The sequence below is a fragment of the Pseudomonas sp. B111 genome, from assembly GCF_026428275.1.
Classification (GTDB): Bacteria; Pseudomonadota; Gammaproteobacteria; order Pseudomonadales; family Pseudomonadaceae; genus Pseudomonas; species Pseudomonas aeruginosa.
Genome location: NZ_CP097857.1, coordinates 4,503,619 through 4,615,338 on the forward strand (window position 1 = coordinate 4,503,619; position 111,720 = coordinate 4,615,338).

The 111,720-nt window shown below is 68.2% G+C and carries 105 protein-coding genes, 1 tRNA gene and 2 pseudogenes (2 of these 108 cut by a window edge); 60 read left to right on the top strand and 48 right to left on the bottom strand.

The annotated features are described in order from the left end of the window. The 5 genes from M6E97_RS20950 to M6E97_RS20970 all read left to right on the top strand — a co-directional run. Positions 1-281, top strand: the final stretch of a protein-coding gene (locus M6E97_RS20950) for a DUF4136 domain-containing protein (protein WP_003095282.1). It extends 283 nt beyond the left edge of the window; 281 of the gene's 564 nt are visible here — the last part of the coding sequence; its start codon lies beyond the left edge, outside the window; the stop codon is at positions 279-281. Position 282: 1 nt separating this feature from the next. Then, positions 283-765, top strand: coding sequence for a GNAT family N-acetyltransferase (locus tag M6E97_RS20955; protein ID WP_003135262.1), 483 nt, complete (start codon positions 283-285; stop codon positions 763-765). Continuing rightward, entirely contained in the window at positions 755-1,132 is a 378-nt protein-coding gene (locus tag M6E97_RS20960) for a DsrE family protein (RefSeq protein WP_003095286.1), read from the top strand. The genes M6E97_RS20955 and M6E97_RS20960 overlap by 11 nt, the downstream gene beginning before the upstream one ends. Further along, positions 1,129-1,596, top strand: coding sequence for a glycine cleavage system protein H (locus tag M6E97_RS20965; protein ID WP_033939360.1), 468 nt, complete (start codon positions 1,129-1,131; stop codon positions 1,594-1,596). Before M6E97_RS20960 ends, M6E97_RS20965 begins: the two co-directional genes overlap by 4 nt. Before the next feature lie 116 nt (positions 1,597-1,712). After that, a complete protein-coding gene (locus tag M6E97_RS20970; protein ID WP_003457214.1) occupies positions 1,713-2,441 on the top strand; it encodes a GrpB family protein in 729 nt (242 codons plus the stop codon). 22 nt (positions 2,442-2,463) lie between these two features. Here the strand turns inward: M6E97_RS20970 and M6E97_RS20975 are convergent, their stop codons facing one another. The 3 genes from M6E97_RS20975 to M6E97_RS20985 all read right to left on the bottom strand — a co-directional run bounded on the left by M6E97_RS20975 (position 2,464) and on the right by M6E97_RS20985 (position 4,503). Beyond that, positions 2,464-3,042: an AAA family ATPase gene (locus tag M6E97_RS20975; RefSeq protein WP_023111901.1), complete on the bottom strand. Its 579-nt coding sequence runs from the start codon at positions 3,040-3,042 to the stop codon at positions 2,464-2,466. Beyond that, on the bottom strand, positions 3,039-3,839 hold the full coding sequence (locus M6E97_RS20980) for a class I SAM-dependent methyltransferase (RefSeq protein ID WP_033939359.1): 801 nt from the start codon (positions 3,837-3,839) through the stop codon (positions 3,039-3,041). The genes M6E97_RS20975 and M6E97_RS20980 overlap by 4 nt, the downstream gene beginning before the upstream one ends. A 295-nt stretch (positions 3,840-4,134) precedes the next feature. Continuing rightward, positions 4,135-4,503: a hypothetical protein gene (locus M6E97_RS20985; RefSeq protein ID WP_079381530.1), complete on the bottom strand. Its 369-nt coding sequence runs from the start codon at positions 4,501-4,503 to the stop codon at positions 4,135-4,137. 262 nt (positions 4,504-4,765) lie between these two features. Between M6E97_RS20985 and M6E97_RS20990 the strand changes: the two genes are divergently transcribed. Next, positions 4,766-5,488 carry a carbon-nitrogen hydrolase family protein gene (locus tag M6E97_RS20990; protein WP_003111401.1) on the top strand — a complete coding sequence of 241 codons (723 nt, stop codon included), beginning with the start codon at positions 4,766-4,768 and terminating at the stop codon, positions 5,486-5,488. Between the two features lie 40 nt (positions 5,489-5,528). On the opposite strand, the gene M6E97_RS20995 is transcribed toward M6E97_RS20990, so the two are convergent. From M6E97_RS20995 to M6E97_RS21010, 4 genes are all read right to left on the bottom strand, one after another. Continuing rightward, a tRNA-Sec gene (locus tag M6E97_RS20995) sits at positions 5,529-5,624 on the bottom strand. Between the two features lie 131 nt (positions 5,625-5,755). Then, complete coding sequence (locus tag M6E97_RS21000; RefSeq protein WP_003095305.1) at positions 5,756-6,373, bottom strand: class I SAM-dependent methyltransferase; 618 nt, start codon at positions 6,371-6,373, stop codon at positions 5,756-5,758. Between the two features lie 94 nt (positions 6,374-6,467). Next, the gene (locus tag M6E97_RS21005) at positions 6,468-7,865 is read right to left on the bottom strand and encodes an APC family permease (protein ID WP_003135271.1); all 1,398 of its coding nucleotides are present in this window, start codon (positions 7,863-7,865) and stop codon (positions 6,468-6,470) included. A gap of 48 nt (positions 7,866-7,913) precedes the next feature. After that, positions 7,914-9,320: an aminotransferase gene (locus tag M6E97_RS21010; protein WP_049310689.1), complete on the bottom strand. Its 1,407-nt coding sequence runs from the start codon at positions 9,318-9,320 to the stop codon at positions 7,914-7,916. 281 nt (positions 9,321-9,601) lie between these two features. Here M6E97_RS21010 and M6E97_RS21015 point away from each other — a divergent pair, with 281 nt between their 5' ends. Beyond that, positions 9,602-10,285, top strand: coding sequence for a helix-turn-helix transcriptional regulator (locus M6E97_RS21015; protein WP_079381529.1), 684 nt, complete (start codon positions 9,602-9,604; stop codon positions 10,283-10,285). A gap of 3 nt (positions 10,286-10,288) precedes the next feature. Here M6E97_RS21015 and selB read toward each other — a convergent pair whose 3' ends face one another. From selB to lipC, 7 genes are all read right to left on the bottom strand, one after another. Continuing rightward, a complete protein-coding gene (selB, locus tag M6E97_RS21020; protein ID WP_003457223.1) occupies positions 10,289-12,214 on the bottom strand; it encodes a selenocysteine-specific translation elongation factor in 1,926 nt (641 codons plus the stop codon). After that, the gene (selA, locus tag M6E97_RS21025; RefSeq protein WP_033939355.1) at positions 12,211-13,617 is read right to left on the bottom strand and encodes an L-seryl-tRNA(Sec) selenium transferase; all 1,407 of its coding nucleotides are present in this window, start codon (positions 13,615-13,617) and stop codon (positions 12,211-12,213) included. The genes selB and selA overlap by 4 nt, the downstream gene beginning before the upstream one ends. Positions 13,618-13,695: 78 nt before the next feature. Continuing rightward, positions 13,696-14,625 carry a formate dehydrogenase accessory protein FdhE gene (fdhE, locus tag M6E97_RS21030; protein WP_003116089.1) on the bottom strand — a complete coding sequence of 310 codons (930 nt, stop codon included), beginning with the start codon at positions 14,623-14,625 and terminating at the stop codon, positions 13,696-13,698. A gap of 132 nt (positions 14,626-14,757) precedes the next feature. After that, positions 14,758-15,384: a formate dehydrogenase subunit gamma gene (locus M6E97_RS21035; RefSeq protein WP_003095316.1), complete on the bottom strand. Its 627-nt coding sequence runs from the start codon at positions 15,382-15,384 to the stop codon at positions 14,758-14,760. 71 nt (positions 15,385-15,455) lie between these two features. Next, positions 15,456-16,385, bottom strand: a complete 930-nt coding sequence (gene fdxH / locus M6E97_RS21040) for a formate dehydrogenase subunit beta (RefSeq protein WP_003106793.1) — start codon at positions 16,383-16,385, stop codon at positions 15,456-15,458. A gap of 8 nt (positions 16,386-16,393) precedes the next feature. Beyond that, entirely contained in the window at positions 16,394-19,474 is a 3,081-nt protein-coding gene (fdnG, locus tag M6E97_RS21045) for a formate dehydrogenase-N subunit alpha (RefSeq protein WP_010895684.1), read from the bottom strand. Between the two features lie 307 nt (positions 19,475-19,781). Further along, a complete protein-coding gene (lipC, locus tag M6E97_RS21050) occupies positions 19,782-20,711 on the bottom strand; it encodes a lipase LipC (RefSeq protein ID WP_031761192.1) in 930 nt (309 codons plus the stop codon). 359 nt (positions 20,712-21,070) lie between these two features. On the opposite strand from lipC, the gene M6E97_RS21055 reads away from it, so the two are divergent. From M6E97_RS21055 to M6E97_RS21070, 4 genes are all read left to right on the top strand, one after another. After that, a complete protein-coding gene (locus tag M6E97_RS21055; protein WP_015503716.1) occupies positions 21,071-23,116 on the top strand; it encodes an NADPH-dependent 2,4-dienoyl-CoA reductase in 2,046 nt (681 codons plus the stop codon). Between the two features lie 208 nt (positions 23,117-23,324). Continuing rightward, on the top strand, positions 23,325-23,774 hold the full coding sequence (locus M6E97_RS21060) for a DMT family transporter (protein WP_003095321.1): 450 nt from the start codon (positions 23,325-23,327) through the stop codon (positions 23,772-23,774). Positions 23,775-23,930: 156 nt separating this feature from the next. After that, positions 23,931-25,166, top strand: a complete 1,236-nt coding sequence (locus M6E97_RS21065; RefSeq protein ID WP_033939354.1) for a DUF1835 domain-containing protein — start codon at positions 23,931-23,933, stop codon at positions 25,164-25,166. Next, on the top strand, positions 25,142-25,636 hold the full coding sequence (locus M6E97_RS21070; protein WP_003135287.1) for a YkgJ family cysteine cluster protein: 495 nt from the start codon (positions 25,142-25,144) through the stop codon (positions 25,634-25,636). Before M6E97_RS21065 ends, M6E97_RS21070 begins: the two co-directional genes overlap by 25 nt. Before the next feature lie 2 nt (positions 25,637-25,638). Here the strand turns inward: M6E97_RS21070 and M6E97_RS21075 are convergent, their stop codons facing one another. The 3 genes from M6E97_RS21075 to M6E97_RS21085 are packed head-to-tail and all read right to left on the bottom strand — an operon-like array spanning position 25,639 to position 28,405. Then, entirely contained in the window at positions 25,639-27,075 is a 1,437-nt protein-coding gene (locus tag M6E97_RS21075; RefSeq protein WP_003095324.1) for an ArnT family glycosyltransferase, read from the bottom strand. Beyond that, positions 27,072-28,046: a glycosyltransferase family 2 protein gene (locus tag M6E97_RS21080; RefSeq protein ID WP_003107470.1), complete on the bottom strand. Its 975-nt coding sequence runs from the start codon at positions 28,044-28,046 to the stop codon at positions 27,072-27,074. The genes M6E97_RS21075 and M6E97_RS21080 overlap by 4 nt, the downstream gene beginning before the upstream one ends. Then, positions 28,043-28,405: a GtrA family protein gene (locus M6E97_RS21085; protein ID WP_003111807.1), complete on the bottom strand. Its 363-nt coding sequence runs from the start codon at positions 28,403-28,405 to the stop codon at positions 28,043-28,045. The genes M6E97_RS21080 and M6E97_RS21085 overlap by 4 nt, the downstream gene beginning before the upstream one ends. 236 nt (positions 28,406-28,641) lie before the next feature. Between M6E97_RS21085 and M6E97_RS21090 the strand changes: the two genes are divergently transcribed. Next, positions 28,642-30,003, top strand: a complete 1,362-nt coding sequence (locus tag M6E97_RS21090; RefSeq protein ID WP_003111808.1) for an MATE family efflux transporter — start codon at positions 28,642-28,644, stop codon at positions 30,001-30,003. Here the strand turns inward: M6E97_RS21090 and M6E97_RS21095 are convergent. The 7 genes from M6E97_RS21095 to M6E97_RS21125 all read right to left on the bottom strand — a co-directional run bounded on the left by M6E97_RS21095 (position 29,979) and on the right by M6E97_RS21125 (position 37,505). After that, positions 29,979-30,347 carry an SLOG family protein gene (locus M6E97_RS21095; RefSeq protein ID WP_009314301.1) on the bottom strand — a complete coding sequence of 123 codons (369 nt, stop codon included), beginning with the start codon at positions 30,345-30,347 and terminating at the stop codon, positions 29,979-29,981. The two genes, M6E97_RS21090 and M6E97_RS21095, sit on opposite strands and share 25 nt — an antisense overlap. Beyond that, complete coding sequence (locus M6E97_RS21100) at positions 30,335-32,002, bottom strand: Na/Pi cotransporter family protein (RefSeq protein WP_003121105.1); 1,668 nt, start codon at positions 32,000-32,002, stop codon at positions 30,335-30,337. The genes M6E97_RS21095 and M6E97_RS21100 overlap by 13 nt, the downstream gene beginning before the upstream one ends. 42 nt (positions 32,003-32,044) lie before the next feature. Next, on the bottom strand, positions 32,045-32,254 hold the full coding sequence (locus M6E97_RS21105; protein WP_003111811.1) for a hypothetical protein: 210 nt from the start codon (positions 32,252-32,254) through the stop codon (positions 32,045-32,047). Positions 32,255-32,304: 50 nt separating this feature from the next. After that, on the bottom strand, positions 32,305-33,081 hold the full coding sequence (locus tag M6E97_RS21110) for a hypothetical protein (RefSeq protein WP_034005295.1): 777 nt from the start codon (positions 33,079-33,081) through the stop codon (positions 32,305-32,307). A 97-nt stretch (positions 33,082-33,178) separates the two neighbouring features. After that, positions 33,179-35,890 (bottom strand): magnesium-translocating P-type ATPase, encoded by a 2,712-nt coding sequence (gene mgtA, locus M6E97_RS21115; protein ID WP_019485519.1) that lies wholly within the window; start codon positions 35,888-35,890, stop codon positions 33,179-33,181. Positions 35,891-36,099: 209 nt separating this feature from the next. Continuing rightward, complete coding sequence (locus tag M6E97_RS21120) at positions 36,100-36,336, bottom strand: hypothetical protein (protein ID WP_172607502.1); 237 nt, start codon at positions 36,334-36,336, stop codon at positions 36,100-36,102. Between the two features lie 329 nt (positions 36,337-36,665). Then, positions 36,666-37,505 (bottom strand): arylamine N-acetyltransferase family protein, encoded by an 840-nt coding sequence (locus tag M6E97_RS21125; RefSeq protein WP_033937813.1) that lies wholly within the window; start codon positions 37,503-37,505, stop codon positions 36,666-36,668. 124 nt (positions 37,506-37,629) lie between these two features. Between M6E97_RS21125 and M6E97_RS21130 the strand changes: the two genes are divergently transcribed. Beyond that, a complete protein-coding gene (locus M6E97_RS21130; RefSeq protein WP_003104329.1) occupies positions 37,630-38,085 on the top strand; it encodes a DUF2214 family protein in 456 nt (151 codons plus the stop codon). Between the two features lie 4 nt (positions 38,086-38,089). Here the strand turns inward: M6E97_RS21130 and lpdA are convergent, their stop codons facing one another. Beyond that, positions 38,090-39,493 carry a dihydrolipoyl dehydrogenase gene (gene lpdA, locus M6E97_RS21135; protein ID WP_012614589.1) on the bottom strand — a complete coding sequence of 468 codons (1,404 nt, stop codon included), beginning with the start codon at positions 39,491-39,493 and terminating at the stop codon, positions 38,090-38,092. A gap of 172 nt (positions 39,494-39,665) precedes the next feature. On the opposite strand from lpdA, the gene M6E97_RS21140 reads away from it, so the two are divergent. Both M6E97_RS21140 and M6E97_RS21145 read left to right on the top strand, forming a co-directional pair. Next, positions 39,666-40,205: a PaaI family thioesterase gene (locus M6E97_RS21140; RefSeq protein ID WP_003135314.1), complete on the top strand. Its 540-nt coding sequence runs from the start codon at positions 39,666-39,668 to the stop codon at positions 40,203-40,205. A gap of 67 nt (positions 40,206-40,272) precedes the next feature. Next, positions 40,273-40,833 (top strand): TetR/AcrR family transcriptional regulator, encoded by a 561-nt coding sequence (locus M6E97_RS21145; RefSeq protein WP_003110503.1) that lies wholly within the window; start codon positions 40,273-40,275, stop codon positions 40,831-40,833. A 4-nt stretch (positions 40,834-40,837) separates the two neighbouring features. Here M6E97_RS21145 and M6E97_RS21150 read toward each other — a convergent pair whose 3' ends face one another. Next, complete coding sequence (locus tag M6E97_RS21150; protein WP_003095350.1) at positions 40,838-41,635, bottom strand: SDR family NAD(P)-dependent oxidoreductase; 798 nt, start codon at positions 41,633-41,635, stop codon at positions 40,838-40,840. Between the two features lie 230 nt (positions 41,636-41,865). On the opposite strand from M6E97_RS21150, the gene trhA reads away from it, so the two are divergent. Next, positions 41,866-42,483, top strand: coding sequence for a PAQR family membrane homeostasis protein TrhA (gene trhA / locus M6E97_RS21155; RefSeq protein WP_003095352.1), 618 nt, complete (start codon positions 41,866-41,868; stop codon positions 42,481-42,483). Between the two features lie 45 nt (positions 42,484-42,528). Here trhA and cntI read toward each other — a convergent pair whose 3' ends face one another. The 4 genes from cntI to cntO are packed head-to-tail and all read right to left on the bottom strand — an operon-like array spanning position 42,529 to position 47,610. Further along, on the bottom strand, positions 42,529-43,383 hold the full coding sequence (gene cntI, locus M6E97_RS21160; protein WP_003104336.1) for a pseudopaline transport inner membrane protein CntI: 855 nt from the start codon (positions 43,381-43,383) through the stop codon (positions 42,529-42,531). Next, complete coding sequence (cntM, locus tag M6E97_RS21165; protein WP_003095356.1) at positions 43,365-44,666, bottom strand: pseudopaline biosynthesis dehydrogenase CntM; 1,302 nt, start codon at positions 44,664-44,666, stop codon at positions 43,365-43,367. The genes cntI and cntM overlap by 19 nt, the downstream gene beginning before the upstream one ends. Continuing rightward, entirely contained in the window at positions 44,663-45,454 is a 792-nt protein-coding gene (gene cntL / locus M6E97_RS21170; protein WP_033937820.1) for a pseudopaline biosynthesis protein CntL, read from the bottom strand. The genes cntM and cntL overlap by 4 nt, the downstream gene beginning before the upstream one ends. 29 nt (positions 45,455-45,483) lie before the next feature. Continuing rightward, complete coding sequence (gene cntO, locus M6E97_RS21175; protein ID WP_022581106.1) at positions 45,484-47,610, bottom strand: pseudopaline transport outer membrane protein CntO; 2,127 nt, start codon at positions 47,608-47,610, stop codon at positions 45,484-45,486. A gap of 153 nt (positions 47,611-47,763) precedes the next feature. Here cntO and M6E97_RS21180 point away from each other — a divergent pair, with 153 nt between their 5' ends. After that, the gene (locus M6E97_RS21180) at positions 47,764-48,918 is read left to right on the top strand and encodes a DUF1624 domain-containing protein (RefSeq protein WP_031293877.1); all 1,155 of its coding nucleotides are present in this window, start codon (positions 47,764-47,766) and stop codon (positions 48,916-48,918) included. Positions 48,919-49,161: 243 nt separating this feature from the next. On the opposite strand, the gene speA is transcribed toward M6E97_RS21180, so the two are convergent. The 4 genes from speA to M6E97_RS21200 form a co-directional block, all read right to left on the bottom strand. Continuing rightward, complete coding sequence (gene speA, locus M6E97_RS21185; protein ID WP_003095365.1) at positions 49,162-51,072, bottom strand: arginine decarboxylase; 1,911 nt, start codon at positions 51,070-51,072, stop codon at positions 49,162-49,164. Between the two features lie 250 nt (positions 51,073-51,322). Next, the gene (locus M6E97_RS21190; protein WP_003095367.1) at positions 51,323-51,694 is read right to left on the bottom strand and encodes a translation initiation factor Sui1; all 372 of its coding nucleotides are present in this window, start codon (positions 51,692-51,694) and stop codon (positions 51,323-51,325) included. Positions 51,695-51,897: 203 nt separating this feature from the next. Beyond that, entirely contained in the window at positions 51,898-52,434 is a 537-nt protein-coding gene (locus M6E97_RS21195) for an NUDIX hydrolase (protein WP_004365420.1), read from the bottom strand. Between the two features lie 3 nt (positions 52,435-52,437). Continuing rightward, the gene (locus tag M6E97_RS21200) at positions 52,438-53,508 is read right to left on the bottom strand and encodes a DUF2333 family protein (RefSeq protein ID WP_003095371.1); all 1,071 of its coding nucleotides are present in this window, start codon (positions 53,506-53,508) and stop codon (positions 52,438-52,440) included. Positions 53,509-53,860: 352 nt separating this feature from the next. On the opposite strand from M6E97_RS21200, the gene gcbA reads away from it, so the two are divergent. The 27 genes and pseudogenes from gcbA (at position 53,861) to M6E97_RS21335 (ending at position 85,694) form a co-directional block, all read left to right on the top strand. After that, complete coding sequence (gene gcbA / locus M6E97_RS21205; RefSeq protein WP_034005293.1) at positions 53,861-55,489, top strand: diguanylate cyclase GcbA; 1,629 nt, start codon at positions 53,861-53,863, stop codon at positions 55,487-55,489. Between the two features lie 1,535 nt (positions 55,490-57,024). Next, positions 57,025-57,540, top strand: a pseudogene (ctpL, locus tag M6E97_RS31250) (methyl-accepting chemotaxis protein CtpL); the annotation flags it as partial. A gap of 159 nt (positions 57,541-57,699) precedes the next feature. Beyond that, a complete protein-coding gene (locus M6E97_RS21215; protein WP_003110496.1) occupies positions 57,700-59,475 on the top strand; it encodes a protein-disulfide reductase DsbD in 1,776 nt (591 codons plus the stop codon). A gap of 143 nt (positions 59,476-59,618) precedes the next feature. Then, the gene (aroQ, locus tag M6E97_RS21220) at positions 59,619-60,062 is read left to right on the top strand and encodes a type II 3-dehydroquinate dehydratase (protein ID WP_023876043.1); all 444 of its coding nucleotides are present in this window, start codon (positions 59,619-59,621) and stop codon (positions 60,060-60,062) included. Positions 60,063-60,085: 23 nt separating this feature from the next. Then, positions 60,086-60,556: an acetyl-CoA carboxylase biotin carboxyl carrier protein gene (gene accB, locus M6E97_RS21225; RefSeq protein WP_003110495.1), complete on the top strand. Its 471-nt coding sequence runs from the start codon at positions 60,086-60,088 to the stop codon at positions 60,554-60,556. 17 nt (positions 60,557-60,573) lie between these two features. After that, on the top strand, positions 60,574-61,923 hold the full coding sequence (gene accC / locus M6E97_RS21230) for an acetyl-CoA carboxylase biotin carboxylase subunit (protein WP_003095391.1): 1,350 nt from the start codon (positions 60,574-60,576) through the stop codon (positions 61,921-61,923). A 110-nt stretch (positions 61,924-62,033) separates the two neighbouring features. After that, positions 62,034-62,900: an EI24 domain-containing protein gene (locus tag M6E97_RS21235; RefSeq protein ID WP_003112326.1), complete on the top strand. Its 867-nt coding sequence runs from the start codon at positions 62,034-62,036 to the stop codon at positions 62,898-62,900. Between the two features lie 80 nt (positions 62,901-62,980). Then, entirely contained in the window at positions 62,981-63,865 is an 885-nt protein-coding gene (gene prmA / locus M6E97_RS21240; protein WP_033937824.1) for a 50S ribosomal protein L11 methyltransferase, read from the top strand. A 95-nt stretch (positions 63,866-63,960) separates the two neighbouring features. Continuing rightward, positions 63,961-65,238 (top strand): DUF3426 domain-containing protein, encoded by a 1,278-nt coding sequence (locus M6E97_RS21245; RefSeq protein ID WP_003135342.1) that lies wholly within the window; start codon positions 63,961-63,963, stop codon positions 65,236-65,238. Between the two features lie 203 nt (positions 65,239-65,441). Then, positions 65,442-66,440 (top strand): tRNA dihydrouridine synthase DusB, encoded by a 999-nt coding sequence (dusB, locus tag M6E97_RS21250; RefSeq protein WP_003111229.1) that lies wholly within the window; start codon positions 65,442-65,444, stop codon positions 66,438-66,440. Beyond that, positions 66,437-66,760, top strand: a complete 324-nt coding sequence (gene fis, locus M6E97_RS21255) for a DNA-binding transcriptional regulator Fis (protein WP_003121116.1) — start codon at positions 66,437-66,439, stop codon at positions 66,758-66,760. Before dusB ends, fis begins: the two co-directional genes overlap by 4 nt. Before the next feature lie 79 nt (positions 66,761-66,839). Next, entirely contained in the window at positions 66,840-68,447 is a 1,608-nt protein-coding gene (purH, locus tag M6E97_RS21260; RefSeq protein ID WP_003105151.1) for a bifunctional phosphoribosylaminoimidazolecarboxamide formyltransferase/IMP cyclohydrolase, read from the top strand. 103 nt (positions 68,448-68,550) lie between these two features. Beyond that, positions 68,551-69,840 carry a phosphoribosylamine--glycine ligase gene (gene purD / locus M6E97_RS21265; RefSeq protein ID WP_003121117.1) on the top strand — a complete coding sequence of 430 codons (1,290 nt, stop codon included), beginning with the start codon at positions 68,551-68,553 and terminating at the stop codon, positions 69,838-69,840. A 103-nt stretch (positions 69,841-69,943) separates the two neighbouring features. Continuing rightward, positions 69,944-72,772: a hybrid sensor histidine kinase/response regulator RetS gene (gene retS, locus M6E97_RS21270; RefSeq protein ID WP_003111227.1), complete on the top strand. Its 2,829-nt coding sequence runs from the start codon at positions 69,944-69,946 to the stop codon at positions 72,770-72,772. 348 nt (positions 72,773-73,120) lie between these two features. Continuing rightward, positions 73,121-73,714 carry a MarC family protein gene (locus M6E97_RS21275; RefSeq protein ID WP_003095417.1) on the top strand — a complete coding sequence of 198 codons (594 nt, stop codon included), beginning with the start codon at positions 73,121-73,123 and terminating at the stop codon, positions 73,712-73,714. A gap of 424 nt (positions 73,715-74,138) precedes the next feature. Next, complete coding sequence (gene urtA / locus M6E97_RS21280; protein WP_003095422.1) at positions 74,139-75,404, top strand: urea ABC transporter substrate-binding protein; 1,266 nt, start codon at positions 74,139-74,141, stop codon at positions 75,402-75,404. Between the two features lie 146 nt (positions 75,405-75,550). Then, positions 75,551-77,140: an urea ABC transporter permease subunit UrtB gene (gene urtB / locus M6E97_RS21285; RefSeq protein ID WP_024947960.1), complete on the top strand. Its 1,590-nt coding sequence runs from the start codon at positions 75,551-75,553 to the stop codon at positions 77,138-77,140. Beyond that, positions 77,137-78,216 carry an urea ABC transporter permease subunit UrtC gene (gene urtC, locus M6E97_RS21290; RefSeq protein ID WP_003105139.1) on the top strand — a complete coding sequence of 360 codons (1,080 nt, stop codon included), beginning with the start codon at positions 77,137-77,139 and terminating at the stop codon, positions 78,214-78,216. The genes urtB and urtC overlap by 4 nt, the downstream gene beginning before the upstream one ends. Then, positions 78,213-79,070, top strand: coding sequence for an urea ABC transporter ATP-binding protein UrtD (gene urtD / locus M6E97_RS21295; RefSeq protein ID WP_003105136.1), 858 nt, complete (start codon positions 78,213-78,215; stop codon positions 79,068-79,070). Before urtC ends, urtD begins: the two co-directional genes overlap by 4 nt. Before the next feature lie 136 nt (positions 79,071-79,206). Continuing rightward, positions 79,207-79,905, top strand: coding sequence for an urea ABC transporter ATP-binding subunit UrtE (gene urtE / locus M6E97_RS21300; protein ID WP_003105134.1), 699 nt, complete (start codon positions 79,207-79,209; stop codon positions 79,903-79,905). A gap of 83 nt (positions 79,906-79,988) precedes the next feature. After that, positions 79,989-80,441 carry a GNAT family N-acetyltransferase gene (locus M6E97_RS21305; protein ID WP_003095437.1) on the top strand — a complete coding sequence of 151 codons (453 nt, stop codon included), beginning with the start codon at positions 79,989-79,991 and terminating at the stop codon, positions 80,439-80,441. An 8-nt stretch (positions 80,442-80,449) separates the two neighbouring features. Beyond that, positions 80,450-81,292, top strand: a complete 843-nt coding sequence (locus M6E97_RS21310) for an urease accessory protein UreD (RefSeq protein ID WP_003116109.1) — start codon at positions 80,450-80,452, stop codon at positions 81,290-81,292. 1 nt (position 81,293) lies between these two features. After that, positions 81,294-81,596, top strand: coding sequence for an urease subunit gamma (locus M6E97_RS21315; RefSeq protein WP_003095443.1), 303 nt, complete (start codon positions 81,294-81,296; stop codon positions 81,594-81,596). 8 nt (positions 81,597-81,604) lie between these two features. Next, entirely contained in the window at positions 81,605-82,123 is a 519-nt protein-coding gene (locus M6E97_RS21320; protein WP_003099390.1) for an L-methionine sulfoximine N-acetyltransferase, read from the top strand. 16 nt (positions 82,124-82,139) lie between these two features. Continuing rightward, a complete protein-coding gene (locus M6E97_RS21325; RefSeq protein WP_003095450.1) occupies positions 82,140-82,445 on the top strand; it encodes an urease subunit beta in 306 nt (101 codons plus the stop codon). A 62-nt stretch (positions 82,446-82,507) separates the two neighbouring features. Further along, positions 82,508-84,208: an urease subunit alpha gene (gene ureC / locus M6E97_RS21330; protein ID WP_003095453.1), complete on the top strand. Its 1,701-nt coding sequence runs from the start codon at positions 82,508-82,510 to the stop codon at positions 84,206-84,208. A gap of 118 nt (positions 84,209-84,326) precedes the next feature. Further along, positions 84,327-85,694 carry a hypothetical protein gene (locus tag M6E97_RS21335; RefSeq protein WP_033937827.1) on the top strand — a complete coding sequence of 456 codons (1,368 nt, stop codon included), beginning with the start codon at positions 84,327-84,329 and terminating at the stop codon, positions 85,692-85,694. 9 nt (positions 85,695-85,703) lie between these two features. On the opposite strand, the gene M6E97_RS21340 is transcribed toward M6E97_RS21335, so the two are convergent. Beyond that, positions 85,704-85,970, bottom strand: coding sequence for a DksA/TraR family C4-type zinc finger protein (locus M6E97_RS21340; RefSeq protein WP_003095462.1), 267 nt, complete (start codon positions 85,968-85,970; stop codon positions 85,704-85,706). 125 nt (positions 85,971-86,095) lie between these two features. Between M6E97_RS21340 and M6E97_RS21345 the strand changes: the two genes are divergently transcribed. Both M6E97_RS21345 and M6E97_RS21350 read left to right on the top strand, forming a co-directional pair. After that, positions 86,096-86,710 (top strand): hypothetical protein, encoded by a 615-nt coding sequence (locus tag M6E97_RS21345; RefSeq protein ID WP_003135384.1) that lies wholly within the window; start codon positions 86,096-86,098, stop codon positions 86,708-86,710. A 100-nt stretch (positions 86,711-86,810) separates the two neighbouring features. Continuing rightward, the gene (locus M6E97_RS21350; protein ID WP_003095466.1) at positions 86,811-87,557 is read left to right on the top strand and encodes a hypothetical protein; all 747 of its coding nucleotides are present in this window, start codon (positions 86,811-86,813) and stop codon (positions 87,555-87,557) included. Positions 87,558-87,563: 6 nt separating this feature from the next. Here M6E97_RS21350 and M6E97_RS21355 read toward each other — a convergent pair whose 3' ends face one another. Further along, positions 87,564-88,427, bottom strand: coding sequence for an isocitrate lyase/PEP mutase family protein (locus M6E97_RS21355; protein WP_003135385.1), 864 nt, complete (start codon positions 88,425-88,427; stop codon positions 87,564-87,566). A 207-nt stretch (positions 88,428-88,634) separates the two neighbouring features. On the opposite strand from M6E97_RS21355, the gene M6E97_RS21360 reads away from it, so the two are divergent. Continuing rightward, positions 88,635-89,900, top strand: a complete 1,266-nt coding sequence (locus tag M6E97_RS21360) for an Hsp70 family protein (RefSeq protein ID WP_003095476.1) — start codon at positions 88,635-88,637, stop codon at positions 89,898-89,900. Between the two features lie 174 nt (positions 89,901-90,074). On the opposite strand, the gene M6E97_RS31255 is transcribed toward M6E97_RS21360, so the two are convergent. Continuing rightward, positions 90,075-90,344, bottom strand: coding sequence for a PsiF family protein (locus M6E97_RS31255; protein WP_058133593.1), 270 nt, complete (start codon positions 90,342-90,344; stop codon positions 90,075-90,077). Continuing rightward, a pseudogene (locus tag M6E97_RS31260) lies at positions 90,339-90,491 on the bottom strand (PsiF family protein); the annotation flags it as partial. The gene M6E97_RS31255 and the pseudogene M6E97_RS31260, both read right to left, overlap by 6 nt. Before the next feature lie 154 nt (positions 90,492-90,645). On the opposite strand from M6E97_RS31260, the gene M6E97_RS21375 reads away from it, so the two are divergent. Further along, positions 90,646-91,185 (top strand): MOSC domain-containing protein, encoded by a 540-nt coding sequence (locus M6E97_RS21375; RefSeq protein ID WP_003095483.1) that lies wholly within the window; start codon positions 90,646-90,648, stop codon positions 91,183-91,185. A gap of 88 nt (positions 91,186-91,273) precedes the next feature. Then, positions 91,274-91,618, top strand: coding sequence for an osmotically-inducible lipoprotein OsmE (gene osmE / locus M6E97_RS21380; protein WP_003095488.1), 345 nt, complete (start codon positions 91,274-91,276; stop codon positions 91,616-91,618). A 43-nt stretch (positions 91,619-91,661) separates the two neighbouring features. Here the strand turns inward: osmE and M6E97_RS21385 are convergent, their stop codons facing one another. Continuing rightward, a complete protein-coding gene (locus M6E97_RS21385) occupies positions 91,662-92,069 on the bottom strand; it encodes a Rho termination factor N-terminal domain-containing protein (RefSeq protein ID WP_003095492.1) in 408 nt (135 codons plus the stop codon). A gap of 146 nt (positions 92,070-92,215) precedes the next feature. Here M6E97_RS21385 and brlR point away from each other — a divergent pair, with 146 nt between their 5' ends. Further along, entirely contained in the window at positions 92,216-93,028 is an 813-nt protein-coding gene (brlR, locus tag M6E97_RS21390; RefSeq protein ID WP_003095496.1) for a c-di-GMP-binding multidrug transporter transcriptional regulator BrlR, read from the top strand. 1 nt (position 93,029) lies between these two features. On the opposite strand, the gene M6E97_RS21395 is transcribed toward brlR, so the two are convergent. Continuing rightward, positions 93,030-95,099 carry an AsmA family protein gene (locus M6E97_RS21395; RefSeq protein ID WP_023101620.1) on the bottom strand — a complete coding sequence of 690 codons (2,070 nt, stop codon included), beginning with the start codon at positions 95,097-95,099 and terminating at the stop codon, positions 93,030-93,032. Positions 95,100-95,394: 295 nt separating this feature from the next. On the opposite strand from M6E97_RS21395, the gene M6E97_RS21400 reads away from it, so the two are divergent. Together M6E97_RS21400 and M6E97_RS21405 are read left to right on the top strand one after the other, a co-directional pair. Then, positions 95,395-95,928 (top strand): ferritin-like domain-containing protein, encoded by a 534-nt coding sequence (locus M6E97_RS21400; protein ID WP_033937829.1) that lies wholly within the window; start codon positions 95,395-95,397, stop codon positions 95,926-95,928. Positions 95,929-96,203: 275 nt separating this feature from the next. Beyond that, a complete protein-coding gene (locus M6E97_RS21405; RefSeq protein WP_009877165.1) occupies positions 96,204-96,476 on the top strand; it encodes a hypothetical protein in 273 nt (90 codons plus the stop codon). 113 nt (positions 96,477-96,589) lie between these two features. On the opposite strand, the gene M6E97_RS21410 is transcribed toward M6E97_RS21405, so the two are convergent. From M6E97_RS21410 to M6E97_RS21420, 3 genes are read right to left on the bottom strand one after another with little or no spacing between them, the layout of a single operon-like run. Beyond that, positions 96,590-97,357 carry a molybdopterin-binding protein gene (locus tag M6E97_RS21410; protein WP_033937831.1) on the bottom strand — a complete coding sequence of 256 codons (768 nt, stop codon included), beginning with the start codon at positions 97,355-97,357 and terminating at the stop codon, positions 96,590-96,592. Next, positions 97,354-97,968, bottom strand: coding sequence for a cytochrome b/b6 domain-containing protein (locus M6E97_RS21415; RefSeq protein WP_031636769.1), 615 nt, complete (start codon positions 97,966-97,968; stop codon positions 97,354-97,356). Before M6E97_RS21415 ends, M6E97_RS21410 begins: the two co-directional genes overlap by 4 nt. A gap of 53 nt (positions 97,969-98,021) precedes the next feature. Continuing rightward, complete coding sequence (locus tag M6E97_RS21420) at positions 98,022-98,645, bottom strand: hypothetical protein (RefSeq protein ID WP_003095513.1); 624 nt, start codon at positions 98,643-98,645, stop codon at positions 98,022-98,024. A 137-nt stretch (positions 98,646-98,782) separates the two neighbouring features. On the opposite strand from M6E97_RS21420, the gene M6E97_RS21425 reads away from it, so the two are divergent. Together M6E97_RS21425 and M6E97_RS21430 are read left to right on the top strand one after the other, a co-directional pair. Then, positions 98,783-99,472 (top strand): heavy metal response regulator transcription factor, encoded by a 690-nt coding sequence (locus M6E97_RS21425; protein WP_003123548.1) that lies wholly within the window; start codon positions 98,783-98,785, stop codon positions 99,470-99,472. Then, positions 99,451-100,842 (top strand): heavy metal sensor histidine kinase, encoded by a 1,392-nt coding sequence (locus M6E97_RS21430; RefSeq protein ID WP_033937833.1) that lies wholly within the window; start codon positions 99,451-99,453, stop codon positions 100,840-100,842. The genes M6E97_RS21425 and M6E97_RS21430 overlap by 22 nt, the downstream gene beginning before the upstream one ends. Here M6E97_RS21430 and M6E97_RS21435 read toward each other — a convergent pair. The 3 genes from M6E97_RS21435 to M6E97_RS21445 all read right to left on the bottom strand — a co-directional run bounded on the left by M6E97_RS21435 (position 100,833) and on the right by M6E97_RS21445 (position 104,578). Then, on the bottom strand, positions 100,833-102,149 hold the full coding sequence (locus M6E97_RS21435; protein ID WP_003095519.1) for an MFS transporter: 1,317 nt from the start codon (positions 102,147-102,149) through the stop codon (positions 100,833-100,835). The genes M6E97_RS21430 and M6E97_RS21435 overlap by 10 nt on opposite strands. 219 nt (positions 102,150-102,368) lie before the next feature. Then, on the bottom strand, positions 102,369-103,481 hold the full coding sequence (desB, locus tag M6E97_RS21440; RefSeq protein ID WP_079381464.1) for a fatty acid desaturase DesB: 1,113 nt from the start codon (positions 103,479-103,481) through the stop codon (positions 102,369-102,371). Then, positions 103,478-104,578, bottom strand: coding sequence for a ferredoxin reductase (locus tag M6E97_RS21445; protein WP_003095521.1), 1,101 nt, complete (start codon positions 104,576-104,578; stop codon positions 103,478-103,480). Before M6E97_RS21445 ends, desB begins: the two co-directional genes overlap by 4 nt. 158 nt (positions 104,579-104,736) lie before the next feature. On the opposite strand from M6E97_RS21445, the gene desT reads away from it, so the two are divergent. From desT to M6E97_RS21470, 5 genes are all read left to right on the top strand, one after another. Beyond that, complete coding sequence (desT, locus tag M6E97_RS21450; RefSeq protein WP_023092672.1) at positions 104,737-105,366, top strand: TetR family transcriptional regulator DesT; 630 nt, start codon at positions 104,737-104,739, stop codon at positions 105,364-105,366. A 229-nt stretch (positions 105,367-105,595) separates the two neighbouring features. Further along, the gene (gene ureE, locus M6E97_RS21455) at positions 105,596-106,099 is read left to right on the top strand and encodes an urease accessory protein UreE (RefSeq protein WP_023092673.1); all 504 of its coding nucleotides are present in this window, start codon (positions 105,596-105,598) and stop codon (positions 106,097-106,099) included. Beyond that, complete coding sequence (locus M6E97_RS21460) at positions 106,096-106,767, top strand: urease accessory protein UreF (protein ID WP_003095528.1); 672 nt, start codon at positions 106,096-106,098, stop codon at positions 106,765-106,767. The genes ureE and M6E97_RS21460 overlap by 4 nt, the downstream gene beginning before the upstream one ends. Before the next feature lie 10 nt (positions 106,768-106,777). Next, positions 106,778-107,392, top strand: coding sequence for an urease accessory protein UreG (gene ureG / locus M6E97_RS21465; protein ID WP_003095530.1), 615 nt, complete (start codon positions 106,778-106,780; stop codon positions 107,390-107,392). Positions 107,393-107,421: 29 nt separating this feature from the next. Further along, positions 107,422-107,994 carry a HupE/UreJ family protein gene (locus M6E97_RS21470; RefSeq protein WP_003135459.1) on the top strand — a complete coding sequence of 191 codons (573 nt, stop codon included), beginning with the start codon at positions 107,422-107,424 and terminating at the stop codon, positions 107,992-107,994. Positions 107,995-108,009: 15 nt separating this feature from the next. Here M6E97_RS21470 and M6E97_RS21475 read toward each other — a convergent pair whose 3' ends face one another. Both M6E97_RS21475 and M6E97_RS21480 read right to left on the bottom strand, forming a co-directional pair. After that, complete coding sequence (locus M6E97_RS21475; protein ID WP_023092675.1) at positions 108,010-109,032, bottom strand: FecR domain-containing protein; 1,023 nt, start codon at positions 109,030-109,032, stop codon at positions 108,010-108,012. Next, on the bottom strand, positions 109,025-109,561 hold the full coding sequence (locus M6E97_RS21480; protein WP_003095533.1) for a sigma-70 family RNA polymerase sigma factor: 537 nt from the start codon (positions 109,559-109,561) through the stop codon (positions 109,025-109,027). Before M6E97_RS21480 ends, M6E97_RS21475 begins: the two co-directional genes overlap by 8 nt. 198 nt (positions 109,562-109,759) lie before the next feature. Between M6E97_RS21480 and M6E97_RS21485 the strand changes: the two genes are divergently transcribed. Then, positions 109,760-111,720 carry the 5' portion of a TonB-dependent receptor gene (locus M6E97_RS21485; protein WP_277600584.1) on the top strand. 976 nt of this gene lie beyond the right edge of the window, so 1,961 of the gene's 2,937 nt are visible here — the first part of the coding sequence; it begins with the start codon at positions 109,760-109,762; the stop codon falls past the right edge of the window.

Genomic DNA, 111,720 nt, shown 5'->3' on the forward strand with positions numbered 1-111,720 from the left:
TCGACGATCGCCAGGACCAGATCACCACCAACTACGGCGGCGGTTACTGGGGCGGCTACTGGGGAGGGTACTGGGGCGGCCCGGCGATGGCCGAGACGCGCACCGTGAATTACAAGGTTGCCACCCTCCAGGTCGACCTGTTCGACGGCAAGGACGGCAAGCTGGTCTGGCGCGGCAGCGGCGAGCAGATCATGCGCACCAGCCCGCCGAGCCCGGCCGAGCGCGAGCAGGCGATCCGCGAGACGGTGCAGAAAGTCATGTCGCAATACCCGCCGCGCTGACATGCAGCTCAGCCACCGCCCGGCGGAGACCGGCGACCTGGAGACGGTCGCCGGCTTCCCCCAGGACCGCGACGAACTCTTCTATTGCTACCCCAAGGCGATCTGGCCGTTCAGCGTCGCCCAACTGGCCGCCGCCATCGCCGAACGTCGCGGCAGCACCGTGGCCGTGCACGACGGACAGGTGGTCGGCTTCGCCAACTTCTACCAGTGGCAGCACGGAGACTTCTGCGCCCTCGGCAACATGATGGTGGCGCCCGCCGCGCGCGGCCTGGGCGTGGCCCGCTACCTGATCGGGGTCATGGAAAACCTCGCCCGCGAACAGTACAAAGCGCGCCTGATGAAAATTTCCTGCTTCAACGCCAACGCCGCCGGACTGCTGCTCTATACCCAGCTCGGCTACCAGCCGCGCGCCATCGCCGAACGCCACGATCCGGACGGCCGGCGCGTGGCGCTGATCCAGATGGACAAGCCCCTTGAACCCTGACACCCACGCCCAGCGCGTCCTCATCATCGTCTCCAGCGGCCCGAGCACCCCGGCCCGCTGCGCCGCGCCCTTCCACACCGCCACCCTGCTGGCCTGCATGGACGCCGAGGTGACCCTGTTCCTCAGCGGCGAAGGCGTGCAGTTGGCCCGCCGCGCCGTCGCCGACCAGTTGCGCGCGCTGGACGGCGGCGAGCCGCTGCGCCACTTCATCCGCCAGGCCCGCGAGGCCGGCGCGCGCCTGCTGATGTGCCGCCAACCCGGGGTGAACATCGACGAAAGCGAACTGATCGAGGAACTCGACGAAATCTCCAGCGGCGGCGAACTGGCACGGCTGATCCTCGAATCCGAGCGGGTGCTGACCCTATGAGCGCGAACCTGCACGGCCTGGAATTCCCCGACGGGCTGTTCTACGCCCCGGACTACAACCTGTGGCTGCGCGAGGAAGTCGACGGCAGCCTGACCCTGGGCCTGAGCGCCTACGGCTGCGCGTTGTATGGCGAAATCTTCGCCTTCACCCCCAAGCGCGACGGCTGGCACATCGAACGCGACCGCAGCTTCGGCGTGGTCGAGTTCGCCAAGGCTGCCTCCTCGGCCCGCAGCCCGTTGGCCGGGACCCTGCTGGCGAGCAACCCGGCGGTGGTCAAGCGCCCGGCGCTGATCAACCGGGATTGCTACGGCGAGGGCTGGATGGTGCGGCTGCAACCGGACGACTGGGCCTCGGCGCAGGGGGCGTTTCTCCAGGGAGACGCGGCGCGGGAGGCATTCGCCGAGCGCATGCGCCTGGATGGGTTCGATCCGCAGCATCCAGGGGTGCAGGCGCTGGACTTCTGAGACTCCCGGGTTTTACCCACACCCCGCTCGCGGAAGGCGGATAACGCCGCTGGCGTTATTCGCCCTACCCCAGCTCCCCATCGCCGCCAATCTCCCGCATATCCCCGGAGTCCGCCATGTCCTCACCCCAACCGCCCCGCTTCGACGGCCAACGCTGGAGCAACGCCGACGACGACCGCATCGAGGTGCTGCCCGCCGACCCCGCCTGGCCACAACGCTTCGCCGCCGAAGCCGAGGCCATCCGCACGGCACTGGCGCTGCCCGGGCTGGGCATCGAGCATGTCGGCAGCACCGCGGTGCCCGGGCTCGACGCCAAGCCGATCATCGACATCCTCCTGCTGCCGCCGCCCGGCCACGATCCGCAGCGGCTGGTAGCCCCGCTGGAGGGCCTCGGCTACCAGTTCTGGCGCGAGAACCCGAACACCCAGCGGATGTTCTTCGTCAAAGGCATGCCGCCCTTCGGCCATGGCCGCACCCACCATGTCCATGTCATGCCCCTGGCCCAGGCCGACCGCTACCTGCTGTTCCGCGACTGGCTGCGCAACCACCCCGACGACGCCCGCCTCTACGCCGAAACCAAGCACACTCTGGCCCGCCGCTACCCCACCGACCGCGAGGCCTATACCCGTGGCAAGGACGAGGTCGTCGCAAGGATTCTCGGCCGGGCGCTAGCGGCGACGCGGCACCCAATGATACAGAGTGGCCTGGTAAGGGGAGAACGCGAAATGCACGCCAGGGAACTGCGTGAAACGCTGGTCGCCGGCGCGGAATCGACGCCAGGCGGCCCCGCCGATACAGCCTATTTCGAGTCGCTGCGCAGCCGGGTAAGCAAGCCCCAGGACTGAGGCGGATAGCGTGCTTCGCTCACTACTGCGACTGTGCGAGCACGGCTTCCACCAACCTCTCGATCACCTCCCCCACCCTCCCCGGCTCGCCAACCTCCACCCAGCGCAAATGCGCGAACCGCGGATCCTCGCGCAGGCCGGTGTATTTGCGGCGGTTGCCTGCGAAGGTGGTCCATGACCAGAGCAGGATCGAATCCCTGGAGCAGAACGCCATCCGCAGCGATTCACGGTTGCCGTGGGACAGGCGGGTGCGCAGCAGGCCCCGGGCCAGGGTGCGGCGAAGGACCCGGGAGAACACCGTCCAGCGCCCGAAATTCAGCCATACCACATGGGTGGCGCGGCCCCAGAGCAACTCGCGAACGGCGCTGTAGTTGCCGTCGGCGACCCAGCGCGGCCCCGTCGTCGCCCGCTCCACGGCGTGCTCGAAGCGTTCGTGGGGCACGGCTTGCCAGCCGGGGCCCCAGTAGAGTCGGTCGAGTTCGACATGCGTACAACCCAGCCTGGCGGCCAGCGCGGCGGAGAAGGTCGACTTCCCGGCCCCGCTGGTGCCGACCACCACCACACGCAGCGGCGCGCCTCGCTCGGCCTCGACGCAGGTCATGCCTTGACCGCGACCAGCGTGTAGCACATCGGGATCGCCAGCGGTCCGTCCTCGTAGAGGTCGTAGAGTTCCTCGCGGTTCGAGTGCGGGTACTCCTTGAAGTGACTCAGGCGCAGGCCGGCGCCGAGCAGCCCGCCGAGGATGTCGCCGAGCGGGTGGACGTACCAGTAGCTGGCGATGCCGGTATCGCTGCCGCTGCCTTCGTAGACGATGGCCTCCCGGGATACGTGGGGCGTGTCGGTGAAGTAGTCGTTGCGCAGTTCGAACGGTCGCTCCGACTCGGGTTCGAGCATCTCCAGGAACGGGTGGGTCTCATAGATCGCCAATTGCCCGCCCGGCTTCAGCAGGCCGCTCACCGAGGCGAAGAAGCGCGCGATGTCGGGCATCCAGTTGAGCACACCGATGGTGATCAGCAGCAGGTCGAACTGACCGTTCATCTCGGCCGGCAGCTCGTAGGCATTGGCTTCGACGAAACGCGGCTGATGCGGCGAGCGCTCGGCCAGTTGCCGCGCCTGGGCGAGGAAGGCGGCGGACTGGTCGATCCCCACCGCCCGCGCGACGCCGAAGGCGTACAGCGAAAGCACTTCCCGGCCGTTGTTGCAGCCGACCTGGACCGCCGCCTTGCCGGCCAGGTCCAGATTGCGCAGCACGCCAGCCAGGGTCTCGTCCAGGCAACTGAAGCCGGTTTCCTGTACCGCCAGCGACAATTCCTGCCAGCCGCTGCCACGCAGGTGACTGTCGGCGGACGCGTCCCAGGCGCGTCGGTTGCTTTCCACCGCGTGTTCAAGATCCGTCATGCGAAAACCTCAGAAGTGTTCCCAGGAAGGCCAGCCGAGTCGCGAACCCGCAGCCCACTCAATCGCGGAATTGCAGCCCGATATGGGCTCGGCAGTCGCGTCGTTCCAGGCTGCCTTCCTGGAAAGCGCCGCAGGCGCGGTTTCTCAGAGGCAGCGTCTGTTCCACCACGGTCACCCGCACCTCGTTCGCCGGTTGGCGCTGCTCGGCGGGTCGCGGCGCCTGACGCCGGCCGTTCAGGTTGTCGGCCCCGCCTGGCGGGATGCGCCGGCGCGTCGCGGCGATCCGCCTGCATGCTCAATAGAGACCGGTGGCGCTGCCCCGCTCGAACAGCGGCACCTGGTTGGCCAGGATCATGTTGTAGCTGAGCATGAACGGCACCCCGCCGCCGCTTTCGGCGATCTGGCTTACCCAGCCGATGGGGTTGTTGAACAGCGATTCGTCGGGGCTGAGCACGCCGACGGCGGCGCTGTCCGGGTCGCCGTCCCAGGTCACGTCGCCCCAATGCCAACCGAGGCCACGCACGTACTGCGCCCCGATCAGCGCGCCGAGGGCGAAGACCGCCTCGTCGTCGAGGCTGCGCCCCTGCGCCCTCGCATCGCGCACGTAGTCGGTGATGGCGACGACGATCTGCGCCGGCGTCTCGTCCGCGGCGACGCCAAGCAAGGCGAGCCCCTGTGCCTGCAGCTCCGCCAGTTGCTGTTGCAGGTCCGTTGAAAGCGGATTGATCTCGGCCATCCCTGTTCTCCCGAGGCAAGCGTGCGCACCCGTCCGTCGGGCGCGCCATGAAGCGCGTTATCTTACGGCTTCGCGGCGACGAAAGCGCCCTCCCCAGCCAAACGTAGCGCAGCCGCTAATCGCCTCTTCCCGGAAATGCTGCCTTCGGCTCTACTGGCGAATTTGTGCCATCCATACCCGAGACAGCCCCATGACGCTGATCGCCGCCGCCCAGAGCTGCGCCCATCCCGCCGACCTGCCACGCAACCTCGACGACCACCTGCGCCTGATGCGTATCGCCCAGGCACGGGGCGTGCGCCTGCTGGTGTTTCCCGAACTGTCGCTCACCGGCTACGAACCCACCGCTGCCGCCGCCCTCGCCCAGCCGGCGGACACGCCCCTACTGCAACCGCTGCGCCAGTTCGCCGAGCAGGCACGGATGACCACGGTGGTCGGCCTGCCGCTGCGCTCGCCGAAGCATGCCAAGCCGCTGATCGCCGCCCTGATCCTCGGCGCCGACGGCAGCCTCGGCGTCTATGCCAAGCAGCACCTGCACGCGGGCGAGGAACGCCACTTCTCAGCCGGCGACGGCGGCCCCCTGCTGGAGATCGACGGCCTGCCGATGGCGTTGGCGGTCTGCGCCGACTTCAGCCAACCCAGCCACCCGGCCCACGCCGCCCGTGCCGGCGCTCGCCTCTACATCGCCAGCGCGCTGATCGGAGAAAATGGCTACCCGGCCGACTCGGCCCTACTGGCCGGTTATGCCCGCGAGCACGGAATGGGCGTGCTGCTGGCCAACCATGGCGGGCCGACGGGTGGCTGGAAGGCGGCGGGCAGGAGTGCGTTTTGGAATGAGCGGGGAGCGCTGGTCAGGGAGACGACGGGGACGGGTGAGACGCTGCTTCTGCTGGAACGGACCGAGATAGACGCTTGATCCTGTGAGACACGATGGCCGCCGAAAGCGAGCGAAGAATTGGCGGAAGGCAGTGGGAGTCGAACCCACCCAGGAACGGCTGCCGTCCCCCACCGGATTTGAAGTCCGGCCACGCCACCGGGCGTGATTGCCTTCCTCTTTGATTTGCAAGAGGTTTTCCTCGAGACGGGAGCTTATCAGGCCGGGGTCCGAAGAAGAAATGCCGGATGTCATGGAAAGTCGTTCGCATGGCCGGGCGAGCAGAGCGTAGCCCAGCCACGGAGCGCTTCACAGGCGTTTCAGGCAATGGCAGTAGACGAAGTGCTGGACCCGGCCGGCGGGAGTGACGTGGTGTTCGTCGCGGTGCTCGGTGAGCTGGAAGGCGGAGCCGAACTCGGCGTGCAGTTCGTCGGCGTCGTAGCGCATGACCGGCAGGCCGCTGCATTCGGTCGGACCGTCGGCGGCGAAGGTGGCGACGATCACGTGGCCGCCGTGGCGGACCGCCTTCATCACCTGGCGCACGTAGGCGCGGCGGGCTTCGGCAGTGGTAAGGAAGTGGAACACGGCGCGGTCGTGCCAGACATCGTAGGTGGCTTCCGGCAGGTCGACGCCGGTGATGTCGCCGGCGATCCAGCGCACCTCTTCGCCGCGCGCGCCGAGGCGGTTGCGGGCGACGCGCAGGGCGGCGTCGGAAAGGTCGAGCACCGTCAGGTCGCCGAAGCCTTCGGCGAGCAGGCCGTCGACCAGGGTCGAGGCGCCGCCGCCGACATCGATGATCGCCGCCTCGCGGGGCGCGCCGATGCGTCGGATCAGGTCGAGGGACAGCGTGGCCTCGGCCTGGAACCAGCTCACCGCGTCGGACGGCTTGCTCTCGTATACCCGTTGCCAGTGCTCTCGTTCGGACATGACGACCTTCTCCGTGTTGCGCTGCGACCCATTACCCACCAAGGGCGTTAACGGCACATTAACGCCATAGGCGCTGTTGCGACAGGGCCGCTCCTCAACCGTAGGCACCGCGCAGCGACATCACGCCGCGCCTTCGCGCCGCCTGGCGGATCAGCAGTTCGCCCACGGCCAGGGCCAGCGCCACGCCGCCGACGATCTTGCCGGCGTATGCCCAGTCCATCGGCGCGCCTGGGGTGACGACGAACAGGCCGATGCCGGCCAGCACATGCAGCGCGACGAACAGCGCCCAGAGACTGGCCAGGCGGTCGCCCAGCGGCATCCGGTAGGGCCGTGGACGCGGGTCGGCGCGGCGCAGGCGGACGAAGGCCAGGCACATCAGCACGTAGGGCATCATGAAAACCATGGCGAAGATCGACAGCAGGGTCCAGAACAGTTCCTCGGCAGTGTGCGCCACCAGGCCGTAGAGCAGCAGCAGGACGATGCTCACCGCCGAGGCCAGCACCGCCGAGCCGATCGGCGTGCCGTGGCGCGAATGGACCACGCCGAACAGCGCCGGCAGCTCGCCGGCCTTGGCCGCTTCCACCGCGGCACGGTTGGTGCCCATGCTCCAGGTGACCATGTTGGTGAAGAGGGTGAACAGGACGAAGGCGCCGACCAGGTCGGCGAGCATCCCGCCGGCGCCGTCGTGGCCGTAGATGTTGTAGAGGGTGTGGGCGAAGATCCGGGTGACGTCGGTTTCCTCGGCCGGTACCGCGGCCAGCACGCCGAGGGTGCCGAAGATGTTGAAGGCGCCGACGATCAGCCCGGAGATCAGCACCGCGCGCGGGATGTCGCGGCGCGCGTTGCGCATCTCCGCGGCGCTGCAACAGGCCAGCTCGGTCCCCATGATGCCATAGACCATCACTCCCAGCGCGGCCATCTGGCCCGGCGAGGACGGGACGATGGAGTCCAGGCTGAAGTCGTTGGCGAAGCCATGGTTCCAGCCGAAGTGCAGGCCGCCGACGCCCAGGGCGAGCACCGCGAGCAGCTTGAGCAGCGCGCCGAGGTTCGGCAACCACTTGCCCAGGCGCAGCGCGACCACGTTGAACGCCGCGGTGAGCAGCGCCAGGGCGATGCCGATGGCGATCTTGCCCCAGAGGCTCAGCTCGGGGAAATAGAAGGCGCCGAGCATGCTGCCGAACAGGGTGTAGACCGAAGGCATCCACAGTGCGTTGTTGACCCAGTACATCCATGACACCCGGGCCCCCCAGCGGAAGCCGAAGGCGCTGCGCACCCAGTGGTAGACGCCGCCGTTGGCGGGGAAGGCGGTGCCCAGCTCGGAGGTCATCATGGCCATCGGCAGGAACAGCAGGACCAGCACGTAGAGCCACCAGAACAGGCTCGACGGACCGAGGGAGGAAGCCAGGGCGATCTGGTCCATGAAGAGCATCGCCGAGACCGTGTAGAGCACCACATCGCGCAACCGCAGGACCTTGTTCTTGTTGTCGTCCATTGGGGTTCTCCTGAATGTTCGGGTGGGACGCCGGCGGCGCCCCGGCGCTTACCGGTGACCGGCGCGGACAAGGTCCTCCACGGTTTCCTCGATGCTCTCGCGCAGCACCCGGACCACGGTATCGACCTGTTCGCGGATGAGGATCAGCGGCGGCGACATCACGTTCAGGTGGACGATCGGACGAACCAGCAGGCCGCGCTTCTGCGCCCGCAGGTGGACCCACTCGCCGATGTTCAGGCTTTCCGGGAACAGCGCCTTGCTCGCCTTGTCGGCGACGAACTCGACACAGGCCATGAAGCGCATCCCGCGCACGTCGCCGACGATGGGCAGGTCGCGGAGGCTTTGCAGGCGCTCCTCGAAGTAGCGGCCGACCTCGTCGGCGTGGGCGAGCAAGCCCTCGCGCTCGATGATCTCGATGTTCTTCAGCGCCGCCGCGCAGGCCACCGGGTGGCCGGAGTAGGTGAAACCATGGCTGAAGCAGCGGCCCTTGTCCGGCTCGGCGATCACCTCCCAGATGCGCCGGGAGAAGATGCACGCACCCAGCGGCTGGTAGCCGGAGGTGAGGCCCTTGGCGGTGAGGATGATGTCCGGCTGTACGCCGAACACCGCCTGGCTGGCGAAGAAGTGGCCGAGGCGGCCGAAGGAGGTCACCACTTCGTCGGAGATGTACAGCACGTCGTAGCGCTGGCACAGCTCCCACATCCGCCGGTGGTAGCCCGCGGGCGGGACGATCACGCCGCCGGAGCCGAACACCGGCTCGGAGATGAACGCCCCCACCCGGTCGGCACCGAGTTCGAGGATCTTGCGTTCGAACTCCTCCACCAGGCCATCGAGGAACTCAGCCTCGCCCACTCCTTCCGGAGCGCGGTAGTAGTAGGGACAGGCAAGGTGGTGGATGCGCTCGTCGAGGAAGTCGAACTCGGCCGGCCGGTCGGCGCTCTTGCCACCCAGCGACATGCCGAGGAAGGTCGAGCCGTGGTAGGCGTTGATCCGCGTGATGACGTGCTTCTTGGCGCGCTTGCCGCGGCAGTTCTGATAGTAGTGCATGAGGCGGATCGCGGTGTCCACGGCGGTGGAACCGCCGGTGGTGAGGAACACGTGGTCGAGATCGCCGGGGGCCAGCTCGGCGAGCTTGCGGCAGAGTTCGATGGCGCGCGGGTTGGCCATGTCGCAGAAGGGATTGGAATAGGCCAGCAGGCGGGTCTGCTCGGCCACGGTGCGAGCCATTTCCTCGCGCCCCAGGCCGATGTTGGTGCACCACATGCCGCCCACCGCGTCGAGGTAGCGGTTGCCGGCGGTGTCGTAGATATAGGCGCCGTCGCCGGCGGCGATGTTCAGCGAGCCGTTGACGCGGTGGTCGTCGAACACGTGGTAGCCGTGCATGTAGTGGGCCTGGTCGGCACGGACCAGGTCGGCGTCGCCGAGGGGGGACGTGGCGTGCAGTCTTGCGTTCATCGGGCTGTCGCTCTTCTCGGATGGATGCTCCGAGGGTGCAAGAGCACCGCGCGGCGGGCCATACCCCATTTTGGGGTAAGCGCTGGGTGCGGCCGACGCGGCTTGCTATCCTGCGGCGACAACGACAAGAACGAGCCGTACCGTCCATGCAGGCCATCGCCCCGAACGCCCTCGACCGCTGGCACGAACACCTGGCGCTGGCGATCCGGCGCCTGCGCCAACCCGACTTCCTCGCCGCGCTGGTCGACGCCATCCACCAACTGGTGCCGATCGAGTCGAGCATGATCAGCCTGGAACGCAAGGGCCACGCGCCCACCCTGCTCTACGAGCGCGGCATCGCCGAGCGCTTCCGCGAGGCGATCATCCGCCGCTACTTCTCCCGCGGCTACCTGCTCGACCCTTTCTGCCTGGCGGTGGAGGAAGGCCTTCCGGAAGGCTTCTACACCCTCGGCGAGATCGCCCCCGACGACTTCTTCCAGAGCGCCTACTACCAGACCTACTACCTCGGCGCCGGAGCGGTGGAGGACGTCTACTACATCCTCGACCTCGGCCCTACCGAGAAGCTCTCGATCTGTCTCTACAACGGCCTTTCGGCGAGCCGCTACAGCGACGCCCAGGTCGCCGCCCTCGCCGGCCTGGCGCCGCCGGTGCTGGAGCTGGCCCGGCAGTTCTGCGCCGGGCGCGCCAACTTCTCGCCGAACCCGCAGGCCGACCTCGCCCCGCGCCTTCAGGAAGTGCTGCGCGGCTTCGGTCGCGGCGTGCTCACCGACCGCGAACGCGAAGCCTGCCACCTGCTGCTCAGCGGCCACTCGGCGAAATCCAGCGCGCGGCTGATGGACATCTCCCCGGAGACCGTGCGCATGCACCGGAAGAATCTCTACACCAAGCTGGAAGTCGGCTCGCAGTCGGAACTGTTCGCGCTGTTCATCGAGTGCCTGAGCCAGGGGCAGCGCGTCGGCCCCTGAGACTCAGGGCGAGACGCCGCCGAGCAACTGTTCGGCCAGCGCCGAGCCCTCGCGCAGGCGACGGTCGTTGCCGATGCGGCGGGTCAGGCCGATGCGGTCGAAGTGCTCGAGGATCTGGATGCTGCGCTTGCGGCCGATGCCCAGGCGGTCGCGGAATTCCGCCGGGCGGATCAGCCCGGCGGGGTCGCGGACCTGCACGGCGATCTCGGCCAATTGACGCAGGGTGGCTTCCGGGTAGAACAGGTCGCGCACCACCTGCTGCAACTGGCCCAGGCGCGCCAGCTTGCGCAGCAGGTTGCGCATGGCGGCTTCGTCCTGGCGCAGCTCGCGGGCCAGGTCGCGAACCCAGGGCGGGTCGTAGCGGCCGGCTTCGAGCAGCGGCCAGAGGCGCGCGCGCAGTTGCTCCTCGCTATCGCTCAGGCGCACTTCGTGGCCGGGCAGGTGCAGCCAGGGCCCGCTGCTGTGCACATCGCCGCCGGCCAGGGCGGCGTCGAGCAGGGCGATGAACACCGGCCGCTCCAGCTGCGGCAGGGCGTAGCGACGCAGGCGGTCGCGGTCGGGACCGAGTTCGTCCGGTAGCTCTTCGTGGAAGCGCCGCAGGCCGGCGAGCAGTTGCTCGACCAGGGCGAACCAGCGCTCCCCGGCGAACAACCGGGGGCCGAGGCGGGTCTGCACCTCGACCACCTCTTCCGGCAGCCGCCAGTGCTCGCGCGGGCGGTTGAAGGATTGCACCAGGCGTTGCGGGTCGAGGCCGTTCTCGGCCGCGCCGAGCAAGGTCGGCAGCGCCTCCTCCAGGCTTTCCTGGCGCAGCGCCTGAAGCTGTGCCAGACGTGCCGGCGTTCGTCGGTTGCGCGCCGGCGCGGCGCCGTCGAGCACCCGCCCGCCGCCAAGGGTGCGCTGCGCCGACTGGTCGCGCAGCACCAGGCGGTCGCCGTGCAGGGCCTGGATCGGCGCGTTCAGCACCAGTTGGGCGAAGGCGCGGTGGCCAGGCTCCAGTTGTTCGCCTTCGAGCAGGGCCAGGCGTCCGGTGACGTCCTGGGTGCCCAGGTGCAGGTGCACCGGGGTCCAGTGGGTGAAGTCGCGAAGTTCGTCGGGCAACAGGCGGAAGTCGATGTCGACCCGCGTGGTCGGCGCGTGCAGCGCTGCCTGCAGCAGCCAGTCGCCGCGCTGGATCTGTTCCAGCGCAAGGCGCTCGCCGGCGATGTTCAAGGCCACGCGCTGGCCGGCCCAGGCCTGTTGCGCGGGCCGGTTCTGCGCGTGCAGGCCGCGCACCCGTACCGGCCGTCCGGCGTTGCCGAGGAGCAGTTCGTCGCCCACCGCGACCTGTCCGGAGAAGGCCGTGCCGGTGACCACGATGCCGCTGCCGGCGACGCTGAAGGCCCGGTCCACCGCCAGGCGGAAGTATCCCTCGCGGCTACGCTCGCGGACTTCGCCGGCGAGCCCGCCGAGTGCTTCGCGCAACGCCGCGACGCCCTCCCCGGTGCTGCTGGAGAGCGGGAAGATCGGCGAGCGCGCCAGCGGTCCGGAGGCCAGCAGGTGTTCGACCTGGGTCTGCACCTGTTGCACCCGCTGCGGCTCGACCCGGTCGATCTTGGTCAGCGCCACCAGCGCCCGGCGGATACCGAGCAGTTCGACGATCGCCAGGTGCTCGCGGGTCTGCGGCATCAGGCCGTCGTCGGCGGCCACCACCAGCAGCACGCAATCGATGCCGCTGGCGCCGGCCAGCATGTTGTGGACGAAGCGCTCGTGGCCGGGCACGTCGATGAAGCCGGTGGGGCTGCCGTCGCCAAGGTCGGCGTAGAGGTAGCCCAGGTCGATGGTGATCCCGCGTTGGCGCTCGGCCGGGCGGCGGTCGCCCTCGATGCCGGTGAGGGCGCGCAGCAGCGAGGTCTTACCGTGGTCGATGTGCCCGGCGGTGCCGACGATCACGACAGCTCGCTCCGCAGTCGCGGCAACTGGGCGAGGAACGCCGGCTCGTCGTCGAGCTGGCGCAGGTCGAGCCAGAGGGCGTCGTCGTCGAGCCGACCGATCACCGGCAGCGGCAGCCCGCGCAGGGCTTCCTCGAGGTTGCGCAGGGCGCGTCCGCGCAGGCGCCTGGGCTGCTGCGGACGCAGGCACAGCGCGGCGCTGGCCAGCCGCGCCACCGGCTGCGCGCCGCTGCCGATCATGCCCAGGGCGTCGACCGCGGCGACCTCCCAGCCCTCGCCGAGTGCCTCGCCCAGCGCCGGCGCCAGGCGCTCGGCCTGGGCGCGGATCTCCGCCGCCGGGCGGCTGAGCAGGCGCAGGGTGGTCAGGCGTTCGGCGAGGCGGTCCGGATCGCGGTACAGGCCGAGCACCGCCTCGAGGGCGGCGAGGGTCAGCTTGTCGACGCGCAGGGCGCGCTTGAGCGGGTTCTTCTTGATCCGCCCGATCAGTTCGCGGTTGCCGAGGATCAGCCCGGCCTGGGGCCCGCCGAGCAATTTGTCGCCGCTGAAGGTAACGATGTCGGCGCCGTCGGCCAGGGCTTCCTGCACCGTCGGTTCCTTGGGCAAGCCCCAGCGGGTCAGGTCCACCAGGGTGCCGCTGCCGAGGTCTTCCAGCAGCGGCAGGCCGTGGCCATGGGCGATGGCCGCCAGTTGCGCGGTGGGCACGCTGGAGGTGAAGCCCTGGACGCTGTAGTTGCTGGTATGCACGCGCATCAGCAGGCCGCTGCGCGGGCCGATGGCGGCTTCGTAGTCCCTGGCGTGGGTGCGGTTGGTGGTGCCCACCTCGTGCAAGCGCACGCCGGCGCGGGCCATGATGTCGGGAATGCGGAAGGCACCGCCGATCTCGATCAGCTCGCCGCGCGAGATGATCCCTTCCTTGCGCGCCCCCAGGCTGTTCAGCGCCAGCAGCACCGCCGCCGCGTTGTTGTTGACCACGGTGACTGCCTCGGCGCCGGTGAGTTCGCGGATCAGCCCGGCGATCAGGTCGTCGCGGTCGCCGCGCTTGCCGCTGGCCAGGTCGAACTCCAGGTTCAGCGGGTAGCGCGCGGCCAGGGTGATCGCCTCGATGGCCTCGTCCGGCAGCAGGGCGCGGCCGAGGTTGGTATGCAACACCGTGCCGGTCAGGTTGAACACCCGCCGCACGCGGCTGGCATGCTGCGCGGCGAGGCGTTCGCCGGCGCGCCCGGCGAGCACCGCCTCGCTCAGTTCGATCTCGGCGAGGGCACCGCGTCGGGCCGGCTCGCGCAGTTCGTCGAGCAGGTCGCGGAGGGTCGCCAGCAACGCCTCGCGGCCGTAGCGCTGGTGCAGGGGAGCGGCCGCCGCGCTGCGCAGCAGGCGGTCGACCGAAGGCAAGCGAACGGAACTCATGGAGAAACCTTATCCACAGGGTAGGGTCACCGACACGCCCATCATAGACGCGTCGGCGCATGCCCGCAGCGTCTTCGGCTATTCGCCGCCGGGGGCCAGCAACAGGTTCGGCGAACGCCGCAGGTAGCCGTCCTCGGCCAGGCGCATGTCCAGCGCCAGGCTGGCCAGGTCGTCGGCAAGGGCATCAGCGTGGCGGTCGAACTCCAGGTAGAACTGCTTCAGGTAGCCCTGGCAACTGGGGCAGGTCTCGGCGCGCAGCACGGCTTTTTCCGCCGGCTGCCCGTCATGCTCCAGGGACAGGTAGGCCAGGTGCTTGCTTTCCTCGCAGTGGCTGCACTTGATTCGCACGTAGTGCCATTCGCAGGCGCACAGCGAGCAGCTCAGGTAGCGCAGACCGGTTTCCTTGCCGCCCTGGCGGATCATCCCGGCCATCGGCGGCGAGCCGCAGGCGGGGCACAGGGTCCGGCTCTCGGTCTCGACCACCGCGCCCTCCTCCAGTCCCAGCAGCCAATGGCTCCAGGCTACTTGCAGGGCGGCGCCGAGGAACGGCACCAGGGCCGCCGGCAGGAGGTCGAACTGACCGCTGAGCAGGGCGATGGCCCAGGCCTTGCGCTGGCCTTCGTCGGCTTCGCGCAATTGTTCGAGTGCCGCGCCGACGGCGGCGTTGGCCGGTGCCGGGTAGCCCGCGAGCAGGGCATCCAGCCAGGGCAACCAGGCGCCTTCGCGCACCAGCAGGTCGTAGGCCAGCGGCGGCATGCCGTGCTCGCGGCTCTTGCGCAGGCGCTCGGGGTCGAGCGGGGCCAGGGCCGGCGGGTTGTCCAGCAGCGCCTGCTGGAGCCGGCAGAGACCGGCGACCAGCCGCAGGTAGTCGCCCATCGGGTGCCCCTCGGCCAGTTGCAGCAGGCGCTCGCCGCGGCGGGCGAACAGGTCGCGCGACGGCTGGTGCAGGTGCGGGGGAATGTTGGCGGCGGCTTCGATCTGCCCCGGCTGAAGAATGGTGCGTGACACGGGAACTCCTCGGGTCTGCGCCGGCGGGCCGGTGGGCCGCGCCGCAACGATCGGGCGCCCGGAGGGGCGCGGAATGAATGCAAAGGCCCCATCGCTGGGGCCTCCGGTCGGGCGATGGCGACACTATACGCGTCAGTGCTCCTCGCCCTTGCCGACTTCCTTCAGCCAGCCGTTATGGTGCTTGCGCGCCCAGGCGCGGCTGACCTTGCCGTAGAGCATCGCGCCCATCGAGCCCTTGACCCAGATGCCGGCGTAGATGTGCACGATGATGCTGGCGATCAGGACGAAGGCGGCGAAGGCGTGCAGGAGCGCCGACAGGCGGATCGCCTCGATGCCGAACCAGGCACTGAAGTACTGGCGCCAGATCACGATGCCGGTGACCAGCAGGGTCAGCATGCTCAGCAGCAGCACCCAGAACAACAGCTTCTGCCCGGCGTTGTAGCGGCCGACTTCCGGGAGGTTCTCCTCGCGGTTGCTGACCACGTCGCGCCACTGCTTGAGCCACTGGATATCGCTCTTCTGCACCCGGTTGTGGTGAGCGAAGCGCACCACCAGGCCGAGGAAGAAGACGAACATCGCCAGCCCCAGGAAGGGGTGCAGGATACGCGTCCAGGGACCGCCGCCGAACAGGTTGGTCAGCCAGAACAGCGCCGGGTGGAACAGCGCCAGCCCGGACAGCCCGGCCATGAAGAACAGGATCGCCACGGCCCAGTGGTTGCTGCGCTCGTTGGCGTTGTAGCGCTGGATTTCATTTTTCATTTCCGACTCCTCGAGAGCGCCGCCGCTGCCGCCGGGTCGCGGAGGACCGCCGGCAACGCCCGCGCGCAGGCTCAACGACGCTCGTGCGGGTCAAAGGTGTGTACCGACGGATCGACCTGGTGCACCGGTGCCTCGGCTTGCCCGTGGTCTTCCTCGTCGTCCGCGCGGTTGGGACCGACGCGCACATAGTGGAAGAACCCGGCGAGCACCGTGGCGCCCATGGCCAGCAGCGCCAGCGGCTTGGTCACGCCCTTCCACAGGCTGACCAGCGGGCTGACGCTCGGCTGGTCGGCCAGGCCGGCATAGAGCGACGGCTTGTCGGCGTGGTGCAGCACGTACATCACGTGGGTGCCGCCCACCCCTTCGGGGTCGTACAGGCCGGCGTTCTCGTAACCGCGGCTCTTCAGGTCGACGATGCGTTCGGCGGCGTGTTCCTTCATGTCCTCCTTGCTGCCGAAGACGATGGCGCCGGTCGGGCAGGTCTTCACGCAGGCCGGCTCCATGCCCACCGAGACGCGGTCGGAACACAGGCTGCACTTGTAGGCCTTGTGGTCCTTCTGCGAGATCCGTGGGATGTCGAACGGGCAACCGGTGATGCAATAGCCGCAACCGATGCACTTGTCCTGGTTGAAGTCGACGATGCCGTTGGCGTACTTCACGATCGCTCCCGGGCTCGGGCAGGCCTTCAGGCAGCCCGGCTCGGCGCAGTGCATGCAGCCATCCTTGCGGATCAGCCACTCGAGGTTGCCGGCCTCGTTCTCGTGCTCGGTGAAACGCATCACCGTCCACGAGTCGGCCGTCAGGTCCATGGGGTTGTCGTAGGTGCCGTGGTTGTGGCCGACCTCGTCGCGCAGCTCGTTCCATTCCGAGCAGGCGACCTGGCAGGCCTTGCAACCGATGCACTTGGACACGTCGATCAGTTTCGCCACTTCCTCCTGGTTCCGCACCGAGGGCATCGGCGTGGTGGTCGCGGAGCGGGCGTGGATGTCCTGACTACTCATGTTTCACCTCACGCCTTTTCCACGTTGACCAGGAACGACTTGAACTCCGGCGTCTGGGTATTCCCGTCGCCCACGAAGGGGGTCAGGGTGTTGGCCAGGAAGCCGTTGCGCGCCATGCCGGCGAAGCCCCAGTGGATCGGGATGCCGACGTGGTGCACGGTCTTGCCGTCCACCTGCAGCGGGCGGATGCGCTTGGTCACCACCGCCACCGCCTTGATGTAGCCGCGGTTGGAGGAGACCTTGACCTTGTCGCCGGCATTGATGCCCAGCTCCTTGGCCAGCGCCTCGCCGATCTCGACGAACTGCTCGGGCTGGGTGATCGCATTCAGCCGGCAGTGCTTGGTCCAGTAGTGGAAGTGCTCGGTGAGCCGGTAGGTGGTCGCTGCGTAGGGGAACTCGTCGGCCGTGCCGAACAGTTCCATGTCGTTCTTGAACACCCGTGCCGCCGGGTTGCTGATCGCCTTGCGGTTGTCGCGGTGCAAGGGGTTCACCCCGATCGGCGTCTCGAACGGCTCGTAGTGCTCGGGGAACGGGCCTTCGGCCATCTTGTCGACGGCGAACAGGCGGGCCACCCCTTCGGGGTTCATGATGAACGGGTTCATCCCGGCTTCCGGCGGTACGTCGGCCTTGTAGTCGGGCACGTCGGTGCCGCCCCAGGACTTGCCGTTCCACCACACCAGGCGCTTCTTCTCCGGGTCCCACGGCTTGCCGCTGACGTCGGCCGAGGCGCGGTTGTAGAGAATCCGTCGGTTCGCCGGCCAGGCCCAGGCCCAGCCGAGGGTCTGGCCCATGCCGTAGGGGTCGCTGTTGTCGCGGCGGCCCATCTGGTTGCCCTGCTGGGTCCAGGAGCCGGCGAAGATCCAGCAGCCGCTCGCCGTGCTGCCGTCGTCGCGCAGCAGGGCGAAGCCCGGCAACTGCTCGCCGGCCTTGGCCAGGATCATGCCGTTGGCCGGGTCGACCAGGTCGCTCAGGGCCTTGCCGTTGAACTCCCGGGCCAGTTCGTCCGGGCCCGGTTCGTCGGGCTTGAGGTAGGACCAGTCGAGGCCGAGGATCGGGTCGGGGAAGGCCCCGCCGTCCTTGCGGTACATCTCGCGCAGGCGGTGGAACAGCCCGGCCATGATGGCGATGTCCGGACGCGCCTGGCCCGGCGGCTCGGCGCCCTTCCAGTGCCACTGCAACCAGCGGCCGCTGTTGACGATCGAGCCGTCTTCCTCGGCGAAGCAGGAGGTGGGCAGGCGGAACACCGTGGTCTTGATGCTGGCGGTGTCGACGTCGTTGTACTCGCCGACGTTGCGCCAGAACTCCGAGGTCTCGGTCACCAGCGGGTCCATCACCACCATCCACTTCAGGCGCGCCAGCGCGGCGCCGACCTTGGCCTTGTTGGGGAACGAGGCGATGGGGTTGAAGCCCTGGCAGAAGTAACCGTTGACCTTGCCCTGGTACATCATGTCGAAGTAGCGCAGCACGTCGTAGCCGGCGCCCGGCATGTCGAGCTTGGGCAGCCAGTCGTAGCACCAGTTGTTTTCCTTGGTCGCCGACTTGCCGAACCAGGCCTTCATCAGGCTGACGTGGAACTTGCCGTAGTTCTGCCAGTAGGACAGCTGTCCCGGGCGCAGCGGCTTGGCCGTGCGCTTGGCGATGTAGGCGTCGTAGTCCTGCTCGGCGTCCATCGCCAGGGTCAGGTAGCCCGGCAGCGAGTTGGACAGCAGGCCGAGGTCGGTCAGGCCCTGGATGTTGGAGTGGCCGCGCAGGGCGTTCATGCCGCCGCCGGGCATGCCGATGTTGCCCAGCAGCAGCTGGACCATCGCGCCGGTGCGGATCATCTGCGCGCCTACCGAGTGCTGGGTCCAGCCCAGGGCGTACATGATGGTCATGACCTTGCCCGGCTTGGAGGTCTCGGCGATTTCCGCCCAGACCTTGAGCATCATGTCCTTCGGCGTACCGCAGATGTTGCTCACCACGTCCGGGGTGTAGCGGCTGTAGTGCTGCTTGAGCAGGTTGAACACGCAGCGCGGGTGGGTCAGGGTCGGGTCGACCTTGGCATAGCCGTCCTCACCGATCTCGTAGCCCCAGGAGGACTTGTCCGGGTAGGTCCGCTTCTCGGCGTCGTAGCCGTTGAACAGGCCGTCCTCGAAGCTGAAGCCTTCCTTCACGATGAACGAGACATCGGTGTAGTTGCGCACGTATTCGTGCTGGATCTTGTCGTTTTCCAGCAGGTAGTTGATCAGGCCGCCGAGGAAGGCGATGTCGGTGCCGGTCCGGATCGGCGCGTAGTAGTCGGCGACCGAGGCGGAACGGGTGAAACGCGGATCGACCACCAGCAGCCGCGCCTTGTTGTGCGCCTTGGCTTCGGTGACCCATTTGAATCCGCACGGGTGGGCTTCGGCGGCGTTGCCGCCCATGATCAGCACCAGATCGGCATTCTTGATGTCGGTCCAGTGGTTGGTCATGGCTCCACGGCCAAACGTCGGGGCAAGACTTGCCACCGTCGGGCCGTGTCAGACACGCGCCTGGTTGTCGAATCCCAGGATGCCGAGGGAGCGCATCACCTTGTGGGTGATGTAGCCGGCCTCGTTGGACGAGGCGGACGCGGCGAGGAAGCCGGTGGTCAACCAGCGGTTGACGGTCTGGCCCTGCTCGTTCTTCTCGACGAAGTTGGCGTCGCGGTCTTCCTTCATCAGCTTGGCGATGCGCTCGAGGGCTTCGTCCCACTCGATGCGCTTCCACTCGCTGGAGCCGGCCTCGCGCACTTCCGGATACTTCAGGCGGTTCGGGCTGTGGATGTAGTCCAGCAGGCCGGCGCCTTTCGGGCAGAGGGTGCCGCGGTTGACCGGATGGTCGGCGTCGCCCTCGATATGGATGATGTTCTGCGCGACGTTCTTGGCGCCGTCGCCCTGGCTGTACATGATCAGGCCGCAACCGACCGAACAGTAGGTACAGGTGTTGCGGGTCTCGACCGTGTGCGCCAGCTTGAAGTGGCGGACCTGGTCGGCGAAGGCCTCCGTGGGGGCCATCCCGAGCGCCGCAAGGCTCGATCCTCCAAGGCCTATACCGCAGACCTTGAAGAATTGCCGACGGTTCATATCCATCGTGCATCTCCTGCATCAGGCAAAGGACACCCGGGACATGGCCGGATGTCTCTGGTTAAAAGATAGCCAGCCTGGCGAGGTACGCCAGCCGGGCATGGCTACGGGGCAGCGAACCCTACACGAACGCTGGGTTTTTCTGCCTTGACCGGAGTCATTACACGGCGGCGCAAACCTTGTCCAGCAAGGTGCGCGGAATCGGGACAGGTCCGAACGCCGCGAGGCGCGCGAACAGGAGGTGATATCCAGGTGCCATTAGACCAAAGACTAATGCCGGGTCGCCTAGGGCTGCGGCGACCCGGCGAGCGGATCAGAGTCCGACGTTCCTGAGGCGATTGGCATGCTGCCGATAGACCTGGGTCGGGTCGCTCTCGAACAGGCTGACCAGGCCGAGCAACTGGTTGACTTCGTCCAGATGGTCCATCCGGAAGTTGTCCTTCACCACGCTGCCCAGGTGGCTGGAGCATTGGCCGACCAGACCGTCGTTGGCCTCGCCGAACAGCAGCCCGGTCACCGCCAGGCCGGCGGAGCTCGGGTCGAGCGCATTGGTCAGGGAGCCGGTGCCGCTCATCGAGTAGTAGCGCACCCCGGCTACCGTCTCCGCGCCCTGGCCACAGGCGCTGGCCGGGATCGCCTGCGGGAAGCGCTGGTTGAACCGCGCGGTGCCGGGAGTGTTGAGACTGTTCAGGGCAGCCAGCGCGTCGCCCTTGACCCACTCGCCGCCGTCGACGATGTCGACCACCGAGAACAGCGCCTCCACCGCCGAGGCGATCACCTCGGTGCCGATCGGCCCGAGGAACTCGCTGAAGCCGGTCACCGCGTCGGCTACCGGCGTGCCCTTGTGCGGCGTGCCCATGGTGGTGACCGAGGCCACCAGTTGCGGCGCCACCCCGGCGACGTAGCGCACGGTCATGCCGCCCTGGCTGTGGCCGATCAGGTTGACTTTCTCCGCGCCGGTCAGGGCCAGGACTTCCTCCACCTGCGCCAGTAGCTGTTCGCCGCGCACCTCGTTGCTGTTCACCGGCGACTGCGAGGTGGCGAAGACCTTCGCGCCGTCCTTCTCCAGGGCCGGCACGATAGCGTGCCAGTAGTCCACCGGGCCGACGCTCTTGAAGCCGAACAGACCGTGGGACAGCACGATGGGATAGCGCGTGCGGGTGTAGTCGGTCGCAGCGTGCACGGGAAGGCTGGCGGCCAGCGCTACCAGCGCCGCCGCGAGGAACGTCTTGTTCTTGTTCATCGTCGAGACTCCGTTCGGATTGGACAGGCAGTTGGCAAGGCACGTGCTGAGCGGGCCGGAACCCCAGCCTGACAGCGCCGCCAAAGGCGTCGAGCCGTGCTTAAGTTGGGCTCCCGGCGCACGCCATTACCCCGGGTAACAGCGCCGCCGTTCCCATTCCGCCCGCCGCGCCGCAAGTGCTGTCGGAGAGCTTTCGACGCCTGTCACCCGGGGCCACAGCGGTGCAGCGCAGCGAGCACCTATCCGATCAGCCAGTCCGCCGGCTTGACCGAAATGCCTGGCGGTTCCGGCAAGCGGGCCGCATTCGGCGGCGGCGCAACTTCCTATGGTGAAGCGTCCCTGGCTACCGGAACCGCGCCATGCGCAACCCCTACCCGCCGCTCGCCGCCGCTCCCTATCCGCACCTGCTGGCCCCGCTGGACCTGGGCTTCACCCGTCTGCGCAACCGCGTGGTGATGGGTTCGATGCACACCGGGCTGGAGGATCGCCTGTGGGACTTCGGCAAGCTCGCTGCCTACTACCGCGAGCGCGCCCGGGGCGGCGTCGGGCTGATCGTCACCGGCGGCTTCGCGCCCTGCCGCGAAGGTTGGCTGCTGCCCTTCGGCAGCAGCCTCACCAGCGCCCTGGAGGTGCCCGCCCATCGTCGCCTGACCCAGGCGGTGCATGCCGAGGGCGGCAAGATCCTGCTGCAGATCCTCCACGCCGGGCGCTATGGCTACCACCCGATGGCGGTGTCCGCCTCGCCGTTGAAGTCGCCGATCAGTTGGTTCACCCCGCGCGAACTCTCCGAGCGCGGCATCCGCAAGACCATCCGCGCCTTCGTCCGTTGCGCGCGGCTGGCCAAGGCCGCCGCCTATGACGGCGTGGAAGTGATGGGCAGCGAAGGCTACCTGCTCAACCAGTTCCTCTGCCCGCGCACCAACCGCCGCGACGACCAGTGGGGCGGCCCGCTGGAAAACCGCATGCGCCTGGCGCTGGAGATCGTCCGCGGCATCCGGCGGATCGTCGGCGAACGCTTCATCCTCTGCTATCGCCTGTCGCTGCTCGACCTGGTCGAGGGCGGCAATACCTGGGACGAAGTACGGCGCATCGCCCTGGCCCTGGAGGAAGCCGGCATCACCCTGCTCAACACCGGCATCGGCTGGCACGAGTCGCGCGTGCCGACCATCGTCACCTCGGTGCCGCGCGCGGCCTTCGCCGAGGTCAGCGCACGGCTGCGCCACGAACTGAAGGTGCCGGTGATCGCCAGCAACCGGATCAACACCCCGGAGGTCGCCGAATCCCTGCTCGCCGCCGGCAAGGCCGACCTGGTATCGATGGCCCGGCCGTTGCTGGCCGACCCGCAGTTCGTGGCCAAGGCCGGTGCCGGCCGGGCCGAGGAGATCAACACCTGCATCGCCTGCAACCAGGCCTGCCTCGATCATGCCTTCGCCAACCGCCGCGCCACCTGCCTGGTCAACCCGCGGGCGGCCTTCGAGACCGAGTTGCGCTACCGCAAGGCGCGCACGCAGAAGCGCATCGCGGTGATCGGCGCCGGCCCCGCCGGGCTCTCCGCCGCCTGCGTGGCCGCCGAGCGCGGGCATCGGGTCAGCCTGTTCGAGGCGAGCGGGGAAATCGGCGGGCAGTTCAACCTGGCCAAGCGGATTCCCGGCAAGGAAGAGTTCCGCGAAACCCTGCGCTACTTCCGCGTGCGCCTGGAACGCCTCGGCGTCGACCTGCGCCTCGGCCACCGGGTGCGCCAGGGCGAGCTGGACGGTCAGTTCGACGACGTGGTGGTGGCCACCGGCATCCAGCCACGCCGGCCAAGGATCGACGGCATCGGCGGACCGACCGTACTCAGCTACGTGGACGTGCTGCGCGGCGCGCCGGTGGGCGCGCGGGTCGCCATCGTCGGCGCCGGCGGCATCGGCTTCGACGTCGCCGCCTTCCTCGTCGCCGCACCCAGCGACGGCCAGCCGCGGGCGCTCGGCGAATGGCTCGCGGAATGGGGCGTGGACCTCGACAACAGCCAGCCCGGCGGCCTCCGCGAACCCGCTCCGACGCAGCCGGCGCGCCAGGTCTGGCTGCTCCAGCGCAAGCCCGGCGCCCCCGGCGCGCAGCTCGGCAAGACCAGCGGCTGGGTGCACCGCGCGCACCTCAGGCACAACGCCGTGCGCATGCTCGGCGGGGTGGAGTACCTGAAGATCGACGAACGCGGCTTGTTGATCCGCGTCGACGGCGAGGAACGCTGGCTGGAGGTGGACAACGTGGTGATCTGCGCCGGCCAGGAGCCGCTGCGCGAGTTGCAGATCAGCCAGGCGGCGGAAAGCCTGCGCTTCCACCTGATCGGCGGGGCGCGAGTGGCGGGGGAACTGGATGCCAAGCGGGCGATTCGCGAGGGGGCCATGCTGGCGGCACGCTTGTAGGGGGACAACGCCGCTGGCGGCATGGCGGCCGTAGGGCGAACAACCGCTCGCGATTACCCGCCGGGCGGAATCCGAGGGCGAGCGATGGGGCCTCGCGTTTTCCTCCTCCGCCCCCGCCTGGTGCATACTGTGCGACTCCCCGTACCACTCCGGCCCGTCCCTCGCCATGCGCGGGGCGCGCTCGCCGTCATCGTTCCAGGAGTCTTCCATGCCCACTCCCCCCTGGTGGCTGTTCGTCCTGCCCCTGCTCGCCGGCGCCTGCCTGCCGCTGCAGGCGGGGATCAACGGCCAGTTGGCCAAGCAGGTGTCCAGCGTCCTCGCCGCGGCACTGATCTCGTTCTTCGTCGGCACCCTCGGGTTGCTCGCCCTGACCCTCTCGCAGCGCGAGTTTCCCGGCCTGGCGGCATTGCGCGGGCTGAGCTGGTGGCACTGGTGCGGCGGTTTCCTCGGCATGTTCTTCATCTTCATCGCCGCCTTCGCCGCACCGCGCATCGGCGCGCTGATGTTCATGGTGCTGGTGCTCGCCGGCCAGTTGGGCATGGCCATGAGCCTCGACCACTTCGGTTGGGCCGGCTTCCGCGAGGCACCGATCAGCGCGCTGAAGCTGGGCGGGTTGGCACTGATCGGCGCCGGCATCTGGATGATCCGCAAGGGCTGAGTGCGTCTTGCCGCGGACGCATCGGCCGGCCTATAGTCGGCCTCGGCGTTCTCCACGCCTCCCGTCCGCGGAAAGGGCAGCGCCCAGGCGATCCACCCCACGCATCGCGCATGCGACTCCAGGCCTGCTGGCGGACAAGGCTGCAGAGGAGATCGTATGTCCTTTTCCCGCACTCTCGGCGACGGCCGGATCAATCTCGAACAGCAACGCAAGCGCGCCAAGGAGCTGTTGCGCCAGTGGCGCCGCGACCCGGCCAGCCGTACAGGGCCTCCGGGGCAGGAGCCGCGCCTGGCCGACGCCCAGAGGCAGGTGGCGCGCGAGCTGGGCTTCGCCAGTTGGCCGCGACTCAAGGCGCATGTCGACGCCATCGCCTTCGCCAGCCGCCACCCCGACCTGGTCGGCGGCGATGAGGCCGCGACCCTGCACCTGCGCTGCGGCAACGACATCGCCCACGGCCTGAAGCTCGCCGGCTTTCGCGGCGACTTCCGGATGTTCGCCGACCCGCTGACCATGGGACCGGTGCCGAACCTGCCGTTGCCCGAGTTCCTCGCCCTGCGCAGCGACTACCTGAGCCGCGCCTTCGACCTCGACCCGGCCGACGCCCAGGCCCGCCAGCGCCAGGAATACGCTGGGCTCGAGCGGCTCGGCGAATACTCGCGGGTGGCCCTCTGGTGCGAGGCGGACGCCTACGACCAGTTGTTCCTGGTCCGGGTGCTGGCCGGGATGCAGACGCCGCCGGAGCATCTGGAACTGATCGAGATCGACCGCGTGCCAGGCGTCGAGCGCTTCGTCGGCATCGGCCAACTGGCGCCTGAGCTGCTCGCCTGGCTATGGACTCGGCGTCGCCCGCTGGACGCCGAAGCCCTGACGCTGGCCCGCGCGGCCTGGGAAGCCTACCGCGATCCGGCGCCACTGCGCTGGGCGCAACTGGCCGCAGCGCCGACCCCGGCGCTACCGTTGCTGGGGCCGGCGCTGCGTCGGCAACTGCATGAACTGCCGGCCCTGCGCGACGGCCTGTCGCTGAGCGAACGGCTGACCCTGGAGATCGTCCGCGACGGCGGGCGGCCGAGCGCCGGCCAGGTCTTCGCCGAGCTGACCGCACGGCGCGAGCCGCTGCCCTATCTCGGCGACCTGATGTTCCGCGTCCTGCTCCGCGCGCTGCTGGAAGAGCCCGGTGCGCTGCTGCGCACGCCGGCGCCGGAACTGCCCTGGGAACGCCAGCCGCTGGCGCTGACCGCTGCGGGCCGCGAGGTCCTGGCCGGGCGGCGCTACCGCCTCGACCTCGGCGCCCCCGAACGCTGGGTCGGCGGCGTACGCCTGCGCGCCGGCACCGCGCACTGGGCTCTGGACGAGCAGGACCGGCCGGTATGGCGGGAGGACCCACGGCACTGACGCTCATCGCCCGGACGAGCGCAACGGGCGCGCAGCCACTATCATTGCGCGCCCGTTTTCCCCGCCCCCGCCCGCCGATGAAGAAGATCCCGCTCGCCGCCGCCGACCCCGACCGCCTGGATACCTGGGTGAAATACCGCGAAGGCCTGTGCGGCGAGTGCAACGCGACCTGCTGCACGCTGCCGGTGGAAGTGCGCATCGACGACCTGATCCGCATGCGACTGGTCGACGAGTTCGAGCGCGAGGAGCCGGCCAAGCGAATCGCCAAGCGACTGGAAAAGGATGGCGTGATCGAGCACTTCAACCACAAGCGCGAGATCTTCACCCTCACCCGCATGGCCAACGGCGACTGCCTGTACCTCGACCGCAAGACCCGCCTGTGCACCATCTATGCCCGCCGCCCGGACACCTGCCGCAACCACCCGCGCATCGGCCCGCGTCCCGGCCACTGCGCCTACCGGCCGAAGTAGCCTCAGCCAGGCGGCGCGACGCCCTGGCATAGCTGGTACTGTCCCACCGGCGGCCGGCAGCGCAAGCGCTGGCGCACCTCGTCGGGCAAGGCGCCGAACGAACGCGAGCGGATCGCCAGCAGGGCGTCGCGACGCAACCAGCCGGCCAGTTCGCTGTCCTCCGCCCGTTGTGCCCGCCCGCCGCTGTAGAACACTGCCGAGTACGGCCGCTTCGGCCAGAACACCAGCGGCCGCTCGCGCCAGCCGGCGTCGCTGGCCAGCAGCGCGGCGGTGGACTTCTGCTCGGCGCGCGAGCCCAGCAGCAGGGAGCCGAGGAACAGCGCGAACAGCAACGGCGTCAGCGCCAGGCAGGCCAGCCCGCCACGCCGCAGCCAGGCGCTGCGCGCCAGCGGCGCGCGCAGCAGGTCGGCGGCGAGCAACGCCAGGGCCGGCAGGCCGGGCAGCACGTAGGTCCAGAGGACGTTGCCGGCGAAGGTGAAGAACAGGCACGGCGCCAGTCCCCAGAACAGCCAGTAGCGCCTGCGCGAGGCGACGCCATCGACCACCTCCCCGCGCTGGCGCCAGCCCAGCCAGAGCAGCAGCGGCAACCAGAGGCTCCAGGGAAACGCGGCGGCCAGCAGGAACAGCCAGACGCTGCCGTAGGGATAGGCGTGGGCATTGCCGTAGCGGTCGCCGTCCCAGCCGGCGGTGACGAAGCGCTGCCAATGCTCGCCGAGCAGGAAGTACTCGAGGAAGCCCGGCGTCTTCAACTCCGCCAGCAGGTACCAGGGCGCCGCCACCAGGAGCATCAGCAGGCTTCCGCGGATCCATGGCAGGCCCCGCCAGAGCGCGCGCCAGCGCCACTCCAGCAAGGCCCACAGGCCGATCGGCAGTCCGGCGAGGATCAGCGTCAGCGGCCCTTTCGCCAGCAGCCCGAGGCCGAGGCCGAGGAACATCAGCCAGCCCTCGCGGCGCCGGATTCCCTCCGCGCCATGCAGGCCCAGCCAGAAGCCGCGCATGGCCAGGACCAGCGCCAGGGCCAGGGCCATGTCGGTCATTACCGCCCCGGAGGCGACGAAGAACAGCGCCGAACTGCCCAGCAGGACGCAGGCGATCCGCGCCTGCCGACGATCTTCGCGAGCCTGCCAGTCCCATACCAGCCACAGCACCAGCACGCCCAGCAACCAGTGCGGCAGGCGGCTGGCGAACTCGTTGGCGCCGAGCAGAAGCTGGCCGCCGGCGCTGAGCCAGAAGGCCAGCGGCGGCTTGCCCCAGAACGGCACGCCGACGTCGTACCAGGGCGTGATCCAATCGCCCAGTTCGGCCATCTTCCGCGCCACCTCGCCATAGCGGGCCTCGGTGGTGTCCATCAGCGGATAGCTGCCCAGGCTCAGCAGGCGGATGGCGAAGGCCAGGGCGAGCAGGAACCAGGCCAGCGGCCAGCCGCGCAGCGCCCTCACGGATTGGCCCCGCCGACCTGCGCCGGCAGGTAGCGGTCGATCAGGTAGAGCGGGCGGCGCCGCGCTTCCATGGTCATCCGCCCGAGGTATTCGCTGCACACGCCGATGGCCAGCAGTTGCAGGCCACCGATCAGGAACAGCGCGGCGATCACCGGCCAGTGCTCGTGGATCTCCTGTTGGCCGAAGATCCCGGCGAGCAGGGTCGCCAGGGCCGCCAGCAGGCTGAGCAGGCCGAGGTAGCCGGCGACCTTCAGCGGCGCGGTGGAAAACCCGGTGATGCCTTCCAGGGCGAAGTTCCACAGCCGCCAGTAGCGCCACTTGCTGTGGCCGGCGACGCGGGCGGCGCGGCTATAGGCGATATCGACCTGGCGGAAACCGACCCAGGCGAACAGTCCCTTCATGAAGCGATTGCCTTCCGGCAGCTCGCAAAGGGCATCGACCACCCGCCGGTCGAGCAGGCGGAAATCGCCGACGTCGCGCGGGATCGGCACCTCGCTGAGGCGGTTGATCAGCCGGTAGAAGGCGCTCGCCGAGGCGCGCTTCAGCCAGCTTTCACCGGCCCGGCTACGGCGGCGCATGTTGACCATTTCGGCGCCGCCGATCCAGGCGTCGAGCATCTGCGGGATCAGTTCCGGGGGGTCCTGCAGGTCGGCATCGATGACGATCACCGCGGCGCCGCGCGACAGCTTGAGCCCGGCGCTCATCGCCTGTTCCTTGCCGAAGTTGCGGGTGAAGCGGGCCACGCCCACCCGGCGGTCGGCGGCCTGTAGCTGGGCGAGGATCGTCGCGCTGCGGTCGGTGCTGCCGTCGTCGACATAGAGCACCTCGCAATCGTCGCCAAGGTCGCCGAGCACGGCGCCCAGGCGCTGGTGGAAGGCCGGCAGCACCGCCTCCTCGTTGAACACCGGCACTACCACGCTGAGCAGGCAGGGGGCCTCGAGCTTCGACGCCAGGGAAGGTTCGATCATCATGAGAAGGTCCAGAGTCGATGAAGGTGATAGGTCGCCAACAGCAGTGCGCCGGTCGCGGCGAGCTGGGCCAGGCGGTAGTCGAGTCCGGCGAGGTCGCCGAGCAGCAACACCAGGACGGCGTTGCCGAGTACGCAAAGCAGGCTGACGGCGAAGAAGCGCGGCAGCGAACGGAACACCGGGCCACGGTGGCGGAAAGTCTTCCGGCGATGCCCCAGGTAGGCAGCCAGAGCCCCGCAGCTTGCTCCCGTCGCGGCGGCCACGGCGGCGCCAACGGCGAAGCCCTCGACCAGGAGGGTCAGCACCAGGTAATGAACGGCGGTGGCACCGGCGCCGACCGAGACGAAACGCCCCAGGAGCATGCATGGCTTCCTCTGGAAACAACCGACGCCGGCATTCTAGGAAGGTGCGCAAAGCCCCGCGGTTAGCGCTGCGCAAGCTTCCTGACAGGTTTTCGCAGGGTTCCCTGCGGCAGGCCTGGAAGCCGCGTCGGACAAGGAATACACGGCAGGCAGAGGTCTGTTACCGGATATGAAAAACGGGTTTTCCGCAGGCCTCGCCGCCGTCGCTATACTGCCCGGCCGATCCGGAGGACCCCATGAGCCTGTTGCGCGATGCCTGGCGCCACGCCCCGACCCACCATAGGGTCTGGGCGCTGGCCGGGCCGATGATTCTGTCGAACGTTTCCGTTCCCCTGGTACACCTGGTGGACAGCACGGTGGTCGGCCACCTGCCGCACGCCTACCAGCTCGGCGCGGTAGCCGTGGGCGGCAGCCTGTACACCCTGATGGTCGGCGTGCTCGGCTTCCTGCGCATGGGCACCACCGGCTTCGCCGCCCAGGCCGCCGGCCGCGACGATGGCGGCGCGCTGCGCCTGATCCTCGCACAGGGCCTGGGCATGGCGCTGCTCCTGGCCCTGCTGCTCGGCGCGCTGGCCCTGCCCCTGAGCGGCTGGGCCCTGCAACTGATGCAACCGTCGGCGGAACTGACCGGCGAGGCCCGCGCCTTCTTCCATACCCGCCTGCTCGGCCTGCCGGCGGCCCTGGCCAGCTACGCACTGGTCGGCTGGTTCCTCGGCACGCAGAACGCACGGGCGCCATTGGCGATCCTGTTGACCACCAACCTGAGCAACATCGCCCTGGTGCTCTGGTTCGTCCACGGCCTCGACTGGGGCGTGCAAGGCGCGGCCCGCGCCTCGGTGCTGGCGGAATGGAGCGGCGCCCTGCTCGGCCTGGCCCTGACCCGCCGCGACCTGGCCCGGCGCCCCGGGCGGGCGCAGTGGCAACGCCTGCGCCACTGGCTGTCCTGGCTACCGCTGCTGATGGTCAACCGGGATATCTTCATCCGCAGCCTGGCCCTGCAACTGGTGTTCTTCCTGCTCACCGTACAGGGCACCCGCCTCGGCGACGCCACGGTAGCCGCCAACGCCCTGCTGCTCAACGGCCTGCTCCTGACGTCCTACGCCCTCGACGGTCTCGCCCACGCGGTGGAGGCGCTCTGCGGCCACGCCATCGGCGCCCGCGACCGAACCGCCCTGCGCCGCGCGCTGGTGGTGGCCGGTGGTTGGTCGCTGCTGGCAAGCCTGGCGTTCGCCGCGCTGTTCGCCCTGTTCGGCCACCTGTTCATCGACCTGCAGAGCGACATCGCCGGCGTCCGCGAAGTCGCCTACGCCTATCTGCCGTACCTGGCCTGCCTGCCGCTGCTGGGGATGTGGAGCTATCTGCTCGACGGCCTGTTCATCGGCGCCACCCGCGCCCGCGAGATGCGTAACGCGATGCTCGTCGCGGTGGCCGCCAGCCTGCCCCTCGGCTGGCTGTTGCAGGGGCTGGGCAACCACGGGCTATGGCTGGCGTTCCTCGCCTTCATGCTGCTGCGCGGGCTGGTCCTGGCCGCCTACGGCTGGCGCCTGACCCGCCGCGATGGCTGGTTCGCCGCTCAGGGCGCCGACAGCGGGCGATAGGCGAGCATCAGCGGGACGTAGGCAGCGTGCGCGACCTGTATCAGTTCGCTGGCCAGGCGCCCGCCGGGAAACACCAGCACCAGGTCCGGCGCGGCATCGCCGAGGACGGCCTCGCCATACTCGCGCAGGGCGTTGTCGCTGCCACTGCGCTCCGGATAATCGTAGGCGCGCGAATCCGCGCCACGCTCGCGGCACCAGCGCTCGGCCTCGTCCGGCAGGCCGCTGCCGGCATGCAGCAGGTGGCCGAGCAGCGCCACCGGTTGCAGGCCGTGGCACTGGTCGAGCGCCAGGCGCAGGCGTTCGGCGTCCTTGAAATGGCGTCCGGCGCAGATCAGGAGGCGCATGCCGATCCCTCCCCTTGCCCTGGCTCGTCCGGCCGCTTCGCCATCGGATCGATGCCGCTGCGTTCGAGCAGCGGATAGGCCAGGGCGGTGACATGATGGTGGATGCGTCGGTAGTCGCGGAGAATGCGCTGGAACACGTCACCGGACTCCACCCAGGCACCGCGATCGTCGCGCAGGCGACGGAAGCGCTCGCGACTGGCATCGGCCTCCAGTCGCTGCAACAACTTCTTGCGCGCCACCAGGCGCAGCGCGGCGTCCAGGTCTTCGCGAAGGAACGCGCTGATCGCCAGGTGCAGGCTCTCCTCGATCGCCGCCTGCAACGGCAGCATGCGGCCCAGCTCGAACTCGCTGCCGGCGCGACTGCGACCGGCCCAACGCATCGCCAGGGGCAGCAGGCTGTTGGCGACGAGATCGCCGATGTGCTCGATGTTGATGGCGAACAGGAGAATTTCCTGGGCACGATCGGCGTCGCTGTCGCCGAGGCCGTCCTGGCCGAGGTCTGCCAGGTAGGCGCGGATCGCCGCACTCAACTGGTCGAGGGCCTGGTCCTGGCGACGGATTTCTGCCGCCACCTTCGCCTCCGGTCGCTGCAACAGGCCGCTGGTGGCGCGCAGCATCAGACTGGCCATGTCGGCCAGCCGCAGGACTTCGCGAGTAGCGTTGGCCAGGCCGATGTTGGCCACCTCCAGCCCGGCTTCGTCGAGGTAGCGCGGCATGCCCGGGTCGTCGGACTGTGCCTCTTCCGGCAACAGGCGCGCGAGCAGCGCCGCAAGCGGTCCGGTGAAGCCGATCGCCAGCAGTGCCAGGGCCAGGTTGAAAGCACTGTGGAACCAGACCGCCGCCGCACCACCGAGTGCGTTGGCCGGCTGCGCCAGCGCCGTCAGCCAGGGCAGCACCAGCAGGCAACCGAGCAGGCGCACCAGCAGGTTGCCCAACGGCAGGCGCCGCGCCACCCGGCTACCGGCCACCCCCAGCGCCGGCAAGGCGCCGCCGAGGTTGGCACCGAGCACCAGGGCCAGGGCGATGGGCAGCGAGACCAGTCCGGCCTGGGCCAGGGACGCCACCAGCAGCACCACCGCGACACTGGAATGGCAGGCCCAGGTCAGCAGCGCGGCGAGCAGCAGGGCGATCAGCGGATCGCCTTCGAGGCCGTGGATCACCGCGACAAAGGCTGGCGAGGCCTCGATCTGCTGCAGGGAATGGCCGAGCAACGCCAGCGCCAGAAGCATCAGGCCGAGTCCGATCAGGCACTGGCCAAGGCTCTCCAGGCGCGGACCGTCGCCCAGGCGGAACAGCAGCAGGCCGGACAGCAGGGCCAGCGGCGCCAGCAACGAGGTGTCGAAGCTGAGCAGTTGCACCACCAGTGTGGTGCCGACGTTGGCGCCGAGCATCACTGCCAGCGCCGGCGCCAGGCCCAGGGTGCCACTGGCGGTGAAGGACGCTGCCATCAGACTGGTGGCGGTGCTGCTCTGCAGCAGGCCGGTGATGCCGAGCCCGGCGAGCAGGGCCAGCCAGCGGTTGCCCAGGTGGCGGCCGAGCCAGTTGCGCAGCGCAGTGCCGAAACCGCGCAGCACGCCGCTGGAGACCATGTGCGTGCCCCACAACAGAAGGGCCACGGCACCGGCCAGGTTGATCAGGAGGATGGTTCCCAGCATGGCGGAACTCCCGGTTCGGAATGGATCGTGAAGGGAACGGGCTCATTGACCCATGGCCAGCCTGAGCGAGGCACGGTTGAGCGCGCTCGAGCAGTCCAGCAGGTATTTCACTTCGACCTGGCTCAGGCGGCCGCTGGCGTATGCGCGCACGCTGATCACCATCAGCAGGTGCGCGGCCTTCGCCAGCAGCCGTGCTGCCAGGCCACAGAACGCGCGGCGAGACGCGCCCAGGCATTTGCGTACGACGTTCATGGCTGTTTCCTCGGTGGAGGAGCGTGCCGCAGCGCGGCACGCCCTTGGGCTCAGAAACGCAAGGTCGCTCCCGAGAGCAGCCATCGCTCGCGCTCGCCGCGCAGGTGGCCGCCGACCAGCAGGTCGAGGTCCAGCCGTTCGCCCAGGTGCAGCCGCGGTCCGGCCTGCCAGCCGCTGTCGCCGGCCGACTCGCCGAAGCGTTCGGCGATCAGGGTCAACGGCTGGCCGACGCGGTATTCCATGCCCATGCCCCAGTTCCAGCGATGCCGGCGCTCGCCCTCGGCGTAGGCATGCCCCAGGCCGACCCCGGCGTTCAGGCGCAGGGCCTCGAACGGCTGGTAGCTCAGCGGCAGGTTGAAGCCGGCGCCTTCGAAAGCGTGCCGGCGGTCCAGGTAGAGATCCGCCGAGAGCGCCAGGGCCAACGCCAGGCCGAGGTCGTCGCGGGCCAGCAGCGGTGTCTTCAGCTCGGGGCTGAGGCGGCTGTGCCGATCGCCTGCGTCGCCCTCGCGCACCAGCGCCGCGCCGAGTTGCACCGATGGTAGGGCGGAGAAGGTGCAGGCGGGCGACAGCACCGACTGGTAGCGGTTGCCGTGGTGGCGTTCGCGCTGGTGCCAGGCGTCCAGATTGCATTCGCCGACGGGATCGATCTCGCCGTCGTCGACCCGGTAGGCGCCGCCCGCGGCGCGAGCCTCGGACAGCAGCGCCAGCAGCAGGACGCAGGCGAGCGCGGCGGCGACGAAGCCCAGGCGCCAGGACAGGGCGCGTCGCAGCGCGGCCGGCAGCGGTTGGAAAAGGGGCGCCCGCGGGCGCCGGTCGTGCAGGGTCATGATGCGTCTCTCCATGCGTGGGTCCGGTGTGCGTTGCGCGGCGCGGCGAGGCTTGCCGACGCGCCGGGAAAGGCCGGGACGAAGCCCGGCCGATCACTCAGAACCACTGGCCGAAGCGGCGGATGTAGAGGGTCTTCATGGTCTGCGCGGTGACGCAGTAGCAGAGCAGCGTGCCCACCAGCCAGGGGAAGTACTCCCACGGCAGCGGCTGCAGGCCGACCATCGCCCCCAGCGGCGAGAACGGCACGTAGATGCCCAGCGCCATCACCAGCCCGGTCATCAGCATCACCGGCAGCGCCGCGGTGCTCTGGATGAAGGGAATCTTCTGGGTACGCAGCATGTGCACCACCAGGGTCTGCGAGAGCAGGCCCTCGATGAACCAGCCGGACTGGAACAGCGACTGCATTTCCGGGCTGTTGGCGGCGAACACGAACCACATCAGCGCGTAGGTGGTGATGTCGAAGATCGACGAGGTCGGGCCGATCCAGACCATGAAGCGGCCGATGTTCTTCGAGTCCCACTTGCGCGGCTTGGCGAGGAACTCCTTGTCCATCTTGTCCCACGGCAGCGACAGCTGGGAGATGTCGTACATCAGGTTCTGCAGCAGCAGGTGGATCGCCAGCATCGGCAGGAAGGGGATGAAGGCGCTGGCCACCAGTACCGAGAACACGTTGCCGAAGTTGGAGCTGGCAGTCATGTTCAGGTACTTCATGATGTTGCCGAAGGTCTCGCGGCCCTTGATAACGCCCTCCTCCAGGACCATCAGGCTTTTTTCCAGGAGGATGATGTCGGCCGATTCCTTGGCGATGTCGGTGCCGCTGTCCACCGAGATGCCGACATCGGCATCTCGCAGCGCGGGGGCGTCGTTGATGCCGTCGCCGAGGAAGCCGACGGTGTGTCCGTTGCCCTGCAGGGCCTTGAGCACCCGCGACTTCTGCAGCGGCGTCAGCTTGGCGAACACCGTGCGCTCCTCGGCCAGGCGTTGCAGGGTGGCATCGTCCATCAGGTCGATGTCGCGACCGAGCAGCGGCTCGCCGACGTCCAGGCCGACCTCGCGGCAGATCTTCGCGCTGACCACCGGGTTGTCGCCGGTGAGCACCTTCACCGCCACGCCGTTCTCGCGCAACGCGGCGATGGCCGGGCCGGCGGTTTCCTTCGGCGGATCGAGGAAGGTCAGCAGGCCGGCGATCACCAGGTCGCGCTCGTCGCTGGCGCCGTACTGGGCCTGGGACTCCGTGCGCGAGAGGCTGCGGGTGCCGAGCAGGAGCACGCGGAAGCCGTCGCGGTTGTATTGCTCGGCCAGCGCCAGCAGGGCCCGGCGGCGTTCCTCGTCGAGCGGCAGGTCGACGCCGTCCTGGTGCACGCGGGTGGCGATCTCGAGCATTTCCTCGACCGCGCCCTTGCACACCAGCAGGTGTTCGCCGCCCTTGCCCTCGAGGATCACCGAGAGACGCCGACGGACGAAATCGAAGGGCAGTTCGTCGACCTTGCGCCAGGCATCCGGCGGCGTGATGCGCGGGTTCTGTTCGACGAAGGCGACCACCGCGCGGTCCATCAGGTTCTTCATCCCGGACTGGTGGAAGCTGTTCAGCCAGGCCATTTGCAGGACCCGGTCGCAGCGCCGGCCGGCAACGTCGACGTGATGCTCGAGGATGATCCGGTCCTGGGTCAGGGTGCCGGTCTTGTCGGTGCAGAGCACGTCCATGGCGCCGAAGTTCTGGATCGCGTTAAGACGCTTGACCACCACCTTGCGCCGCGACATCGCCACCGCGCCCTTGGCCAGGTTGGCGCTGACGATCATCGGCAGCATTTCCGGGGTCAGGCCGACCGCCACGGCGAGAGCGAACATGAACGCCTCGGTCCAGTCGCCCTTGGTGAAGCCGTTGATCAGCAGCACGATCGGCACCATCACCAGCATGAAGCGGATCAGCAGCCAACTGACGCTGTTCACCCCACGGTCGAAGGCGGTCTGCGCCCGCGAACCGACGATGGAACGGGCCAGCGAACCGAAATAGGTGCGCGCACCGGTGGCGACCACCACCGCGGTGGCCGTGCCGCTGACCACGTTGGTGCCCATGAAGCAGATGTTCGGCAGTTCGAGCAGGTCCTGCTGGTCGGCGGCGATCCGCTTGGCGGACTTCTCGCGGACCGCGCCGAGGGTGTCGTATTTCTCCACCGGCAGCGCCTCGCCGGTGAGTACGGCCTGGCTGATGAACAGGTCGCGCGATTCGATCAGGCGGATGTCGGCGGGGATCATGTCGCCGGCGGACAGGCGCACGATGTCGCCGACCACCAGTTCGCCCATGGGGATTTCCCGCAGCTCGCCGCGCATCCCGCGCTCGTCTCGGCGCAGCACGGTGGCGGTGTTCCGCACCATGGCCTTGAGCGCCTCGGCGGCCTTGCCCGAGCGGTATTCCTGCCAGAAGCGCATCAGGCCGCTGACCAGGACCATGCAGAGGACGATGATGACGCCAGTGAGATCGGTTTCCTCACCGTCCTGCAGCGGCAGCCAGAAGTCGGTGAAGAAGCTGATCGCAGAGAGCGTCATCAGCACGTAGATGAAGGGGTTGTTGAACGCCTGCAGCAGTTGCACCAGGACGTGTGGCGGACGGTCGTGGGCCACTTCGTTGGGGCCGTCGGCGTGCAGCCGGGCGGCGGCCTCGGCCTGGTCGAGGCCGTCCTGGCGACCGCGGACATTGGTGAGGGTGGTTTCCAGGCTGTTCTGCGCTTCGCGGGCGGCGCGCATGGACAGTCGGTCGTTGCGGCGCTCGGTGTCGAGCTGGGTATTGCGTTGGGTCGCTACGCTCATGACTCGGTCTCCTGTCGCGAGCTGCGCGACGGCGACACGAGTCGGTTGCCGGTCAGGTGACAGGCAAAGGCGTGCCGGGTCGCGATGTTCGCGATCGGTGGGAAGAATGTTCGGCTTGTCCGGGTGAGGCCCACTGCGCGCGGCCGCTCAGGCGGCACGCAGCAGGCCGACTTGGTGGTTCGTCCATGGCAGGCTCCTTGTGCGAAGGGTTAGGCAGGAGAAAGCGTCAGCCGCGCATCGGGCGGCGACCGCTCAGGGTTCTCTTCGACCTGCCTCTCCAGGCGGCGATACTCCAGGCGACCGCCGGCCGGGTCGACACGCCAGGCGAGGCTCGCAGGATGGCCGTGGCCGGGAAGGATCGCGCCGGGGGACTGCGCGGCGCGCACGCGCATCTTCGCCACGAAGGCGGATAATACGCCGGGGGATACCGAATTCTCGAAGTTCATGACTCACCTGTACCCGGCGTGCCGGACACGGGTGAGAAGCAGTGGGTCAGCCCAGGATGCCGCTCAACCGACCGACCCGTTGCGGGTTCCGTCGTGCGTTGGTTTGGGTCATCGCACCAGCCGGCATCTGCTGGGCCGGGCGACGACTACTGGGAATACTGTCCATGGCTCTCTTCGTAGGGGGAAAGAAAGTGCCCGGCTCTGCGGGCGGGGGTTTTATAGACCTCTTGCCAGACGAGGTCAACCGAAAAAGCCGTTTCGTTCAGGCTTCTATGGAACATCGGAAAATTCCCGCAGGAGTCCGGCGAAAAGACATCGGCCAAAAGCGCTCAGGCGGAGATCAGTCCCGCCAGCCGTCGCGCCAGCGCCGGCACTTCGGAGGCCGGGTCGAGGCGCAGGCGAAAACGGGTCTGCAGGATGTCCAGCAGTTCCTCGACGTCGCGCAGTTGGCGCTGCAGCGTCTCGCCGTTGCCGGCGCGCTGGCCGAACAGCCCGTCGGCCAGGGTCAGGCGCAGGTCGCCCTCGGTTATGGCGGCCTTCAGGCCCTGGCGGAACACGCTGTGGGGGTGGGTCGAGGTGTACCAGTTGCGCGGGATGTAATCGATCCACAACTGCGGGCGCAGGTCGAAGCGGTACAGCGGCAGCCAGCCGCTGCGACCGCGCACGGCGCTTTCGTAGAGACCGGCGCGCGGGTCGACCAGACGCACGCAATGCACCTGTCCGGCGTCCGCCTCGTCGCCCGGCAAAGGCAGTGCTCGCGGCGGATTGGCCGAGCCGAAGCCGACATCCACCAGGAACTCGCCCTCCGCCAGGTACAGACGCAGCATCAGATGCGATTGCTGGGTCAGCGGCGCGTCCTCCGGGAGTCCCCAGCGTACCCGTGCCACCAGCAGTTCCAGCTCGTAGCCGAGGGCCAGCAGCAGGCGGGCGAACAGCGAGTTGAGTTCGAAGCAATAACCGCCGCGGCTGCCCTCGACGACCTTGGCGAAAACCTTGTCGGCGTCGATCTCGATGGGGCGGTCGAGCAGCACGTCGAGGTTCTCGAAGGCGACCCGGCGCAGATGCGCGTCGATCAGTCGGTCGAGATTCGCCAGGCTCGGCGGACCGGGATCGTCGATGCCGATATGGTGCAGGTAGGCATGGGTCTGCTCGGGCGTCAGCGGGGTCATGGCGGGCTCCGGAAAATGGCCAGCTCGATTCTAGACGCATTCTCGGGGAATACCGGAAGCGCCGTCAGGCACATTGGCCCGGGGTCTGCTTGACTGTGCCCATCCCACCCCGAGGAGCGCCGCCATGGCCCAGGCAATCGTCGCCTACCTGCACTACCTGTCGATCTTCCTGCTGTTCGCCCTGCTGGTGTTGCAGCACCGCCTGCTGCGCCTGCCGCTGGACCTGGAGCGCGCCCGCAGCCTGGCGGCGATCGACCGCGGCTACGGCCTCTGCGCCCTGGCGGTACTGGCCAGCGGGCTGGCGCGGGTGCTGTGGTACGGCAAGGGCGTCGACTACTACCTGCACAATGGCCTGTTCCACGCCAAGGTCGGGCTATTCGTCCTCGCTGCCCTGGTCTCGCTGTTGCCGACCGTTACCTTCCTTGGCTGGCGCGGCGCCCTCAAGGCCGGCGAAGTGCCGGCGGTGACGCCGGCCCGGGGCCGGCGGGTGGTCCTGGCGGTGCGCCTGCAACTGCTCCTGCTGCTGGTCATTCCGTTGCTGGCTACGCTGATGGCGCGCGGCTTCGGCATGCGCGGCTGAGCCCTCAGTTCTGCATGGCCCGGCCATGCACGTCCATCGCCGCCTGGCGCAGCGCCTCGGAGCGGGTCGGATGCGGATGGCAGGTCAGCGCGAGGTCCTCCGCCGAGGCGCTGAACTCCATGGCCACGCAGGCTTCGCCGATCATCTCGCTGACGCCCGGCCCGATCATGTGCACGCCGAGCACCTGGTCGCTGCGGGCATCGGAGAGGATCTTGATGAAGCCTTCGCTCTCGTGGTTGATCTTCGCCCGGCTGTTGGCGCTGAACGGGAAGCGTCCGACCTTGTACTCGCGCCTCGCCGCCTGCAACTGCTCCTCGCCGAGGCCGACGCTGGCCACTTCCGGCTGGGTGTAGATGACCGACGGAATCACCTCGGCGTTCATCTCCGCCGCATGCCCGGCGATCCGCTCGATGCAGACGATCGCCTCTTCCTCGGCCTTGTGCGCCAGCATCGGTCCCGAGGTCACGTCGCCGATCACCCAGACGCCCGGCGCCGCGCTGCGCTGTCCCTGGTTCTCCAGCATGCCACGACGATCGCTGGCCAGGCCGACCGTCTCCAGCCCCAGTCCTTCGGTATAGGGGCGCCGGCCGATGGCCACCAGCACGTAGTCCGCCTGCAGCGATTCCGTAGCGCCGCCGGCGGCCGGTTGCAGGTCGAGTTCGACGCCCTGCTCGCCACTGCGCGCGGCGACCACGCGGGTGCCGAGGCGAAACCGCATGCCCTGGCGGGTCAGGGCGCGCTGGAGGGTCCTTGCGGTTTCCCCATCCAGCCCCGGGCAGATCCGCTCGAGGTACTCCAGCACCGTGACCTGTGCGCCCAGCCGGCGCCAGACCGAACCAAGCTCCAGGCCGATCACGCCGGCGCCGATCACCACCAGGTGGCGAGGCACTTCGGCCAACTCCAGGGCGCCGGTGGAGTCGAGGATGCGCTGGTTGTCCACCGGCACGCCGGGCAGCGGCGCCGGTTCCGAACCGGTGGCGATGACGATATCGCGCGCCTCCAGTTGCGCGTGGCCGCCGTCGGCGAGGTCCACGCTGACCCGGCCCTCGCCTTGCAAGCGCGCCCAGCCCTTGATCCACTGCACCTTGTGCTTGCGGAAGAGGAATTCGACGCCACGGGTCAGGGCGGCGACGCTCTCGTCCTTCTGCTTCATCATCTGCGCCAGGTCCAGTTCCGGGCTGACCCGGATGCCGAGCCGGGCGAACTCGCCGCCGCTCGCCGCGGCGTATAGCTCCGAGGCGTGCAGCAGGGCCTTGGACGGCATGCAGCCGACGTTCAGGCAAGTCCCGCCGAGGGTTTCGCGACCCTCCACGCAGGCCACCTTCAGGCCTAGCTGGCCGGCGCGAATGGCAGCGTTGTAGCCCCCCGGACCGGCGCCAATCACGATCACGTCATAGCTTTCCATCATCCTGCTCCTCGGTTGTCCCGCCACGGCCCCCTCAGCGTAGGCGACGCCGGCGCAAATAGAGGAAACGCCGCGTAGAGGGACCGAAAGCGATTGTATTTCACTCTTCATACAAAGCTTATATGATGGCCGTAATTTTCCTGCAACCCTTTCCCACCACGACAGGAGCACCACCATGGAACAGCCCGGCCGCGAAGACCGCCTGAACGCCTGGATCGCCACCGAGCGGGCCGCCCGCGCCCGCCTCGGCGCCAGCGGAACCCTGGAGCTGGCGCAAGTCGCCGCGCTCTCCCCGCAGGAGTTCTTCGACCGCATCGGCAGCGGCGAGCTGCCCTGCCCGCCCTACGGCGAACTGGTCGACTTCGTTCCCATCGAGTGGTCCGAAGGGCGCTTCCTGTTCCAGGGCACCCCGGACCGCCGCCACTACAATCCGCTGGGTAGCGTGCACGGCGGCTACGCCGCGTCGCTGCTGGACTCCTGCATGGGCTGCGCGATCCATACCCGGCTCCAGGCCGGCCAGGGCTATACCACCACCGACCTGCGGATCAGCTACCTGCGCGCGCTGACCGACAAGGTCGGCCCGGTACGCGCCGAAGGCCGGGTGGTGCACCTCGGCCGCTCGACGGCGGTCGCCGAGGGCCGGTTGTACGATGTCGACGACCGTCTCTACGCCGTCGGCTCGACCACCTGCCTGGTCCTGCACATGGCCGGATGAACGCGGCTTCGCCAGGGAAGGCCGCCAGGCGTTAAGATGACGACCTGCATTCCAAGGTATCGAAGCCATGCGTTATCCCGAAGACCACAAGCAGAAGACCCGCCGGCGTATCGTCGAGGAGGCTGCCCGGCTGTTCCGCCAGGACGGCGTCGGCGCCACCGGGCTGCAACCGCTGATGAAGGCCCTGGGCCTGACCCATGGCGGCTTCTACGCGCACTTCAAGTCCAAGGACGACCTGGTGGAAACCGCGTTGCGGCATGCCGCGGCGCAACTCGACGAAGTCACCGCGCCCCTGGCGGAGGCGGAACGACCGCTGGCGCTGCTGATAGAGCAGTACCTGTCGCCGCGTCACCGCGATAACCCCGGCGCCGGCTGCCCGTTGCCGACCCTGTCGGCGGAACTCGGCCAGCGCGGCACGCCGAGCCCGACCACCGACAGCATCGTGCGCAAGCGCCTGGCGATGATCGAAGCGGCCCTGGAGGGCGAGGACGCAGGCGAGCGCGCCGTGCTGCTGCTCGCTTCGCTGGTCGGCGCGCTGCAACTGTCGCGCAGCGTGCAGGATGAGGCGCTGTCGCAACGGATACTGGAAGCGACGCGCAAGAAGCTGCTGGAGCAGATGGAGCGCTAGGGCCTCAGCCGAGGTAGCGCTCGGCCGGCCGCTGCCGCGACAGATTGGGCGCGAGCCTGGCCCGCGCCGTCATCAGCGCCTGCCAATCGGCCGCATCCGGCAACGACGGGATGGTCACCGCTTCACGCCGATCGAAACCGACCAGCGCCGCCTCCACCAGGTCCTCGACCTCCATCACCATCTCCGCGGGAATCCCGGCGATTCCGGTGCCGCTGCGCTCCCAGATCTCGGTACGGGTGACGCCGGGCAGCACCGCCTGGACGTAAACGCCGCTGCCGGCCAGCTCGTGCTGCAGCGACTGGCTCAGGCTCAGCACGTAGGCCTTGGTCGCGCTATAGACGGCATTGAACAACTCCGGCGCCAGCGCCACCACCGAACCGAGATTGACGATGGCGCCGCCGCCACGCCGGCGGAACCCCTCCGCCGCACCGGCAGCCAGGCGGGTCAGGGCCACTACGTTGAGGGCGATCATCCGCTCCGCCCGGTCCATGTCGGCATCGGCCAGCGGACCGTTCATCGCCACGCCGGCGTTGTTCACCAGCAACGCGATCGAGGCGTCATCGCGCAACCGTCGCTCGACCCGCAACCTATCGTCGCGCTCGGACAGGTCGGCGCGCAGGATCTCCACCCTGACCCCGTGGGCTTGGCGAAGGCGATCCGCCAGGGCTTCCAGGCGTTGCCGGTCGCGCGCCACCAGCAACAGGTCGTGGCCACGGCGGGCCAAGTGCTCGGCGTAGGTCGCGCCGATTCCGGAAGAGGCGCCGGTGACCAGGGCGACGCCATTGCCAATCTGTTCGTTCATGTGGGTTCTCGCTGGAAAAAGGCCTGACCGCTGACAGCGGCTATTTATATTACGAACTTAATATTATGATCGTAATTAAAACCGTCAAGCCCTTATCCGTTCCAACGAGCAGGGAGGGATGAGGAGAACCTTCATGCAACCGTCACGGAAAACGCCAATAAAAGGTCAGGACCCACACCACCCCGACATGCCCTACCATGGCGTTGTCCATCGCGGGAGGATCATGCGTCATGTATCACGGTGAAAGACTCAATGCCTGGACCCACCTGATCGGTGCGGTCGCCGCCTGCACCGGCGCCGTCTGGCTGACGGTCCAGGCGAGCCTCAACGGCAGTCCGTGGAAGATCGTCGGGGTCGGCGTCTACGGCGTCACCCTGACGCTGCTCTACAGCATCTCGACCGCCTACCACAGCGTGCGCGGGCGAGCGAAGGTGGTGATGCGCAAGCTCGACCACCTGTCCATCTACCTGCTGATCGCCGGCAGCTACACGCCTTTCTGCCTGGTCACGCTGCGCGGTCCCTGGGGCTGGACGCTGTTCGGCATCGTCTGGGGCCTGGCCGTGCTCGGCATGCTCCAGGAGATCAAGCCACGCTCCGAGGCGCGGGTGCTGTCGGTGGTGATCTACGCGGTGATGGGCTGGATCGTGCTGATCGCGGTGAAACCGCTGCTCGCCGCCCTCGGCAGCGCCGGCTTCACCTGGCTGGCGGCCGGCGGCGTGCTCTATACCGTAGGGATCGTCTTCTATGCCTATGACCACCGCTTCCGCCACTGGCATGGCATCTGGCACCTGTTCGTGATCGCCGGCAGCCTCCTCCACTTCGTGGCGATCTGGCGCTACGTACTCTAGGCGCGGTCCGGCGCGAAGCAGCGGGGAGCCGGTCGCGCCGGAGGCTCAGCCCTTCTTCGTCCGCGACAGCGCGATGCACGCCACCACGATCAGCACGCCGCCGGCGATGGTCAGCGCGTCCGGCACCTCGCTCCAGAACAGCCAGCCCCAGCCGGCGTTGAAGACGATGCCGATATAGCGGGTCACCGCAACGATGGTCGCGCTCTCGTGACTGAAGGCGCGGGTTAGGAACACCTGGCCGAGCAGCGACACCACCCCGATGGCCAGCAGCAGCCCCCACTCGCGCAGCGTCGCCGGCACCACGAAGTCGTTCCACATCAGCGGGATGGCCACCAGGGTGGCCACCGCCAGGAAGTAGAAGACGATCTCGTAGGTATGGTGCCGCGCGCTCAGTTGGCGGATCGCCACCGAGGCACCGGCGGCGAACACCGCGCTGAGCAGGCCGACCACGGCGTATACCGAGTAGCTGGAATAGCTGAACGGCTTGACGATCATCAGCGCGCCGAGCACCACCACCAGCAACAGCCAATAGACCGCACGGGGAATCCGCTCGCCGAGGAATAGCGCGGAGAAGAGGATGACGAAGAACGGTGACATGTGCGCCAGGATGCTCGCGTCCGCCAGCGGGATGTGGGCGATGGCGTAGAAATAGCAGACCAGGTACAGCGCCCCCATCACCCCGCGCACCAGCAGCATCGGCACGCCCTGGCGCGACAGGGCGACACCGGCCTGGCGCATCAGCAGGTAGATCAGCAGGGTACCGATGGCGCTGCGGAAGAACACGATCTCGGCAGCCGGCAGGGTGGCGCTGGCTTCCTTGACCAGGGCGTTCATCACGCTGAAGGTGAAGGACGCCAGCACCGCCAGCAGCACCCCGCTCTTCAGCAGGTCGAGCACCACTGGCGATAGATGGCGTCCGCCGCCGGACGGCTGTCGATCGGATACAGGCTTGGATGGCACTGGCTCGCTCCTTGGCAATCGATGAATCGGGACACGGCGTTCTCGTAGCTCGCCAGCAGGCTGCGCGCCTGCGGCATGGCCAGGTCGAAGTGGGCGGCCAGCGCGACGATCAGCGCCAGCTTGCGGTAGTCCTCCAGCGGCACCCGCGGGAGCCGCCAGAGTCCATCCTCGTCGCGACTGACGCGGCGGAACGGCACGGCGGAAAAGTCGAAGTGGCGACCCTGCTCGTCGGCCGGAGAGAACGGATCGACCAGCAACGCCGCGTAGCGCACGAACAGCAGGTATTCCTGGCGCTCGGCGCCAGCCTCGGCGAAGCCGTCGATGGCCGCGCGCGGCAGCATCGTCTCGTGCACCGGGTAGTTGTCGTCGTTGAGGAACCGCAGCAGGTTCAGCGGCTCGGCGCCCATCCGCCGCAACAGTTCGCTCAGCTCGCACCACAGCCGCCGCATGGCGCCGATTGCCCCGGGGGTGATAGGTCCCTCCGGGTAGAGCTTGTACATGAAACCGGGCGGCCCCTGCTCGGAAAGTATCCGGGCGAGGGCGAACTCGCCGAGAAAGAACGGACTGTGCACGTAGGTGGTGACGTTGCGGCCCTCCGCCGCTTCCGGCGTCGCCAGGGGTACCACCTCCACCCCGCTGCCGGCCAGGACTCGCCGCCAGGTCTCCCGCGCCGGGCAGTCCGGCCGGCTGGAACCCAGGTAGACCCTGCGCTTGACCGCCTTGGTCAGGGCCCGCAGCGGTTGTGTCTCGTCGATCACCTTGGTCGCCGCGTAGTAGCTGGACAGGCTCAGCACGGTCGCCTGGCACCCCGCCGGCAGGGCGCTGCGCACCAGCAGGTTGGCGCCGATGAAGGCGGACACCAGCAGCAGCGTGCGCACCCCGCCGAGTCGCTCCCAGGGCAACCCGCGGACCACGTCCAGGTAACTGTCGGCCGGCACGCAGAGCACCAGGGTCTGCCAATCGTCGCGAAGTTCAGCGGGGTCCTGGTGGAAGACGTCCAACGCGGCGTTGCCGGACAGCCAGCGATGCTGCCCCTGCCCTTCCAATTGCAGGCAGGCGCCGCGCGCCAGGGCCTCGGCGATCCGCTGGCTGCGCCGGCCGGGATGGTTCAGCGCGCCGAGGCGACCGGCACCGTGGCGGCGCAGGTCCAGCGCGACCTGGATCGCCACCGCGCCCAGACCGACCAGCAGGACGTTGCCCAGGCTCTCATCAGCGGCGTTCATCGACCGGCCTTCTCCAGGATCAGGGTGTCGTACAGTGGCTGGCTGACCCGCTCCGCGCAAACCCGCCAGCCCTCCAGTTCGGCCGGCTCAACCGGGTAGTTGAACAGTCCCTTGATGCCGCTGCCGTGACGCAGCAGGACCTTGGCGTCGGCGCGCATGACCTGGCGGATCTGCGCCAGTACCGCGCTTTTCTGCTGCACCAGCGAAGCGATCAGGAAATGCGTGGCATCGCGGGAAAACGCCAGTTCCGCCGGCGGCAGCGAGGAAAACTGCATGCGCGCCTCCAGCCCCTGGCAGCGGGCGATCTCGCGGGCATAGCTCAGGGCCTCCTCGTCGATGTCCAGGCAGCACAAATGTGCGCCGACCTCCCGCGCCAGCACCAGGGCCGAGGTCGGCAGGGCACCGGAGCCGACGAACAGGACCCGTGCATCGGCATCTATCCCGGCGCTGTCGAGTTCGCCGCGGATGGATTCCAGCAGGCTACCCAGGTAGCGGCCCATCTCGCCGGGTTCATGCAGCACGCCCTGGCAAAGGTGCTTCTCCAGTTCGCAGAGGGCCTGCACCGCCGCGTCGCGCAGGCGCAGGCCGAGCGCCTGCAATGCAGGGTCGTCCGAATCGGCCTGCCACTGTGCCCGGCTGCAATCCTCCCCGATCAGTCCGCTCAGACGGTCGAGCTTGCGCCTGAGGATCTCGTAGCAGCCGCAACACTCGCGGGCATAGACGGTGAGCAGGCGAATCTCGCATTCCAGTTCGCGGAGGGTTTCCAGCAGCGGTGTGCGTCCTTGCATGGCATGGCTTCCTGGCGGCGGTAGAGGGCTCAGTAGTTCAGGGTCAGGCTCATGGTCAGGTTGCGCGGCTCGCCGGGGGCGACCCAGACGTTGTTATAGGAACGCTCGTAGTAGCGACGATCGAAGAGGTTGTTGACGTTCACCCCGAGGGTCGCATTGCTCGCCAGCGGATAGTGCGCGAGCAGGTCGACGGTGGTGTAGGCCGGCAGTTCGAAGCCGCTGTCGCTGCTGTCGCCGGCGCGCTCGCCGACATAGTTGAGCGCCGCGCCGGCGTCGGCGCCGTGCAGCCAGCCTTCGCGGAACTCGTAGACGCCCATCAGGCTGCCGCTGTGCTTCGGCACGTTGAGCAGGCGGCTGCCACGGGCGATGTTCTCGTCCTTGGTCACTTCGGCGTCGATATAGGCGTAGGCGCCGATCAGCCGCAACTGCTCGGTGAGCTGGCCGCTGAACTGCAGGTCGAAGCCGTGGCTGCGCGCCTCGCCGGCGGTCTGCTGGTAACCGGGATTGCTCGGGTCGGCGGTGAGCACGTTCTTCTTTTTCAGGTGGAACGCGGCGAGGGTCATGCCCAGCCGGCCATCGAGCAGGTCGAGCTTCACCCCCGCCTCGTAGCCGCGCCCCTCCTCCGGGTCGAAGGCCTTGCCGGCCATGTCGGTACCGCCATTGGGCTTGAAGGATTTCGAGGCGTTGGCGAACAGGCCGACCTCCGGGGTCGCCTGGTACAGCACGCCGATGCGCGGGGTGGCGGCACGCTGGGTCTGCTGCGAGCTGGTGTCGCGGAAGCGGCCATTGTTCAGGCGTGTGGCGTTCATGTCCTGGCGGTAGCGGTCGAAGCGCACGCCGAGCAGGCCGCGCCATTTCTCGCTGAACTCGATCTGGTCCTGCAGGTTGAGCGCCATCGCGTCGACTTCCTCGTGGTTGCGGTCGTCGCGTCCGAAGGGTGGTTTCGGCTGGCCGTAGACCGGCCGGCGGATGTCGATGGCATAGGGGTTGCGCGACGGGATGCTACGCAGGATCAGTTCGTCGTTGTGGTAGCGCTCGTACTCCAGGCCCATCAGCAACTGGTGGCGGATCGAGCCGGTATGGAGGTCGCCGAGCAGGTCGAGCTGGGTGATGCTGTCGTGCCACTCGAAGTCGCGGTAGCGGTACTCCCGGCGCAGGGTGTAGCCGTCGGCGGCGAGGCTGGAGTTCTCCGAGGCGTAGCCGTCCAGGTGGCCATGCTTGTAGTGGCTGGCCAGGCGCAGGCTCCACTGCTCGTTGAAGTGATGGCGCAGGGTGGCCTGGAGGGTTTCGTTGTTGTTGTCGATCTTGCCGTCGTCCGGCTCGCCGAAGAACCGCGAGCGCGGCAGGCTGCCCAGGTGGTTGTGCGGCGCCACGGTGCCGCGGTCGAAGACCTGGCGGTTGCGCACCACCTCGGCTTCCACCAGCAACGAGGTGTCCGGGTCCAGTTGCCAGCTGAACGATGGCGCCACCAGCAGGCGCTGGCCGTCGGCGTAGTCGCGGAAGCCCTTGCTGTCCTCCACCGCCAGGTTCATCCGGTAGAGCAGGTCGCCCTCTTCGTCCAGCGGCGTGTTCAGGTCCAGGGTCGAGCGGTAGCGATCCCAGCTGCCGGCGCTGGCATGCAAGCGGGCGAAGCGCTCGGCCTGGGGCTTCTTGGTCACCAGGTTCACCGTGCCGCCGGGATCGCCGCGCCCGTACAGGCTGGAGGCCGGTCCCTTGAGGATTTCCACGCGCTCGATGGTGGCGCTGTCCGGGGCGTTCATATAGCCGCGGTTGGCGCTGAAGCCGTCGCGGTAGAACTCCGAAGTGGTGAAGCCACGGACGTTGTACTCGAACATCGTCAGGCCGCCGAAGTTGTTCTGCCGCGAGACCCCGCCGGCGAAGTCCAGCGCCCGTTCGATACGAGCGCTGTCAAGGTCGTCGAGCACCTGGCGCGGCACCACGCTGATGGCTTGCGGGATGTCCTCGATACGGGTGTCGGTGCGCGTCGCGCTGGCCGACCGATTGGCCCGGTAGCCCTGCACCGGGCCCTCCGCGCGCTCCGCTTCGGCGGTGACAGTGAGGACCTCAAGCTCTGCGGGACTTTCCGTTTCCGCCCAGAGCGCCGGACTGCTGCAACCGAGGCCGACACCGAGGACAAGCGACACACTGACTCTCATGGGAAATCGCACCAGAAAAGAAATGATATACTATAACGCTACCAGTTCGATTCCGGCCTCGCAATACAATGCCCGGCTCTATCTCGCTTCTCGCCGCCAGGCTGTGATACTCATCCCTCTTTTCCGACGACCAGCCCAGCCATGCCCAACTCCATCTCCAATTCCATCTCCAATTCCTCCCGCCTGCACAGCATCGACGCCCTGCGCGGCCTGGTGATGCTGTTCATGCTGCTCGACCATGTCCGCGAGACCTTTTTCCTGCACCGCCAGGTCGGCGACCCGATGGACGTCGCCAGCACCGAGCCGGCGCTGTTCCTCAGCCGCACCCTGGCGCACCTGTGCGCGCCGGTGTTCGTCTTCCTCACCGGCCTGTCGGCATTCCTCTACGGCGAGAAGCACCAGGGACGCCGGGCGGTCTCGGCGTTCCTGTTCAAGCGCGGGTTGTTCCTGGTGGCGCTGGAACTGACCCTGGTGAACTTCGCCTGGACCTTCCAGTTGCCGCCGACGGTGATCTACCTCCAGGTGATCTGGGCGATCGGCCTGAGCATGCTCGCCCTGGCCGCCCTGCTCTGGTTGCCGCGCCCTCTGCTCGCGGCGCTCGGCGTGCTGCTGGTGGCCGGCCACAACCTGCTCGATCCGCTGCATTTCGCTCCCGGCTCGGCCTGGCACCTGCCGTGGGCGGTGCTCCACGACCGCGGCTGGATCGAAGCGGGCGACGCCCTGCGCCTGCGCACCTCCTACCCCCTGCTGCCGTGGATCGGTGTGATCGCCCTGGGCTATGCCGCAGGCAACTGGTTCAGCGGCGCCACGCCGGCAACCACGCGCCGACGCTACCTGCTGGCGGGCGGTGGCGGGCTGCTGCTCGGCTTCATCCTGCTGCGCCTGCTCAACGGCTATGGCGAGAAACCCTGGGCCTTCGGCGAGACGCCGGCGATCACCCTGATGGGCTTCTTCAACGTCACCAAGTATCCGCCGTCGCTGCTGTTCCTCGCCCTCACCCTGGGAATCGGCCTGCTGCTCCTGGCCTGGTTCGAACGCCTGGACTGGAGCGGTCGCGGCAAGGCCCTGGTGGCGTTCGGCGGAGCGCCGATGTTCTTCTACCTGCTGCATCTCTACCTACTGAAGCTGCTGTACCTGCTGGCGCTGGCGATCTGGGGCGCCAATCGGGGCGACTACTTCGGTTTCTCCTCGGTGCCTGCGCTATGGCTGTGCAGCATCCTGCTGGCCGTGGCGCTGTACCCGGCGGTGCACTGGTTCGCTGGTTTCAAGGCGCGGCGGCGGGATATCGCCTGGTTGAAGTACTTCTGAGGCGCGGAGCATCCAGGAGCCGCTGGAAACGTCCGGCCCTTCCCCCCCCACGGGTAGGACGAATGATGCGGAGCGTTATCCGCCGGACACAGCAGGCAACCACGCCGACGTCCACCGCCGGCAGGGAAGTAGAAATGAAGGGTTGCGCGGAACTCCCAGATAACGGAAACGAAACGGCCGGCGGGCGCCTCGCGCCCGCCGGCCATTGCCTGGTTCGCTTCCCGTCGCCGACGGGCTAGCCAGTCAGGACAGGTACGCCGAGCGGGTCAGCCCCAGGCGCAGCGCATCCAGGTACTGGTTGCGCTCGCGGGCGGTGAGCTTGGCCCCGGCGACCTTGTCGCGGTAGAGGGTCATCAGTTCCTCCGGCGACAGGTGCACGTAGCGCAGCATGTCCTCGATGGTGTCGTGGGTCTCGATGCCGGCGTGATAGATGCCGCCGTCTGCGCGCTGGTAGACGTTCACCGAGTCGGTGTCGCCGAACAGGTTGTGCATGTCGCCGAGGATCTCCTGGTAGGCGCCGACCAGGAACACCCCGATCAGGTAGTCCTCGCCCTCCTTCACCTCGTGCACCGGCAGGCTGGTCTCGATGCTCTGCTCGTCGACGTACTGGGTGATCTTGCCGTCGGAGTCGCAGGTCAGGTCCTGCAGTACCGCGCGCCGATCCGGCTCCTCGCCCAGGCGGTGCAGCGGCAGGATCGGCAGCACCTGGCCGATGGCCCAGGTATCCGGCAGGCTCTGGAACACCGAGAAGTTGCAGATGTACTTGTCGGCGAGCTTGTCGTTGAGTTCGTCGAGGACCTGCCGGTGGGAGCGCTGGCGGGCCTTGAGCTGGTTGTGCAGGCGCCGGCAGATAGCGAAGTAGCACTGCTCGGCGAGGGCTTTCTGCGCCAGGCTGATCTTGCCGTCGGCATACTGCGCGGCGGCGTCGCCGATGTAGTGGGTGGCGCGCCAGTAGGTTTCGGTGACCATCTCGGCATCGGTCGGGCCGAGCAGTTCGGCCAGCCAGCGGACGATCTCCGGCTGCTCGTCGAGATCGACGATCTTCGGCACGTCGTCGTTGTGCCGCTCGACGTCGGTGACCTGGGTGATCAGCACCGCATGGTGCGCGGTCAGCGCCCGGCCGCTCTCCGAGAAGATGTGCGGGTGCGGCAGGCCCTGGGCGTCGCAGAACTCCTTGAGCATGCCGACCACCACGCCGGCATAGTCATCGATGTCGTAGTTGATCGAGCTGGCGTTGCGCGAATGGGTGCCGTCGTAGTCGACGCCGAGGCCACCGCCGACGTCGATATGATCCACCGGCAGGCCGAGCGCGCGCAGCTCGCCGTAGTAGCGGATGGCTTCCTTGAAGCCGTGCTGGTAGTCGGCCAGGTTGGCGATCTGCGAGCCCATGTGGAAATGCAGCAGGCGCACGCCCTGGTCGAGTCCGGCCTGGCGGAAGCGCTCGACCACCGACAGCAGCTGGGCGGCGGAAAGGCCGAACTTGGCCTTCTCGCCACCGGTGTCTGCCCACTTCGACGAAGCCAGCGAGGACAGCCGCACGCGCAGGCCGACCTGGGGCTGCACGCCGACGTTGGCGGCCTCCTCGATCACCAGCTGCACCTCGGATTCCTTCTCGATCACGATGAACACGTTGTGCCCGAGCTTCTGTCCCATCAGCGCCAGCTTGATGAACTCGCGGTCCTTGTAGCCGTTGCAGACGATGGTGCCGCCCTTCGGGGCCAGCGCCAGCACCGCCATGAGTTCCGGCTTGGAGCCTGCCTCCAGGCCGATGGAGACGTTCTCGGTGGCGATGATGTTCTCCACCACCGCTTCCTGCTGGTTGACCTTGATCGGATACAGCGCGGTATAGCGGCTCTGGTATTCGAGGCGCTCGATGTTCGCGTCGAAGGCGCCGGTGAGCTTGCGCACGCGGTCCTGCAGGATATCCGGGAAGCGCACCAGCAGCGGCAGGCTCAGGCCCGCCTCGCGCAGCTGGCCGACCAGCTCGTAGAGATCGATGGGCGTCGAGTCGGCGCCCTGCGGACGCACTTCGACATTGCCGCCATCGTTGATGGCGAAATAACCCGCACCCCAGTGGCGGATGCCGTATACGCCGCGGCTGTCGGCCACGGTCCAGTTGCTGCCATCGTCTTTGCGAGTCCGTCGAGCGGCCATGCGCGGTGATCTCCTCAATGTTCGGGGTCGGGCGGGCGCCGGGATCTCCGGATGGCCCTGGGCCGGCACGCCTGTGGTGGAGGCTAGCCGGAGGATGTGACGTTGCCGTGTTGACCGCCACACTGGGCGGTAGTTTAGGAAAGCCGAGGAAATCCGCTCATGCGGGTATCCGCAGTCTCCCATCTAGGGAAAGGGCTGGCGCGGCCTTCGCGGTGCCGGACCTGCCCGCTCTCTGCAGGGGAGAATGCGGTCAGCCGCCGGACTTCTTCGCCTTGAAACCGCGCTTGAGGAGTTCGTCGATCAGCAGTTCGACATGCTCGCCCTGGATCTCCACCACGCCGTCCTTGAGACTGCCGCCAGTGCCGCAGCGCCGCTTCAGCGCGCTGGCCAGCTCCTTGAGCGCATCGCCGGCGAGCGGCAGGCCACTGATGGTGGTCACCGTCTTGCCGCCGCGGCCCTTGGTCTCGCGGCGCACGCGCGCGATCCCGTCGCCGGCAGGCGCTACGGCCTGCCCGCAGATGCAGGCGTCTTTGGGTTGCTGGCAGTCCGGGCAATGCCGGCCGCCATCCGTGGAATACACCAGCCCGCCGAGGGCGGACAGGGACGAAGCTTTTTTGACCACCGGGCGTTTCCCCCAGAATGGCCTCGACGGGCCAGGTCAACAACGATGGCCGGCGGGAGCCGACCGCGACGCCCCACTCAGGCAGGGGCTGCGCAGGGGCGGCATGGGGACCGCCCGAAAAGGTCGCGCAATTTAGCAGCATTGCGAGCAAATGCTAAGAGCGAAAATGCGCCATTGATCGGTGAAATGGCGACATCCGCGGCTCAGGCATCCAGGTACAGGCGCAACGCCTGCAGGGAATCGGGGCAGTACGGCAGGCTGCGAGCCTCTTCCAGCGCCAGTTCGGGACGGATGAAGCGGGCTTCGGAGATTTCCTCCGCCTGCAGACGCAAGGGCGCATCGGAGACGGCGGAAAACACCGCGCACCAGAGCCGGTTGCCCGGTTCGTCGAAGAAGAAGCGGCCATGTTCGCGCAGGACCGCGTCGCGGATTCCCAGCTCTTCCTCCAGTTCGCGGGCGGCGGAGTCGGCGTAGGGCTCGCCGGCCTGGACCATGCCGCCGGCGGCGAGGTCCCAGTACCCCGGATAGACCGCCTTGCTCAGGGTCCGGCGCTGCACGCACAGCTCGCCGGCGGAGTTGAACAGCAGGATGAAGGTGCCGCGACCGATCAGCCCGCGCTCGCGCAGATCCGCGCGCGGCAGGCTACCGAGCGGGCGGTCCTGCTCGTCGACCCAGGCGATGAGTTCGGCGTCGGAGGCGGCCCGGTGGGCCACCTCTTCGGCGCTGATCGGCGCGGCCATGGGTCAGCCCTGGGAAAGCAGCTGGCGCAGGTCGATCACCGCGGCGTTGGCGCGGGAAATGTAGTTGGCCATCACCAGCGAGTGGTTGGCCAGGATGCCGTAGCCGCTGCCGTTCAGCACCATCGGGCTCCACAGCGGCTCCTGCGCGGCCTCCAGCTCGCGGATGATCTGCCGCACGCTGACCGTGGCGTTCTTCTTCGCCAGCACGTCGGCGAAGTCGACCTCGATGGCGCGCAGCAGGTGCGACAGCGCCCAGGCCTGGCCACGGGCCTCGTAGAAGACGTTGTCGATCTGCAGCCAGGGGGTTTCCTGGACCACTTCCTCGACCTTGGGCGCCTCGCCCGGCTGTACTTCTTCGGGGTTCTTGATGTTGGTGTTCAGCTTGACCCGGCCGACACTCGCCGACAGGCGCTGGGACAGCGAGCCCAGGCGGGTGGCGACGTCGCCCAGCCAGTTGTTCAGGTTGTCGGCGCGGGCATAGAACTGCGCGTTGGGCTGGTTCGGGTCGGACAGGCGGGCCAGGTAGCGGTCCAGCGACTTGATGCCTTCCTGGTACTCCGACTCGGACGCCGGCAGCGCCCAGCTCTTGTTGTCGAAGTTGAAGCGCGGCTCGGCGCGAGCCAGGTCGGCGTCCTCGGTGGACTGCGACTGCGAACGGGCGAAATCCTTGCGCAGCGCCCGGCTGATGTCACGCACCTGGACCAGCACGCCATACTCCCAGCTGGGCATGTTGTCCATCCAGATGCCCGGCGGGAAGATGTCGTTGGAGATGTAGCCGCCCGGCTTGGTCAGCAGGGTGTCGACCACTTCCTTGAGGGTCTCCACCGTGGTGTAGCCGGTGACCATCTGCCGCCCGGCGCGCTCGGCGGCGGCCTGGGCGTCCTGCTGCACGGGGAACAGGTCGGGTTCCTGGCTCCAGTACCAGCCGACCAGCATCGCCACCAGCAGGTAGACGCCCAGCAGGCCTCCCACCACGCGCACCAGCCAGGGGCCGCCGAAGTAGGTACGCACATCATCCACGGAATTGTCCACGCGATCGCGCATGGTCCCACGACGCTTCTTCCAGTCCAGCATGGCAAGGGTCCTTAAAACAGCTCGATAGATGGGGGATTGGACCATGGCGAACGCGTTCCGTGCCAAGCGCCAACCCTTCCAGGACGCCGAAAACCTCGGCATCGTCGGCTTTCAGCGTAGTGGAAGCCGGTTTTGTGCCGGAATGCTCAGTGAGAATTTTCCGAAACAGGCATAAGCATGCCGTAGTCCGTCGCACAAAGGCACCCACCAACAGGTGGGGATGACATTTGGAAAAGAAAAGGCTCCTCTCGTCAGCCGCCCAACGGCCGCTGGCTTTCATGGCGATAGGTGATAGCATAGAGCCATCATTCGCAGCGACGCTCTGCCGCGAAGACCACGAAAGAAGCGCGTCATGATGACCGAGCACGATGACCCGACCCTGGACCGCCTGAAGCACCACTTCGCCCAGCGAGTGATCAACCAGGCGCGCCAGGTTCTGGAGGTCTGGCAACGCCTGACCCGCGCGGAGTGGAACAGCGACGGCATGGAAGAACTGGCCGACGCCACCCTGCGCCTGCAGCGCTACGCCGAACGCTTCGAGCAAGCCGAGCATGCCCAGCTGGCCGGTGCCATCGACCGTACCCTGGACGTCGTCGAGGCCAACCGCGGCCGGCTTTCCAGCGAGTCGATCAGCGAACTCAACCAGTTGATGCAGCGCCTGTCGCGCACCGGCCTGCGGCATGGCGACCAGCTCGAGCACACCGTCCTGCCGCCATTGCGCAAACCGGTCTACCTGGCACTGAAGGACCGCGAACGCGCCGAGCGCCTGGCCCAGCAACTGGAGTTCTTCGGTCTGCAGGCGCTGAGCTGCGAGACCGCCGACGCCTTCCGCGCCAGCATGCGCGAACGCTACCCGGCGGCGATCGTCATGGAAGTCGACTTCGCCGGCCCCGACATGGGCCTGCGACTGGCCAGCGAGGCCCAGGCCGGTCTCGAACACAAGCTGCCGGTGCTGTTCTTCAGCGACAGCGAGACCGACACCCCGACCCGCCTGGCCGCAGCCCGCGCCGGCGGCCAGGAATTCTTCACCGGCACCCTGGACGCCTCCAGCGTGCTGGAAAAGATCGAGACCCTCAGCCGCCTGAGCTTCTACGAGCCCTACCGGGTACTGATCGTCGACGACTCCCGGGCCCAGGCGCTGCACACCGAGATGGTCCTCAACAGCGCCGGGATCATCACCCGCGCGCTCACCGAGCCGCTGTCGGTGATGGCCGAGCTGAGCGACTTCCAGCCCGACCTGATCATCCTCGACATGTACATGCCCGAGTGCCTGGGCACCGAGTTGGCCAAGGTGATCCGCCAGCACGAGCGCCACGTCAGCGTGCCGATCATCTACCTGTCCGCCGAGGACGACCTGGACAAGCAACTGGACGCCATGAGCGAAGGCGGCGACGACTTCCTCACCAAGCCGATCCGCCCGCGCCACCTGATCGCCACCGTGCGCACCCGCGCCAGCCGCGCGCGCAGCCTGAAGGCGCGGATGGTGCGCGACAGCCTGACCGGCCTGTACAACCACACCCATACCCTGCAACTGCTCGAGGACGCCCGCCTGCGCGCGCGTCGCGATGGCCGTCCGCTGAGCTTCGCGATGCTCGACATCGACCACTTCAAGCAGGTCAACGACCGTTTCGGCCACCCCATGGGCGACCGGGTGATCAAGGGCCTGGCGCTGTTTCTCAAGCAGCGCCTGCGCAAGACCGACCACATCGGCCGCTATGGCGGCGAGGAGTTCGCCGTGGTCCTTCCGGACACCGATCTGGACGCCGCTCGCCTGGTGCTCGACGAGATTCGCCAGCGCTTCGCCGAGATCCACTACCCGGCGCAACCGACCGACCTGCGCTGCACCTTCAGTTGCGGCATCGCCGAGCTGATCCCGGACCTCGATATCAAGAGCATGGCCAAGCAGGCCGACGAAGCGCTGTACCGGGCCAAGCACGGCGGACGCAACCGGATCGAGGTATATCGTCCCGACGCCCGGTAATGGCTCTTTGTCATCACCCGGTAACCAAACGGAAATAACCTGCGGTCTCGCCGCTCCGTAGTCGGACGAGACCCGCCATGCGCCTCAAGCAACTCACCAATCTCAACACCCTGCTCCTGCTCACCGTCTGCCTCGCCCTGGGAATCACCCTGTGGTGGTCGCAACGCGCCATGGAGCGCCCGTTCCAGTTGCTCGACCAGTACCTGGAGCTGTCGCAGCGCTTCGACGAACAGGTCGCGCGCAACGTCCGCCAGTACCTCGGCAGCGGCGACGCCGTACGCCAGCAGGCCGCGCTGCAGGCCCTGGAAAGCCTCGCCGAGGCCTTGCCGGAGCTACCGCCGGACCTCGCCCGGACCCTCGCGCCAAGCCTCGCGGAGTTGCGCGAATTCAGCGCCGGCGACCTGCTCGCCGCCGGCAAGCTCGCCGGCGACCCGCAGGGCCTGCTGCTACAGGCCGAGCGCGACCTCGCCGGCAACCTGGAACAATGGTCCGCCTACCTGGACGCCGCGACGGAGCAGCCCCAGGCCGGCGCCTACCGCACCCCGCTGCTGCTCGCCAGCCTGCACCTGACCCGCCTCAGCCTGGCCCGCGCCAAGCTGGTGGAAAGCGCCAACCCGGCCCTGGCCGGCGACGTCGAGCGCGAACTGGCCAACCTGCGCGAGCAGGCCGGGCGGATCGAGGCCTTGCCGTTGCTCGGCGTGCTCGACGAACAGCGCTCGGCCAGCGACGACTTCGCCGCCATGATGGGGCTGGCCGGCGACGCCGAGGCTGGCGCCGGCAATGCCGAAGACCGCGGCGTGGCGCTGCGGCGCGAACTCGCCAGCCTGCTGCAACGCTATCCGGACGAGTTGCGCCGCACCCGCGACCTGATCGAGCGTCGCCAGCAACTGTCCGCCGACACCGGCGCCAAACTGGACGCGGTGCGCCAGGCCCTGGCCACCCTGGAGCCGCAGGTGCGCGGCGAGCGCCAGCGCCTGCAAAGCCAGGTACGCCTGATCCAGGGTGGGATGATCGCCCTGATCCTGCTCATCGCCCTCGCCATCGACAGCCTGCAAAGGCGCCTGGCACGGGTCCTCGGGCAACTGGTGCCGGCGCTCTCGGCCTGGGCCGACGGCGACTTCTCACGCCCCATATCCCTGCGTACCCGCACCGAGGACCTGCGCAACCTGGAAGATTCGCTGAACCGCCTGCGCAGCTTCCTCGCCGAGCTGGTCGGCGCGATCCACCGCCGCGCCGAACAGGTCGCCGGCAGCAGCCAGACCCTGGCCGAGGTCAGCAGCGGCCTGCATGCCGGGGTCGAGCGCCAGGCCGGCGATACCGGGCAGATCCGCGACGCCCTCGGCGACATGGAAGCGGCGATCCAGCAGGTCGCCGGAGACGCCAGCCAGACCGCCGACGCCAGTCGCAGCGCAGGCCAGGCAGTGGAGCACGGCCAGCGGGTGATCGGCGAGAGCCTGGGCGGCCTGCGCGAGCTGGTCGACGAGGTGCAAGGCAACGCCCAGTCGATCGAGCGCCTGGCCGAGGAGTCGGCGACCATCGGCAGCGTGCTGACGGTGATCCGCTCGATCGCCGAACAGACCAACCTGCTCGCCCTCAATGCCGCCATCGAGGCCGCCCGCGCCGGCGACCAGGGCCGCGGCTTCGCCGTGGTCGCCGAGGAAGTCCGCTCGCTGGCCCAGCGCACCGCCGGCGCCACCGAGGAGATCCAGCAGCTCATCGGCCGCCTGCAACAGGCCGCGCGGCAATCGGTGGAGGCCATGCGCAGCCAGGTCGAGCATGCCGAACGCACCGCCGAACAGGCCGGCGCGGCGGAGGGCGCGCTGGACGAAGTGGTCGCCGCGATCCATACCATCGGCGTGATGGCCGAACGCATCGCCGAAGGCTCGACCCAGCAGAGCCAGGCGGTCGGCGAGATTCGCTCGCACAGCGAACGCATCCACGCCCTGGGCGGGGAAAACCTGCGGCTGATCGGCCATAGCCGCGAACAGGGCGAGCAACTGCGGCAACTGGGCGGCGACCTGCGCACCACGGTGCAGGCCTTCCGCCTGTGACCCTGCGGCGACGTGCCGCAAGGCGCCAGAGGAACCGTCTGGCTTCGGACCGGTCGGATACCGCTCAGCGGAACCGGGGCAGGACCTGATCAGCCGCACGGGGCTCGATCGGGCCCGGCTTTCCGCTATCATTCCGGCTTTTGATCCGACGAGATATCCATGCGCCGCCTGCTGACCCTGATCCTCCTGCTGGTCGCCCTGCCCGCCGGCGCGGGCCTGTTCGACAGCCGTCCCGGCGCCTCCCTCGGCGGCGGCCTCGATGGCGGCGACTTCCTCAAGGTCGACCAGGCGTTCAAGCCCAGCGTCGAGCGCAGCGACGCGCAGCACGTGCTGCTGCGCTTCGTCAACGCCGAGGGCTACTACCTCTACCGCCACCGCTTCCAGTTCAAGGTCGAGCCAGCCCAGGTCAGCCTCGGCCAGGTCCAACTGCCGGCGGGCAAGCAGCACCACGACGAGTACTTCGGCGATACCGAGGTCTACTACAACATCGTCGACCTGGAGATTCCCCTGAACAACCCGGCCCGGCAGCCCTATACCCTGGTGGTGACCTACCAGGGCTGCGCCGACAAGGGCCTCTGCTACCCCCCGGAAACCAGGCGCTTCGACATCGACGGCGGTGCCGCGACGCCAGCCACGAACGACGCGGCCAGCAAGGACCCGCTCGAACACAAGGGCAAGCGCAGCCTGCTGTTCTTCTTCCTCGCCGGCCTGACCCTGACCTTCACCCCCTGCGTGCTGCCGATGCTGCCGATCCTCTCCGGAGTGGTCCTGCGCGGCCGGCCGGGCGGTGGTCGCGGCTTCGTCCTGTCGCTCGCCTACGTGCTGCCGATGGCGCTCTGCTTCGCCCTGCTCGGCGCGCTGATGGGCATGTTCGGCGCCAGCCTCAATCTCCAGGCGCAATTGCAGTCGCCCTGGGTGCTGGTGCCATTCGCGGCGTTCTTCGCGCTGTTCGCCGTGGCCATGTTCGGCTTCTTCGAGCTACGCCTGCCCGGCTTCATCCGCGAACCGCTCGACCGCCTGGCCGGCGATGCGCGCGGCGGCTCGATCCTCGGCGCGGCCACCCTCGGCGTGCTTTCCAGCCTGCTGGTCTCGCCCTGCGTCTCCGCCCCGCTGGCCGCCTCGCTGCTCTATATCAGCGCCAGCGGCGATGCCTGGGGGGGCGGCCTGCAACTGTTCGCCCTCGGCCTGGGCATGGGTACGCCGCTGGTGGTCTTCGGCGCCGGCGGCGGCGCCCTGCTGCCCAAGAGCGGAGCCTGGATGAACGGCGTGCGCAACGCCTTCGGCGTGCTGTTGCTGGCGGTCGCCGTGTGGCTGCTGGAGCGGGTGGTGTCCGGCCCGGTGGCGCTGATGCTCTGGGGCATGCTCGCCGGCGGCGCCGGCCTGGCCCTGGGCGCCCTCGAATTCACCCCGAAGAGCGCCGTACGCCGCCTGCTGCAACTGCTTGGCCTGATGTTCCTGACCTACGCGGTGGCCGCCTGGATCGGCGCCCTGCAGGGCGAGTCGGACCCGATCCATCCGCTGGGCCGCTCGGTGCCGTCGATCCACGCCGGGCCACCGAGCACGCCCGGCGAATGGCAGAACCTGACCACCCCGGCGCAGCTGGACGCCGCCCTGGCCGAGGCACGCCAGGCCGGCAAGCCGGTGCTGCTGGACTGGTATGCGGACTGGTGCATCAGTTGCAAGGTCATCGAGCGCCAGGTCCTCACCGATCCCACGGTGCAGGCACGACTGCCGGCCTACCGCCTGCTGCGCTTCGACATCACCGAAAGCAACCCGGCCCAGCGCGGCCTGCTGGACCGCTACAACCTGTTCGGTCCGCCGGCGATCCTGTTCTTCGCCCCGGGCGGTGACGAATGGAGCGACTTGCGCGTCATCGGAGAGATCGACGCCGCCGGGCTCGCCGAACGACTGCGCCGGGCCGCTACCCGGCAGTGACATGCGCTGACATACTTCTGCCGCAATTGCCGGTCAACATGCGGCGATCTACTGCAATCTAACAGTGACTGGACAGTCATACGGAAATTCCGGCATAGTGCCCGCTTGCCGTTTGCAGCCTGTACAGGACAATCAACAAGACAATGGCGACCCTCCTCGTATTGCACGGGCCGAATCTGAACCTGCTGGGCACCCGCGAGCCCGGCACCTACGGTTCGACCACCCTCGGGCAGATCAACCAGGACCTCGAGCGCCGCGCCCGCGAAGCCGGCCACCACCTGCTGCATCTGCAAAGCAACGCCGAATACGAACTGATCGACCGGATCCATGCCGCGCGCGACGAAGGCGTGGACTTCATCATCATCAATCCGGCGGCATTCACCCATACCAGCATCGCGTTACGTGACGCGCTGCTTGCGGTGAGCATCCCATTCATCGAAGTGCACCTGTCGAACGTGCACAAACGTGAACCTTTCCGGCATCACTCCTACTTCTCCGACGTGGCGGTAGGGGTGATCTGCGGTCTCGGCGCCACAGGCTACCGCCTGGCCCTGGAATCCGCCCTTGAACAACTTCAACGCCCCTGACCTCACTGGGAGTGCTAGCGCTAATGGACATTCGTAAAGTCAAGAAACTGATCGAGCTGCTGGAAGAGTCCGGTATCGACGAGCTGGAAATCCGCGAAGGCGAAGAGTCGGTACGCATCAGCCGCCACAGCAAGACCGCCGCCCAGCCGGTGTACGCACAGGCTCCGGCCTTCGCCGCTCCGGTCGCCGCTCCGGCGCCGGCAGCCGCCGCTCCGGCCGCCGCTGCCGCGGAAAGCGCCCCGGCCGCTCCGAAGCTGAACGGCAACGTGGTTCGCTCGCCGATGGTCGGCACCTTCTACCGCGCCGCCTCGCCGACCTCGGCCAACTTCGTCGAAGTCGGCCAGAGCGTGAAGAAAGGCGACATCCTGTGCATCGTCGAAGCCATGAAGATGATGAACCACATCGAAGCCGAAGTTAGCGGCACCATCGAGTCGATCCTGGTGGAGAACGGCCAGCCGGTTGAGTTCGACCAGCCGCTGTTCACCATCGTCTAAGCCGCGGGGAACCTGCGATGTTGGAAAAAGTGCTGATCGCCAACCGCGGCGAAATCGCCTTGCGCATCCTTCGCGCATGCAAGGAGCTGGGGATCAAGACGGTGGCGGTACACTCCACCGCCGACCGCGAGTTGATGCACCTGTCGCTCGCCGACGAATCGGTGTGCATCGGTCCGGCCCCGGCCACCCAGTCGTACCTGCAGATCCCGGCGATCATCGCCGCGGCCGAGGTCACCGGCGCCACCGCGATCCACCCCGGCTACGGCTTCCTCGCCGAGAACGCCGACTTCGCCGAGCAGATCGAACGCTCCGGCTTCACCTTCGTCGGCCCGACCGCCGAGGTGATCCGCCTGATGGGCGACAAGGTCTCGGCCAAGGACGCCATGAAGCGCGCCGGCGTCCCCACCGTGCCGGGCTCCGACGGCCCGCTGCCGGAAGATGAAGAGACCGCCCTGGCGATCGCCCGCGAGGTCGGCTACCCGGTGATCATCAAGGCCGCCGGCGGCGGCGGTGGGCGCGGCATGCGCGTGGTCTACGACGAGTCCGAGCTGATCAAGTCGGCCAAGCTGACCCGCACCGAGGCCGGCGCGGCGTTCGGCAACCCGATGGTCTACCTGGAGAAGTTCCTGACCAACCCGCGCCACGTGGAAGTCCAGGTGCTTTCCGACGGCCAGGGCAACGCCATCCACCTCGGCGACCGCGACTGCTCCCTGCAGCGCCGCCACCAGAAGGTGATCGAAGAGGCGCCGGCCCCCGGCATCGACGAGAAGGCCCGCCAGGAAGTCTTCGCCCGCTGCGTCCAGGCCTGCATCGAGATCGGCTACCGCGGCGCCGGCACCTTCGAGTTCCTCTACGAGAACGGCCGCTTCTACTTCATCGAGATGAACACTCGCGTGCAGGTGGAGCACCCGGTATCGGAGATGGTCACCGGTGTCGACATCGTCAAGGAGATGCTGCGCATCGCCTCCGGCGAGAAGCTCTCGATCCGCCAGGAGGACGTGGTCATCCGCGGCCATGCGCTGGAATGCCGGATCAACGCCGAAGACCCGAAGACCTTCATGCCCAGCCCGGGCAAGGTCAAGCACTTCCACGCCCCCGGCGGCAACGGCGTGCGCGTCGACTCGCACCTCTACAGCGGCTACAGCGTGCCGCCGAACTACGACTCGCTGGTCGGCAAGGTCATCACCTACGGTGCCGACCGCGACGAGGCGCTGGCGCGGATGCGCAATGCCCTGGACGAGTTGATCGTCGACGGTATCAAGACCAATACCGAACTGCACAAGGACCTGGTGCGCGACGCCGCCTTCTGCAAGGGCGGGGTGAACATCCATTACCTGGAGAAGAAACTGGGTATGGACAAGCACTGATCCGTCAGTCGCTGCGCACAAGGGCTGCCTCCGGGCGGCCCTTGTCGTTTCCGCCTGCCGGCCGCCCCAACGGTGCTATCCTCGTCGCCCCTCCACCACCGGACTCCTGCATGGAACGCATCCGCCGCTGGTACCGCCAATCGCTGGCCGCCGCGACCGAGGCCGCGACCTGCTTCGCCTTGGGTTTCAGGGAAAGCCTGCAACCCGCCGCACTCTTCCGCTCCGCGAGCCTGTGCATTCTCGTCAGCGTGCTGTGCACCTGGCTGTTCGTGCATTTCTTCGAACCGATCATCCGCCTCTGCGGCTGGGCCGCGCTGTACACGGCATTCAGCGTGGCCAACTTCGCCCTGATCCCCAGCGGCTCGCTGATCGAGGCCGGCAGCGGTGGCCCGTACTTCGATCCGCTGGCGGCCTTCAACGGCCTGGCGGGACTGGCGCAACTGGCGTTCTATTTCGTCGGCTATGCCGCGCTGTTCTTCGTCGCCCTGTACGCCGCCAGCATCGTCTTCGGCATCCGCCTGGGCCTACGCATCGGCCTGCTCGGACAACTGAAGGAACAGGTCCGCCAACGCTACCCGCGACTGGCACCTGCCTCCGGCGAAAGGATCTCGCTGTGGCGTGCCGCCGGCTTCCGCCTGGCACCCTGGCTGGGCGTTTCCGGATCGATCCTGGTCGGCCTGCTGGTTCCGCTCTACAACGGTGTACTCCTGCTGCTGGCGCTGGCCTACCTGAACATCCGCTTCCTGCTGCCCGCCACGCTGGCCGGGCTAGCCGATGCCGGCGAGCAGCTCGCCGTGCTTCGTGCTCGCCGCGGCAGCCTGTTGCTGTTCGGCCTGCTGATACTGCTCCTGGCGCTGGTGCCGCTGCTCAACCTGCTGCTGCCGGCGGTGCTCGGCGGCGGTACCTGCCACCTGGCCAATCGCGGCCTGGCGCAACTGCGCGGCGAGGCCACGGCAGAGAGTGGCAGCGCCGGCTAGCCTCAAGTAAGCTTGCGCGGTGGAAAACGGGTCGCCCCTGGGCGGCCCGTTTCGTTTACAGCCGCAACAGAGGTCGCCCCATGCCCTGGTTACAAGTTCGCCTGGCCATCACCCCGGAACAGGCCGAAACCTACGAAGACGCCCTGCTCGAAGTCGGCGCCGTCTCCGTGACCTTCATGGACGCCGAAGACCAGCCGATCTTCGAGCCGGACCTCGGCACCACCCCGCTGTGGTCGCGCACCCACCTGCTGGCGCTGTTCGAAGCGGACACCGACGAGACCGCCCTGCTCGCCCACCTCGCCTTGCTTACCGGCGGCGACCTGCCCGAGCACCATGTCGAGGAAATCGCCGACCAGGATTGGGAACGCAGCTGGATGGACAACTTCCAGCCGATGCGTTTCGGCCGCCGCCTGTGGATCGTGCCGAGCTGGCACGCCGCCCCCGAGCCGGACGCGGTCAACCTGCTGCTCGATCCGGGCCTGGCCTTCGGCACCGGCACCCACCCGACCACCGCGCTGTGCCTGGAATGGCTCGACGGCCAGGAACTGGCCGGCCGGCAGGTGCTCGACTTCGGTTGCGGCTCGGGAATCCTCGCCATCGCCGCGCTGCTGCTCGGCGCCGAACGGGCGGTCGGCAGCGACATCGATCCACAGGCCCTGGAAGCCTCGCGCGACAATGCCTCGCGCAACGGTATCGAGCCCGCGCGGTTCCCGGTCTACCTGCCGGCGGACCTGCCGCAGCGACAGGCCGACGTGCTGGTCGCCAATATCCTCGCCGGCCCGCTGGTTTCCCTCGCCCCGCAACTGACCGGCCTGGTACGTCCCGGCGGCCTGCTGGCGCTGTCCGGCATCCTCGCCGAGCAGGCCGAGGAGGTCCGTGCGGCCTACTCCGCACACTTCGATCTCGACCCGACCGCCGAGCGCGAAGGCTGGATCCGCATCAGCGGCCGCCGCCGCGCCGATTGATGGCGCACCGCCAGCCACCACTGATCCCGCCCCACTGCCTTCGTGCAAGAAGCTTGGGGTAGACTAGCCGCCGGATTTTTCCTACGGATCGCCGCATGAGCGAAAGCGTCATCACCCAATGTCCCCATTGCAGCACCAGTTTCCGCGTCAACGACGCGCAACTGGGCGCCGCCAATGGCGCGGTCCGCTGCGGCACCTGCCTGAAAGTCTTCAACGCCCTGCAACACCAGGTCGGTGGCGCGCCGCGCGCGAACGCTCCTTCGGCAGCCGAAGCGAAGCCGGCCGCCGCTCCGCCACCCGCGCCCAGCGTCGCGGCCGCCACCTCGGCCGCGCCCCCGGCAGCGCGCCCGCGCGACGAAACCCTGTGGATCCATGACGACCTCGACCTGGACAGCCTCAACCTCGACGAGGAACTGGCCAAGCTCGACGAATTCGAGCTGAACCAGGAGTTCTCCAGCATCGAGAAGGCCCCGCGACCGGCGGAGAGCCTGCTGGCGCGCCGCGACGACGAACGCGACCCACACGACGAACGCTGGGCCGAGGCGCTGATCGCCGATGCCGAACCAGCCCAGCCGGCGCGCGGCAATCCGCGCCAAGAACCGAGCCTCGGCGAACCGCTGGCGGAAGAGCGGGTATCCTTCGTGCCGCTGCGCCGCGCCGAGGATCCGCCGGAACTTCGCCTCAGCCTCGATGACGACGATGACGACGAGCCCAGCCTCGGCAAGCGCCGCCATGGACTGAGCGCCCTGGATGAAGACGACGAGGAAAGCGCCGAGGAACAGTCCGTCGCGCCCCTGGGCAGCGCCCGCAAACCAGACGAGGCGCCGGTCGAGAGTCTCGACCAGTTGCGCGACGAGCCGCTGCAACTGGCCTGGGAGAAGCCCCGGCGCCAATGGCCGCGGCGTCTCGGTTGGCTGCTGCTGATCCTGCTGGCGCTGGGTGGTCTCGCCGCTCAGTACGTCGCCTACCATTTCGACGAGCTGGCGCGCCAGGACGCCTATCGCCCCTGGTTCGCCCAGCTCTGCCCGGAAATCGGCTGCACCCTTCCCTCCAAGGTCGACGTGGAGCAGATCAGGAGCAGCAACCTGGTGGTCCGCAGCCATCCCGAATTCAGCGGCGCGCTGGTGGTCGACGCGATCATCTACAACCGCGCCAGCTTCTCGCAGCCGTTCCCGCTGCTGGAACTGCGCTTCGCCGACCTCAACGGCCACCTCATCGCCAATCGCCGCTTCAAGCCCGGCGAGTACCTCGGCGGCGAGCTGGCCGGACGAACGGAAATGCCACCGCAGGTACCGATCCACGTGTCGCTGGACATCCTCGACCCGGGTCCGAAGGCGGTGAACTACAGCCTGAGCTTCCATTCCCCGGAGTGACCGGAAAGACCTCGCCGGTCGCCGCCGGGCCGCTACGCCCACCCGCTCGCGCGGAGCGCCAGGCGCAAGTGCCGCTCGTCTTCCAACTGTAAGAACTAAGGAATCGGCTGTTCAGAATTTATCCAAAACAGCCTTTATCCGGTCATCCAGAGCGGGTATCATGCCCTCCCTTTTTTCGCAGCACCGCAAGACAGGGAAGCCCCATGTCGGTGGTACGCATCGGCCCATATACACTGCCCAACAGACTGATCCTCGCGCCGATGGCCGGGGTGACCGATCGTCCGTTCCGTCAGCTTTGCCGTCGCCTTGGCGCCGGGATGGTGGTATCGGAGATGGTGACCAGCGACGTCCGCCTGTGGAACAGCCGCAAGTCGCGCCTGCGCCTGATCCACGATGGCGAGGACGAGCCGCGCTCGGTGCAGATCGCCGGCGGCGATCCGGCCATGCTGGCCGAGGCCGCTCAGCGCAATGTGGAACTCGGTGCGCAGATCATCGACATCAACATGGGCTGCCCGGCGAAGAAGGTATGCAACAAGGCAGCGGGGTCCGCCCTGCTGCGGGACGAGGCGCTGGTCGCCGAGATCCTCGATGCCGTGGTCAGGGCGGTCGACGTACCGGTCACCCTGAAGATCCGGACCGGCTGGGACCGGGACAACCGTAACGGCGTCAGCGTCGCGAGGCTCGCCGAACAGGCGGGGATCCAGGCTCTTGCGGTACATGGCCGGACCCGCGCCGACCTGTACACCGGGGAGGCGGAGTACGAGACCATCGCGGCGATCAAGCAGGCCGTGTCGATACCGGTGTTCGCCAATGGCGACATCGATTCGCCGGAGAAGGCCAGGAAAGTCATCGAGCAGACCGGGGTGGATGCCCTGCTGATCGGTCGGGCCGCCCAGGGAAGACCGTGGATTTTCCGCGAGATCGACCATTACCTGCGGACCGGCGAGCACCTGCCGGCGGCGCCGCTTCCCGAAGTGCAGAGCATCCTGCTCGAACACCTCGCGGAGCTGCACCTTTTTTATGGGGAAGAAATGGGTGTGCGGATCGCCCGCAAGCATGTGGGGTGGTATCTCGCGACTCTGCCGGGCGCAAGGGAATTCCGCGCCCAGTTCAATCGTTTGCAGGACACGGATGCGCAGTGCGCCAGCGTCAGGCAGTTCTTCGCCGAGCGCCAGAACAACGGAACAGGGGTGGCCGCATGACAACGATGACGACCGAGACTTTAGTGAGTGGAACAACGCCCGTGAGCGACAACGCCAACCTGAAACAGCACCTCACCACGCCGACGCAAGAAGGGCAGACCCTGCGCGACAGCGTGGAGAAGGCATTGCACAACTACTTCGCCCACCTCGAAGGGCAGCCGGTCACGGACGTTTACAACATGGTGCTCTGCGAAGTCGAAGCGCCGCTGCTGGAAACCGTCATGAACCACGTCAAGGGGAACCAGACCAAGGCCTCCGAGCTGCTCGGCCTGAACCGCGGGACCCTGCGCAAGAAACTCAAGCAATACGACCTTCTTTAAGAGCGGCGGCGGGCTCCGGCCAAGGGCGCGCGTCCCGGCCGGCACCCGCGGCCGGAAGCCAGCCCTCAGGACCCTTGCAATGACCGACCAAACCACCCGCCTGCCCATCCGCCGCGCGCTGATCAGCGTTTCCGACAAGACCGGCGTCGTCGACTTCGCCCGTGAGCTGGTCGCCCTCGGCGTGGAAATCCTTTCCACCGGCGGCACCTACAAGCTGCTCCGGGACAACGGCATCTCTGCCGTGGAAGTGGCCGACTACACCGGCTTCCCGGAAATGATGGACGGTCGGGTGAAGACCCTGCACCCGAAGGTGCATGGCGGTATCCTCGGTCGCCGCGACCTGGACGGCGCGGTCATGGAGCAGCACGGCATCAAGCCGATCGACCTGGTGGCGGTCAACCTGTATCCCTTCGAGGCCACGGTGGCCAGGCCCGACTGCGACCTGCCTACCGCCATCGAGAACATCGATATCGGCGGGCCGACCATGGTCCGTTCGGCGGCGAAGAACCACAAGGATGTCGCCATCGTGGTCAATGCCGGCGACTACGCCGCCGTGATCGAATCCCTCAAGGCCGGCGGCCTGACCTACGCCCAGCGTTTCGACCTGGCCCTCAAGGCGTTCGAGCACACCTCCGCCTACGACGGCATGATCGCCAACTACCTGGGTACCATCGACCAGACCCGCGACACCCTCGGCACCGCCGACCGCGGCGCCTTCCCGCGCACCTTCAACAGCCAGTTCGTCAAGGCCCAGGAAATGCGCTACGGCGAGAACCCGCACCAGAGCGCGGCGTTCTACGTCGAGGCGAAGAAGGGCGAGGCCAGCGTCTCCACCGCCATCCAGTTGCAAGGCAAGGAGTTGTCGTTCAACAACGTCGCCGACACCGACGCCGCCCTGGAATGCGTGAAGAGCTTCCTCAAGCCGGCCTGCGTGATCGTCAAGCATGCCAACCCCTGCGGCGTCGCCGTGGTGCCGGAAGACGAAGGCGGCATCCGCAAGGCCTACGACCTGGCCTACGCCACCGATAGCGAATCGGCGTTCGGCGGCATCATCGCCTTCAACCGCGAGCTGGACGGCGAAACCGCCAAGGCCATCGTCGAGCGCCAGTTCGTCGAGGTGATCATCGCGCCGAAGATTTCCGCCGCCGCCCGCGAGGTGGTCGCCGCCAAGGCCAACGTACGCCTGCTCGAATGCGGCGAATGGCCAGCCGAGCGCGCCCCGGGCTGGGACTTCAAGCGGGTCAACGGCGGCCTGCTGGTACAGAGCCGCGACATCGGCATGATCAAGGCCGAGGACCTGAAGATCGTCACTCGCCGCGCGCCCACCGAGCAGGAGATCCACGACCTGATCTTCGCCTGGAAGGTGGCCAAGTTCGTCAAGTCCAACGCCATCGTCTACGCCAGGAACCGCCAGACCGTCGGCGTCGGCGCCGGCCAGATGAGCCGGGTCAACTCCGCACGGATCGCCGCGATCAAGGCCGAGCACGCTGGCCTGGAAGTGAAAGGCGCGGTGATGGCTTCCGACGCCTTCTTCCCGTTCCGCGACGGCATCGACAACGCGGCCAAGGCCGGCATCACCGCGGTGATCCAGCCGGGCGGCTCGATGCGCGACAACGAAGTGATCGCGGCGGCCGACGAGGCGGATATCGCGATGGTGTTCACTGGCATGCGCCATTTCCGCCATTGAGTATCACGGCGGCTGAGCACGATGCGGTCAGCCGCCCTACCCACGAATTTCACGCAGGGCGGATAACGCGGCGCGTTACCCGCCGTTGCGCCAGGAGAACCCCATGAACGTACTCATCATCGGCAGCGGCGGTCGTGAACATGCCCTGGCCTGGAAAGTCGCCCAGGACCCGCGCGTGGCGAAGGTCTTCGTCGCCCCGGGCAACGCCGGCACCGCCACCGAAGCCAAGTGCGAGAACGTCGCCATCGACGTGCTGGCCCTGGAGCAACTGGCCGACTTCGCCGCGAAGAATGTCCAGTTGACCATCGTCGGTCCCGAGGCGCCGCTGGTGGCAGGCGTGGTCGACCTGTTCCGTGAGCGCGGCCTGGATATCTTCGGCCCGACCGCCGGCGCCGCCCAGCTGGAAGGCTCGAAGGCCTTCACCAAGGACTTCCTCGCCCGCCACCGGATCCCCACCGCCGCCTATCGCAACTTCACCGAGGTCGAGCCGGCCCTGGCCTACCTGCGCGAGCAGGGCGCACCCATCGTCATCAAGGCCGATGGCCTGGCCGCGGGCAAGGGCGTGATCGTCGCCATGAACCTGGACGAAGCCGAAGCCGCCGTGCGCGACATGCTCGCCGGCAATGCCTTCGGCGACGCCGGCTCGCGCGTGGTGATCGAGGAGTTCCTCGATGGCGAGGAGGCCAGCTTCATCGTCATGGTCGACGGCCAGAACGTGCTGCCGATGGCCACCAGCCAGGACCACAAGCGCGTCGGCGATGGCGACAGCGGGCCGAACACCGGCGGCATGGGCGCCTACTCGCCGGCCCCGGTGGTCACCGCCGAGGTCCACCAGCGGGTGCTGGACGAAGTGATCTACCCGACGGTGCGCGGCATGGCCGAGGAAGGCAACGTCTATACCGGCTTCCTCTATGCCGGCCTGATGATCGACAAGAGCGGCGCGCCCAAGGTCATCGAATTCAACTGCCGCTTCGGCGATCCGGAAACCCAGCCGATCATGGTCCGCCTGGAGTCCTCCCTGGTCCTGCTGGTCGAGGCCGCCCTGGCCAAGGCGCTGGACAAGGTCGAGGCGACCTGGGACCCGCGTCCGACCGTTGGCGTGGTACTGGCCGCCGGCGGCTATCCGGGCGACTACGCCAAGGGCGAGGTCATCGAAGGCCTGGCCGAGGCCGCCGCGCTGGACGGCAAGGTGTTCCACGCCGGCACCGCGCTGAAGGATGGCCAGGTGGTCACCTCCGGAGGCCGCGTTCTCTGCGCCACCGCCATCGGCGAGAGCGTATCCGCCGCCCAGCAACAGGCCTATCGCCTGGCCGAGAAGATCCGCTGGAACGGCTGCTTCTACCGCAAGGACATCGGCTACCGTGCCATCGCCCGCGAGCGCGGCGAGTCCTGACCGGGCCCGCGGCCGCGGGCGCCGCACGGCGCTTCCGCGGCCTATGCCGTTGCCACGGCCACTTGGCTATAATCCGGCCATTCACCTTCGAAGGGACTTCGCCGTGGTACGGCTTCGGATCGCCATAGGACTACTCGTCAGCTTCCTGCTGCTTCTGCTCGGTCCGATGTCGCCGGCGGTCGCGGACGACGCCGGCGTTTCCAGCGTTCCCCTGCAAACCACCGCCACTACTCCCAGCGCCAACCAGAACTGGCGCCTGCTGCGCGACGAGAGCGCGCAACTGCGGATCGCCGACGTCCTCCAGCGCAAGGAGCAGTTCCGCCCGCTGGCCAAGCGCTCCTTCATCTTCCCTGCCAGCCCCCAGGCGGTCTGGCTGCAGGTCCAGCTTCCCGCGCAGAAGGTGCCGAGCTGGCTGTGGATCTTCGCCCCGCGGGTGCAGTATCTGGACTACTACCTGGTGCAGGACGGCCAACTGGTGCGGGATCAGCACACCGGCGAGTCGCGACCGTTCCAGGAGCGCCCGCTGCCCTCGCGCTCCTACCTGTTCTCGCTGCCGGTCGACGGCAAGCCGATGACCCTGTACGTGCGGATGACCTCCAACCATCCGCTGATGGCCTGGTTCGACCAGATCGACGAAGCCGGCCTGGTCGGCCTGGAGAAGCCCGCCTACGCCTTCGGCATGCTGCTCGGCGGCATGCTCCTGCTGCTGATGTACAACCTGATCCGCTTCGCCTACTCGCGCAGCGCCAGCAGCCTGTGGCTGGCGGCGGTGCACGCGGCGCTGGCGGTCTGCGCCGCGGCGAACCTGGGGCTGGTGGCGTTCTGGCTGCCGGGACTCAAGTTCAACCAGTCGCTGACCGCCGACCTCGGCGCCCTCGGCGCCGCGGTGAGCCTGCTGTGGTTCGCCTGCAGCTTCTTCCGCGGCACTGCGGAAAGCCGCCTGAACCGCCTCCTGCAAGGCGAGGCGCTGTTGATCCTGGCGGTCGGCGCGATCATCGCCTTCACCCAGCAACTCTGGTTCAGCTGGCTGATCTACCTGCTGGTGATCCTCAGTTCGCTCAGCGTCCCGCTGGTCGCGGCCTGGCACTGGTATCGCGGCTACCAGCCGGCGCGCCTGATCGTTGCCGGGATGATCGTGTTCAACGCCGGCTTCATGGTGTTCCTGCCGGTACTGTTCGGCACCAAGCAACTCGATCCGGGCTGGCTGGTGCTCGGCGTGTTCAGCTTCGCCACCCTCGCCGGGCTGGTCCTGAGCGTCTCGCTCACCGAACGCCAGCGGCTGATCCAGCAGCTCAACCTGCAACAGCGCACCAGCGAGGCGGCGCACACCGCGGAATTGCAGACCAAGGCCGAGTTCCTGGCCAAGATCAGCCACGAGATCCGCACGCCCATGAACGGCGTGCTGGGGATGACCGAACTGCTCCTCGGCACCCCGTTGTCGGCGAAGCAGCGCGACTACGTGCAGACCATCCACAGCGCCGGCAACGAGCTGCTCACGCTGATCAACGAGATCCTCGACATCTCCAAGCTGGAGTCCGGGCAGATCGAGCTGGACGAAGTGCAGTTCGACCTCAACGCGCTGATCGAGGACTGCCTGGATATCTTCCGGGTCAAGGCCGAGCAGCAGCGCATCGAGCTGATCAGCTTCACCCAGCCGCAGGTGCCGCGGGTCATCGGCGGCGATCCGACGCGCCTGCGCCAGGTGGTCCTGAGCCTGCTGGACAACGCGTTCAAGCAGACCGAGGAAGGCGAGATCCTGCTGGTGGTGGCCCTCGATGACCAGGGCGAGACGCCACGCCTGCGCATCGCCGTGCAGGACAGCGGCCACCCGTTCGACGCCAAGGAGCGCGAGGCGCTGCTCACCGCCGAGCTGCACAGCGGCGACTTCCTTTCCGCCAGCAAGCTCGGCAGCCACCTCGGCCTGATCATCGCCCGCCAACTGGTGCGGCTGATGGGCGGGGAGTTCGGCATCCAGTCCGGCAGCAGCCAGGGCACCACCCTGTCGCTGACCCTGCCGCTCGACCCGCAGCAGTTGGAGAACCCCACCGCCGACCTCGACGGCCCGCTGCAGGGCGCCCGGCTGCTGGTGGTGGACGACAACGAAACCTGCCGCAAGGTGCTGGTGCAGCAGTGCAGCGGCTGGGGCCTGAACGTCAGCGCGGTGTCGTCCGGCAAGGAGGCGCTGGCCCAGTTGCGCACCAAGGCGCACCTGCGCGAGTACTTCGACGTGGTCCTGCTCGACCAGGACATGCCCGGCATGACCGGCATGCAACTGGCGGCGAAGATCAAGGAAGACCCCAACCTCAACCACGACATCCTGCTGATCATGCTCACCGGGATCAGCAACGCGCCGAGCAAGATCATCGCCCGCAACGCCGGGATCAAGCGCATCCTGGCCAAGCCGGTGGCCGGCTACACGCTGAAGGCGACCCTCGCCGACGAACTCGCCCAGCGCGGCGTCAGCGGCGTCACCAACTACCTGCAACCGGCCAAGGAAGCGCAGGCGCCGAGCCTGCCGAGCGACTTCCGGATCCTCGTCGCCGAGGACAACAGCATCTCCACCAAGGTCATCCGCGGCATGTTGAACAAGCTCAACCTCCAGCCGGACACCGCCAGCAACGGCCAGGAGGCGCTCAGCGCGATGAAGGCGACCCAGTACGACCTGGTGCTGATGGACTGCGAGATGCCGGTTCTCGACGGCTTCTCCGCCACCGAGCAGCTCCGCGCCTGGGAAGCCCACGAACAGCGCCCGCATACCCCGGTGGTGGCGCTCACCGCGCACATCCTCAGCGAGCACAAGGAACGCGCGCGGCTGGTCGGCATGGACGGGCACATGGCCAAGCCGGTGGAGCTGTCGCAATTGCGTGAGCTGATCGCCTACTGGGTCGGCGAACGCGATCGCCGCCGCCAGGGCGACGCCCTGCCCTCCTGAGGGCAGCGACGTGCTCCGGCGCTGCACCCTGCCTCCGCCACGGCGGATAACCGCACGCGGTTATTCGCCCTACGCCCCAGTGGTCCCGCCCCTGTAGGGCGCATGACGCCAACGGCGTTATCCGCCGACACCGCCACTTCCGCCACGGCGGATAACCGCACGCGGTTATTCGCCCTACGCCCCGGTGGTCCCGCCTCCCGTAGGGCGCATGACGCCAACGGCGTTATCCGCCGACATCCGGCCTCGTTGTCACATGCCACGCGAACCGGCATATTGCCAACCCGCCGGACATCGCACCGGCCCGTCGCACGCTATGCTCATGCCCACCCCCGGACCGGAAGCGCCTCCATGCATTTGCTGTTCAGCGTCTACCTGAAGATGCTGGTGCTCTATAGCCCCTTCTTCGTGCTGTCCTGCTTCATCAGCCTCAGCCGCGGCTTCGGCCCGCGCGACCGCAAGCGCATGGCCTGGCGGGTGGCCCTGGCGGCGCTGATCGCCAGCGTCGCGCTGTACCTGTTCGGCCGCTACATCTTCATCCTCTTCGGTATCACCGCCGACGCCTTCCGCATCGGCGCCGGCAGCGTGCTGTTCATCTCCGCGCTGGGCATGGCCCAGGGCCGCGCGGCGGTGCAGAGCGACAACGTGCAGCAGGACGTGACCATCGTCCCGCTGACCATTCCTCTCACCGTCGGCCCCGGCACCATCGGCGCGCTGCTGGTGATGGGCGTCGGCCAGGGCTGGGAGGCCAAGCTGATCTCCCTGGTGGCGATCTTCCTCGCCTGCCTGACCCTCGGCACCACGCTCTATCTTTCCGACCGCATCGAACGCCTGCTTGGCGACCAGGGCCTGCAGATCGTCAGTCGCCTGATGGGTCTGTTCGTCTGCGCGCTGGCGGCGCAGATCATCGTCACCGGCCTGAAGGGTTCGCTGTTCCCAGGCTGAGCGCACCAGCCTGAGGCGGACACCCTGGATGCCGCGCCCTGACGCACCGCAGTGGTGCCCGGGCGAAGCGGCGGCGCTCCCATGGACGCGCCGCCGGCGGTAGGGAGGGAGGTCAGCGCGACGCCTCCCCATCCGGAGCCCACGACCCCTTCTCCGTCGATATCCGGCGAAAACCCGTTGAAAACGCCGCCTTCACCGGCATAGCCAGGCCTGCTCGGCATGCTTCCCCGGCGACTCGCGGCGCCTTTTCGCCGACCGATACCGGCCAGCGCCAAGAAGAGGCACAGCCTTTGCTCTGAAGCCTCGACGAAGAGATCCAGGCCGCAGTGCGCACCCCGCCGTCCACCGGACGGATGCCCGACGACAAGCACGACGCCTCCTGAAAACTGCCGCCCCGACCGCTGGTGAATGGAGAACAACACCAATGAAACGTCGCAGTCTGCTCAAGGCCTTCACGCTGTCCGCGTCCATCGCTTCCATGGGCCTGTCCTGGTCCATCCAGGCCGCCGAAACCATCAAGGTCGGCATCCTTCACTCGCTGTCCGGGACCATGGCGATCTCCGAGACCTCGCTGAAGGACATGGCCCTGATGACCATCGACGAGATCAACGCCAAGGGCGGGGTCAACGGCAGGAAGCTGGAGGCGGTGGTGGTCGATCCCGCGTCGAACTGGCCGCTGTTCGCGGAAAAGGCCCGCCAGTTGCTGACCCAGGACAAGGTCGCGGTGGTATTCGGTTGCTGGACCTCGGTGTCGCGCAAATCGGTGTTGCCGGTGTTCGAGGAACTCAACGGATTGCTGTTCTACCCGGTCCAGTACGAGGGCGAGGAACTCTCGCCGAACGTCTTCTATACCGGCGCGGCGCCGAACCAGCAGGCGATCCCGGCGGTGGAGTACCTGATGAGCGAGGACGGCGGCGGTGCCAGGCGCTTCTTCCTGCTCGGCACCGACTATGTCTACCCGCGCACCACCAACAAGATCCTGCGCGCCTTCCTGCACAGCAAGGGCGTGGACGACAAGGACATCCAGGAGGTCTACACGCCATTCGGCCACAGCGACTACCAGACCATCGTCGCCGACATCAAGAAGTTCGCCGCAGGCGGCAAGACCGCGGTGGTCTCCACCGTCAATGGCGACTCCAACGTGCCCTTCTACAAGGAACTGGCCAACCAGGGCCTGGAAGCCACCGAGGTGCCGGTGGTGGCCTTCTCCGTAGGCGAGGAAGAACTGCGCGGCATCGACACCAAGCCGCTGGTCGGCAACCTGGCGGCATGGAACTACTTCGAGTCGGTGAGCAATCCGGTCAACGAGAAGTTCGTCGCCGACTGGAAAGCCTACGCCAAGGCGAAGAACCTGCCGAACTACGCCACCGCGGTGACCAACGACCCCATGGAAGCCACCTACGTCGGCATCCATATGTGGGCGCAGGCCGTGGAAAAGGCCGGCAGCACCGAGGTCGACAAGGTTCGCGAGGCGATGGCCGGGCAAAGCTTCAAGGCGCCATCCGGCTACACGCTGGTCATGGACAAGAGCAACCACCACCTGCACAAGCCGGTGATGATCGGCGAGATCCAGGACGACGGCCAGTTCGAAGTGGTCTGGAAGACCCCCGAGCCGCTTCGCGCGCAACCCTGGAGCCCGTTCATCCCGGGCAACGAGAAAAAGCCGGAGCATGCGCTGAAGAGCAACTGAGTTCTGCCGTGAAGAACCCTGCCCCCCTGACCAGGCGTTCCCCTGAACGGAACGGGAACGCTCCGGTCGCGCGCCGAACGGCCCCCTCGCCCTTCAGGGAGAGGGCGGGGGACCGGCCATACCGCACGTCGCCCAGGAACCCCAGCATGCCCCTTGCCCTCCTCACCCGCCCGCTCCATGCCTGTGTCCTGGTCCTGGCCGCCCTTCTCGCGGTGACGGCCTACGCCGGACCGGCGCAGGACTTCGCCGCTGCCGACAACGGCGGTCGCGCCCACCTGCTCGAACACTGGGCGGCGACGCCCGACGCCGGTCGCCTGGCCTTTCTCGAAGCGCTGCGCCACAACCGCATTGCGCTGGACAGCCGCCAGCAGCCATTCCTCCTCGGCGCCGACCAGCGTTTCCAGGCCGCCGAAGGCGACGCCCTGCCGGACGGCGAGCCGAAGCCGCTGCGCCTGAACAATCGCCTGCGCGGCCTGCTCAACACCGCCCTGGCCAGCCACCAGTTGGTGGCCAACGAAGTGCCGCTGCGGCTGGCCGCCGCGCAGCAGTTGCAGAAGACCGCCAAGGCCGCGCAACGGCCGCTGCTCGAAGCGCGCCTGCGGATCGAGAGCGACGCTGGCGTGAAGGAAGCCCTCGGCCTGGCCCTGGCCAACCTGCAACTCGGCGATCCCGACCCGGCGCTACGCCTTTCCGCCGTGCGCCTGCTCGGCGAGTCCGGCGATCCGCTGGCGCGAACCCGCCTGGAGAACCTGCTCGACCCGGCGGTGGAACCGGAGGAAGGCGTGCGCATCGCCGCCGCCACCAGCCTGGCCCAGGTCAAGCGCCGGCTGCTGGTCGGCGACCTGCTCGGCCAGGCCTTCAGCGGCCTGTCGCTGGGCTCGATCCTGCTGCTCGCGGCGCTCGGCCTGGCGATCACCTACGGCCTGCTCGGGGTGATCAACATGGCCCACGGCGAAATGCTCATGCTCGGCGCCTACTCCACCTACGTGGTGCAACTGCTGTTCCAGCGCCTGGCGCCGGAATGGCTGGCGCTCTACCCGTTGCTGGCGCTACCGGTGGCGTTCTGCGTCAGCGCCGCCATCGGCATGGCCCTGGAGCGCACGGTGATCCGCCATCTCTACGGCCGGCCGCTGGAAACCCTGCTCGCCACCTGGGGCATCAGCCTGGTGCTGATCCAACTGGTGCGGATGCTGTTCGGCGCACAGAACGTCGAGGTAGCCAACCCGGCCTGGCTGTCCGGCGGCATCCAGGTGCTGCCGAACCTGGTGCTGCCGTGGAACCGCATCGTCATCATCGGCTTCGCCCTGTTCGTGCTGCTCCTCACCTGGCTGCTGCTGAACCGCACGCGGCTCGGCCTGAACGTCCGCGCGGTGACCCAGAACCGCAACATGGCGGCCTGCTGCGGGGTGCCCACAGGGCGCGTGGACATGCTCGCCTTCGGTCTCGGCTCGGGCATCGCCGGGCTCGGCGGGGTAGCCCTGTCGCAGGTCGGCAACGTCGGCCCGGACCTCGGCCAGGGCTACATCATCGACTCCTTCCTGGTGGTGGTGCTCGGCGGCGTCGGCCAGCTCGCCGGCAGCGTCCTCGCCGCCTTCGGCCTCGGCGTGGCGAACAAGATCCTCGAACCGCAGATCGGCGCGGTGCTGGGCAAGATCCTGATCCTCGCGCTGATCGTCCTGTTCATCCAGAAACGCCCGCAGGGACTGTTCGCCCTGAAAGGGAGGGTCATCGATTGAACCAGCCACTCACCGTCACCCTCGCCCGCCGAGCCGGCGGCCGCGTCACCGCTATCGCGCTCGGCGCAGCCTTCGCCACGCTGCTGGCCATGCCGCTGCTGCACCTGCTGCCGGCGGACAGCGCGCTGCACCTCTCGGCCTACAGCCTGACCCTGACCGGCAAGATCCTCTGCTACGCCATCGTCGCCCTCGCCCTCGACCTGGTCTGGGGCTACGCCGGCCTGCTGTCCCTCGGCCACGGGCTGTTCTTCGCCCTCGGCGGCTACGCCATGGGCATGTACCTGATGCGCCAGGCCTCCGGCGACAGCCTGCCGGCGTTCATGACCTTCCTTTCCTGGAACGAATTGCCCTGGTACTGGGCCGGCACCCAGCACTTCCTCTGGGCGCTGTGCCTGGTGGTGCTGGTGCCCGGCGCGCTGGCCTTCGCCTTCGGCTACTTCGCCTTCCGCTCGCGGATCCGCGGCGTGTACTTCTCGATCATGACCCAGGCCCTGACCTTCGCCGGCATGCTGCTGTTCTTCCGCAACGAGACCGGTTTCGGCGGCAACAACGGCTTCACCGACTTCCGCAGCATTCTCGGCTTCCCGATCACCGCGCCGGGCACCCGCGCCGCCCTGTTCCTCGCCACCGTCGCGCTGCTCGCGGCCAGCCTGCTGCTCGGCTGGCGCCTGGCGCGGAGCAAGTTCGGCCGGGTCCTCACCGCGCTGCGCGACGCCGAGAACCGCCTGATGTTCTGCGGCTACGACCCGCGCGGCTACAAACTCTTCGTCTGGACCCTGAGCGCGGTGCTCTGCGGCCTCGCCGGCGCGCTGTTCGTGCCGCAGGTGGGGATCATCAACCCCAGCGAGATGTCGCCGACCAACTCCATCGAAGCCGCCGTCTGGGTCGCCCTCGGCGGACGCGGCACCCTGCTCGGCCCGCTGCTCGGCGCCGGCGTGGTGAACGGCGCGAAGAGCTGGTTCACCGTGGCCTTCCCGGAATACTGGCTGTTCTTCCTCGGCGCGCTGTTCATCGTCGTCACCCTGTACCTGCCGCGCGGCCTGCTCGGCCTGCTGCGCAAGGAGAAGGAGCAATGAGGACCACCCCGCACCTGATGCTCGAACCGGCCTTCCACCCCGGCCTCGATACCGCCGGCAGCGGCCGCGACGCCATCGGCCTGGGCGCCGCCACCAGCGGCCGGCTGGACGCGCGCCACGGCACCATCCTCAGCCTGGAAGACATCAACGTCAGCTTCGACGGCTTCAAGGCCCTGCGCGACCTGACCCTGTACATCGGCGTCGGCGAATTGCGCTGCATCATCGGCCCCAACGGCGCCGGCAAGACCACCCTGATGGACGTGATCACCGGCAAGACCCGCCCGCAGAGCGGCACCGCGTATTTCGGCGACACCCTCGACCTGACCCGCATGAGCGAGGTGCAGATCGCCCAGGCCGGGATCGGCCGCAAGTTCCAGAAGCCCACGGTGTTCGAGGCCCTGAGCGTGTTCGAGAACCTCGAACTGGCGCAGAGGGCCGACAAGTCGGTGTGGGCCAGCCTGCGCGCGCGGCTCGACGGCACGCAGAGGGAACGCATCGAGGAGGTGCTCGCCACCATCCGCCTGCTGGAGTCGCGGCAGCGTCCGGCGGGTTTGCTGTCCCACGGCCAGAAGCAGTTCCTCGAGATCGGCATGCTGCTGGTGCAGGAACCGCAGTTGCTGCTGCTCGACGAGCCGGTGGCGGGCATGACCGATGCCGAGACCGAATTCACCGCCGAGCTGTTCAAGTCCCTGGCGCGCAAGCACTCGCTGATGGTGGTGGAGCACGACATGGGTTTCGTCGGCAGCATCGCCGACCATGTCACCGTGCTGCACCAGGGCCACGTGCTGGCCGAAGGCTCGCTGGCGGAGGTACAGGCCGACGAACAGGTGATCGAGGTCTACCTCGGTCGCTGACGCCAGCCATCCGCTCGGCGGGTAGCGCCTGCCAAGTGGCGCCCGTCGCGTAGGGCGAATGACCGCTCGCGGTTATCCGCCGAGCCAGGTTGGGAATCGCAGTGAAGAACCATCACGGGACAAATGGAAGAGAACCATGCTGCAAGTCGACAAGCTCCACCAGTACTACGGCGGTAGCCATATCCTCCGTGGCCTGAGCTTCGAGGCGAAGGTAGGCGAGGTGACCTGCCTGCTCGGTCGCAACGGGGTGGGCAAGACCACCCTGCTGCGCTGCCTGATGGGCCTGGTCCCGGCCCGCGAGGGCCAGGTCGCCTGGGAAGGCCGTTCGCTCACCGGACTCAGGCCGCACCAGCGGGTCCGCGCCGGGATCGCCTACGTGCCGCAGGGACGGGAAATCTTCCCCCGGCTGACGGTGGAAGAGAACCTGCTGATGGGACTGTCCCGTTTCAGCGCCAGGGACGCCCGGGCGGTGCCGGACTTCATCTACGAGCTGTTCCCGGTCCTGCGCGAAATGAAGCAGCGCCGCGGCGGCGACCTCTCCGGCGGCCAGCAGCAGCAACTGGCGATCGGCCGCGCCCTGGCCAGCCAGCCGCGACTGCTGATCCTCGACGAACCCACGGAAGGCATCCAGCCTTCGGTGATCAAGGAGATCGGCACGGTCGTCCGCAGCCTGGCGGCGCGCGGCGACATGGCGATCCTGCTGGTCGAGCAGTTCTACGACTTCGCCGCCGAACTGGCCGACCAATACCTGGTGATGGCGCGCGGCGAGATCGTCCAGCAGGGCCGCGGCCGCGACATGGAGAGCGAGGGCGTGCGCGGGCTGGTGGCGATTTGAACGGACTGGGACACACTGCCGCTGGCGCAACCGGGGCCTGCGCTGGCAATCTCTATGCCCTCGTCTTTCCGCAGGAGGTCGAAATGACCGTCACTCTGCGCCCGGCCGTCCAGGCCGACGCGGGCTTCGCCGCGCTCTGCGTCGCCGCCGCCTATGCCCCGTGGATCGCGGTGATCGGCCGCAAACCCTGGCCGATGACCCAGGACTACCACGAGGTGATCGCCAGCGACCGGGTCCTCATCGCCGAGCACGACGGCCAGCCGGTCGGCCTGCTGGTGACCCGGGAAACCGCCGACGGCTTCCTCGTCGACAACCTCGCCGTGCTTCCCGAATGCAAGGGCCAGGGCATCGGCCGACAGCTGCTGGAACGCGCCGAGCGCGACGCGACGAGCCTCGGCTACCGCTCGCTGTACCTCTACACCAACGAGCGGATGACGGAAAACATCGCGCTCTACGCCAGGGTCGGCTACCTCGAATACGAACGCCGCCAGGAAGAGGGATTCCGCCGCGTGTTCATGCGCAAGGCCCTGGCCTGACCCGACCGATGACCGCCGCCCTCCCCGACCTGAGCTTCCACCCCGCCTGGCACGCCCAGCTGGAGCTGGCCTACGCCCGCGCCGGCGACGCCACACGCCCGGTGACGCGGCGCCACGCCGGACCGCTGCGGGTGCAGAAGCACCTCTACGCCGAAGGCCCGGAAGTCTGCCAGCACATCCTCGTGCATCCGCCCGGCGGCATCGCCGGCGGCGACAGCCTGGCCTTCGACGTGCGCCTCGGCGAACGCGCCTGGGCCCAGCTCACCAGCCCCGGCGCGGCCAAGTGGTACCGCGCCGCCTGCCCGTCGCGGCAGACCCTGGAGATCCACCTGGAGCCCGGCGCCACCCTGGAATGGCTGCCGCAGGAAAGCATCGTCTTCGCCGGCGCCCAGGCCGAACTGGAAACCCGTATCCAACTGCGCGGCGACGCCCGCCTGTTCTACTGGGACATGGTCGCGCTCGGCCGCCCGGCCAGCGGCGAGCGCTTCGCCAGCGGCCACTTCGTCGCAGCCCTGGACATCCGTCGCGACGACCGCCTGCTCTGGCACGAGCGCCAGCGCATCGACGGCGGCGACCGCCTGCTCGACTCGCCGATCGGCCTCGCCGGGCACCCGGTGCTGGCGACCCTGGTCGCCAGCGGCGAGATCGACACCGACCTGCTGCAACGCTGCCGCGCGCTCCCCTGCGCCGGCCGCGGCAACCTCAGCCAGTTGCCCGGAGGCCTGCTGGTGGCGCGCTGCCTGGCCGACGAGGCGCTGCACGCGCGAGCCTGGCTGATCGAACTCTGGCGCCTGCTGCGGCCGGCGCTGCTCGGCCGCGAGGCCGTTCCCCCACGCATCTGGAGTACCTGAGATGGACTTGTCCCCCCGCGAGAAAGACAAGCTGCTGATCTTCACCGCCGGCCTGCTCGCCGAGCGCCGGCTGGCACGCGGTCTCAAGCTGAACTACCCGGAGGCGGTGGCGCTGATCTCCGCCGCCCTGCTGGAGGGCGCGCGCGACGGCCGCAGCGTCGCCGAACTGATGCACTACGGCACCACCCTGCTGAGCCGCGAGCAGGTGATGGAGGGCGTGCCGGAGATGATCCCGGACATCCAGGTGGAGGCCACCTTCCCCGACGGCACCAAGCTGGTGACCGTCCACCAGCCCATCGCCTGAGGCCGCCCATGAGCGCTTCGATCCGCGACGCCGGCGTCGCCGACCTGCCCGGCATCCTCGCCATCTACAACGACGCCGTGGGCAATACCACGGCGATCTGGAACGAAACCCCGGTGGACCTGGCCAACCGCCAGGCCTGGTTCGACACCCGCGCCCGCCAGGGCTACCCGATCCTGGTGGCGAGCGACGCCGCCGGCGAAGTGCTCGGCTACGCCTCCTACGGCGACTGGCGACCCTTCGAGGGCTTCCGCGGCACCGTCGAGCACTCCGTCTACGTGCGCGACGACCAGCGCGGCAAAGGCCTCGGCGTGCAACTGCTACAGGCGCTGATCGAACGTGCGCGGGCCCAGGGCCTGCACGTCATGGTGGCCGCCATCGAAAGCGGCAATGCCGCTTCGATCGGCCTGCACCGGCGCCTCGGCTTCGAGATCAGCGGGCAGATGCCGCAGGTGGGCCAGAAGTTCGGCCGCTGGCTCGACCTGACCTTCATGCAACTGAACCTCGACCCGACGCGCAGCGCGCCCTGAGCCCCAAGGAGCCCCCATGATCCCCGGTGAATACGACATCCAGCCCGGCGATATCGAACTCAACGCCGGCCGCCGCACCCTCGCCCTGAGCGTGGCGAACACCGGCGACCGGCCGATCCAGGTCGGCTCGCACTACCACTTCTTCGAGGTCAACGACGCCCTCGCCTTCGACCGTCCGGCCACCCGTGGCATGCGCCTGAACATCGCCGCCGGCACCGCGGTGCGCTTCGAACCGGGGCAGAGCCGCGAGGTGGAGCTGGTGGAAATCGGCGGCGGACGGCGGGTATACGGCTTTGCCGGGCGGGTGATGGGGGACCTCTAGGGTCCCACTGGCCAGGTTCGACCAAAGACAGCGAACACCGACGATCGCCAAAGGAGCGTTCGATGAAAATCAGCAGACAAGCCTACGCCGACATGTTCGGCCCCACCGTCGGCGACCGCGTGCGCCTGGCCGACACCGACCTGTGGCTCGAGGTGGAACGGGACTTCACCGTCTATGGCGAGGAAGTGAAGTTCGGCGGCGGCAAGGTCATCCGCGACGGCATGGGCCAGAGCCAGCTGGGCGCGGCGCAGGTGGTCGACACGGTGATCACCAACGCGCTGATCCTCGACCACTGGGGCGTGGTCAAGGCCGACGTCGGTCTCAAGGACGGGCGCATCCAGGCCATCGGCAAGGCCGGCAACCCGGACATCCAGCCCGGGGTGAACATCGCCATCGGCGCCGGCACCGAGGTGATCGCCGGCGAGGGCATGATCCTCACCGCCGGCGGCATCGACACGCACATCCACTTCATCTGCCCGCAGCAGATCGAAGAGGCGCTGATGAGCGGCGTCACCACCATGATCGGCGGCGGCACCGGCCCCGCCGCCGGGACCAACGCCACCACCTGCACCTCCGGTCCCTGGCACATGGCGCGGATGCTCCAGGCCGCCGACGCCTTCCCGATGAACATCGGCTTCACCGGCAAGGGCAACGCCAGCCTGCCGCTGCCGCTGGAGGAGCAGGTACTCGCCGGCGCCATCGGCCTGAAGCTGCACGAGGACTGGGGCAGCACCCCGGCGGCGATCGACAACTGCCTGGAGGTGGCCGAGCGCCACGACATCCAGGTGGCGATCCACACCGACACCCTCAACGAATCCGGCTTCGTCGAGACCACCCTCGGCGCCTTCAAGGGCCGCACCATCCACACCTACCACACCGAGGGCGCCGGCGGGGGCCACGCACCGGACATCATCAAGGCCTGCGGCTTCGCCAACGTGCTGCCCAGCTCGACCAACCCGACACGGCCGTTCACCCGCAATACCATCGACGAGCACCTGGACATGCTGATGGTCTGCCACCACCTCGACCCGGCCATCGCCGAGGACGTGGCCTTCGCCGAGTCGCGCATCCGCCGCGAGACCATCGCCGCCGAGGACATCCTCCACGACCTCGGCGCGTTCAGCATGATCAGCTCCGACAGCCAGGCCATGGGCCGGGTCGGCGAAGTGATCACGCGCACCTGGCAGACCGCCGACAAGATGAAGCGCCAGCGCGGCCGCCTCGACGGCGACGGTGCGCGCAACGACAACTTCCGCGCCAGGCGCTACATCGCCAAGTACACCATCAACCCGGCGATCACCCACGGCATCAGCCATGAAGTGGGCTCCGTCGAAGCCGGCAAGTGGGCCGACCTGGTGCTCTGGCGCCCGGCCTTCTTCGGCGTCAAGCCGAGCCTGATCCTCAAGGGCGGGGCCATCGCCGCCAGCCTGATGGGCGACATCAACGGCTCGATCCCCACGCCGCAGCCGGTGCACTACCGGCCGATGTTCGCCAGCTACGCCGGCAGCCGCCACGCGACCAGCCTGACCTTCGTCAGCCAGGCCGCCTTCGCCGCCGGCGTACCGCAGCAGCTCGGCCTGCGCAAGGCCATCGGCGTGGTCAGCGGCTGTCGTGGTGTGCAGAAGACCGACCTGATCCACAACGGCTACCTGCCGACCATCGAGGTCGACGCACAGAACTACCAGGTACGCGCCGACGGCCAGTTGCTCTGGTGCGAACCGGCGGACGTGCTGCCGATGGCACAGCGCTATTTCCTGTTCTGATTCCCACGCGACGGGGCCCGGCGCCACGCCGGGACGTCGACCGCTCCGTTCGGACAGCTTGGCTTGCCGGCGCTAGCGGCGACAATGGCGCCTCCCCGCAGCCGCCGGCAGTCCGTCCATGTCCTCCCGCCAATCGTCCCGCAACGCTTCCACCCCGTATCTGGCCAAGGCCTTCCAGGCGACGGCCATCGTCGTGGTCAGCTACTTCCTCTACTGGACCTACCAGCTCTACCAGTACGGCGAGATTCCCATCAGCAAGAAGGACGTGATGCTGCGCCAAGCCATCCTCGCGCGCTTTCCGGCGGACTACGAGGTGGAGATCAAGGGCGCCGACCTGCTCGGCTTCGGCGAGAAATTCCTGGTCGCCTACGGCAATCGGCGCTTCGTCGGCAAGGCCTTCGCCATGGACGACCAGGTCATCGAGCGCCTGGAGCGGAACCAGGGACGGACCAACCTGCCGCTGGTGAAGGTGTTCTACATCGCCGAACCCGGCCTCCTCTCCTCGCTGCTCAACCTCTCCCCGTTCCTGGATATCCAGAAGAACATGGTCGAGCTGAGCCTCCGGGAATACCGGAAGATCCAGTTGGTCCCCTTCGATCCGGACGCGAAGCGGAAACCGCGCGAGCAGTTCGAAACCGATTATGCCTTCCCCCAGCTGTTCAGCCTCAGCCAACTGGAAGTCGCCGACTACGACGGCGACGGCCGCGACGAACTGCACCTGGGCTACCTGTCCTACGCCGGCGGTTCGGGAGGGACGCGCTGGTCGGTGATCTACGACCTGAAGGACGGCGCGCTGACCGCCCATTCCGGCTATCCGGAAATGCTCGACATCGACGTCGCCCGGTTCATCCAGGCGGTCAACCTGTACGCCGGCCTCGACGGCACCCTGCCGCGCGACCAGCGTCAGCTGGAAGACGTGGTCGGCCGAGGCAGCGAGCGCTTCGCGCTGACCGCCGCGGAGCGCCAGGCACTGGTCGCCGACCCGCCGCAGCGGGACGACTACGCCAGGGTCCTGATGAGCCTTTCGCCGCGCTCGCCCTACGCCCCCGATCGCTTCATCGACCTCGGCGATGGCAGCCGACTGAGCCTGGCCCCGCGCCATACCGACGATTACTCGACCTTCCTCGACATCGGCGGGAAGAAAATCTTCGTCGAAGCCTTCTACGTCGACGACGACGCCTGCCACTGGTGCGAGCATCGCTGGCGAGTGATGGCTTTCCATTACGACGACGGTCGCTGGATCTCGGACCGCACCATCAACGGTGACAGCTTCAACGGGCAGTGGCTGCGCAACGCGGAGCCGCTGGGCCTCAACGACGTTTTCGGCACCTACCGCGACCAGGGCCCGGCGGGCCTGGCCTGGTCCTTCATCGACCCGCGCTGGACCGCCTCCAGCCAGCATGACATGGACGATCCGCTGGGCGTGGGGATGCGCACCCTGTCGCCGGTGGAGCAATGGGTGAAGGAACGCTATCGGGAAAACTGAGGCAGGCCTTCAGCGCAACTGGCTGTCCTTGCTGCCGCGGCGGTTGTAGCCGCTGAACTTCGCCTGTTCCCTGTCGTGCTCGGCCTGGCAGTTGACGCACAGGCGCACGCCGGGAATCGCCCGGCGCCGCGCCTCGGGGATCGCCGCGTCGCACTCTTCGCAATGGGTCAGGCTCTCGCCACGGGGCAACTGGCTGCGCGCACGAGCGATGGCATCCTCGATCGTGCTGTCGATCTGTTCCTGCACCGCACCGTCGTTCGCCCACCCGCTGGCCATGACTGACTCCTCTGGCTGAAACCCTGGAACCTCCAGATATGGGCGTTCGCCCGCGGCTTTGCAAGGGCGGCGCGACCATCGGCCTGGCGTGGCACAATCGCCAGCCAAGCCTGAAGGTACACCGCATGATGGGACCGTTCCGCCGCCTCGCCCACCTGATCGACCAGGGCCGCCAGCTCGACGCCGCGCTCGCCGGCGATCCGTTCGCCCTGCCGGCGCCGGAGGACCGCTATAGCGTCCGGCAACTGCACGGCCTGTATCCGCGCCGTCATCCCGGTCTCTACGCACCGCTGCTCGGCAGCCTGGCGCTGCTGCTCGGTGCCGCGCCGCTGGGTCTTGCCGCGCTGCGCCTGGCATTGCCGGAGGCTCCTTTGCGGCCGCTGGGCTGGCTCTCCGCCCTGCCGCTGCTGGCGGCCTGGCTGTGGCTGATCGCCCTGCTCTCCCGCGGCGCCAGCCTCGGCCCGCGCCTGGCCCGCGACGCCAGCCTGCTGCTGGTCGGCGCCGGGCTCCTGCTGCGCCTGGCCAGCGGCGAGACGTCGGGCCTGGTGGCGCTCGGCGGCGGCGCCTGTGCCTGGCTGCTGTTCAACAGCCGCGCGATGCAACGCTACATGGAACTGGTCTACGCCCAGCGCCTGTACCGCGCCCAGTCGGCCAACCGCCCCGGTTCGGCGCAGCGGCGCCTGGCCAACCAGGCCGCCTACCGCGAACGCAAGCGACGCGAGCGCTCCGGGCGATCCTGAACCAGACTGTCGCCCTGCGACCTTCTGCGCATTGGCGGGCGCCGCCACCAGCGCGTAGGGTAACGCGCTCTCTCTCCTCGGCCTCAAGGACGACCCGGACATGAAGATCGACTCAGCCTCCAGCTCTCCGAGCCTGGCCCAGCGGCAGCTGATGACCCGCACTCCCGACCAGGATTTCCAGCGCGACTTCCAGGCCGCCTACGCGCGCCTCGCGGTCGCCGCCGAAGGCAGCGCGGAGCAGGCCGGGGCGCTGGCCGACACCCTCGGCGCCACCCAGCTGGAATACAGCCGGGTGCGCGGCGTCAGCCTGGAAGACCAGTTGCGCTTCGCCCATGTGCTCAACCGCGCCTGCGAAAACGGCGCGCAACTGGACGCCCGCGGCTTCCTCGCCCGCCTGGGCGCCGACGACCTGCAGGCGCTGCAGCGCAACATGGGCCTGGCCGAGCCGATCCGGGTCGAGGCGCTGAGCGAGGAAGGCGCGCGCAACCTGCTGCTGCCGGAAGGCTACAGCGTCGACCTGGACGGCGACGGCATCACCGAGGTGGGCGCCGCGAAGATCCGCCACTTCCCCCCGCGCGACGCACCGCAGGCCTTCCTCGACCAGTGGCTGGCGCTCACCGCCGGCATGGACGGCGCCGCCTATTCGAACGCCCGCGACGGGTTGCAATGGGCTTTCGACATCCGCGCCATGGCCGGCCAGCCCCTGGCCACCGACCAGTTGGCCAGCTACCGCACGGCGGTGGACGACTACCTGGGCATGCTCGCCGAGCACCGCCACGCCCTGGTTCCCGGCCAGTATGAACGCGACCTGCCGCTGTACCAGGCGCTGCGCCAGCGCCTGGCCTGAGGTCGCCTACTCTTTGACTTCCATGTAGTCGCGGGCCCAGGCCTGGTACTCCTCGGGGAAGGTGTACTTCTTCGACAACTCCGAGGCGGTCAGGTCCGAGGCCACCGCCCCGCGCTCCTCGCGCAGGCAGTCGTAGGTCGCCTTGATCGCGGCGAAATAGGCGGCGTGGCCGTTGACCACGACACGCACACCGAGCCGCGCCAGGCGGGCGTCGTCGCGCAGTTGCGGATTACCGTAGGTGACCAGCATCAGCGGGATGTGCAGGTGCTCGGCGATCGCCTCGAGGTGGGCGAAGTCGCGCACGCCGACCAGGCAGATGCCATCGGCGCCGGCTTCCTGGTAGGCCAGGGTGCGCTGGATCACCGCATCGACGTCGATCAGTTCGGCGTTGGTCCGGGCAATGATGGTCAACGCCGGGTCGACCCTCGCCTCCAGGGCCGCGCGAATCTTGCCGACGCCTTCCTCGACGCAGATCAGGTCGGTGGACTTGCGCCCGAACTGCGCCGGCAGCAGGGTGTCCTCGATGGTCAGCGCGGCGATTCCGGCGCGCTCCAGTTCGACCACCGTCCGCATTACGTTCAGCGCGTTGCCGTAGCCGTGGTCGGCGTCGGCGATCACCGGCAGGCGCGTCACCCGGCCGATGCGGGTGGCCTGCTCGACGAATTCGCTGAGGGTGATCAGGGCGAAGTCCGGCGCCGCCAGGACCTGCAGGGAAGCCACCGAACCGCCGAGGATGCCGCACTCGAAGCCGAGGTCGGCGGCGATGCGCGCCGACATGGGATCGAACACGGAAGCGGTGTGGTAGCAACGGGAGGAGTCCAACAGCGCGCGAAACATCGCACGCAACTCATGGTGTGAGGCTCTATGCATGACGAAATCCAGGACAACACGGCAAGACGGAGTGGGAAAGCAGCGCCAACATAGCACCATGCGCGGGCCCCTTGGCAAATCCGTATACAAAGGTCGGGGCGGCCCGCACGGACGTCCCAGGACGCTTCCTGCCGATCGCCGGCGGTGAAATCCGCGACGCTCTCGCATACACTGCGCGGCCGTTTTTTTCCCGGACCGTTTCGCGCCATGAACCCGAGCACCGCCGCCCGCGCCCTGGGCATCGATTTTGGCACCTCCAACTCCACCGTCGGCTGGTGGCGGCCGGAGGTCGAACCGCTGATCGAGCTGGAGGACGGCAAGATCACCCTGCCCTCGGTGGTGTTCTTCAACGTCGAGGAGCGCCGCCCGGTCTACGGCCGCCAGGCGCTCGGCGAGTACCTGGAGGGCTACGAGGGCCGGCTGATGCGCTCGCTGAAGAGCCTGCTGGGCTCCAAGCTGCTGAAGAGCGAGACCACCGTGCTCGGCAGCGCCCTGCCGTTCAAGGACCTGCTCGGCCTGTTCATCGGCCAGCTCAAGGCGCGCGGCGAGGCCGCCGCCGGGCAAGCCTTCGACGCGGTGGTGCTGGGTCGCCCGGTGTTCTTCGTCGACGACGACCCGGAGGCCGACCGCGAGGCCCAGGACACCCTGGTGCAGGTGGCCAACAAGCTCGGCTTCAAGGAGGTTTCCTTCCAGTACGAACCGATCGCCGCGGCCTTCGACTACGAGCGCGGCATCCAGCGCGAGGAACTGGTCCTGATCGTCGACATCGGCGGCGGCACCTCGGACTTCTCCCTGGTGCGCCTGGCGCCGGAGCGGCGCAACCTGGCCGAGCGCCAGGACGACATCCTGGCCACCGGCGGCGTGCACATCGGCGGTACCGACTTCGACAAGCAGCTCAGCCTGGAAGGCGTGATGCCGCTGTTCGGCTACGGCAGCCGGATGAAGAGCGACGCCTTCATGCCCACCAGCTACCACCTGAACCTGGCCACTTGGCACACCATCAACGCGGTGTACGCGCAGAAGTCGCAATTGGCGCTGAAGAACATGCGCTACGACATCGTCGACAGCACCGGCATCGACCGCCTCTTCAGGCTCATCGAGGAACGCGCCGGGCACTGGCTGGCGATGCAGGTGGAAGACAGCAAGATCCGCCTGACCGAAACCGAGCGCCTGCACCTTTCGCTGGAGCGCATCGAGGCCGGGCTCGGCGTGGAGCTGACCCGTGGGCTGTTCGAGAACGCCGTCGACGGACTGCTGGAGCGCGTGCGCAACAGCGTCGCGCAACTGCTGGCCTCGGCCGGGGTCGACCCGGACCGGGTCGACACGGTGTTCTTCACCGGCGGTTCGAGCGGCATTCCGGCGCTGCGCCGGAGCGTCTCGGCGATGCTGCCCAACGCCCGTCATGTCGAGGGCAACCTGTTCGGCAGCATCGGCAGCGGCCTGGCCATCGAGGCGAAGAAGCGCTATGGCTGAGCCGCCCTGGTCGTGCCCCTGCCCTATAGGGGGATAAGGTCACACCGGGCCCGCCATGGCGGATAACCGCGAGCGGTTATCCGCCCTACGCCAGGACCACGCCACACCCGTCCGCAGGGCGGATAACGCCACAGGCGTTATCCGCCGCCACACCGAGCCCGACGAGGGTGGGGCTCACTTCTTCAGGCAGGTGCTCATGAACGCCTTGCGTTCGTCGCCCTTGAGCGCCTTGGCGGTGGCGTCGGCGTTGCAGGTCTTCATCTTCTCCTGCTGGGTCGCCGCCTTGGCGCTGCCGCCGGCCTTCAGGCAACTGCTCATGAATGCCTTGCGCTCGTCGCCTTTGAGCGACTTGGCGCTGGCGTCGGCGTTGCAGCTCTTCATCTTCTCCTGCTGCGCGGTGGCCTTGCCGCCGGCAGGCGCGCCGGCCTTCAGGCAGCCGCTCATGAACGCCTTGCGTTCGTCGCCCTTGAGCGCCTTGGTGGTGGCCTCGGCGTTGCAGGCGGTCATCTTCTCCTGCTGCGCGGTGGCAGCGAAACCATGGGCCGAGACGGCCATGGCCAATACGAACATCGGGATACGCAGGATATTCATCGAACTCTCCTTGAAGGGCTGCACGTTCGCATGCAGGTGCGCTGAAGTCTAGCGACTGCGGCGGGCTTTGCAGGGGCTGGGAACGCGTCCTGTGCGCTTGCGACAAGCGTCATGTTTCGCGGCTAGACTGACGCTTCGCACGAGGAGGAGTTCCATGCAACAGGTCATCGCGGTGAGCCTCTGCGCCACCCACGCGTTCAGCAAGCAGGTGCGTCCCGCCATCCGCCTCCTGAAAGGCCTCGGCGTCGAGGGCGACGCCCACCACGGCGTCACCGTGAAGCACCGCTCGCGGGTGCGGCAGGACCCGACCCAGCCGAACCTGCGCCAGGTCCACCTGATCCACGAGGAACTGCACGACGAGCTACGCGCCAGCGGCTTCGCCATCGGCCCAGGGACCATGGGCGAGAACATCACCACCCGTGGCGTCGACCTGCTCGGCCTGCCCACCGGCACCCGCCTGCGCCTGGGGGAAAGCGCCCTGGTCGAGCTGACCGGCCTGCGCAATCCCTGCTCGCAGCTGGACAACTACCAGCCCGGACTGACCGCCGCCGTGCTCGGCCGCGACGAACAGGGCAACCTGATTCGCAAGGCCGGGGTGATGGCGATCGTCCTGGAGGACGGCGAGGTTCGCCCCGGCGACGCCATCGATATCCAGCTGCCACCCTTGCCGCACCGGGCCCTGGAGAAGGTCTGAGGCAATCCGCCGCGATTCCGGGCGAACTCTGCGCGAGGGCCTGCGTTCCAATGTTGGCAAGCACCGCTCAACCACAAGGAGTCACAGCATGTACAAGCAGTCACTGGCGGCACTGTTCGTGATGGCAACCCTGGCCGGCTGCGCGTCGACCAAGGTGCAGAACCCGGTCAACTACATCACCTTCCGCAACGAACCGCTGGTCAAGGATGTCGAGAAAGGCATGAGCCAGCAGGAAGTCCTGCGCATCGGCGGCACGCCTTCCGGCACCCAGAAGCGCCTGATGAAACCGGGGAGCTGCAACAGCTACATCCTCAACAAGGACGGCCAGCAGCAGCCGTTCTACGTCAGTTTCGACGGCAGCGGCAAGGTCGACGGCTCGGGCTTCCTGAGCTGCTCCGAGCTGGACCGCCACGAGCGCGACGCCCGCCCCTGACGGCTCGACGCCCCGCTTCCTTACGGAGGCGGGGCGTCTGCGTTCAGGCCCGGGACAGGGCCTCGATCAGTTCGGCCTTGCGCATCGTCGAACGACCGCGAATGTCGCGCTTGCGCGCCAGCTGCATCAATTCCTCGCGGGTCATCTCGCTCACCGAGGTGCTGCCCTGACGTTTGCCACGGCTCGCCGAGCCGCGGTTGGCCGGTCTCCCTGAGCGGGCCTGGGCGGCGCGATGGGCCGAGTCCTTGCGGTCGGCGCGCTTGGCCGTCTCGCTCTTGGCGCGGCCGGAACCGCCCTTGCGCTCGCCGCCGCCGGACTGCTTGTTCACCGTCGCCCAGGCGCGCGCCTCGGCTTCCGATTCGCTCACACCCTTGGCCTTGTAGCTCTCCTCGATGTGCTCGGCCTTGCGCTGCTGCTTGTCGCTGTACTTGCTCTTGTCGCCACGGGGCATGGGGATATCTCCCTTTGCGATGGGTTCACTGTTGGGACCGGGAGGCGACGGCGGACGTTCAGAGAAAGTGCACACCGGCACAAACCCCTTGACCTTGCCCCAGGGGCAATCCGTAGTCTGCCGCTATCCCGCAGCAGGAACCGGAAATGCTCACCATCGGCCAACTGGCGCGAATCTTCGAGATCTCCACCAAGACGCTTCGCCACTACGATGCCATCGGACTGTTCGTCCCCGCGCGCACCGGTAGCGACAACGGCTACCGCTACTACCAGCCGGAACAGATCGAGCAGCTCTCGCGCATACTCGCGCTGCGCCGGCTGGACGTTCCGCTGGAAGCCATCGACCGCCTGAAACGCGATGGCGCGCTGGACGACCCGCAACGCCTGCGGCATTTCCTGCAACGACACCAGCACACCCTGCGCGAAGAGATCAGCGCCCGCCAGCGCCTGCTGGCGGAACTCGACCGAACCCTGGCGACGCTCGCCCACTGGAGGATCCGCAACATGCATGCACGAATCGTCGAACGTCCCGCCTTCAGCGTGGTGGGCATGGAATACTTCGGCAGCGCCCCCGGCGACACCATCGGCCAGCTCTGGGAACGCTTCATCCCGCGCGAGCACGAGATCGCTGGCAAGCACGATCCCGAGGTCTCCTATGGCATCTGCGCGCAGCAGCCCAACGGTGAATTCCACTACGTCGCCGGCTTCGAGGTGCAGGAAGGCTGGCCGGTGCCGGAGGGCATGGTGCGCTTCCAGGTGCCGGCGCAGAAGTACGCGGTGTTCACCCACAAGGGCACGGCGCCGCAGATCGCCGAGAGCTTCCAGGCGATCTACAGCCACCTGCTCGCCGAACGCGGCCTGGAGCCCAAGGCGGGGGTCGACTTCGAATACTACGACCAGCGTTTCCGCGGACCGCTGGATCCGAACTCGCAAGTCGACCTGTATATCCCCATCTACTGACTCAGCGCTTGCCGGCCGGCGCCTTGGCCGGCTGGCGCATGCGTTGCAGCAGGGCGGTGCACTGGTTGTCGTCGCTCTTGCTCGGCGCCACCAGAGCCAGCAGGCTGGCCGCCGGGCCCACCGCCACGCCGAGGGCGATCATTCCCGCGCCGCGCGCCACCAGCGGCCCGGCGTGGACCCCGGCGTCGGGCTTGGCGAAGGTGCCGCGCACGTACAGCGGCGAGCGCAGCGAGAAGATCCGCAGGCCCTTGCTGTGCGGGGTGACATCGAGGTCGAGCTTCTCGTTGGCGAAGTTCACCGTGCCGTCGACGTTGACCAGCGCGTTCTCGGTGTCGAAGACGAACAGCCGGCTGGTCATCAGGCCCTTCTGCAGGCCGAAGTCGGCGGCCGCGCAGTTGATCTTCACCTCGTCGTCGCCGAACAGCTTGGTCACCAGGTAGTTTCCGACATTGAGGCCGGCGATTTCGGTCAGGCCCTTGCTGATCGCGCCGTCGTTGATCAGCATCTTCAATTCGCCATCGGCGCCGCCGAGGATCTTCGCCACCGAATTGCCATTGCCGCTGAGACTGGCGTCGCCGTTCAGCTCGCCGAAGCTGGTCTGCATCGGCGCGAAGCCGGGGAACAACTGTTTCAGCTTGAAGCCCCGCGCGCTCATCTTCACTCGGCTCTGCATCGGCTGCTTGCCGCCGTCGAGGCGAATGTCCGACTCCAGCTTGCCGCCGGCCACGCCGAAGCGCAGGGGCTCCAGGCGCAGCAGGCCATCGTTGAGCACCAGATGGGTATAGAGGTCGCTGATCGGCAACTGGTCGCTGTGGACGATACGCTTGCCGGTGAATTCCACGTCGGCGTCCATGTCGCGCCAGCGCTCGGTGCGGAACTCCTCCACCGGCAGCACCTTGTCGCCCGGCTGGCGGCTGGTCTGCCCGCGCTTCTGTTTCTCGGCATTGCTGTCGGCGCCGATCAGCGGGCCGAGGTCGGCAAAGCGCAGTTGCTCGGAGGTCAGCTTGCCGGACAGCTTCGGCCTAGGCTGGCGAGCGACGAAGGTCAGGCTGCCGTGCAGGTCGCTGGCGCCGACCTTGCCGTTGAAGTTCTCGTAGCGGAACAGTGCGCCGCCCTCCTCCTTGAGCCGCGCCAGCAGGTGTCCGTCGGTGGAGTAGGCCGGAGTGTCCGGCAGGGTGATGCCGGTCAGCGGATAGAGATTGGCCATGCTGGTCCCGGACAGCTTCAGGCGCAGGTCGAGGGCGCCGAGGTTGAGCGGGTCGGTCAGGGTGCCGACCACTGCGGCACGGGTGCTGCCGGCACTGACCTCGGCCTGTAGCGGGAAGGGCTTGCTCGCATCCTGCAACGCCAGCATCCCGCCGACCTTGCCCGAGCCGGCCAGAGCCTGGCCCTTGTAGGTGCCCTTGACCTTCCAGCCGAACACATAGTCCTGGGCGTCCGCCGCATCGCCCGTGGCCAGCGCCTTGCCGGCCAACTGGCCGAACGGCACCGGCTTGCCGAGCGGGTCGACCAGCACTTCCAGGCGGGTCTTCAAACGCTGGTCGTCGAGGCTGACGCTACCCTTGTCGAAACCGATCTCGCGGATGTCCAGTTGCCAGGCGGACGGCTCGTCGCTGTCGCTGGCAGGCAGGTCGAAATCCCAGTTGGCGCGGCCGTCGGCCAGGCGCAGGAGGTCGGCGCGCGGCTGGGTCAGCTTGATCTGTGGAATGCGGATGGTCTGCCAGAGCAACGGCAACGGCGCGAGGCGGAATTCGATGCGTTCCAGGCTGGCGAACTCGCTCGCCTTGGTCTTGCCCGCCGTCCACTCCGGGTTGCCGAGGGTGATGTCCTCGGCGCTGAAGCGCGGCCAGGGGATCCAGGCGCGCCAGCCTTCCTCGCCCTCCTCGCGGCGCCAGGCCACGGCGAGGTTGCCGTTGATGGCGAACGGGCGGTTCAGCGCCGCCGAGACCTTTTCGTTGAGGGTGGGCTTGATCAGGTTCCAGTCGAAGGTGGCGATGAACACCACCAACGCCGCCAGCAGCAGGACCAGGCTGGCGAGGCTCCAGGTCAGGATCTTTCGGCCGCGCGTCATGCACAACTCCTTTTCGCCGCGTCGGTTGTCGGGCAGGCGCGGCAGCGCGCCTCGCTCAGCCCGTCAGTGTGCAGGCTGGCCCATGGACTCGCCAGCGCGAATACGCCGGCCCGTTCCGTTAGGACCGGCGAAACGCCGGCATTGCTCCCCGTCCCACGCATTTCAGGCAAAAGGCCAGTTCGGCGGCGGGTCGATAAAACTTTTTCGACCGCGCGGGACTCACACCTTAGGTAAGCAGAAAAAGCCGGCCGCAGAGCCGGCCCTTTTCACCGGATCAGCCTCAAGGAGAAAACCGATGACCACCGTTCAACTGACGGACGTCCAGACCCTTCGCGACCGTGCCCGCAAGAACATCCAGGAAGGCGCGGTCACCGAAGGCTATTCGGCCGATCGCCAGACCGTCCTGCGCCAGCTCAACGAAGCGCTCGCCACCGAGCTGGTCTGCTTCCTGCGCTACAAGCGCCACTACTTCATGGCCACCGGCCTTAAGGCGAGCATCGCCGCCGCCGAGTTCCTCGAGCATGCCAACCAGGAAATGCAGCACGCCGACCAGTTGGCCGAGCGCATCATGCAACTGGGCGGCGAGCCGGACTTCAATCCGCGCGGCCTGGAGGAGCGCTCCCATGCCGAATACGTCGAAGGCAAGACCCTGAAGGACATGGTCACCGAGAACCTGATCGCCGAGCGCATCGCCATCGACAGCTATCGCGAGATCATCACCTACCTCGGTAACGACGACCCCACCACCCGACGCATTTTCGAGGAAATCCTGGCCCAGGAAGAAGAACACGCGGACGATATGGCCGACATCCTCGACGACCTCGCCTGACTCCAGAGCAAGACCCGTCCGAGAGCCGGCGCCCGCAGCGCCGGCTTTTCTTTTCGCCTTATTTATCCAATTTATCGATTAAATAGAGAAAAGCTAACTATCCTTTACGAAATCTTCGACATCACAAAAATAATCAACTAACTTACTGATAAGTAATAAGAAAACACATAATCACCCATGTCGATAGACACTATCATCGCACTTCGTTTTTAAATCGACTTATCCGAACTGAAAATGACTCCAACGCAATCGACAACCCACTCGGAGTCACCGTCATGAAAGCTTCCCTGATCCTCGGCCTCGCCCTCGCCACCCTGACCGCCAACGCCGCCTTCGCCGCCGATGGCTCCAGCCGCACCATCGACCGGCTGCACCAGGACATGTCCAGCGTCGAACTGCGCATCGCCGACAACGGCAGCGAGCAGACCATCGACCGCCTGCACAAGGACATGACCAAGGCCGAAGCCCGCCTGGCCGACAACGGCAGCGAACAGACCGTGGACCGCCTGCATCGCAGCATGAGCCGTTTCGACCTGCGCACCGCCTGACCGCTCGTTACGCCGCAAGGCGCGAGAAAAGCCCGGCTCGATGCCGGGCTTTCCTATTTTCCCATCCCTGTCGCGCTGGGCGCATGGCCCGAGGCAAGCCGCACTCTCCCGCCTCAGACTCCGCTGAACCAGTTGTAGCCCTGGTCCTCCCAGTAACCTCCGGGATTGCTGTTGCTGACGAAGATCTCCACCACGTGCTTGGCGTTCTTGAAGCCGAGCTTGGTGGGAATCCGCAGGCGCAGCGGATAGCCGTTCTCCTCCGGCAGCGCCTGCCCGGACATCTCCAGCGCCAGCAGGGTCTGCGGATGCAGCGCGCTGGGCATGTCGAGGCTGGAGTAGTAGCGGTCGGCGCACTTGAAGCCGACGTACTTCGCCGAGGTGTCGGCGCCGACCAGCTCCAGAAAGGTGCGCAGCGGCACTCCGCTCCACTGGCCGATCGCGCTCCAGCCCTCGATGCAGATCAGTTGCGTGACCTGGCTGGCCTGCGGCAGCCGGCGCAGTTGCTCCAGGCTCCAGGGGTGCTTGTCGCGGACCCGCCCGGAAACCTGCAGGCGGTATTCCGGCAGGTCGATCTCCGGCACGTTGTAGGCCGGGTAGAACGCGTTGAAGGGGAACGGCGAGGCCACCTGCGACGGATCGAAGGTCGGCGCCAGCCGCGTACGGCTGAACAGCCAGGCCTGGACCCGGTCGTTCCAGCGCGACATGGCCCAGAGTACCTTGTCGACCGAATCGCCATCCTGTAGCCGGCACCCCGAGAGCATCGCCAGGGCGCCCAGGGACAGGCCGCCGCGCAACAGCAGGCGGCGTTGCAAATCGACCATCTGCCGCTCGCTGGACGGGTCGATCGCGATCTTCGCGCGCTTCTTCTCCGGCCCCTTCATCCTCCGCTCCTCCGTCCGCGCCGCCACTCGCGTCCGATGATCATCGGCACCAGGGTGCGCGGCACCAACAGCACCAGCAGCAGGTGCACGACGACGAACCCGACGACCCCGGCCATGGCCAGGAAATGCACCCAGCGCGCCCCCTGGAAGCCACCGAACAGCGCGGTCAGCCCGTGCAGTTGCACCGGTTTCCAGATCGCCAGCCCGGACAGCACCAGCAGCGCACCGAGCCCCAGGACCAGCCAGTACAGCAGGCGCTGCACCGCGTTGTAGCGGCCCGGCTCATGCACCAGGCGCAGGCCGAGGGCGAGGCGCAGGTCGCGCCAGACGCCGGCCGCGCTCAAAGGCAGGAAGTCGCGACGAAAATGCCCGCTGGACAGTCCGTAGGCGAGGTAGCACAGGCCGTTGCCGAGCAGCAGCCACATGGCGGCGAGATGCCAGGCGATGGAACCGCCGAGCCAGCCGCCGAGGGTAGCCCAGGCGGGAAAACGGAAATCCAGCAGCGGCGAAGCGTTGTAGATGCCCCAGCCGCTGCCGATCAGGCAGGCCATGGCATAGGCATTGAGCCAGTGGCAGAGTCTCACCGGCCAGGCGTGCAACGCACGGTTCATGGCTTTTCTCCCAGGAAACCCGGCCGGGACGGACGCGCCGTCCCGGCGAAACCTCACATCGGCGGGGTCACGCCGTCCTTGCCGACCGAGATGGCCAGGGCGGTGAGGCTGCCGTCGGCGCCCTTCTGCGGGAACAGCACGACCTTGGCGCCAGGCTTGAGCAGGCTGCGCTCGCCCGGCTCCAGGCTGACGATAGGCACGTCGTCCGGCACCACCACAGTCTTCTCACCATCGCCGTATTTCACCGTCATGCGCCGGCCCTGGCTGACCACCAGGTTGCCGACCGTACCGTTGGTCATGGTCGAGGCGCTGCCATCGGCGTTCTCCCAGGGCCGGTGGCCTTCGCCGCTGCCGCGCAGGCTGGGGGCGAAGACATGCACCTCGAGGGCCTTCAGGGTGCCGTCGGGCTGCGGCACGGCGGCGGTACCGATGAAGCTGTCGGGCTGGATGTCCTCCGGCTTCGCCAGCGACACGGCGCGGATCGCGGTCTTGTCGGTGAGCCTGACCGTCAGTTGCTGGCCGTTGCGGGCCTTCAGTTGCAGGTGGTCGTCGGCGGCCTGCTGGATGGTGCCGCGCAGCGGCTGCAGCATGCCCGCAGGCGGTTGCGCGGCGAAGCTGGCGGCACTGGCCAGGAGCAGGCCGAAGAGCAGCGCGGGGGAAGCCTTGAGTCGAAGCATCGGTCGATCCTCGGTGGGGTTGAGCCTCGATGGTCGCCCCGCCGGCGGTACCCGGAGATGACTTTCGCATGACAAAAATGTCACCGAGTCCGCGCCGCGCGCTGGCTAGAATGGCGGCGAACGAGGGGGAACGAGACATGCGCATCCTGGTGATCGAAGACGATACGAAGACCGGCGAGTACCTGAAGAAGGGCCTCGGCGAGTCGGGCTATGCGGTCGACTGGTCGCAGCACGGCGCCGACGGTCTCTACCTGGCGCTGGAGAACCGCTACGACCTAGTGGTCCTCGACGTGATGCTGCCCGGCCTGGACGGTTGGCAGATCATGGAAGTGCTGCGCAAGAAGCACGATGTGCCGGTGCTCTTCCTCACCGCCCGCGACCAGTTGCAGGACCGTATCCGCGGCCTCGAACTGGGTGCCGACGACTACCTGGTGAAACCCTTCTCCTTCACCGAGTTGCTGCTGCGTATCCGTACCCTGCTGCGCCGCGGCGTGGTCCGCGAGGCAGAGCAGGTGCAACTGGCCGACCTGCACCTGGACGTGCTGCGGCGCAAGGTCAGCCGCCAGGGGCAGGTGATCGCCCTGACCAACAAGGAGTTCGCCCTCCTGCACCTGCTGATGCGCCGGGAAGGCGAGGTGCTGTCGCGCACCCTGATCGCCTCGGAGGTCTGGGACATGAACTTCGACAGCGACACCAACGTCGTCGACGTGGCGATCAAGCGCCTGCGCGCCAAGGTCGACAATCCCTTCCCGAACAAGCTGATCCATACCGTGCGCGGCATCGGCTACGTCTGCGAGGAGCGCCCGTGCCCGCCCGCCGCTCCCTGACCCTCTACGCGGCGCTGCTGTTCGCCGCGGTGGCGGCGCTGGTGGTCAGCGCGGTCGGCTTCTACCTGTACCGCTCGGTGGAAGAGGCGATGCTGCGGCGCAGCGACGTGATGGTCGCTGGCCGGGTCGAGCACTTCCGCAACCTGCTGCGCGACAACCTCACCCTGGCCGAGCTGAAGGCGCGCCCGCGTCTGTTCGAGAACATGCTCGGCAACGAGCAGGACATCCTGCTCCTCGGCCAGCCCGGCGAGGCGCCGATCGTCGCGGTCAACCCGCGCCACGAACGCCTGCCGTCGCTACGGGTGGTCGCCGCTGGCCAGGCGTTGAATCCGTCCGTCGTGCACGCCGCGCTGACCCACGACGGCGTCCCGATGCGCGTGCTCGCCGCCGAGGTCCTGGTCGGCGGCCGCGAACCGTTGCAGATCACCGCTGCGCACCTGCTGCTGGGCGAGACGCGGATGCTCGCCCAGTACCGCGACCGGGTCATCGCCGCCGTGCTGCTGGCGTTCCTCGGCACCGCCCTGCTCGGCTGGCTGGTCCTGCGCCACGGCCTGCGCCCGCTGCGCACGCTGGCGGCGAAGGCGGCGGAGATCCATCCGACCAGCCTGGATACCCGCCTCGACGTCGCCGCCGCGCCTGCCGAGTTGCAGCAGGTGGCACAGTCGTTCAACGCCATGCTCGAACGCCTCGACGACGGCTACCAGCGCCTGCAGCAGTTCTCCGCCGACCTCGCCCATGAGATCCGCACGCCCATCGGTTCGCTGATGGGCCACGGCCAGGTGGCCCTGCGCCAGCCACGCAGCAACGAGGAGTACCAGGCGCTGATCGCCTCCAACCAGGAAGAGTTGGAGCGCATCGCACGGATGGTCGAGAGCATCCTGTTCCTCGCTCGCGCCGACGACGTACGGGCAGCGGTGGAGCGCAGCCGCCTGGACCTGGGCGAAGAGCTGCGGCGCCAGGCGGAGTATTTCGAAGGGCTGGCCGAGGAACGTGGGCTGAGCCTCGACGTCCAGGTCAGCGGCCAGCTACGCGCCGATCCGCAACTGTTCCGCCGGGCGCTGAGCAACCTACTGGCCAACGCCATCCGCTACGCCAGCGCCGAGAGCCTGATCGAAGTGCGCGGCCTGCGCCGATCGGGGGAATTCCTGCTGAGCGTGGAGAACGCCTGCGACAGGCTGCCGGCCGAACCGCTGTCGCGCCTGTTCGACCGCTTCTACCGTGGCGACGCCGCGCGCAGCGACGCCCAGTCCAGCGGTCTCGGCCTGGCCATCGTCCAGGCGATCATGCGCCTGCACGGCGGCCGCGCCGAAGCGAGCGCCCCGGCTCCGGGACGCATCCGCTTCGAGCTGGCGTTCCCGGCTCAGGACTGAGCGGGCTTCTCGCCGGCGTCCGGCTCGCCGTCGGAGCGGCCGATATTCGCCGGCGCCTCCACCACCAACTCCTCCGGCACTTCCTCGACGCGCGGGTCGAGGGTGGCGGCCATCGGGCTGACCGTGTCCGGCATCGCCACGTGTTGCAGCGGCGCCTCGTCGACCCGGTGTTCGCCGGTGACGCGCTTGGGCTGCACCCAGAACACCAGCAGCACCGCGTAGCCGGACACCAGCATGTAGAACAGCCCCGGACCGAAGTGGCGCATCAGCGCGCCGGCCACCAGCGGGCCGATACAGGCGCCGACCCCGTAGGTGGTCAGGAGCATCGCTGACAACGCGACCCGGCGCGGCTGCTCGACGTGGTCGTTGGCCAGCGCCACCGCCAGCGGGTAGAGGGTGAACAGCAGCATGCCGGTAACGAACCCGTTGGCCAGCAGCAGCCAGTACGGCAGCGTCACCAGTCCCCACATCGGGATCGAGGCCAGGCACAGCAGCACCGCATTGCCGCGGATCAGCCAACTGCGGTCGAGGCGGTCGGACAGCCAGCCCAGCGGCCACTGCGCACAGAAGCCGGCGACGATGCACATGCCGACGAAGAAACTCGATTGCGAGGCATCCAGGCCGTTGCGGTTGGCGTAGACCGGCGCCAGGCCGTAGAAGGCGCCGACCATCAGGCCGGCGATGAAGATGGTGCCCAGCGCCTGCGGCACGCGTTGCCAGAAGAAACGCACTTCCAGCGGCGCGGCGACCAGCTTGGCCGGGTGCACGCGACGGGTCATGGCCAGCGGGATCAGGCACGAGGCGAAGCAGATGGCGACCAGCAGCAACGGCTTGTAGTCGAGGGTCGGGCTCAGCGCCAGCAGGCCCTGGCCGAGCACCAGGCCAAGGTCGACGGCGACCATGTAGCCGGCGAACACCTTGCCGCGCTGGTGGCTCTCGGCCTGCTCGTTGAGCCAGCTCTCGATCACCATGTACTGGTTCATCATCACCGCACCGGTGATGAAGCGCAGCAACAGCCAGACTTCCAGCTGATCGACCAGGGCATGCAGCAGCACGGTCACGGTGGCAATCCCGGCGCAAGCCACGTAGGAGCGGATATGGCCGAAGCTGGCGATCAGCTTGTGTCCGAATTTTCCACCGCAGACCAGGCCGAAATAGTAGGACGCCATCAGCCCGCCGACCCACAGGTCGCCTGCGCCTTCCTGGGTCAGGCGCAGGCCGATGTAGGTGGTGAACAGGCCGGAGCCGGCCAGCATGAGCAGGGTGGCGGTGTAGAGCGCGGGAAAGGTGACGAGCGGGCTGAACATGACGGTTCCTGGACGGACGGGCCCCACGGCCGGCATCCGCCGAGCATTGATAGGTTCGGGAAGGATCGACGCTGCTGGCCGATCGCGGGCGCAGGCCGTCCTGCGTTCGGCGAGACTCCGACGCCGCGCGGCGGCCGGAAGCCACGTCGCGGCGCACAGGGCGGCATTATCCCCGCTCCGGAGCGGCCCCGCCACGGGCGCCGCGAGCGTTCCGTCGGCTCAGCTGCGCCCCGCCGGGAGCGGCTCGCGCGGCGGCAGCCGATATACCCAGATGCGCCGCAAGACAGTGAGGAATTGCCGTCCCAGGCGTCCGCTGTTGTAGGTCTGCCCGTAGCGCCGGGCGATTTCGCGGACCTCGCGGGACAGCGCGGCGTAGCGACGCGCCGGCAGGTCCGGGTAGAGATGATGCTCGATCTGGTGGCTGAGGTTGCCGGTCAGGATGTGGAACAGCGGCCCGCCCTCCAAGTTGCTGGAACCGCGCAACTGGCGCAGGTAGCAGTGGCCACGGGTCTCCCCCTCCAGCACCGAGGGCGGGAAGACCACCGCCTTCTCGGTGAAGTGGCCGCAGAAGATCACCGTGAAGGTCCACAGGTTGCGCAGCACGTTGGCCAGCAGGTTGCCGACGAACACCGCGCCAAAGCCGCCGGCGAACAGGCCGAGAAGCGGGAACAGCAGGTAGTCCTTGGTCCACTGGCGACCCAGCTTGGCACGCAGGCGGCGTAGCAGCGGCATGAGTTCGGCCTTGTCCAGGCGCCCCTTGGCGTACTTGTCCAGGCGCAGATGCTGGATCGCCACCGCGTACTGGAACAGCAGCGCCTGCAGCGTCACCCACAGCGGTTGCCAGCGGTAGAACGGCTTCCAGCGCTGCTCCGGGAACAGGCGCACGACCCCGTAGCCGACGTCGTCGTCCTTGCCCAGCACATTGGTGTAGGTGTGGTGGATATGGTTGTGGGTGTGCCGCCAGAAGTCGGACGGCCCGGCGATGTCCCACTCGTAGGCGCGGCCGGCGAATTCCGGATCGTTCATCCAGTCGTACTGGCCGTGCATGACGTTGTGGCCCAGTTCCATGTTCTCGAGGATCTTGCCCAGGCCGAGAAGCAGGCTGCCGAGCAGCCAGGTCGGCGGCAGCCAGCCGAACATCAGCAGCGCCCTGCCGCTCCAGCAGCAGACGCGCACCGCCGCGCGGACCCGGCGGATGTAGCGCGCGTCGTCCGCGCCGAGATCGGCCAGGGTACGCTGGCGCAGGGCGTCGAGTTCGGCGCCGAAGGCCGCCAGTTGTTCCGGGGTCAGTTCGCGGTCGTCGCGCATCGCAGGGCTCGCAGGTCGGTTCACAGGTCCAGCGCCAGGTCGCCGTGGGCGGCGCTGACGCAGAGGCGGATAGACTGGCCGGGCTCGCTGCACAGCGCGCCGCTGCGCAGGTCGCGCACGCAGCCGCTGAGCAGGACGCAGGTGCAACTGGCACAGATGCCCTGGCGGCAACCGTGGGCCGGGCGCAGGCCGTGGGCCTCGGCCTGTTCCAGCAGGCTGGCGGCGCTGTCGCCGGAGACTTCCCGCTGCGACCGGGCGAAGCGCAGGCGCACTTCGCGCGGCGCCTCCCCGCTGCGCCAGCGCGGGACGCTGAAGGATTCCGTCTGCAAGCCGGCGAAGCGTGCCCCCAGTTGCTCGCCCACCGCCTCGACGAAAGCCGCCGGCCCGCAGGCCAGGGCCTGGCTGCGCGCCAGGTCGGCTGCCCAGCCGTCCAGGTGGCGCGGCTGGAAATGCCCCTCCAGGCAGCCATCGGCCCGCGCCCCGCGGGTCAGGCTCCAGCGCAACTCCAGGTTCGGGTGGCGCGCCGCCAGCGCCTCCAACTCGCCGAGCCAGGCGCGCTGGCCGGGATGACGGACGTAGTGCAGCCACAGCACGGGACCGCGATAGCCGTTCTCCAGCGCCTCGCGGAGCAGGCCGAGCAAGGGCGTCAGGCCGCTGCCGGCGGCCAGCAGGCAGACCGCCTCGGCCTGCATCGGCCAGCGCAGATCGCCTTGCGCGGGCTGCAACTCGACACGCTGGCCGACCGCCAGGTGTTCGCACAACCAGGGCGAGAGCAGCCCGTCAGGGTGACGCTTGACGGCGATTTCCAGGCGCTCGCCGACCACCCGGGTCAGGCTGTAGCTGCGCCCGACCCGCACCCCGTCGCGCTCCGCCAGCAGCTGGATGTGCTGGCCCGGCCGCGCCGGCGGCCAGCCGGGGGCGGTACGCAGGGCCAGGGCGAGCATATCGTCGGCCACCCAGTAGCGTGCCTCGACCCGCGCATAGTGGCGGTTCAGCGACGCCAGCGGATGGGCGTGGCGCAGCAGGCCGTCGACATCGGCCTCGCGCAGCCAGCCACGGGCGGCGAGACGGCGCAGGGGTGCGAGCAAAGGGGTCAGGAGAGCGAGGGGAAGCAAGGCCATCGAGAATATTTCAGTGAACGATCGTTCACAAAACTTTGCCCGTTCCGCGCAATCGAGTCAACAAGCGTTCACTGATGTATCCTTCGACCGCTGCCGTCCCCGGTTCGACCGGGTCGCGGGGCTTTTGCTACAGTCGCCGGTCCGCCAAAGGAAGCCGTATGTCCTCACCCCGCGCCGAACAGAAACAGCAGACCCGCCACGCGCTGATGAGCGCCGCGCGCCACCTGATGGAAAGCGGGCGCGGCTTCGGCAGCCTCAGCCTGCGCGAAGTGACGCGCGCCGCCGGCATCGTCCCGGCCGGCTTCTATCGGCACTTCAGCGACATGGACCAGCTCGGCCTGGCGCTGGTCGCCGAGGTCGACGAGACCTTCCGCGCCACCCTGCGCGCGGTGCGCCGCAACGAGTTCGAACTGGGCGGGCTGATCGACGCCTCGGTGCGCATCTTCCTCGACGCGGTCGGCGCCAACCGCTCGCAGTTCCTCTTCCTCGCCCGCGAGCAATACGGCGGCTCGTTGCCGATCCGCCAGGCCATCGCCAGCCTGCGCCAGCGCATCACCGACGACCTGGCCGCCGACCTGGCGCTGCTGAACAAGATGCCGCATCTCGACAGCGCGGCCCTCGACGTGTTCGCCGACCTGGTGGTGAAGACCGTCTTCGCCACCCTTCCGGAGCTGATCGACCCACCCGCCGCCGACCTGCCGCCGCACCTGATGCCGGCCGCGAAGATCACCCACCAGCTGCGTTTCATCATGATCGGCGGCAAGCACTGGCACGGCCTGCCCGACTGACCCCACACCTCCCCAGCGGACCTCCGGCTCGGCGTTCGCCCGCGGACTAGACGCGCGCGCACCTTTCCGGTGCGGCAAAAAAGTCGTTGCGCACCAACCTGGCGCGCTGCAATATTTTGTTACATCCCTATGGCCCCGTTTTCCCGGTACAGGCGTCCCGCATCGACCTGGCAAGGCCCTTGCTGGTGCTTGTTGTGATTCCTTTCCTGTCGCATTGCGGAAACTGCCCATGCTGGTCATTCACCAACGCCTGCCCGCCCGCTCGCCCCGCTGGGACGAAGAACTCCACCTCACCTACGAGGCGCGCAGCAAGAGCCGCCTGCGCTGCTTCGCGGCGAGCGGCGAGGAGGTCGGCCTGTTCCTCGAGCGCGGCCAGCCGCCGCTGGCCGACGGCGACTGCCTGGAGGCCCGCGACGGTCGCCTGGTGCGGGTCGTCGCCCGCTCCGAACGTCTGCTCCACGTCACCTGCGCCAGCCCGCTGGAACTGACCCGCGCCGCCTACCACCTGGGCAACCGTCACGTCGCCCTGCAGGTCGGCGACGGCTGGCTGCGCCTGCTCGACGACTACGTGCTGAAAGCCATGCTCGAACAGCTCGGCGCCACGGTGGAGGCCATCGAGGCGCCGTTCCAGCCGGAACACGGTGCCTACGGCGGAGGCCACCACCACTCGCACCATGGCGCGGCGGAGTTCAACTACGCGCCGCGCCTGCACCAGTTCGGCGTGCGCCGGTGAACAGCATCTGGGCGCGCCTGCGCCTGGCCAGCTCGCAGTTGCCGATCGGCGGATACAGCTATTCCCAGGGCCTGGAGGCGGCCCTCGACAATGGCTGGGTGCGCGACGCCGAGAGCGCGCGGACCTGGCTGGTCGACCAGTTGCAACTGAACCTGGCGCGCTTCGAGGCGCCGCTGCTGGCCGGCCTGCTGCGCGCCGCGTTGATCGGCGACTGGGCCGCCTGCGATGCGGCCAGCGAGCGCCATAGGGCCAGCCGCGAGACCCGCGAGCTGGCCCAGGAGAGCCGGCAGATGGGCTTTTCCCTGCACCAATTGCTGGAAGCCCTGCCCGAACTCGACGCTCCCGGCCGCGCCTGGCTGGCGCGCCAGGACCCGCCCAATCTCGCCGCCGCCTGGGCGATGGCCGCGCGCGCCTGGCGCCTGGACGCCGAGGAGGCGCTCAGTGCCTGGTTCTGGAGCTGGCTGGAAAACCAGTTGGCGGTGCTGATGAAAACCCTGCCGCTCGGCCAACTGGCCGCGCAGAAACTTGCTTCCAGCCTGCTGCCGGAACTCGACCGCGCCTGCGCCGAGGCGCTGCGGCGGCCCGCCGTCGAGGGCAGCGCCGCGTTCGGTCTGGCGCTGGCCAGCATGACCCACGAAACCCAGTACAGCCGTCTGTTCCGTTCCTAGGAGAAACCCCATGACATCCCAACCCCTGCGTGTCGGCATCGGCGGTCCGGTGGGCTCCGGCAAGACCGCCCTGACCCTGGCCCTGTGTCGCGAACTGCGCGAGCGCTACAACCTCGCGGTGGTCACCAACGACATCTATACCCAGGAAGACGCGGAATTCCTGGTGCGCAACGAGGCCCTCGCCCCCGAGCGGATCATCGGCGTGGAAACCGGCGGCTGCCCGCACACGGCGATCCGCGAGGACGCCTCGATCAACCTGGAGGCGGTGGACCAGCTCAACCGGCGCTTCCCCGGCCTCGAACTGATCCTGGTGGAATCCGGCGGCGACAACCTGTCGGCCACCTTCAGCCCCGAGCTGTCCGACCTGACCCTCTACGTGATCGACGTTTCCGCCGGCGACAAGATCCCGCGCAAGGGCGGCCCCGGCATCTGCAAGTCGGACCTGCTGGTGATCAACAAGATCGACCTGGCGCCGCTGGTCGGCGCCTCCCTCGACGTGATGGACCGGGACGCCCGGCGCATGCGCGGCGACAAGCCGTTCGTGTTCAGCAACCAGAAGACCGGCCAGGGGCTGGACGAAATCATCGCCTTCATCGAGCGCCAGGGCCTGCTGACCGCCGCCTGACGCCACCTCGCAACGACAAGGAACCGCCAATGAAACTGCCCAAGCTGCTCGCCGCCCTCGCCCTGCTCGCCGCGCCGGCGCTGGCCTTCGCCCACCCCGGCCACGGCGAACACGGCCTGGTCGCCGGCCTCGCCCATCCGCTCACCGGCCTCGACCACCTGCTGGCGATGTTCGCCGTCGGCCTCTGGGCCGCCCAGCAACAGGGAGCCGCGCGCCTCGCCCTGCCCTGCACCTTCGTCGGCACCATGCTGGTCGGCGGGCTGCTCGGCTTCGAGGGCCTGCAACTGCCGTTCATGGAGACCGGCATCGCCGCCTCGGTGCTCGCCCTCGGCCTCTGCGTGGCCCTCGCCGTGCGCCCGCCGCTGGCGCTGGCGATGGCCGCCACCGCGCTGTTCGCCCTGGCCCACGGGGTCGCCCACGGCCTGGAGCTGCCGGACCTCTCCAGCCCCTGGCTGTACGCGCTCGGTTTCGTCGCCGCCACCGCCGCGCTGCACGCCGCCGGCTACGCGCTGGTGCGCTTCCTGCCGCAGGCGGCCGCGCCCCTGGTACGTCTCGCCGGGCTGGCCTCGGCGGGCGCCGGGGTCTGGTTGCTGGCCGGCTGAGCCGCCGCGCCTCCCTCAGCGCCTGATCAGCACCCGCCGACCTTGGTGCACGAGGCGCAGGCCATGGGTCTGCGCCAGCATCGCCAGGGCCAGCGGCAGGTCGTCGACGGGAAAGGTGCCGGAGACCCGAAGCGGGTCCAGCGACGGCTCGCACTCGATGCTCTCGCCGCCGTAGCGCATCAGTTCTCCCGCCCACTGCCGCAGCGGCATGTCGTCGGCCACCAGCAGGCCCTGGCGCCAGGCCAGCGCGGCCTCGCTGGCGGACTCGACGGCGCCGATCCGCTGGCGATCGAAGCGCACCCGCTGGCCAGCCTCGATCACCCGGCCATCCGCCGCGCTCGCGGCGCCCTCCGGACGCACCTGGACCGCGCCTTCGTACACCGCCAGCACTGTCTCTGCGCCCTCGCGTCGGACGCTGAAAGCGGTACCCAGCGCGCGCATCAGGCCCTGTTCGGTGCGCACCAGGAACGGCCGCGGCGGCTCGCGCCGATCCGCCGCGGTGCGGAGGTAGATCTCTCCGCGATACAGGCGCAGCAGGCGCTGGCCGGCGTCGTAGCGCACGTCCAGCGCGCTGTCGGTGTTCATCTCGAGCTGGCTGCCGTCCTCCAGCACCAGATCGCGCCGCTCGCCGACGGCAGTGAGGTAGTCGGCGCCGAAGCCGTCGCGCCAGACCTGGGCGCGCCATCCCCACCAGACCAGCGGTGCGCCGCCGAGCAGCAGGGCCAGGCCGCGCAGGACCGCGCGCCGGCCGCTGCCGGACGGACGCTCGAGCGCACGCCGGGCCAGCGCCGGCGGCAGCGAACCGATATTCGCCAGCAGACGCTCGGCGCGCCGCCAGGCGCGCTGGTGCTCGGGGCTGCGCGAGCGCCAGGACTCCAGCTCGGCCTGCTGCGCCGGAGCCAGCGGCCCCTCCTGCATCAGCAGCAGCCAGGAGGCGGTCTCCCTGAGCACCTGCGGGGCGATCGCCTCGGCGGCCGGCGGCCCGGAAAGCTCCGTATCGCCCGCCTGCGGCGCCCGGCTGGAAGCGCGGTCATTCATCGGGCATCAGGCTCAGGCAGGTCACGTAGGCCTGGTGGATGAACTTCTTCACCGTCGGCAGCGCGACGCCCAGCGCCTGGGCGATGTCCTTCTGCTTCATGCCGTCCAGCGTCGCCATCAGGAATGCCTGTTTCACCCGCGGTCGCAGGGTGTCGAGCAGCGCGTCGATCTCGTGCAGGGTCTCGACGATCACACTCTGTTGTTCCGGCGACGGCTGCAACGGCTCGGGCAACGTGGCCAGGGCCTCCAGCCAGGCGAGTTCCAGCGATTGGCGACGGCGCCAGCTGACCAGCACGCAGTTGGCGATGCGGGTGAGGTAGGCGCGCGGCTGACGGATCGCGTCACGCTGGCCGCCATCGCGGCTGGCGAGGATGCGCAGGAAAGTGTCGTGGGCCAGGTCGTCGGCCACGCCACGTCCCCAGGAGCGAAGGCGGTAGGCCAGCCAGTTGCGCAACCAGGCATGGTTTTCACGGTAGAGCGTGGCGACGCAGTCGCGGTCCGCTTGCAGGCAGGGGCTTGGCGCATTCATCGGAGGCGCATTCATCGGAATAGTCGGCTGGCTTCAATCGCAAATGAAAACTATTATCACTAATTTTCCGCTGACCACAATGCCGGCGCCCTTCCTCGACCGGCCCCGCCGAACCCGAAATATCCCTTTTCCGATCTCGTGCGACAGAGGGAATGAGAGCCCGCAATGACGGGCGCCAACCCTGCGAGCGAAGAAGTCATGTCCCTACAACGCCCTATCCCCAGCCTGGCGCGTCCCTTGTCGCGCCTCTCCCCGCTCACCCTTGCCCTGCGCTGCGCCCTGCTCGGCCTGTCGGCGGTCGGCGCCGGCCTGCTCGGCGGCGGCCTGGCCCACGCGCAGAGCGTCGGCCAGCACAGCGCGGCTACCCGCCTGGACGACGCCACGCCGCGCAGCTACGACATCCCGGCGGGTTCGCTGGGCGCCTCCCTGGGCGCCTTCGCCAGCCAGTCGGGCCTGCTGCTGTCCTTCGACCCCGCGCTGACCCGCGGCCGCACCGCGCCGGCGCTCAAGGGCCGCTACAGCGTACTGGAAGGCTTGCAGCGAGTGCTGTCGAACACCGGCCTGCAGGTCGCGGCGGGAACCTCCGGCGCCTACCTGCTGGTCGAGCCGCGCATGTCCGGAGAGGCCCCGGCCGACCTGTCGCCGGTGGTGGTCTCGGCCGCCGAGCTGGCCGATCCGCAGAAGGAAATCTATACCGCGCCGCGCTCGTCGGTGTACCTCTCCAGCGAAGACATCGACCGCTTCGGCCGGGTTTCCGTGGGTGACCTGCTCCAGGGCATCCCGGGCGTACAGGTCGGCGACAGCCGCAACGGTGGCGCGCTGGACGTCAACATCCGCGGCATCCAGGGGCAGAGCCGGGTGGCGGTGCGGGTCGACGGCGCGGAGCAGGCGCTGGACGTCTACCGCGGCTACGCCGGCACCCAGCAGCGCAGCTACATCGATCCCGACCTGGTCAGCAGCGTGACCGTCGACAAGGGTCCCTCGACCCGCTCGGGCGCGATCGGCGGCAGCGTGGAAATGCGCACCATCGGCGTCAAGGACATCCTGGTCGACGGCAAGGACCTCGGCGTGCGCTTCACCGGCAACGTCTGGAACAACGGCGTCGCCCCGCAGCACCGCAGCGCCAGTTCGAAGACCGAGAATCTCAGCAGCGTGCCGCACGATGACCGCGGCAGCCTGTTCGGCTCCCAGGCCAAGTCCGGCAGCGCCGCCTTCGCCTACCGCAACGAGCATCTGGACCTGGTCGCCGCCTATGCGCAGCGCAATCAGGGCAACTACTTTTCCGGCAAGAAAGGCCAGGACCGCTATCGCGTCTACAACCGCTACGGTCGCGAGGAAAGCAGCGTAGCCAAGGTCTACAACGCAGGAGAGGAAGTGCTCAACTCGTCGTCGGAGACCGAGTCCTACCTGCTCAAGGCGACCTGGCGCATCGCCGACGAGCACACCCTGGACCTCGGCTATCGTCGCTACGACGGGCGCACCGGGGAGATCATGCCGTCGGACATCTTCCGTTTCGGCACCGCCGGCATCTACCAGTACCCATTGAGCGAAGTGAAGATCGACACCTACACCGCACGCTACCGTTACCTGCCCGAGAACAATCCGCTGGTGGACCTCAGTACCGGCCTGTGGATGACCGAGGCGAAGAGCGACATGCTGACCTCGGTGCTGGCACCGCGCTCCCAGGCCTATCGCTCCGACCGCAACTGGACGCGCCAGGACAACCGGCGCATCGGCGGCGACCTGAACAACGTGGCGCGCTTCGAAACCGACTTCGGCGATTTCAAGCTCGACCTCGGCGGCTCGTTCCAGGTCGAAGACATCCAGCCGCAGAAAAGCGTGGTCACCACCCTCCACGACATCAACGCCAACCGCACCCTGAGGGACGCCACCCGCCAGGAATACGGCCTCAACGGCAAGCTCGAGTTCAAGCCGGTCGAGCGCCTGACGCTATGGGGCGGCGGCCGCTACAGCCACTTCAACAGCAAGGACAACGGCATCTCCGCCTCGCCGCGGCGCGAGGATCGCGACATGCGCTTCATCACGGTGAGCAGGCCCGGCTACTACGGCTCGATGATGTGGTTCCCCGACCAGAACGGCCAGTACACCGACGCCACCGATCCGCGCCTCAACAACGGCATCGTCACCAACAACACCAA

What these genes read in the sequence shown, in the direction of transcription:
- M6E97_RS20955 (WP_003135262.1), top strand. Translation starts at nt 283, where the DNA reads ATGCAGCTCAGCCACCGCCCGGCGGAGACCGGCGACCTGGAGACGGTC.
- M6E97_RS20965 (WP_033939360.1), top strand. Translation starts at nt 1,129, where the DNA reads ATGAGCGCGAACCTGCACGGCCTGGAATTCCCCGACGGGCTGTTCTAC.
- M6E97_RS20970 (WP_003457214.1), top strand. Translation starts at nt 1,713, where the DNA reads ATGTCCTCACCCCAACCGCCCCGCTTCGACGGCCAACGCTGGAGCAAC.
- M6E97_RS20975 (WP_023111901.1), bottom strand. Translation starts at nt 3,042, where the DNA reads ATGACCTGCGTCGAGGCCGAGCGAGGCGCGCCGCTGCGTGTGGTGGTG.
- M6E97_RS20980 (WP_033939359.1), bottom strand. Translation starts at nt 3,839, where the DNA reads ATGACGGATCTTGAACACGCGGTGGAAAGCAACCGACGCGCCTGGGAC.
- M6E97_RS20990 (WP_003111401.1), top strand. Translation starts at nt 4,766, where the DNA reads ATGACGCTGATCGCCGCCGCCCAGAGCTGCGCCCATCCCGCCGACCTG.
- M6E97_RS21000 (WP_003095305.1), bottom strand. Translation starts at nt 6,373, where the DNA reads ATGTCCGAACGAGAGCACTGGCAACGGGTATACGAGAGCAAGCCGTCC.
- M6E97_RS21005 (WP_003135271.1), bottom strand. Translation starts at nt 7,865, where the DNA reads ATGGACGACAACAAGAACAAGGTCCTGCGGTTGCGCGATGTGGTGCTC.
- M6E97_RS21010 (WP_049310689.1), bottom strand. Translation starts at nt 9,320, where the DNA reads ATGAACGCAAGACTGCACGCCACGTCCCCCCTCGGCGACGCCGACCTG.
- M6E97_RS21015 (WP_079381529.1), top strand. Translation starts at nt 9,602, where the DNA reads ATGATCAGCCTGGAACGCAAGGGCCACGCGCCCACCCTGCTCTACGAG.
- selA (WP_033939355.1), bottom strand. Translation starts at nt 13,617, where the DNA reads ATGAGTTCCGTTCGCTTGCCTTCGGTCGACCGCCTGCTGCGCAGCGCG.
- M6E97_RS21035 (WP_003095316.1), bottom strand. Translation starts at nt 15,384, where the DNA reads ATGAAAAATGAAATCCAGCGCTACAACGCCAACGAGCGCAGCAACCAC.
- fdxH (WP_003106793.1), bottom strand. Translation starts at nt 16,385, where the DNA reads ATGAGTAGTCAGGACATCCACGCCCGCTCCGCGACCACCACGCCGATG.
- lipC (WP_031761192.1), bottom strand. Translation starts at nt 20,711, where the DNA reads ATGAACAAGAACAAGACGTTCCTCGCGGCGGCGCTGGTAGCGCTGGCC.
- M6E97_RS21055 (WP_015503716.1), top strand. Translation starts at nt 21,071, where the DNA reads ATGCGCAACCCCTACCCGCCGCTCGCCGCCGCTCCCTATCCGCACCTG.
- M6E97_RS21060 (WP_003095321.1), top strand. Translation starts at nt 23,325, where the DNA reads ATGCCCACTCCCCCCTGGTGGCTGTTCGTCCTGCCCCTGCTCGCCGGC.
- M6E97_RS21065 (WP_033939354.1), top strand. Translation starts at nt 23,931, where the DNA reads ATGTCCTTTTCCCGCACTCTCGGCGACGGCCGGATCAATCTCGAACAG.
- M6E97_RS21070 (WP_003135287.1), top strand. Translation starts at nt 25,142, where the DNA reads ATGGCGGGAGGACCCACGGCACTGACGCTCATCGCCCGGACGAGCGCA.
- M6E97_RS21080 (WP_003107470.1), bottom strand. Translation starts at nt 28,046, where the DNA reads ATGATGATCGAACCTTCCCTGGCGTCGAAGCTCGAGGCCCCCTGCCTG.
- M6E97_RS21085 (WP_003111807.1), bottom strand. Translation starts at nt 28,405, where the DNA reads ATGCTCCTGGGGCGTTTCGTCTCGGTCGGCGCCGGTGCCACCGCCGTT.
- M6E97_RS21090 (WP_003111808.1), top strand. Translation starts at nt 28,642, where the DNA reads ATGAGCCTGTTGCGCGATGCCTGGCGCCACGCCCCGACCCACCATAGG.
- M6E97_RS21095 (WP_009314301.1), bottom strand. Translation starts at nt 30,347, where the DNA reads ATGCGCCTCCTGATCTGCGCCGGACGCCATTTCAAGGACGCCGAACGC.
- M6E97_RS21100 (WP_003121105.1), bottom strand. Translation starts at nt 32,002, where the DNA reads ATGCTGGGAACCATCCTCCTGATCAACCTGGCCGGTGCCGTGGCCCTT.
- M6E97_RS21105 (WP_003111811.1), bottom strand. Translation starts at nt 32,254, where the DNA reads ATGAACGTCGTACGCAAATGCCTGGGCGCGTCTCGCCGCGCGTTCTGT.
- M6E97_RS21110 (WP_034005295.1), bottom strand. Translation starts at nt 33,081, where the DNA reads ATGACCCTGCACGACCGGCGCCCGCGGGCGCCCCTTTTCCAACCGCTG.
- mgtA (WP_019485519.1), bottom strand. Translation starts at nt 35,890, where the DNA reads ATGAGCGTAGCGACCCAACGCAATACCCAGCTCGACACCGAGCGCCGC.
- M6E97_RS21120 (WP_172607502.1), bottom strand. Translation starts at nt 36,336, where the DNA reads ATGAACTTCGAGAATTCGGTATCCCCCGGCGTATTATCCGCCTTCGTG.
- M6E97_RS21125 (WP_033937813.1), bottom strand. Translation starts at nt 37,505, where the DNA reads ATGACCCCGCTGACGCCCGAGCAGACCCATGCCTACCTGCACCATATC.
- M6E97_RS21130 (WP_003104329.1), top strand. Translation starts at nt 37,630, where the DNA reads ATGGCCCAGGCAATCGTCGCCTACCTGCACTACCTGTCGATCTTCCTG.
- lpdA (WP_012614589.1), bottom strand. Translation starts at nt 39,493, where the DNA reads ATGATGGAAAGCTATGACGTGATCGTGATTGGCGCCGGTCCGGGGGGC.
- M6E97_RS21140 (WP_003135314.1), top strand. Translation starts at nt 39,666, where the DNA reads ATGGAACAGCCCGGCCGCGAAGACCGCCTGAACGCCTGGATCGCCACC.
- M6E97_RS21145 (WP_003110503.1), top strand. Translation starts at nt 40,273, where the DNA reads ATGCGTTATCCCGAAGACCACAAGCAGAAGACCCGCCGGCGTATCGTC.
- M6E97_RS21150 (WP_003095350.1), bottom strand. Translation starts at nt 41,635, where the DNA reads ATGAACGAACAGATTGGCAATGGCGTCGCCCTGGTCACCGGCGCCTCT.
- trhA (WP_003095352.1), top strand. Translation starts at nt 41,866, where the DNA reads ATGTATCACGGTGAAAGACTCAATGCCTGGACCCACCTGATCGGTGCG.
- cntM (WP_003095356.1), bottom strand. Translation starts at nt 44,666, where the DNA reads ATGAACGCCGCTGATGAGAGCCTGGGCAACGTCCTGCTGGTCGGTCTG.
- cntL (WP_033937820.1), bottom strand. Translation starts at nt 45,454, where the DNA reads ATGCAAGGACGCACACCGCTGCTGGAAACCCTCCGCGAACTGGAATGC.
- cntO (WP_022581106.1), bottom strand. Translation starts at nt 47,610, where the DNA reads ATGAGAGTCAGTGTGTCGCTTGTCCTCGGTGTCGGCCTCGGTTGCAGC.
- speA (WP_003095365.1), bottom strand. Translation starts at nt 51,072, where the DNA reads ATGGCCGCTCGACGGACTCGCAAAGACGATGGCAGCAACTGGACCGTG.
- M6E97_RS21195 (WP_004365420.1), bottom strand. Translation starts at nt 52,434, where the DNA reads ATGGCCGCGCCGATCAGCGCCGAAGAGGTGGCCCACCGGGCCGCCTCC.
- M6E97_RS21200 (WP_003095371.1), bottom strand. Translation starts at nt 53,508, where the DNA reads ATGCTGGACTGGAAGAAGCGTCGTGGGACCATGCGCGATCGCGTGGAC.
- gcbA (WP_034005293.1), top strand. Translation starts at nt 53,861, where the DNA reads ATGATGACCGAGCACGATGACCCGACCCTGGACCGCCTGAAGCACCAC.
- M6E97_RS21215 (WP_003110496.1), top strand. Translation starts at nt 57,700, where the DNA reads ATGCGCCGCCTGCTGACCCTGATCCTCCTGCTGGTCGCCCTGCCCGCC.
- aroQ (WP_023876043.1), top strand. Translation starts at nt 59,619, where the DNA reads ATGGCGACCCTCCTCGTATTGCACGGGCCGAATCTGAACCTGCTGGGC.
- accB (WP_003110495.1), top strand. Translation starts at nt 60,086, where the DNA reads ATGGACATTCGTAAAGTCAAGAAACTGATCGAGCTGCTGGAAGAGTCC.
- accC (WP_003095391.1), top strand. Translation starts at nt 60,574, where the DNA reads ATGTTGGAAAAAGTGCTGATCGCCAACCGCGGCGAAATCGCCTTGCGC.
- M6E97_RS21235 (WP_003112326.1), top strand. Translation starts at nt 62,034, where the DNA reads ATGGAACGCATCCGCCGCTGGTACCGCCAATCGCTGGCCGCCGCGACC.
- prmA (WP_033937824.1), top strand. Translation starts at nt 62,981, where the DNA reads ATGCCCTGGTTACAAGTTCGCCTGGCCATCACCCCGGAACAGGCCGAA.
- M6E97_RS21245 (WP_003135342.1), top strand. Translation starts at nt 63,961, where the DNA reads ATGAGCGAAAGCGTCATCACCCAATGTCCCCATTGCAGCACCAGTTTC.
- dusB (WP_003111229.1), top strand. Translation starts at nt 65,442, where the DNA reads ATGTCGGTGGTACGCATCGGCCCATATACACTGCCCAACAGACTGATC.
- fis (WP_003121116.1), top strand. Translation starts at nt 66,437, where the DNA reads ATGACAACGATGACGACCGAGACTTTAGTGAGTGGAACAACGCCCGTG.
- purH (WP_003105151.1), top strand. Translation starts at nt 66,840, where the DNA reads ATGACCGACCAAACCACCCGCCTGCCCATCCGCCGCGCGCTGATCAGC.
- purD (WP_003121117.1), top strand. Translation starts at nt 68,551, where the DNA reads ATGAACGTACTCATCATCGGCAGCGGCGGTCGTGAACATGCCCTGGCC.
- M6E97_RS21275 (WP_003095417.1), top strand. Translation starts at nt 73,121, where the DNA reads ATGCATTTGCTGTTCAGCGTCTACCTGAAGATGCTGGTGCTCTATAGC.
- urtA (WP_003095422.1), top strand. Translation starts at nt 74,139, where the DNA reads ATGAAACGTCGCAGTCTGCTCAAGGCCTTCACGCTGTCCGCGTCCATC.
- urtB (WP_024947960.1), top strand. Translation starts at nt 75,551, where the DNA reads ATGCCCCTTGCCCTCCTCACCCGCCCGCTCCATGCCTGTGTCCTGGTC.
- urtD (WP_003105136.1), top strand. Translation starts at nt 78,213, where the DNA reads ATGAGGACCACCCCGCACCTGATGCTCGAACCGGCCTTCCACCCCGGC.
- urtE (WP_003105134.1), top strand. Translation starts at nt 79,207, where the DNA reads ATGCTGCAAGTCGACAAGCTCCACCAGTACTACGGCGGTAGCCATATC.
- M6E97_RS21305 (WP_003095437.1), top strand. Translation starts at nt 79,989, where the DNA reads ATGACCGTCACTCTGCGCCCGGCCGTCCAGGCCGACGCGGGCTTCGCC.
- M6E97_RS21310 (WP_003116109.1), top strand. Translation starts at nt 80,450, where the DNA reads ATGACCGCCGCCCTCCCCGACCTGAGCTTCCACCCCGCCTGGCACGCC.
- M6E97_RS21315 (WP_003095443.1), top strand. Translation starts at nt 81,294, where the DNA reads ATGGACTTGTCCCCCCGCGAGAAAGACAAGCTGCTGATCTTCACCGCC.
- M6E97_RS21320 (WP_003099390.1), top strand. Translation starts at nt 81,605, where the DNA reads ATGAGCGCTTCGATCCGCGACGCCGGCGTCGCCGACCTGCCCGGCATC.
- M6E97_RS21325 (WP_003095450.1), top strand. Translation starts at nt 82,140, where the DNA reads ATGATCCCCGGTGAATACGACATCCAGCCCGGCGATATCGAACTCAAC.
- ureC (WP_003095453.1), top strand. Translation starts at nt 82,508, where the DNA reads ATGAAAATCAGCAGACAAGCCTACGCCGACATGTTCGGCCCCACCGTC.
- M6E97_RS21335 (WP_033937827.1), top strand. Translation starts at nt 84,327, where the DNA reads ATGTCCTCCCGCCAATCGTCCCGCAACGCTTCCACCCCGTATCTGGCC.
- M6E97_RS21340 (WP_003095462.1), bottom strand. Translation starts at nt 85,970, where the DNA reads ATGGCCAGCGGGTGGGCGAACGACGGTGCGGTGCAGGAACAGATCGAC.
- M6E97_RS21345 (WP_003135384.1), top strand. Translation starts at nt 86,096, where the DNA reads ATGATGGGACCGTTCCGCCGCCTCGCCCACCTGATCGACCAGGGCCGC.
- M6E97_RS21350 (WP_003095466.1), top strand. Translation starts at nt 86,811, where the DNA reads ATGAAGATCGACTCAGCCTCCAGCTCTCCGAGCCTGGCCCAGCGGCAG.
- M6E97_RS21355 (WP_003135385.1), bottom strand. Translation starts at nt 88,427, where the DNA reads ATGCATAGAGCCTCACACCATGAGTTGCGTGCGATGTTTCGCGCGCTG.
- M6E97_RS21360 (WP_003095476.1), top strand. Translation starts at nt 88,635, where the DNA reads ATGAACCCGAGCACCGCCGCCCGCGCCCTGGGCATCGATTTTGGCACC.
- M6E97_RS31255 (WP_058133593.1), bottom strand. Translation starts at nt 90,344, where the DNA reads ATGAGCGGCTGCCTGAAGGCCGGCGCGCCTGCCGGCGGCAAGGCCACC.
- M6E97_RS21375 (WP_003095483.1), top strand. Translation starts at nt 90,646, where the DNA reads ATGCAACAGGTCATCGCGGTGAGCCTCTGCGCCACCCACGCGTTCAGC.
- osmE (WP_003095488.1), top strand. Translation starts at nt 91,274, where the DNA reads ATGTACAAGCAGTCACTGGCGGCACTGTTCGTGATGGCAACCCTGGCC.
- M6E97_RS21385 (WP_003095492.1), bottom strand. Translation starts at nt 92,069, where the DNA reads ATGCCCCGTGGCGACAAGAGCAAGTACAGCGACAAGCAGCAGCGCAAG.
- brlR (WP_003095496.1), top strand. Translation starts at nt 92,216, where the DNA reads ATGCTCACCATCGGCCAACTGGCGCGAATCTTCGAGATCTCCACCAAG.
- M6E97_RS21395 (WP_023101620.1), bottom strand. Translation starts at nt 95,099, where the DNA reads ATGACGCGCGGCCGAAAGATCCTGACCTGGAGCCTCGCCAGCCTGGTC.
- M6E97_RS21400 (WP_033937829.1), top strand. Translation starts at nt 95,395, where the DNA reads ATGACCACCGTTCAACTGACGGACGTCCAGACCCTTCGCGACCGTGCC.
- M6E97_RS21405 (WP_009877165.1), top strand. Translation starts at nt 96,204, where the DNA reads ATGAAAGCTTCCCTGATCCTCGGCCTCGCCCTCGCCACCCTGACCGCC.
- M6E97_RS21410 (WP_033937831.1), bottom strand. Translation starts at nt 97,357, where the DNA reads ATGAAGGGGCCGGAGAAGAAGCGCGCGAAGATCGCGATCGACCCGTCC.
- M6E97_RS21415 (WP_031636769.1), bottom strand. Translation starts at nt 97,968, where the DNA reads ATGAACCGTGCGTTGCACGCCTGGCCGGTGAGACTCTGCCACTGGCTC.
- M6E97_RS21420 (WP_003095513.1), bottom strand. Translation starts at nt 98,645, where the DNA reads ATGCTTCGACTCAAGGCTTCCCCCGCGCTGCTCTTCGGCCTGCTCCTG.
- M6E97_RS21425 (WP_003123548.1), top strand. Translation starts at nt 98,783, where the DNA reads ATGCGCATCCTGGTGATCGAAGACGATACGAAGACCGGCGAGTACCTG.
- M6E97_RS21435 (WP_003095519.1), bottom strand. Translation starts at nt 102,149, where the DNA reads ATGTTCAGCCCGCTCGTCACCTTTCCCGCGCTCTACACCGCCACCCTG.
- M6E97_RS21445 (WP_003095521.1), bottom strand. Translation starts at nt 104,578, where the DNA reads ATGGCCTTGCTTCCCCTCGCTCTCCTGACCCCTTTGCTCGCACCCCTG.
- desT (WP_023092672.1), top strand. Translation starts at nt 104,737, where the DNA reads ATGTCCTCACCCCGCGCCGAACAGAAACAGCAGACCCGCCACGCGCTG.
- ureE (WP_023092673.1), top strand. Translation starts at nt 105,596, where the DNA reads ATGCTGGTCATTCACCAACGCCTGCCCGCCCGCTCGCCCCGCTGGGAC.
- ureG (WP_003095530.1), top strand. Translation starts at nt 106,778, where the DNA reads ATGACATCCCAACCCCTGCGTGTCGGCATCGGCGGTCCGGTGGGCTCC.
- M6E97_RS21470 (WP_003135459.1), top strand. Translation starts at nt 107,422, where the DNA reads ATGAAACTGCCCAAGCTGCTCGCCGCCCTCGCCCTGCTCGCCGCGCCG.
- M6E97_RS21475 (WP_023092675.1), bottom strand. Translation starts at nt 109,032, where the DNA reads ATGAATGACCGCGCTTCCAGCCGGGCGCCGCAGGCGGGCGATACGGAG.
- M6E97_RS21480 (WP_003095533.1), bottom strand. Translation starts at nt 109,561, where the DNA reads ATGAATGCGCCAAGCCCCTGCCTGCAAGCGGACCGCGACTGCGTCGCC.